This window comes from Cytobacillus sp. FSL R5-0377, assembly GCF_038004385.1.
Lineage (GTDB): Bacteria > Bacillota > Bacilli > Bacillales > Cytobacillaceae > Cytobacillus.
In genome coordinates this window covers 3,437,874-3,553,216 of record NZ_JBBORA010000001.1, presented here as the reverse complement: position 1 = coordinate 3,553,216, position 115,343 = coordinate 3,437,874, and the positions used below count along the sequence as shown (strand labels likewise).

Here is a 115,343-nt window from a genome sequence, read left to right as displayed (position 1 = left end):
TGTGTTTCTGGAGCACATTTTTCAGGTTCAAATCGTCTACGGCAATTTCACCGTGAGCTATTTTCTTAGCCTCTTCGATAATTTCCTTTATAAAAGAATCCGATTCGTACACCTTTCCAGCCTTCTTTTTCGTTTCTGATTCTCTTAATAGGTCCCTGTACTCCTGCCTGAGTTTTTCTAATTCATCCATAAGTTCATTTTCTTTCCTGCTGACGCAGGATGTTCTGAAAATTAGACCTTCATTCTCTTCTTTTGCACGATAGCCAAATTGCCGCCAGTTTTCTCTTGCCTCACTATCCTCAATTTTTTTGGAAACTGCAACATAACGGCCGTTTGGCATATATATCAGTGACTCTCCTGAAAACTCAATCAAACCAGACAATCTCGGTCCTTTTGTTCCCGTAGCGTCCTTTTCAACTTGAACAAGTATTCTTTCCCCTTGATGGACAAAGGAAGAAATGCTTCGTTTTTCCTTTACTTGCGAATTCTCGGCAGAACAAACATAGGATGCTAGTTTGTCCCGGTGAAGAAAACCGCTTTGACCTTCCCCTATCTCTACAAAAGCTGCATTTAATCCAGGCATTACTTTAGCAACAGTGCCTAAGTATATATCCCCAACTGATGAACGATGCCTCGGCTGGTCAATAATTAGCTTTTCGACCCTATTATCTTTTAAGTGCACAAAGCGGCGCTCTCTTGATGCATAATTTACAACTAACATATCCAAAACGACTTCCTCACTTTAAAACATTATTTATTAACCAAGATTTGCTCTTCAGTATACATAAAGCAAATCACCTATTTTAGCTGTAAGCACTTTTTCCGCAAAGCATGCATGCAGCAGTTCATTTTCATCCAGTGCACCCTTTTCTTTGCCGTCCTTTTCAACAATGATGGGGTGTTTGCATCCGCGCTGAAATCTTTCCAGTACGTCAATAACCAATTCTTCTTCCCGAACAACGATTGGTTTCAATGTCCGAAAGTCACTGTGCTTCCCATAATACCTTTCGAGAAGGAAGCGGATAAAAACAAACCGGCTCTGCTTCCATTCATGATAAAGCGAAAACACCAAAAAAGCGAGGATTACCCATATATTCAAGTTAACCGGTGAGGTTAGCAGCGTTAATAAAATAAAACTTATCAGACCCGCAGCAGAAATAAAAAGTGTTTTTCTGTGCGCTTCCGGAAATGCCTGATTAAGAGAAAGCCATAAGAAAACAAGCTTTCCTCCATCCAATGGCCAGATGGGAAGGAGGTTAAAAATTAATATCATTAAATTGAATTGAATGAACATATGAAAAATATCAGCAGACATCCAGGAGAGTTCATAAAATAACAGCGCCGCCCCCATCATCCATATATGCTGAAGCGGCCCTGCTATAATGACGATAATCTCCTCTTTCAGCGGCCGGTTCCCGTGTTCATCCATTTCCGCTACACCGCCAAATGGCAGTAGAGCAATCTTTTTTATTCTCCAGGAATAAAGGGATGCAGCAGCAGCATGGCCCATTTCATGAACAAAGATAATCAGCAGCAGCACGCATACCTCTATAAAATGGGCAGTCGCAACAGATAGTCCAATAATCGCCCATAACAATGGGTGAATATGGATATGTTTAATTAATCCTGTCAGTTTATTCAAATGGGATCACCTGGATCGGATCTATAAAATCATCATCTTTTTTAATCGCGAAATAAAAAGTGCCTTTTTCTCCATCATCGGCGTCACCCGCCGTACCAATACCGGTTCCTTTTTCTACGTATTGATACAAATTCACATTAATTTCAGCCAAATTGCCATACCAGGACTCACTTTTATCACCATGCTGAATAATGACTGTATTTCCAAAGCCATCCTTCTTTCCGGCGAACCGAACAAGTCCTTCACTCATTGCTTCAATGGAGGCTTCCTTTCCTGTTTCAATGGTTATTCTCTGTCCATTATCATCAAATTCTTCCAGGATCTTTGCAGAAGCAGGCAATGCATAATCGCTGTTTTCATCAACATTCTTCTCATCACTCTTGCCATCTGAAAATGGAAGCAGGGCAAGCGGTTTTCCAAATTGTTCTTCATACCAGCCGGATACAGCGGCGAATTGAAAATCCTTCTCCATGGCAGTCTTTACAAAATCTCTTGCAGGATCAAAAGTCGCTGCCTGGTTTTTAAAAAGAATGGCAGCTACTAAAAAAATACATGCAGAAGCAAGCAATTTGAAAAGGAACAGTTCCTTGCGAAATAAAGGGTGATTCCCCTCTTCAAGGTTGCTCTCGTATGAAGGCAGCCTGTTGAACCCGTAACGCTCTTCATCTTCTGTCCAAAGAACCGCTGAATCTTTCTTATTCGTGAATCTCTCTTTGTCCTTTTTTCTCCGCTCAATTCTCTTCCGTATTTCATCCGCTCTTGAATTCATATTATCCCCACCATTTCTATATAACTCTATTTGTACAAGTTTATGAGTTGTCCAAATGGAGTATGACTTGAAGTGGTGTCTTGAATAAAAAATAAAGCCGAGGATGGCTCCCCGGCTTTTGTTCTAATGATACAATTATTTTACTCCAAAAAACTTTTTTATTTTTGAAAATACACCTTTATTCTCTTGTTCAAGAGGCTGAAGAGGGACTGCTTCACCCAGAATTCTGCGGGCGATATTCCGGTAAGAAACAGAAGCCTTGCTGTTAGGGTTTAAAGCAATAGGCTCACCATGATTCGATGCCTTGATTACTTCATCATCATCTGCCACAATTCCAATTAAATCAATCGACAAATGCGCAGTTATTTCATCAACATCAAGCATGTCGCCATTTTTCATCATATGGCTTCTAATTCTATTTATAATCAGTTTAGGAGCCTCTACATTTTCCTCTTTTTCAAGCAAGCCGATTATCCGGTCGGCATCACGCACTGCTGAGACTTCCGGAGTGGTTACAACAATTGCTTTGTCTGCACCGGCAACAGCATTTTTGTACCCCTGCTCTATTCCTGCAGGACAGTCTATAACAATATAGTCATAATCCTGTTTTAATTCATCGACCAGCTTTTTCATCTGTTCTGGTGTAACAGCTGTTTTATCACTAGTCTGAGCAGCTGGAAGCAAATACAGCAGATCTTCAAACCGTTTGTCTTTAACTACAGCCTGATGTATTTTGCACCGTCCTTCAACTACATCGACCAGATCATAAATAATGCGGTTTTCAAGCCCCATTACCACATCAAGATTTCGAAGGCCAATGTCTGTATCCACCAGGCACACTTTTTTTCCCTGAAGGGCCAGGGCAGTACCTACATTTGCGGAAGTAGTCGTTTTTCCGACTCCGCCTTTTCCGGATGTAATGACAATCGCTTCTCCCATCCTAGCTTCCCCCTTGCAATCTAGTTATATTAGGTCTCAGATGCATCAATACTTGTAATCTATCTATTGTAATTTGATCTTTTTCATCAATGTAAGCACATTCCATTTCCCTTTTTTCTTCATCCTGATCATTGTCAGGAGCACGGTTAATAAAATGGCTGATTCTTAATTGGGATGGTTTCATAAGTGAGGCTACCACCACGGCTTCATTATTTCCATTGCAGCCGGCATGGGCTATGCCTTTTAGTGCCCCCATAATAAAGATGTTGCCCCCTGCCATAACAGTACCGCCTGGATTTACGTCTCCGATAAGAAGCAAATCTCCAGCCGTTTCGAGAACCTGCCCCGAGCGGATCACCTTTGCAACCGATACAATTTCGTTCTCTTCCTTCTGTTTTTCAGCTTCTTCTTTGGTAATGACATTAGAGCTTATTGACTCAACCATCAGGTTCTTCTTTTGCCTGATTAACTCCCTTAATTCTTCCTGCTGCTCTTCTGTAAGATAACGGTTGCCTACTTGAACCCTTACGGAAAGAAGCCGGTCTTCAACCGATCTGGAGTTCTCTGAAAGCTTTCTGTCAAGTTCTTTCTTCAGGTCTCCGTAAGAGCAGGAATCATCAAGATGCAAAGTCAGTCCGTCTTTGGTGCCTTTTATTGTAACGTTTTGGTTTTTTTTCATTTCAAGATGTTCACCTCAATGATAAGAAACACATTCGTGCTGCCGCACTTTATTTTTAAGCAGGGGTTACTTCAAACACAGTCCTGCCTGAGAAAATCCATAAAAAAATATGTCGATTATCCCTACCCTTATTTGCCCATAAAGGTAGAATTCGACAGAAACCTTCTAAATTCCTTTTTTACTGAAAATTATTCATTTAAAAGAAACCGGAGTAATCCGGTTTCTTCCTCAGCGTTGTGAAATTAACAATTATTCGATTAAGCTATCTGCAAATTTTTCAGAAAGTCTTTTAAGTGGGTAAACAGCTAATATAATGAAAATGGCATTCAATATTAGAGTTGGCAAGAGACGGGACGAAAGAAATACTGAAAATACCATATCTGAATGGTGAATCAATAAATTCATCTGGTAGACACCGGCCTCAAGAAGGGTAATACCCAATAGCACGATTATGGAAGCCACCGCTATATTCATATGTAGAATTCTCATTAGTTTGGTTGTAATAAAAGCAATGACCGGAAATAGAAACAAATAAATGCCGATAATTTCAACATACACAATATCAAAAAGCAGCCCGAACAATAGGCTATAAAGAATTCCGTGCTTTTTCGACCCAAAAATAGTCAAAATAACCAATGCACCCATCAGAAAACGGGGAGCTGCTATTTTTCCGCTGCCTAATAAGTCATACGGAGTTATTTGAACAAATATGCTTTCTCCAATAAATATGGCCAGAAGTATGAGAGGAAGAAGGAATCTTCTCACAGCTCCTCCTCCTTCTCATCAACCATTTCCATTAGATCAGGCTGTAATGCACCTCTTTTAACGACCATTACATGTCCAATATCATAGAAGTCTGCTCCAGGCTTAACATATGCAGTCTGAGTCAGACCAAATTCATCTGGAACTACATCTACAACCTTCCCAATCGAAAGGCTCTTAGGGAAAACACCGCCCAGACCTGATGTAATAACGTTTTGATCCTTTTCAACCTTAGCATCATAAGGAATTCTCTTAAGCAAAAGAAGACCTTTTTCTTTATCATAGCCTTCAATCAGACCGAAAAAGTTATTCTCGCCTGCCTGAATTTCAGCCGAGATGCGATTGGTCGGATCCATGGAACTAAGAAGCTGAACAGTTGAAGTAAAGGTATTGCTGCTTTTTACTTTCCCAATCAGGCCTTTTGACGTAATAACAGCCATGTTGGGTTCAATCCCGGCATTTTTCCCCTTATTTATAATAAGCAATTCATGCCATCTATCGGGGTTTCTGCCTATTACAGTTGCCTGCTTTGGCTCAAATTCACTTAAAGAATCCTTCTTATCCAAAATCTCACGAAGTTCTGTATTATCCTTTTTCAGCCTCTGAACCTCAGACTCAAGTCTTGCAAGTTCATCCAGCCTTGTCTTCAGATCTTTATTTTCTTTGTATGTATTTTGCAAGTCTTCGACATTTTCAAAGAATCCCGCCACATAATTCACTGGGCTGGAAACAGCATTTTGTATAAACCCGGTAGTATCTTTTAAAAATTGTTCAGGCCAGGTCAAATTTTCTCTATCCTTTAAAGAAAATCCAATCAATGCCACGAGAATAATAATGCTGACAAGCAAAATAATCAGGCGTTTGTTCAGAAAGAACTGTGGCATCCTTTACACCTCGAATAGTATTTTTTCAGGAAAGCCTGCGCCATTTAGGCACTGCTCAACAAAATATAACATATATCTGCAAAGATATCATTTTATGCTCAATAAAAAACCAAATTTGAGCCCATACACTATAAAGAAGTGAATGGGCTTCATTATTTTGCTTATTCAGAACTCTATTTATCTGGATTCTTTAGCTTTGGTTTTGAATAAATCAATATGGTCAAGAGCTTTTCCAGTACCAATGGCAACACAGTCCAATGGATTTTCTGCAATAAGGACAGGCATTTTTGTTTCTTCGCTGATCACCTTGTCCAGATTGCGCAGAAGCGCTCCTCCGCCAGTCAGGACAATGCCTCTGTCCATAATATCTGCTGCCAGTTCAGGAGGGGTTTTTTCAAGAGTATTTTTTACTGCATCCACAATCGCATATACTGTATCATTTAATGCTTTGGAGATTTCTTCAGCAGTAATTTCAATGGTTTTTGGCAAGCCCGTCAACAGATCGCGTCCGCGAATTTCCATATTTTCGACGCCTTCCGGATCTCCGGCAGAGCCTACTTCCACTTTAATTGTTTCTGCTGTACGGTCACCGATCATCAGGTTGTAATTTTTGCGGATATAATTGATAATCGCATCATCCATTTCATCACCGGCAATGCGGATCGATTGGCTTGTAACAATTCCGCCCAGGGAAATGATAGCTACTTCAGTAGTTCCTCCGCCGATATCGACAACCATGCTTCCTGTAGGTTCCCAAACAGGAAGATTAGCACCGATTGCTGCAGCGAACGGCTCTTCAATGGTATAAGCGTCCCGGGCGCCTGCCTGACGGGTTGCATCTACAACAGCGCGCTCTTCAACAGCTGTAATACCAGATGGTACACAAACCATTACATACGGCTTCCCTGAGAAGAAGCCCTTATTTTTATTGGCTTGTTTAATATAATATTTCATCATGACAGCAGTGGTTTCATAATCCGCAATAACGCCATCCTTCATTGGACGCAGCGCAACAATATTGCCGGGAGTACGGCCGATCATATTTTTTGCATCATTACCGACGGCTACAATATTTTTAGTATCTGTCTGCAGAGCCACTACCGACGGCTCTCTGACAACAATTCCTTTTCCTTTTACATAGACAAGTGTATTAGCTGTTCCTAAATCTATTCCAAGGTCTCTAGTACCGATTCCAAACATAAATGGTATCTCCCTTTCTGATACAAATTGCTCATTTTCCTAAGTAAGGTATTTTAATGGAATTTTCTTTTATTTTTCTAGTACAATCCGCCTCGAAAATGCAAGGCATCTCAAAAATCATAACCAATATTATAGCGTAACGTCAAATAAAAACATAGTGTTATAAATAACCTTTTTCCTTTAGGCTGACAAATTTATTTTCACCGATGATCAGATGGTCCAGAACATCGATGCCGATTATTTTTCCGGACTCTGCAAGTCTCTTAGTGACTTCAATATCTTCTCTGCTTGGAGTCGGATCGCCGCTCGGATGATTATGAATGCAGATAATGGACGCAGCCGACCTGCGAAACGCCTCCTTAAAAACCTCTCGGGGATGAACGATTGAAGCGTTCAGGCTCCCTATAAAGATGGTCTGCTTATGAAGCACCTGATTTTTTGTATTCAAATAAAGGCACACAAAATGTTCCTGAGACAAAAATCGCATTTCATGCATGACATAGTTTGCCCCATCCTCAGGAGAACGGATAATATATCTGTCATCATAGGTGAGGGTTGAAATCCTCCGTCCTATTTCAACTGCTGCCAGCACTTGAATTGCCTTTGCGGCTCCTATTCCTTTAATGGCCGTTATTTCATCCAGGGATGCATCCTTTAACAGCCGGAGCCCTTCAAAATGGGTAAGCAGCCTATTCGCCAATTGCAGCACTGATTCATCTTTCGTGCCTGTTCTGAGCAATATCGCTATCAGTTCGTGATTGGACAAGCTTTGCGGACCATTTTGGACAAAGCGCTCACGAGGGCGCTCATCCTGAGGGAAATCTTTAATTAAAAGAGAATCTGTTTGCATAATTTCCTCCCTGCCCTCTGGAGTCAGGGAGTTGAAGATGAAAGAAGTATATTAAGGAAGCGAGTATCCCGCTTTCCTCAGTTCACGAACCGTTCTGGAGACAGGAAGCCCGACAACAGAGAAATAATCTCCGCTTATACTTTTTACAAGCATGCTGCCAATGCCTTGTATCCCATATGCCCCTGCCTTATCAAAGGGTTCACCGGTGCCAATATAAGAGTCAATTTCTTCATCTGTTAACTCCCAGAACACCACATCGGTTTTTTCATAAAATGTAATTTCATTTTTCTCAGGCGTAATGATGGAAACACCTGTATAAACGGAATGAGTCGTTCCAGACAGACTTTTCAGCATATTAAAGGCTTCCATGCTGCTGTCTGGCTTTCCTAAAATAGTGCCGTCCTTAACAACAACTGTATCTGATCCAATTACATAGGAATCAGTATGCTTATTAAATACAGCCTTTGCCTTTCTATGGGCAAGCTCCTTCACGATCTCTCCTGGTTTCAGCACTGGATCAAAACTTTCATCGACATCACTGCTGGAGACTTCGAATTGCAAATGAAGATTTTCAAGAAGTTCTTTTCGCCGCGGGGAAGAAGAGGCTAAAATGAGGTTTTGCATGTAATCACCTTACCTTTATTGTATCAAATTGGGAGATACAGGTTAATCGTATCAAAAAAATGCCAGACAAACAATTTTAAAGAAGGTATTTACGATATTTTTATCATTAAATATCGAATAATGACAAAAAGAAAGAGTCTGTCTAAATTTCCCGAACAGACTCTGCTTAATATGTGATATTTCCCAGAAAATATTCGAATCGCCTAACATTATGGCACAATATGCCGGGTCCTTACTGCCCGCCTGACTGAAGCAGTGACTGATAAGCTGCAAGAAACCCCAGCAGATGCTCCTGAATTTTACCTGCTGATGCAGCATCTCCTGACTTGCGATATGTTTCTATTTGCTTTGATGCTTTCAATAGTTCTTCTCTAATGGAAATCAGGCTCTTATTTTGAATTTGATCTTCCATCAATTCATTCATTATCTTGATGCTGCCTTCAATTTTCTCGGCCGTTTCAGGGGTTATGGAGCTGCCGAGAGAGGCACTGGCTGCACCTTCTGAAAGGCTTTGGTATAAAGAAGGAACCATTTCAGCCAGTTTTTTCTCTTCGGCATTCACCCCTTCAATTGCTTTCCCTTCAAGCGCAACTTCCTTTGCAAATACATCAATTCCTTCGCTTTTAAAAGCGGCGCCTATTTCCTTAGCCTTATCAAGGCTGCCTGATACCCCTAAAAAAAGAAAAGTCTGATCTCCCATTTTTATGGATTGACTATAAACTCCTTTTTGTGAGTTGGCTTCCTGGATTTGCTGCGCTGCTTCACTATTTGAAAAAACGCCGCCTTGAACTACATATGTTGTAATAGTTTCTAAATCTGCTGCTGCAGCAGGTGTCTGCTGCTTTTCTGCTGGAGGCGTTTCATTAATAGGAGGCGCCACAGTTTCAGCTGCCTGATCTGTAAATACCAGCTTCAGCATGATGAACCCGAAGCTTGTCCCCAGCAGGACAGCAAAAAAGACAGCCAGTAAAATGGATGTTAAAAATCCTTGCTTATTTCTTCCCCGGAACTTTTTGGCCAGTGTACCCAGTCCATTTTTAGCTGGTGATTTAGGAGGAGCTGCAATTTTATATTCTTTGATTTCTGTATCTTCCGTTTCCTCAGGCAAAATCCAATCAAAGCTGTCATCCGCCTCTTTGCCAGCCGCTGTTTGTATAGAAGCGAAAAATTCTGTGGGTTCCTGTTTTTTCTGCCTATCCAGCTGGCTCGGGTCCCATGATTTTTCCTTCATTTCTTCTTTTTTCTCCTGAAACGGACGGTCCTTGCCATTAATCTTAATCGTGATTGTTTTTTCACTTTTAGGCTTGTCCACATCTCATCCTCCCTTCCGCACCGTTTCCTGAATTGTTTTCATCCTAACATAATGAAAAAAAAAAATAACAAGACTTTTGTCGTCTTGTTAAGGAAGGATTTCGTCAAATTTTTCATTTGTATTTTTGGCTAATTCTCAGTAATGACATTCTGGCTCAAGCTTATTTATGGGAATACCTTCATTTCCATTTGTATAGCATAAACTCCGCTTTTCTCCTATTAAACAAACAGCCGCAATGGATTTTCCGCTGACAACAGCGAAAATATTGTCTGAAGGCTGCAGAAGACTCTTTGTATCAGGGTCCTTTATAAGACATGTTTTTCAAAAATTGTTGTTTTTGTTATGAAATCTGCTCGTTTATTTCCACTACAGGCACGCAGCGAACCGCAGGAGAGAAAAGAGTCTTACTGCATTGCATGCAGTATCTCATACTTTCTTTCCCTCCCGCAGGACATTGAATACGCTTCCTTGACTGAATATCATACAAAGAAAATGCGTCGCAAATTCAGTAGCAAGTGCCCACAGCGAAATCAACTAAGGTTTTAACTAAGTTATGAAAAAACAATAGACTTTATGAAAACAGCATATTTCAAAGTATCAGACCTTTATAGGAATGAATGAAAATACCATTCAATTATTTCTCTTCCGTAAAAATAAGCCAGTAGAGTACCAATACCTATGTATGGGCCAAAGGGGATGGGCTTGCCTTTTTGAACAAGACCCAAAATCATGCCAAGACCACCAATGGCGGTTCCAGATAATGTAGCCAGGAAAAATGAAAGTAATACAAGCTTTACACCCAAAGCAACGCCGATGACGGCATACAGCTTGATATCGCCTCCACCCATACCGCCTTTGCTGATGACAGCTATCAGCAGCAGAAGGAAGAAACCGAGTGCTGCACCTGCTAAGCTGTCCCACCATGGAGAGATCGGTATGAAAATGCGTTCGGCTATTAAGACAGTACCAAAAAACAGCAAAACCTTATCTGGAATAATCATATATTTAAAATCCGAAACAAACACAACGATTACTAGAGAAATTACCGTCCAGGCAACAAATAATTCAACAGTCCATCCCATAATCAACGGAGCTGCGGCAAACAAAATACCTGTCGAAAGTTCAACAGTCGGATATAAGGCTGAAACCGACGCCTTGCAGCATCGGCATTTTCCGCCCAGAAATATATACGATAGTATCGGTATAAGCTCCAGCGGTGATAGAGTATGCATACAGTGCGGACAATGGGACCGCGGTGCACTAATAGATTGATTTTGAGGAATTCTTAGGCCTACTACGTTGTAGAAAGATCCTAGGATTGTACCTATAACAAATATTAGTAAATTTAAATTAATCACCTACAGTCAGATTCTAATAAATATTAATATCTTCAATAGTTGTATTGGTAAAGTTTTGATTAAAGATTTTTTTGTTAGACTTCCATTAATATCGGCTTCATTCCCCGCTTCATTTTCAATTAAAATATACTATTATCATATCAACGTTTTCTAGAAGATCCTCGTCATATCACCATTTTCAAGTACTCTTACAGATGCTACAAAAGTCTCGGCTGAGTTAAGAACTTGGTTTGCTTCAGCCCTTCCTGCTGCTTGCCCGCTGGTTTAATGAATATATTCTTGGAAGACTCGACAGTGCATCAATTAGTCCAGGTGCCATTGAACAGACAGGTAGCAATATTATGAGCGGTTCATAAACAAAGCTACCTCATAGTCATATTGCCAAACTCCCCCTTTACCTGTATTATCCATTACTTCCATTATATCAATTTATCTATAAAAACTATATGTTTAACAGGCCCAAAGATTTGTTTTTACACACTAAAAAGCCTTTTGACAGGCAAAAGGCTTTTACTTCATTCCGCAAACTTCCAGTTCGCTTAGCTCCTACATATAAGGCTCTGTCAGCATGGCGAGGGCCAGTGAATCATCGGCATCTTCTGGTGCAGCAGCTACCCCGATAGAAGCGGTTATATATACTTTTGTGCTGCTGCTTCTTCCATCAATGTTCTGCTTCAGATTAAATGGCCGATTGGCAATGGTCTGCCTGATAAGCTCGGCCCAGCCTATTGCATCTTCCTTGCCGGTATCAGGCATTAGGACGATAAATTCCTCGCCGCCATATCGGGCAGCAATTCCAGCCTTATCAATTAAATTTGCCAGACGATCAGCCAGTTCACAGAGAATTTCATTTCCGCACTGATGACCATAAGTATCGTTCACTTTTTTAAAATGATCGATATCGAGTATGATGAGTGATAGGTGATCCCTTGAACCATTATGCAATCTGCTAAATTCCTCACTTAGTTTCGCCTCAATATAACGGTAATTGTATAGATTCGTTAACGCACAGCGCTCGCTTTTGGCTTTTGTTTCCTCGTAGTGCCTGGCATTCTCAAAGGCTATTGCAAAATGAGAGCTTAGAATATCGACAATCATGAGCTGGGACTTTTCATAGGCCCTCTATTTCATGGAGGAAAGCAGCAGGGTACCCAATATTTCATTACTTCGGACTATCGGAATACTAATGATGCTCTCAGCATCTTCAGGCAGAAATTCCTCAGCAATGCCTTTCCATTTCTTTTTCAAGTGAAAAAGGGCAGATTTTCTGCTGCCTAGTACCAATCCGCTGATTCCCTCATTTTTTTTGGCTGGCATCAGAACATTCGGCTAAATTTGGCCATGCTCTATCCTGAATATGGAATGCAGTTCATCATTATTCTTAATATCAAAGATATAGGCATAATCAACAGGAATCATGTCGCTCAATTTCAAAATGAAAAGCTCCCTAACCTCATTAACATCTAGACGCTCGGCCATTTGAAGACTTATTTCTGAGGCTTTCTGAAGGTAATCATTTACCTTTTTACTTGAGTAGTAAAGATGCAGTATGATTGAAAGACTTACAAATGGCACACCAGCAAACAGGATTGCAAGAATTCCCACTTCAGAATAAAGTGTGTAAAGGATAAGTCCAATCGGGAATGTTATGAGTGAAGTGACCGTTTCCCATATCAGGTCTTTTTCGAGAAAGGATATTTTCCTGCCGTACAATGCTGCCTGAATTATGCTAATTAATATCTGATTTAGTGTAAAGTGAATTAAGCGGCAGACGAAACAGCTGATCTTTTTGTATTTTAAGCCTTATTAGAAGTACCAGGATCCCGAGCTGGACCATGATCACCTCAGCAACAAGACCAAAGGTTAAAAAGACGGCCATTGAAACCCATTGAATCAAAAAGATGGGCGTATTATTGACGACCATCGGCATGGAAGAAACGAGAAACATTAATATAAAAAAGGCAAATAAACTGGTTCCCTGTCCTAATAGGTCGGGAGGGTAAAAATGATAGGTTAGCATGGAGCCTGCCGGAAATAACAGCAGCCCTAAAAACCATATTATTTTTTTGGTGCGTGAACTAACTATCTTTTCCCCCTCCTACGTTTAATTAGGAAAATAGTCGGATAACAGATACATTTTATCGAATTTTCTAACTTTTGTCATATTTTTCTTATATTATTTTCCAATAGTTTCAAAAGAACAGGCTTCACTTCTGAGAGGAAGTAAAGGGACCCGGTGATGACAAGAACGCTGTTATTTTCTGATTCGCAAAGTTCACACTTTAATAACTGTTTCCAATCCTTATGAGATTGTTTCCTGCTGTTGCTGCTGAGATTATATAAATTTTCAGCTGATGATGCTCTAGGAAAGTTAAACTCTGTAAAGGTGATGCGGTCTGCAGCCTCATCAAGCTTACTGATCATTTTATCAAGCTTTTTATCAGCCAGCGCAGCGAATACAATTCTTTTGCTTCTATCCCCAAAACGATTTGCAAGCTCAGCAGTTAAAGCAGAAATACCTTCTTCATTATGGGCTCCATCTATTACCACCAGTGGGTCATGAGATACAATTTCAAATCTGCCGGGCCAAAATGCTGTTTTCAATCCGGCTCTAATATGCTGTTCCTCTATTAAGAATGAATAAAACTTATTTAAAAGCTCTGCTGCCACTACAGCCAGGGATGCATTTTCAGTCTGGTGTTTCCCGCTCATACCTGTCTGAAGTTCAGGGAAATCTTTAAAGACAGTCTTAATTGAGAAAAACTCACCCTTGCCCAGGGGTTTATGATCGGTAATGGTAAATTCTTTTCCCAGCTGATAAACCGGGGACTTTAACGCTAGAGCTTTATCTTGAATAACAGCCAGGGCTTCTTCCTGTTTGACAGCAGTAATTACACTGATTCCAGGTTTGATTATCCCCGCTTTTTCAAAAGCGATTTTCTCATATGTATTCCCAAGTATGGCTGTATGATCAAGTCCGATGCTGGTGATGATTGATAACACTGGATAGATGATGTTAGTAGAGTCATATCTGCCTCCAAGCCCCACTTCAAACAGCACAAGATCCACCGGTCTTACATGGCCAAAATATTGAAAAGCCATGGCGGTAATGATTTCAAACTCAGTTGGACCGCCAAGTTCCGTCTCTTCCAGCTCAACTGCCAGCGGATATATATCATTGGCAAGCTGAACGAGATCTTCATCCGCAATTGGAGTTCCGTTTAGAGAAATACGTTCATTAAATTTCTCAAAATATGGCGATGTAAAGGTCCCCACAGAATACCCTGCTTCCTGAAGAATGGATCTTAAAAACGTAACCGTTGAGCCCTTTCCATTCGTTCCGCCAATATGAACAGCCTTAATCCTTCTCTCAGGATGCCCAAGTTTTTCCATCATCCATACCATTCTTTCCAGACCAGGCTTCATTCCCAGTCTCAGTCTTGAATGAATCCATGCCAATGCTTCTTCATAAGCTGAAAACATATATTTACACCTCCGTTATACAGGAAGGAAGACGAATCCCAGATTCGGATCCGCCTTCCGCAGCAACTATTTATTCCCCTTTTAGCTCTTTGATCCGAGCTTCCACAGCTGCTCTCTTTTCGCTGTAGTCTTGTTCTTTTGCTTTTTCTTCCTCAATTACTTTTTCCGGCGCTTTTTTAATAAAGCCTTCATTTGAAAGTTTCTTTTGAACACGTTCAACTTCTTTATTTAATTTATCCCACTCTTTTTGCAGTCTGGCCACTTCTTCTTCGATATTAATCAAGCCTTCAAGCGGGAGGATAATTTCTGCCCCAGTCACTACGGCTGTCATCGCCTTATCAGGTGTTTCAACCTCTAAAGCCAGCACCAGTTCCTCAGGATTACAGAAGCGTTCAACATAGGCACGGTTATTTTCCAGTGTAGCAAGAATTTCATGGTCTTTAGCCCTTACCATCATTTTAATCTTCTTGCTCATCGGCGTGTTCACTTCAGCACGGCTGTTGCGGACAGAACGGATAATTTCAACAAGCAGCTTCATTTCATTTGCAGCCTGATTGTCTGTATATTCAGCCTGTACTTCCGGCCACTGGGCAACCGTAATGGAGTCTCCTGAGTGAGGAAGGTTCTGCCAAATTTCCTCTGTAATAAATGGCATAAATGGATGAAGGAGACGCATTGTGTTATCCAGTACATATGCCAGGATGGAGCGGGTTGTTTTCTTGGCAGCTTCATCTTCTCCATACAGCGGAATCTTCGCCATTTCTATATACCAGTCGCAGAAATCATCCCAGATGAAGTTGTACAGAACTCGGCCAACCTCACCAAACTCATAGCGGTCAGATAATCTTGTAACAGTCTCGATTGTTTCATTTAAACGGGTCAGAATCCATTTATCAGCAACAGACTTTTCGCCGCTTAAATCGATTTCTTCGAACTTTAATCCATCCATATTCATTAAAGCAAAACGTGATGCGTTCCAGATTTTATTGGCAAAGTTCCAGGTTGCCTCTACCTTTTCCATGCTAAAACGAAGATCTTGCCCCGGCGAGCTTCCCGTAGAAAGGAAGTATCGGAGTGAGTCGGCACCATACTGGTCGATAACATCCATCGGATCAACGCCATTTCCAAGTGATTTACTCATCTTGCGTCCCTGTGAATCTCGAACAAGACCATGAATTAATACATCCTCGAATGGGCGCTCTCCTGTAAATTCGAGACCCTGGAAGATCATCCGGGATACCCAGAAGAAAATGATGTCATAGCCTGTTACAAGGGCAGCAGTCGGATAGTATCTCTTAAAGTCAGCGGAATCAGTATCCGGCCAGCCCATTGTGGAAAACGGCCATAATGCTGAACTGAACCAAGTATCTAATACATCTTTATCCTGTTCCCAGTTTTCGCTGTCCACAGGAGCTTCCTGACCTACATAAACCTCGCCGGTCTCCCTGTGATACCACGCCGGTATGCGGTGTCCCCACCAGAGCTGGCGTGAAATGCACCAGTCGCGTATATTTTCCATCCAGCGCAGATACGTTTTTTCAAATCGGTCCGGAACAAAGTTTACTTTTTCCTCTTTATTTTGAAGAGCAATGGCTTCATCCGCAAGAGGCTGCATTTTAACAAACCACTGCGTTGAAAGGTATGGTTCAACTACTGCACCGCTTCGCTCTGAATGGCCCACAGAATGCATATGCTCTTCAATTTTGAAAAGAACGCCTTCTTCCTGAAGGTCCTTTACAATCTGCTTGCGGCATTCAAACCGGTCCATCCCCTGATACTTACCAGCTCTGCTATTCATCGTGCCGTCTTCATTCATAACAAGAATTCTTTCAAGATTGTGGCGGTTTCCGATTTCGAAATCATTTGGGTCATGAGCAGGCGTAATTTTTACAGCTCCAGATCCAAAATCCATTTCTACATAATCATCAGCAACAATCGGAATTTCCCTTCCTGTAATCGGCAGTTTAACTGTCTTGCCGATTAAATGCTTATAGCGTTCATCTTCAGGGTGTACCGCTACAGCAGTATCGCCAAGCATTGTTTCTGGGCGTGTAGTAGCAATTTCGATATGACCCGATCCATCTGCCAGAGGATATCTCATGTGGTAGAAGGCACCTTGAACATCCTTATAAATAACTTCGATATCAGATAGGGCTGTTTTTGTAGACGGATCCCAGTTGATGATGTACTCGCCGCGGTAAATAAGGCCTTTATTATAAAGTGAAACAAAAACCTCTCTAACAGCCTTTGAAAGCCCTTCATCCAGCGTGAAGCGTTCACGGCTGTAATCAAGCCCTAATCCAAGCTTTGACCATTGCTGGCGGATATGGCTCGCATACTCCTCTTTCCATTTCCAGGTTTCTTCTACGAATTTCTCGCGGCCTAGATCATAGCGGCTTTTGCCTTCATTTCGGAGCTTTTCTTCCACCTTTGCCTGAGTGGCAATACCCGCATGGTCCATTCCCGGAAGCCATAAAACATCGTACCCCTGCATACGCTTCATTCGTGTGAGGATATCCTGCAGAGTCGTATCCCATGCGTGGCCAAGATGAAGTCTTCCGGTTACGTTTGGAGGCGGAATCACAATTGTATACGGCTGCTTTGTTTCATCATCTTTTGCTTCAAAGAACTTTCCTTCCAGCCACCAGTGATATCTCCCTTTTTCAATCGCCTGCGGATCATACTTCGTCGGCATTGATATTTCATTGTTATCCATATTTCATTCTTCCTTTCTAAAAGCAATCAGCAAAAATAAAAAAACTCCGCTCGCCATAAAAGGACGAATGGAGTTTGCTTCGCGGTACCACCTTTTTTTCAACCAAAAAGAAAATCAGTAAAAGACATTCTTATAGTGATTGACACTTAAGCAGATAACGGATTTCCCGTCTTTTACTACTTGGCTGCTGCCTTTCGCAAAAGATGCTCTAGGGCGACCTTCCAACGGTTCTGCCTGGATAACCTTTCAGCTGCTGGTTTTCCTCTCTAAAAAGGCAAATAGCCATTGTACTCTTCCCTGTCTTAGCAACGATATTAAATTTATATATAAAATATAGTACCGAAAATAGACGGTTATAGTCAATAAGGATACCCCAGTTTTTTATATATTATTCACAGCATCCTTGAAAGTGCTGATGAGTTATACCCGGCAGGAACACCTTTTTATGTCAAAAAAACGAAAATAGGCACTTTACGGAAAATAGAATCATAGGATGTAAAATAAGAACATTGGGGAAAGGGGTATGCGCGAATGAGAAAAAAATATAATCCCTACAAACTGCCTCCCTGGTTAAGAACTTTCAGGAATATATGTGCACAATTCATTATCCCGTTCTGTGTTTTTCAAGGCATTAGAACAATATTATTGCCTACTACCTTCGATGTGCTGCTGCTTTCGCTGTTCATTCTGATCGCTATCGCCTTTCATCTTCAATTAGTATAGGAGCCCTCAACCTTCAGCTTTGGGCTCCTTCCTGTGCTTGAGCTTCTGCTGCCGCTTTTGCTTCTTGTTTTTGTCTCTCAATCTCATCGATTCTCATAACGGCATATTCAATATTTTTTAACAGCCAAAACTGCCTTTGCAGATGCTGGACAGCCTTCCTCTCTCCCCTTTTTCCTTCCCCTTTATAATATTGCTCAGCTGCTCTGATAATAGGACCCGGATGAGCAAAGTAGCTTTGAAACAGCAGCATCTCGTCATCCCTGAAGGGAAAGTACTTCATATAAGTGTAAAGCCATTCTACACATTCCTCAGATCTTTTGGGATATGTTTTTAGTGTCCTTGATAAAAACGGCAATAAATCATGGAGCGGCGACCCCTGTCTTGCCTTTTCGAAATTAGTAAAGTAGCCATACCCCCTATCATCGTATAGAAAATGTTCGGTTGAAACTTTCCCATGAATAATGACCGTTCGTGCTTTTTCATCTTCCTTTGTTTTTTCGAACCAATCTTTAAATTTGTTTGTGGAGAATTTAAGTGCCTGGCTGATATCATTGTAATATAGGGAAAACATTAGCTCAAAAGGGGACATATACTCTTTTCTTTCGCACGCTTCAATGAATCCCTCCAGAAACTCATTTTCTTTTTCCCATTCCTGTAAGGTATTTTCGTAATGCTCGGTACGGTCTTCTTTTTTTATCGGAACCTCCCTCGAGGACAATGTGTGCAGTCTTGCCAATTCCCGCAGCATCTGCTGATGCCGCTCAAATCTATCCTCCTTTTCCTCATTGGACATCCAGGGCATTAAATAAAATAATTCATTCTGATGGAGTACAGCATATCTTCCGTCCACCGTTGGGTAAATAGGAACTATTCTGTTGAAGCCTTTTTGAAAAAGTGTTTGTACATGTCTTATAAAATCCGCTCCGTGCTGAGGCTTTATTTTCTTTAAAGCAAAAACACCTTTGCTGCTGTATACCTTCTGTACCCTCCCAAAATCCTCTACAAAATGCGGCTCTAATGAATAATGCTTTAAAATGGGAGAGACTTTATGCAGCCGATTTTTTTCTTCCACCTTAACCACTCACTTTCCAAAACTGACAAAATATATAAGTTAAACGAAAATAGCTGAGCGGGTTACGAATACCTGCTCAGCCTTTTAACCTTTTAGTGGGCTACCGCAACAGGAATGTACAGCACTTGCCCTTCATAAATATCCTGATTAATTTCCAGATGATTTACCCTTAACAGCTGCTGAGCCGGTATATCATACCTTTCAGCAATGACATCAATTGTATCGCCGTTCTGCACAATGCAAACCTTGAGCTTCACATGTTCTTCTGACTCTTCCCTGCGGGCAAAAAACTCCGTTAACGACATGCTTTTCTTTTTGGAAAGTTTCTTTTTCTTTGCTTCCTGTTCTTGTTCTGGAGAAGATGAAGATTCCTCAGTTTCCTGTGCAGCCGCCTGAACAGGCTTCTTTTCAAAAGAAGGGCTATCTGATTCGGATGCTTCTGTCATTTGATAAATTTCCTGTGCAGTTGGCGGTGTTTCCTCTTCACTGCGCTGAGAAGAGAAGGATATTTCCGGCGCAGTTTTCTGCGTCTGTTCTTCTTGCGGCTGTTCTTGTGTTACTTCAAGCGCTGCAGGTATTGCCGGTTTAATAACTTCCTGCTCTTCCTTTTCAGGCTGCTTCCTTGCTTCAGCCTCGAACGGGGTATAAACCTCTGCAGTTTCTAATTGCTCTTCCTGCTGTTCCTCGTCCCATATATCTTCCGCGGTACGAGCGGCTACTTGTTCCTCTCTTTCTACCTCCAGCTTCTGCTCTTCCTGCTGAAAAGACGGCCATTCCTGGAGAATAGGCTCTTCTTCCTCTGTCTCCTCCACCGCTTCAGGAGATCTGTACAGAGGCTCTAATTCTTCAGTTTCAGTTTCAGTTTCAGCTTCTTCCTCCCATACCTGTACAGGCACATGCTGCTGATCACCATATAATCCTGTTATGGTTAAATTAGCTGTCAGCTTCATACAGCTTCTTTCCGGAAGAACATAATCGAAGGACTCCACTGCAACGTCAATATCGTCTAAGCTTTGGATTCTATTATTTGGAATGGTGATATCAACTGGAAAATAGTGCTTAAATTCACAAATTCCTTCTCCCCGTTCTTCGATAGTCTGAACGAATTTGGTTGCTGCAAAATCCTCTTGTTCTTCCCCTGATGCTTCTTCATCGCTGCGTCTATACTCACCTGCCAGTTCCAATGCTCCCTGGATTGTTACATATTGATCGCTTTCCTGAATTGTTATATTGGGGTCTAGCGAGATGGAAATCAGGTCAGATACTTCCTGTCCTTTTTGAAACCATACTGATTCTTCTAAAGAAAATCGTAAGCACGATGGATTCCCCTGAGACAAAGCGACTCCTCCCTTCGAATCTTTGCGTTTAATCACTATGTCATTAACAATCCTATGAGGGATGGGGATACTTTATGATTAGAAAAATAACGCTTTAGGGGAATCTGGCTCATTTGATATAGATCTTTGAAATATTTAAATTTGGTGAGTGGTAGGTTGATATGCCTGGAGACAAGAAAAGATTAGAACCGAGTTTGTGTGCCTAAGTTTGGTGCACCTTTGGACAGAGAAAGCAAATTTTCAAGGCCTTGAGTCTGAAGTTGATCCAACTTCGGACACAGATAGCCAAATTCCAAGGGGTTGAGTCTGAAGTTCATCGGACGGAACTGGCTTTAATCAGAGGACGAGCCTGATGCTCCCTTATACCAGCTAAGGGAAACATCTTTATGATCCAGAATGACAAGATAAAATTGAAAAAACACTCATCAAATATGATGTGGACTGACCCGCGGTTTTGAGACTTAGAAAAAACACCTATGCTGCCTGTCCTCTATATTCAATAGGGGACAGGTAGTTTAATTTTGCCTGAATGCGTATTTCGTTATAATAACTCATATATTGATTTACGATATTTACTAACTTACAATGAGAAAGAGAAGATCTTTTTTGATCTTTGAATCCTTCCGACTTTAGCGAGGAGTGAAAGGATTCGATGACGGCATTATCATGGCAGTTTCCCTTTCGGGACATGCTTGTGATCATGCCGTTTTCTTTTGCCATATTCTGAAACGCATAGGAGGTATACACAGCCCCCTGATCCGTATGAATCATGATTCCTTCAGCTGGTTTTCTTTTTTCTAGAGCTTCCCGAAGGGTGCTTAAAACCAATTTAGTTTCCTGGCTTGTGCTCACCTTAAACGCTACAATTTCATTGTTGTACAAATCCATAATTGTCGACAGATAGACCATTGATGGACCATAAGGCAGATATGTAATATCTGTGACCCACTTCTCATTCGGCTTATCTGCTCTAAATTGCCGATTTAATAAGTTTTCAACAATAATATTGGTTTCTCCATTTAAGTATTTAGGTCGCTTCACCTTTATCTGGCATTGCACTTTGTATTTTTGCATAATTCTTTGGACTGTCTTCCGATTAACATCAACCCGATGATTTCGTTTGAGAAGAGCTTTAATTTTCCGGTGACCATAACGAAAATGATTTTCCTCGCAAAGATGTACTATAAGCTCTTCTAATGGACTCATTATGGTGTGAATATACTTTTTCTTCCACCGATAATAAGTAGCTTTTGGTACTTCCAAGGTACCTAAAATACTGATTATAGAATACACAGAAGACAGCTCCTCTACGACTTTTAACACGACTTGCGGCTCCAGCTCCTTTCTATCTCTTGGTACTTTTTTAAAATATCCAGCTGCATCTCCAATTGTTTATTCTTCCTTCTTAATTCATCTACTTCACTTAATTCGTCTGGCCCCTTACCATACGTGTATTGTTTGCCTACGGGCTGAGAAAACCGGTGAACCTGACCTTCTCTATGCCATTTCATCCAAGTTTTGATTTGTGAAACATTTCTAATTCCGAGCTGTTCCATAATTGCCTGATTGCTTAATCCCTTTTGCTTTAACTTAATCGCTTCCCACTTTATTTCTTCTGGATAATGAACTCTTGTCCCCATAAGAAAAACACCTCCAAAAATCGTATAGATATTAAATACGATTCAGGGGGTGTTTTTTCCTTGTCTCATTTTACTGGGTCACTCTAGATGAGTGTCAGGTTTTTATTATTTTAATTTGGAGAAAGCCTGCTCAGCAGCACTAATTGTTTTTTCGATGTCCTCATCTGTGTGTGCAGTTGAGAGGAAAAGTCCTTCGAATTGGGATGGCGGCAGAAAGACTCCCTGGTTTGCCATTTCCCTGTAGTATTCTGCAAAGAATTCCAGGTTGGATGATTTAGCTTTTTCATAGTTAACAACGTCTTCATTTGTAAAGAAAATACCAATCATAGATCCGGCACGGTTAATGGTGTGCGGGATATCATATTTTTCAGCCGCTGCTTTAAGCCCTTCTTCCAGCCTGTCAGCTTTTCTTTCAAATTCTTTATATGATTCCGGTGTCAGCTGGCTTAAAGTCTCAAAACCTGCTGTCATGGCAAGAGGATTTCCTGATAATGTTCCTGCCTGGTATATTGGACCGCTTGGTGCAATCTGCTTCATAATCTCCGCTTTTCCGCCATATGCACCGACTGGGAGACCGCCGCCAATAACCTTGCCAAGACATGTAATGTCCGGTGTCACCCCAAAATAGCCCTGCGCACAATTATAGCCGACACGGAATCCGGTCATAACTTCATCAAAAATGAGCAAGGATCCGTTTTGTTCTGTGATTTCCCTTAAGCCTTCAAGGAAGCCCGGCTGAGGAGGAACGACTCCCATATTTCCAGCTACCGGCTCCACAATCACACCTGCAATATCATCTCCGAATTGCTCAAAGGCATACCTTACGCTTTCAAGGTCATTGTAAGGAACTGTGATGGTGTTTTTAGCAACACCTTCAGGAACTCCCGGACTGTCAGGCAGTCCCAGAGTTGCCACACCAGAGCCAGCTTTAATTAACAGGGAATCGCCGTGGCCATGATAGCAGCCTTCAAATTTCATAATTTTATTTCGGCCGGTATATCCTCGGGCAAGTCTTAAAGCACTCATGGTAGCTTCTGTTCCGGAAGAAACCATCCGTACCACTTCGATGGAAGGAACTCGTTCAATAACAAGCTTTGCGAGTTCGTTTTCAATTTCAGTAGGAGCACCGAAGCTTGTTCCCATTTCAGCTACTTTCTTAATACCCTCGACCACACGTTTATTAGTATGGCCCAGAATTAAAGGTCCCCACGACAATACGTAATCGATATATTCATTGCCATCAATATCGTAAATTTTCGAGCCGCGTCCGCGTTCCATAAAAATGGGATCCATATTAACTGATTTAAATGCACGTACAGGAGAGTTTACTCCTCCGGGCATCAATTCGCTTGCCTCTTTAAAAGCCCTGTTAGATTTTTCATAAGAGCGCATGTCATCCCTCTTTTCTATTTAATAAGAAGTTCCAATAACTATCGGCCTGCGATTTTAGCCTTGTTCCTTAATCCACCTTGCCGCATCTTTGGCATGGTAAGTAATAATTAAATCACTTCCTGCACGCTTCATGCCTGTAAGCATTTCCATAACTATTTTTTGTTCATCAATCCAGCCGTTCTGTGCCGCAGCTTTAACCATTGAATATTCACCGCTCACATTATAAATGACAATTGGCAGATTGATGTTGTTCTTAACATCACGTACAATGTCCAAATAAGGCATTCCCGGTTTAACAATCAGGAAGTCAGCACCTTCCATTAAATCCGATTCAGCTTCGCGCATGGCTTCCATGCGGTTGGCAGGATCCATCTGGTATGCTTTCCTGTCGCCAAATTGCGGTGTGCTGTCAGCAGCATCACGGAAAGGACCGTAGAATGCAGATGCGTATTTAACTGCATAAGACATAACAGGAATATCTTCAAATCCCGCTTCATCAAGACCTGCCCGGATAGCTGCTGTAAATCCATCCATCATGTTGGACGGAGCGATAATGTCTGCTCCTGCTTTCGCCTGGCTGACAGCAGTCTGTACTAGCAGTTCCAGAGAAGCATCATTCAGCACTTCACCATTTTCAATCAGACCGCAATGGCCATGGTCCGTATACTCGCAAAGGCAAGTATCAGCAATAATGATGATTTCCGGATATTTAGCTTTAATAAATCTGGTAGCTTCCTGTACGATTCCATGATCATGATAAGCCTGCTGCCCGCATGCATCTTTCTCCTTAGGAATTCCAAATAAAAGGACGGACTTAATTCCAAGAGAAACAACTTCGTTCATCTCCTCTTCCAGGTGATCCAGTGATAAGTTAAAGATACCCGGCATTGAAGGTATTTCTCTTTTAATGCCTTCTCCTTCCGCCACGAAAAGCGGATAAATTAAATCCTCTGTTCGCAAGAAGTTTTCACGGATAAGCGCTCTCATATTCGGACTTTTGCGAAGGCGTCTATGCCTGTTAAATTGAAGATCCATTAATTTTCCCTCCTGGTTTCTGCTAAGTATCTAATAATGCCCTTAAGCATGCTATGTACTGTATATACTTTCGGAAATGCATGAACCTGCAGGCCATATGCCTCTGCACGTTCTTTTGTTACAGGGCCGATGCAGCCAACCACACTGTCTTTCACCGCATTCTGAAACCCAAGCTCCTTAACAGCCTCCATAAAATGGTCCACTGTGGAGGGACTGGTAAAAGGAAGTATATCTAACCCTTTTCCTGAAAGCTGGTCTCTTAACAGGCTGAGGCTCTCGCGTGGAAACGTAGTTTTATAAACAATAATTTCATCAACATTTGCACCATATTCTGTGAGAGAAGCTGCGATATAGTCACGTGCCAAATTTCCTTTAGGGATTAGTACCTTCATCCCTTTTTCTACAAACGGCAAAAAATCCTCTACAAACCCTTCAGCTACATACTCTCCTGGCACAAACTGGACCTTTAATCCCTTATCTGCAAGCGTTTGTTTTGTTTTCTCACCGATAACCGCTATCTTAGGAAAAGGGCTGACTTGACTAAAATTCTCAAAAAAAGCATCCACTGCCGTTTTGCTGGTGAAAATCACCCAGTCATAAGATTGAATTTGTTTATGTGCTTGAATTAAAGCTTCATTATTCCGCAAAGGCTCGAAAGCAATCAGGGGGATCTCAACTGGTATCCCCCCATAGCTGCAGATAAGATCTGAAAAGGACTGTGCCTGCTTTTTCCCTCTTGGCACCAGAACATTCATGCCTTCTAAAGGGGAAGTCCGTTTCATTGCCCGTCAAGCTCCTCTTTTACTCTGTCGATAAGCTCTTTAGCACCCTGCTCGGTTAACTTAACAGCCATCTTAACACCAAGCTCTTCCGGATTTGAACCGGTTAGTGTTTCCTTGTAAATCACTTTTCCATCAGGAGAACCTACAAGTCCTGTTAACTCCATTTCCCCTGTTTCATTCATTGTTGCATACCCAGCAATCGGAACCTGGCAGCCGCCTTCCATCTTATGAAGGAAAGCACGCTCTGCACGTACAGTCTGGTTCGTCTTTGGGCATGTGAATTTATCCAGCAATGCCCGAAGCTCCTTATCACTTTCACGGCACTCTATAGAAAGTGCTCCCTGGCCAACAGCCGGCACACAGATTTCCGGCTCCATAAATTCCGTAACAACATCCGATGCCCAGCCCATTCTGGATAGACCCGCTGCAGCAAGAATGATCGCATCATATTCTTCCGTTTCCAATTTGGATAATCTGGTATCTATGTTTCCTCTGATCCACTTAATCTCCAAATCCGGACGCTGCGCCAGCAGCTGAGCCCCTCTGCGCAGGCTGCTTGTTCCAATAATAGAACCCGGCTTTAAGTCATTCAATTTGATATGCCCTTTTGAGATGAGTGCATCCCTGTGGTCTTCTCTTTCTGGAATGCTTCCGATTGTCAGGCCTTCAGGAAGTACAGCGGGCATATCCTTCATGCTATGTACAGCCAAATCAATTTCTTCATCAAGCATGGCCTGTTCTATTTCCTTTACGAATAAACCTTTTCCTCCGACTTTTGAAAGGGTAACATCAAGAATTTTATCACCTTTGGTGACTATTTCCTTCACTTCAAACTCAAAGGATGGATCGAGGTTTTTCAATTGGCTGATCACCCAATTTGTCTGAGTTAATGCAAGCTTGCTTCGTCTTGAACCTACGATAATTTTTCTCATTACAGCCTCCTGCAATTGTGTCTGGCAGCGGCTTAACCGCCGCTTCCGCTTTTCTTTGTCTAGCTCCGGCTCCTAGCCCCTCGAGGTCATAAGCTGTTCTGCTCTGCGGCAAACTGCGCCGCGCCGCAGACCATCTTATGCTAGTCGGGACTGATCAGTCGCCTCCGCTTTTCTTTTGTCCAGCTCCGGCTCCTAGCCCCTCGAGGTCATAAGCTGTTCTGCTCTGCGGCAAACTGCGCCGCGCCGCAGACCCTCTTATGCTGGTCGGGGCTGGTCAGTCGCCTCCGCTTTTTTATGAATACCAAAAATGGAATGATGAAAGTTTGCCAAATAAAAAGAAATTAATTAATACAATTAAAAATGAAGCTAAATTCCAGAGTGCTAAAGATTTTCCATATAAGCCCTTTCCAACTTTCATATAGAGATAAATACTATATAAAGCCAGGACAATGAATGAGCCGATTACCTTGGAGTCATACCAGACCATATGCGGCAATTTTATGTATGCCCACTGGATGCCTAAAATTAAACTTATCATCAGCATAGGTACACCGATAACATTTAATACATAGGACATATGTTCAAGCTTTGACAGATCCGTTATCCGGAGCAGCCTTGTTCCCCACTTTTTCCTTTTCAGCAAATCGTATTGAATTAGATACAGCAATGAAAAAACGAAGGAGAGCGAGAAGGCTCCATATGAAAGAATCGCAACTGTTATATGAATCAGCAGGAGTTCTGATATGAGCTGCTGGGCCTGTACAGCCGAATCAATCTGCACAGGTGCGAATGTATGAATCGCCATTATGATAAAGCCAAGAACATTTGTAAAAAAGACGATAAAATCGACTCTGAGCAGCCTGTTAATTCCCAAAGAAAGAGTGATAAGCACCCAGGCATAAAAATATAAGCCCTCAAAAATGGTCAGTACAGGGAACCTTCCTGTATTCATCATATATAGTACCAGGAAAACCGTCTGAAGCACCCATACAAATGCAAGTAACCAGAAGGCAATTCTATTCGCCTTCCGGTTATGGTGAAGAAAATCAATAAAATATAATAAGACACATAAGGCATACAGAACCACCGTAAATTCGTGCAGCCGTGTCATATAGAAATCAGACATTGACAGGACCCCTTTTATGATTGAAAGGAAGTCTGCTGTGATTGAGCGAATGCGTGCTTTGGTTTGGCTGCTGCGTGCACGTTCTGCTGATCTGAAACAAGTTCTTCTATATTAAAGATTTTTACAAATAAATCTAATGCCTGTTCGGAATCCTTCTGTCCAGCCATTTCTTTAGCTTGTAAAATTGGATCTTTTAATAGCTGATTGATGATGCTCTTTGTATGCTTGTTCAGCACTTTTTTATCACGATCACTCAAATGCGGCAGCTTTCTTTCAATGCTTGTCATTGTTTCACTCTGTATAGCCAGTGCTTTGTCACGCAAGGCGGAAATGACCGGAACAACACCAAGCAGGTTCAGCCATTGCTTGAATTCAACAATCTCCCCTTCAATCATCAGCTGAATCTTTTCGGCTGCCTTTTTACGTTCCTGAAGGTTGGCTTCAACAATCCCTTCAAGATCATCAATATCATATAGGAAAACACTGTCCAGGTCTGCCAGCTTCGGATCCAGATCTCTTGGAACAGCAATATCTACCATGAATAGAGGTTTGCCTTTTCGCATTCTTTCTGCGTGAGCCATCATATCCTTTGTAACAACAAATTCTTTGGCCCCGGTAGAACTGATTAAAATATCTGCTTCAACAAGAGCACATTGAAGCTCATGCAGCGTTTTTGCCTGGCCGGCATATCGGCTTGCAAGGTTCTGTGCTTTTTCAAATGTCCGGTTAATAACCGTTACTTTGCTGGCGCCATTGGCATGAAGGTTTTGGATTGCCAGCTCACCCATTTTACCTGCTCCTAAAATAAGAACATGTTTATTTTCAAGTGATCCAAAAATCTTCTTAGCCAGTTCCACTGCTGCATAGCTGACAGAGACTGCATTTGCACCTATTTCCGTTTCGGAATGTGCCCGCTTAGCTAATGTTACTGCCTGCTTAAACAAGTGGTTAAAGACAGTACCGGTTGTGCTTTTCGATTGAGCTTCCAGAAAACTTGATCTTACCTGTCCCAAAATCTGTGTCTCGCCAAGGATCATGGAATTTAGGCCGCACGCGACATTGAATAGATGCTCTATAGCCCCATCCTCTTCATAAATAAATAGGAATGGAGAAAATTCCTTCTGATCCATATTGAAATATTCAGCCAAAAATTCCTTTATATAATAGCGGCCAGTATGAAGCTGGTCCACAACTGCATAAATTTCGGTCCGATTGCAAGTAGACAGAATGACATTCTCTAAAATGCTTTTTTTGTCATTTAAAGTCTTCATTGCCTCGCCCAATTGTGAAGGATTAAAGGTTAGACGTTCACGGATTTCAACAGGGGCAGTTTTATAGTTAAGACCGACGACTAAGATATGCATTGAAATTGACACCCCCAGAATTATTGCCTAGTTCGTTAATATTAATTATATCATGTCTATTTTTTCAATTAATGCTTAATTGTGAACAGATAATGAACACATATGATACTATATTTTAAACAGGAGCCTTGTATAAGGTTATCTTAAAATAGACAAATACTCCCTTATGTACAGTAACAAAAAAACTTGCCGGATTCAAGTGAACCTTATTGGAAGTGGTGTTTTTTATGAAAAATCAGCGTATTTTCCCCGGAATTATTTTACTCGGATTTGGAGCCTACTTTTTTCTCCAGCAGAGCGGATTTACTGCCTTGCAGTCTTTCTATTCCTGGCCGACTCTCCTCATTATCGTCGGAGCAGCCTTTTTAATTCAGGGATATGGCGCAAGGGATTATGACTCCATACTGCCAGGGGTCATCTTAACAGGATTTGGCCTGCATTTTCATGTGGTGAACCGCCTCGAAATTTGGCCGGATCATATTGGGACATTCATCCTGATAATGGCTCTTGGCTTCCTCCTTAGGCATCAGAAAACTGGAGCAGGATTATTTCAGGGCCTATTATTCTTAATTCTTGCCGCATTGCTCTTGTTTTATGACAGAGTAGCTGAGTGGATGGGACTTCTTGAAAATGGCATCTCTGATGTTTGGCAATTATGGCCTATCTTATTAATGCTAATTGGATTATATTTTTTATTATCAAAGAAAAAATAAAAGACAGGGATATTTAGCTTTTCCCTGTCTTTTACCATTCAAACTGTTTAGAGAACCGAATCAAGAAAATTTTTGGTTCTCTGCTCTTTTGGATTGTTAAACAAATCCTCCGGATGTCCCACTTCAACAATTCTGCCATCATGCATGTAGACAGCCCAGTCTGCCACTTCTCTTGCAAAGCCCATTTCATGGGTGACGACGACCATTGTCATGCCTTCAAGTGCCAGCTCCTTCATAGTGGAAAGCACTTCCCCCACAAGCTCCGGATCCAGTGCTGATGTCGGTTCATCGAAAAGCATGATATCAGGCTTCATTGCAAGCGCCCTTGCAATGGCTACACGCTGTTTTTGTCCGCCTGAAAGTTTTGATGGATATACATTCTCTTTGTCAGAAAGCCCAACTTTTTTTAATAGTTCCTGGGCATCTTTTTTCACTTGATCCTTAGGAAGCTTTTTCACATGTAAAGGTGCTTCCATCACATTTTCCAGAACAGTCATATGGGGGAATAAATGAAAGTGCTGAAAAACCATTCCAACTTTTTCTCTTACTTTATTGAGATCATGGGTTTCTTTTTCAACCTTGTCCCCCTCAAAAATGATATTGCCGCTGTCCTTTAATTCAAGAAAGTTCAAGCAGCGGAGCAGTGTGCTTTTTCCGGATCCGCTGGCACCAATCAGGCAAACAACATCGTTTTCCTTTACTGTTATATCAATGTCTTTCAGGACATGGAGATCCCCGAATGATTTGTTCAATTTTTCTACTTTGATCATGTACGATTCACTCATTCCTCATTCCCCCTTAATCACTGCTTGCCATTTTTTTCTCAATCATATTTACAAGGATGGAGAAAATAAGTACAAGTACTAAATAGTAAACAGCTACGATCAGCAAATAGCTCATGTAGTCATATTCATTGGAACCATATGTTGTTGCCACGTTAAAGAGCTCGTACATGCCAATGAAGGATGCAAGTGATGAATCCTTCAGTGCAATGATAAACTGATTTCCAAGAGGCGGCATAGCACGGCGGAATGCCTGAGGGAGAATGATTCTTCTCATCGCAAGGCCTGCAGTCATCCCCAGTGAACGTCCCGCTTCCATTTGCCCCTTGTCGATGGATTGAATGGAGCCCCTGAAAATCTCGGCTATATAGGCACCGTTGTGAAAAGCAAGTCCCAGGACAACTGACCAAAACTGTGAAATATCCAGCGCTGTCAATCCGAAATAGAAGATGAATATCTGTACAACAAGAGGTGTTCCCCTTACAAGAAAAATATAGATGTCAGCAATCCATTCCAGAACTTTCACTCTTGATATCTTAAGAAAGGCAAAAAACAGTCCTATAAAAATAGCAATAAACACCGATACAATGGTTAATTGAAAGGTTAAGAGCATCCCCTTTAAAAATACGGGATATGTATCAATAAACTTTGTAAATAAATCCACAAAAATCCCCCTTCAGATGGCTATTTCAATTTGTGTAAAAAACAAAACAGGCGAATGTCTGATACACATCCGCCCGCAATGTTATTCCTTCTCAGGATCAACTGTTATATCTTCACCGATATATTTTTTGCTGATTTCTGTGAGTGTTCCATTCTCGCGAAGTGTTTCAAGAGCTTCATTCACTTTTTCGAGCAGCTCTTTATTATCCTTTGCAACTGCAATAGCCTGCTCACTGCGGCCAAGCAGCTCTTTGCCTTCAATTTTCATTCCGGCGCCAATGGCTTCTTTGCCTGTAACAAAATCTGTGATGACTGCATCATGTTTTCCCTTGCTTAAGGCTTCCAAGGCGACAACATCACTATCATAGAATTGTATGTTATCTGTAACCTCCTCAGCATTTGATGTGTATGTAGAACCCTTAGATACTGCTATCTCCAAGCCTTCTAAGTCGGCCAGTGTCTCAACACTGCTGTCCGGACGCACATAAATCTGCGGGCCGGAATAGTAATATGGCGTTGAAAAATTGACTGCCTTCAGACGTTCTTCAGTAATGGTGTGGCTGGCTACCGCTGCATCAAAACGGCCTGATTTAACTCCCTCCACAATACCGCCGAACTTAAATTTATTCTGAACCGGCTCAAGCCCGAGTTCTTTTGCTACAGCCTCGGCAACATCAATATCAAACCCGCTCATGCTTCCATCATCATTTGTATAACTAAAAGGTTTAAACTCTCCCGAAGCCGCGTATGTAAATTTGTCTTCATCTACAAGATCCATTCCGTTTTTAGACGCTTCCTCTGATCCGCACGCTGCCAGTACTAATACAAAAGCAGCTGCTATGATTCCTTTTAACCAATGTCTCACTAGTCTAAATTCCCCCTTCAGTAGCTCTCTATAATATTTGCTCTTTAACTCTATCATTGATTAGGAATATTCTCAAAATTCATATTTTATGATAATTCATTGTATAATTGTATATATGCTATTCTCATTAACTGACCGTCTTTTAACTCCAACATAACTCCATATCCTTCACTATCCTTTAAATTCCTTATCTTTCGACAAACGCTATATCCATTTATCACCATATGTATAACGTACTGCAGGATTGTCATTCTGCGGTTACCGGTACAATAGGCCTAATTGAAGATAATTTAATGTGTGCTTTTGATTAATCCCTGTTCATCTTGTCGGTTGATTTCCACTCCAGGCTGTTCAGCGAACCGGGGCAGTCGGGGTAAGCCTCTGGGACGCAGGATTTTGAATAAGCTTCCATGGGTAACTCCTCAGGAGGAAAATGACAATTCGTTTCTAAGGGTCCCTTACGTTCCGCTGCAGTCAGCACAGTACTTAATTTACAAAAAACAACAATCCCTGGAAAACAGCCAAAATAAAAATCCCGCTGCAAATGCTGCGGGATTTTTTATTTACATATAGCTTTTTAATGCCGACCAGGCCTTGTCTTTTCCATAACCTGTTTCCGAGGAAAACATAATGATCTGATCATTCGGATCAATATCTAATGTTTCCTTTGTAATTTTCATATGTTTTTGCCATTTGGACTTCGGAATTTTATCCGCTTTTGTGGCAATCACTACACAAGGGATATCATAATGCTTTAAAAAGTTGTACATCATGACATCGTCACTTGTAGGAGGATGGCGCAAATCAACAATCAGCACAACAGCTTTTAACTGTTCTCTGCTTGTTAAGTATGTTTCTATCATCTTCCCCCATGCTTCACGTTCCTTTTTAGATACCTTTGCATACCCATAGCCCGGAACATCAACAAAGTGAAGAATCTCGTTAATAAGGTAAAAGTTCAGGGTTTGTGTCTTCCCTGGCTTAGAGGATATTCTGGCAAGTCCTCTTCGATTAAGCATTTTATTAATAAAAGAAGATTTGCCGACATTGGAACGGCCGGCAAGGGCAAATTCCGGCAAATCGCTTTCGGGATACTGATCAGGCTTGACTGCACTGATGACTATTTCTGAGCTTACTACTTTCATGCTTGTGCACCGCCATTCAGGGCATGTTTCAAGACTTCGTCCACATGTGATACCAGAACGAAATCAAGCTCTTCCCTGATGCTTTCAGGGATATCTTCAATGTCCTTTTCATTATCTTTAGGGAGGATGATCTTCGTCAATCCTGCACGATGGGCACTTAAAGATTTCTCTTTCAAACCGCCAATCGGAAGCACCCGGCCTCTTAATGTAATTTCCCCTGTCATCCCCACTTCTTTACGGATTGGTTTTCCTGACAGAGCAGAAACTAGGGCAGTTGTAATGGTTATTCCGGCAGATGGGCCGTCTTTCGGGACAGCCCCTTCTGGAACATGAATATGAATGTCATGCTTTTCATGGAAATTCTCATCAATGCCCAGTTCTTTCGCTTTTGAACGAACATAACTGAATGCCGCTTGAGCAGACTCTTTCATCACATCCCCCAGTTTGCCTGTAAGAACGAGCTTTCCTTTTCCGGGAGAAAGGGATACTTCAATTTGAAGGGTATCCCCGCCAACTGTTGTATAAGCCAGTCCTGTCGCAACACCAACCTGGTCTTCAAGCTCCGCCTGACCGTATCGGTATTTTGGTTTTCCAAGAAACTCTTCAGTATTTTTACCATTTACAATTACCTTCTTCTTTTCGCCGGATACGATAATTTTAGCCGTTTTTCTGCAGATAGTAGCCAGCTGGCGCTCCAAGCCCCGTACTCCTGCTTCGCGAGTATAATAGCGGACAACTTTCTGCAGCCCGTCCTCCCGAATCTGCAGCTGGGATTTGGAAAGTCCATGTTCTTTGATTTGCTTTGGCAGAAGGTGGTCTTTAGCTATATGAATCTTCTCCTGCTCTGTATAACCTGCTATCGTGATAACTTCCATTCTGTCCAGCAGCGGTCCAGGGATCGTGCTAAGATTGTTGGCAGTTGCTATAAACATGACCTTCGACAGATCATAGGTTTCTTCAATATAATGATCACTAAAATTATGGTTTTGCTCAGGGTCTAAAACCTCCAGCATTGCAGATGAAGGATCCCCTCGGAAGTCTGAGGACATTTTATCGATTTCATCTAGCAGGAATACAGGGTTGATTGTCCCTGCCTTTTTCATGCCCTGAATGATGCGGCCAGGCATGGCCCCAACATATGTCCTTCTATGTCCCCGAATCTCAGACTCATCCCGGACTCCGCCGAGGGAAACACGGACGAAATTCCTGTTTAGCGATGATGCAATCGAACGTGCAAGACTTGTTTTACCAACACCAGGAGGCCCTGAAAGACATAGGATTGGGCCTTTAAGGGAGTTCGTCAGCTTTTGCACTGCAAGGTACTCTAAAACCCGTTCCTTTACTTTTTCCAGGCCATAATGGTCTTCATTCAGGATTCTCTCAGCCTTCAGAATATCCAGATCATCTTCTGTTGACTTCGACCATGGCAATGTGACAAGCCACTCAATATAATTGCGGATTACCGCGCTTTCAGCTGAACTGGATGGAACCTTTTCATAGCGGTCAAGTTCTTTTAATGCGGTAAGCTGGACATGCTCAGGCATGCCGGCATTTTCAATTTTTTCCGTCAGCTCGGCAATTTCTCCTGTCTTGCCTTCCTTATCTCCCAGTTCTTTTTGGATTGCCTTCATTTGTTCACGCAAATAATATTCCTTCTGCGTCCGTTCCATTGATTTTTTCACACGCTGGCCGATCTTTTTCTCAAGGTTCAATACTTCTTTTTCATTATGGATGATTTCAATAACCTGATTCATGCGCTCTTTTACATCAATGGTTTCAAGAATCTCCTGTTTTTCCTTCAGCTTTAAAGGCAAGTGGGAAGAAATAATATCGGCCATGCGCCCCGGCTCTTCTATATCTGCTACAGAAGAGTACGTTTCGGCTGATATTTTCTTAGATACCTTTATGTATTGCTCAAAATACTCTAGCATAGTCCTCATCAGTGCCTGATCCTCAACGTCCTTTGTCTCAGGATCATCAAAAGCCTTCACACTAACAGAATAATGTTCAGTTTCGTCCTGAAAATCAATGATTTCCGCTCTCTTTAGCCCTTCAACAAGAACACGGATCGTACCGTTTGGAAGCTTGAGCATCTGCTTGACACGTGTTAGCGTGCCCATTCCATATAGATCATCTTCTGATGGTTCATCTATAGATATATCCTTTTGTGTTGTTAAGAATATTAAATGGTCATCTACCATTGCTTTTTCCAGAGCCTGAACCGATTTCTCACGGCCTACATCCAAGTGCAGAACCATGGTCGGATATACAAGCAAGCCCCGAAGCGGCAGGAGGGGGACGATGATTTCTTTCTTTTTCGCCATTCCATTGCACCTCCAAAATGCATCTTTTTAGCCCCATTATTGCTAATAATTTCTTTGTACAATTCTATCGTATTTAAATAGCAGTGTCTATTAAAGAGAAACAGCAAAAAGCCGTCTTTCAATGATATTCATTTATAATTACACTTTATCCTTCTTTACGCAAATAAAACTTCGGTTTGTAGCCTAAACTGCAAACCGAAGTTTCTGACCGCGATTAGCGGGAGGCGTTTATACAGCAGGTTTCCAGAGACTGCAAACCGGGCCACACATCATATGCTTTCTTTTTTCTGTAATTCGATTGACGCAGGTATAGCCTGCTCTTTGAGATACTCTTTTTGCAGCGCTGCCTCAAATACTTCATTCAAATGAGATACAGGGATAATCTTGATTCCTGTTATCTCCATTAAGATGGATTGCATATTTTCTTTTGGGATAATCACTGTCTTTGCTCCAGCCTTTTTGGCGGCCTTTACCTTTGGATATACGCCTCCAATTGGCTTTACATACCCATGAATGCTGATTTCCCCTGTCATAGCTACAGTATTGTCAACTGGCCGTTTATAAATGGCAGAGTAAATTCCTGTCGCCATGGCAATGCCTGCAGAAGGACCGTCAATTGGAACTCCGCCAGGGAAGTTGACATGAATATCATATTCGTCAGCCGGGACGCCCATTGATCTCAGAACTGTTATAACATTCTCAATGGAACCCCTGGCCATACTTTTCCTTCGAATTGACTTTCCTTGTCCGCCGATGCTCTCTTCTTCCACTATGCCTGTTATATTAATGCTGCCCTTCTCTTTTGCAGGAATCACAGTCACTTCGATATCAAGCAAGGCACCTGTGTTAGGCCCGTATACCGCAAGCCCGTTAACAAGGCCTACAGCAGCATGGGAATTGATTTTCCTCTCCATTCTCGGTGAAAGCTGACTCGATTGGACGACCCACTCAATATCTTCATCCTTTATGTAATCACGGTCCTCAGTGATGGCTAAACCAGCAGAGATTTGAATCATATTGACCGCTTCGCGCCCATTTCTCGCATAATTAGCAAGTATGCCAAGCCCATTCTCACTAATAGTAAGATTGACCTTTTCCGCAGCCTTTCCAGCTACAGCTATTATTTCTTCTTCCGATAACTCCCTGAAAAATACCTCCATGCACCTGGAACGAATGGCAGGAGGAATTTCATTAGGAGTTCTGGTAGTTGCTCCGATCAGGCGGAAGTCAGCCGGCAGACCATTTTTAAAAATATCATGAATATGGGTTGGTATTTGAGTGTTTTCTTCATTATAATAAGCGCTCTCCAAAAATACTTTCCTGTCTTCAAGCACTTTCAGAAGCTTATTCATCTGAATGGGATGAAGCTCACCGATTTCATCAATAAAAAGCACGCCTCCATGTGCATTTGTAACAGCCCCCTGTTTAGGCTGCGGAATTCCTGCCTGTCCCATTGCCCCTGCTCCCTGATAGATAGGATCATGCACAGAACCTATCAAAGGATCGGCAATACCCCTCTCATCAAACCTCGCCGTAGTGGCATCCAGTTCGACAAAGACAGAAGCTGCCTTAAAAGGTGATTTTGCATTTTTCTTGGCTTCTTCCAGAACCAATCTGGCTGCTGCCGTTTTTCCGACGCCCGGTGGACCATAAATAATAACATGCTGAGGATTGGGTCCGCACAATGCTGCTTTCAGAGACTTAATTCCGTCTTCCTGCCCCACAATGTCCGCAAAGCTGGATGGACGAACTTTTTCTGATAAAGGTTCAGTTAAAGAAATAGAACGCATCTTTTTTAATACATCCATTTCCTTCCTTGATTCACGGTCAATAGAAACTTTTTGTGTCCGCTGGCTCTTAAGCAAATTCCAAAAGTAAAGCCCAATGACAATTCCAAAAAATAATTGGATAAATAAAGCGATCCCCGTCCAACTCATTGTGTTCCCTCCTGCATTAATTGTTCTCCTTAATAATGCTAGTATCTCCCTGAGTGAGTTGGAATAAACAAGGAATTCATTTAAAAGTAAGGCAAGTAATAGGGGCCGAAAGGCGCAAAAAAATGGCCATGCCCCCTGGGGACTGGCCATTTTTCACTTACGCCGAAGTCTTGCGCTCTTCTTCTACAACTGTTCCGTCCTCCAGTACAAGCTTAGGAGAACCGTTATCTATAACCGTTTCTTTCGTAATAATGCACTTTTTAATATCTTCGCGAGAAGGAAGATCAAACATTACATCCAGCATAATTCCTTCAATAATAGAGCGCAGTCCGCGGGCACCAGTTTTTCTTTCAATTGCTTTTTTAGCAATTTCCTCAAGTGCGCCTTCTTCGAACTCAAGCTCAACATCATCGAGTTCAAGCATTTTCTGGTATTGTTTGACAAGAGCATTTTTAGGTTTGGTTAAAATCTCAATTAACGCCGCTTCATCAAGCTGGGAAAGGCTTGCAATAACTGGAAGACGTCCAATAAATTCAGGGATTAAGCCAAATTTCAGCAAGTCTTCAGGAAGTACTTTTGCAAGAAGATCCTTTGGTTCGATTTCTTTTTGGTTCTGGTCGGAACCAAAGCCAATTACCTTTTGGCCCAGACGGCGTTTAATAATTTGCTCAATGCCATCGAAGGCACCGCCGCAAATAAATAGGATATTAGTCGTGTCTATTTGGATAAATTCCTGATGAGGATGTTTGCGGCCGCCTTGTGGCGGTACACTTGCAACTGTTCCTTCAAGGATTTTCAACAGTGCCTGCTGTACACCTTCACCTGATACATCACGAGTGATGGACGGATTTTCCGACTTACGCGCAACTTTATCAATCTCATCAATATAAATGATTCCTTTTTCTGCCTTTTCCACATCATAATCTGCTGCCTGAATAAGCTTTAGGAGGATATTTTCCACATCTTCTCCGACATATCCTGCTTCAGTCAATGATGTTGCGTCTGCAATTGCAAATGGAACATTAAGAATACGGGCCAATGTCTGCGCCAGTAAGGTTTTACCGCTTCCTGTCGGACCGATCATGGCAATATTACTTTTTGATAGTTCTACTTCATCAATCTTGCTATTGGAATTGATGCGCTTATAATGATTGTATACCGCAACTGACAGCGATTTCTTTGCCTGCTCCTGGCCAATTACGTACTCATCCAGAATATCTCGGATTTCAGCCGGCTTTGGCACATCTTTAAACTCCACTTCTTCTTCTGTACCAAGTTCTTCTTCCACAATTTCAGTGCAAAGCTCAATACACTCATCACATATATATACTCCAGGTCCAGCAACAAGTTTACGGACCTGATCCTGTGTCTTGCCACAGAAAGAACACTTCAATTGCCCTTTTTCGTCATTAAATTTAAACAAATCCTTCACCCCTTGAAAAAACTTCAAAACGATATATTAAGCTTGCGGAATCACATGCAAATAGTTCTTTATTCAGCCATAGAAAGGTTGTGAATTAAGGCGGGCACTATGTCATTGCACGTGCGCACAGGCCGCTTTAATCATTTACACTTTCGTAAAAATCAAAACCTTCAGCAGTTATGTATTGCATTGTAACACATTTTTACAGTGGACAGGAAATGATAACTCTTAAAACATTTCAATTATGTATGGAGCAGCATGTAATAAATTTCCGCAAAGAAAAACAGGCTGAATTGTATATGTACTTTCATAAGCTTAACCAAAAATGGCTAAATTAAGTCGGCCCCCTGGACCGATTATTAAATTATCTATTTATATGTATTTGTATTCCTGTCCATGTCCATTATGCAGTAAAACTTTTTCACCAGGCAAAAGATACAAGGGAGATTTTCATTATGTATGGTCTTGATGGTATAAAACAAGGCACGATAAACTCGCGCCTTGTTTACTACTACTTCTATTATGCAACAGTTTTGCTGTTTTCCACAAGGAAATCTACTGCTTTTTTAATTTGAAGATCTGCTTTTAGGCCTTCAAGGCTTCCAAGAGCTTGTGTGATCTGGTCAGCAGACATGTTGTACATTTCTGCCATTTTGTTAAGTTCTTCTGTAACTTCTTCATCGCTTACTTCGATGTTTTCAGCTTTTGCGATTGCTTCAAGAGTCAAATTAACGCGGACGCGCTTTTCAGCTTCCTCTTTCATTTGCTCGCGAAGGGCCGCTTCATCCTGTCCGGAGAACTGGAAGTATAGTTCAAGGTTCATACCTTGCATTTGCAGACGCTGTTCGAACTCCTGCATCATGCGGTTAACTTCAGTTTCAACCATTGCAGCCGGGATTTCCATTTCTGCATTAGCAGCTGCTGCTTCAACAACAGTGTCGCGGACATGGTGCTCAGCTTCATGCTTCTTGCTTTCTTCTAAGCGAGTTTTAATTTTTTCTTTTAGTGCATCCAAAGTTTCCACTTCTTCGTCAGCATCTTTAGCAAACTCATCATCCAGCTCAGGAAGCTGTTTTGTTTTGATTTCATGTACAGTTACTTTGAAAGTTGCAGGCTTGCCAGCAAGCTCAGCAGCATGGTATTCCTCAGGGAAAGAAACTTCAACATCCTTAGATTCTCCGGCAGCAGCACCAATCAGCTGCTCTTCAAATCCAGGGATGAATTGTCCTGAACCAAGTTCTAAAGAATAGTTTTCAGCTTTTCCGCCTTCGAACGCTTCGCCATCAACGAATCCTTCAAAGTCCATAACAACTGTGTCGCCATTTTCAGCTTTTCCATCTTCTTTAACGGCAAGTTCAGCTTGTCTTTCCTGAAGTGAAGCAAGCTCTTTGTTCACATCTTCTTCTGTTACTTCTGTTTCAAGTGGCTTTACTTCAAGAGCTTTGTATTCGCCAAGCTTTACTTCAGGCTTAACAGTAACTGTAGCTTTGAAAATAAGGCTTTTTCCTTTTTCAATCTGTTCAACATCGATTTCAGGGCGATCCACAGGCTCAATGCCAGTCTCATCGATTGCATTAGCATAAGCTTCAGGAAGAAGATAATCCACTGCATCCTGGTATAAAGATTCTACTCCGAAACGCTTTTCAAACATTCCGCGAGGCATTTTCCCTTTACGGAATCCAGGTACATTTACTTGCTTTACTACTTTTTTGAATGCAGCGTCTAAACCTTCAGTTACTTTCTCTGCATCTACTTCAATTGTAAGAACCCCGCGGTTCCCTTCTAACTTTTCAAATTTAGCAGACATACAATCTTTCCCTCCAAAAATCTATTATCATTTCATTCATGACAGAATGTTATGAATATCTCTTGTTTTCAAGCCATATTCATTTAATAACAATGTATATATACACATAATACAACCATTATATTATAACATACACTCTCCGTCTTTCAACATTGAAGGTTAAATATTGGGATAAGAAATTTCTTCTATCTTTCTTATAAAGCCAAGAGCCTCTGCTATTTCTTGTTCAGGAGCATCATATATATCAGCAATCTTGCTTAGCGAACTGTTTAAGCCATGATACTCATTTGAGAGCATATGGTATGCCGCTGCCCAGGACGCAGCATTTTCCGGGGGAACTTCAAGCGGATATAGCAGGAAAAAGTGCCTTTCTGCAATGCTCTTTGTATTTTCAAATAGCACCGGATCTTCCTGCTCAAGCTGAATCTCCAGTTTATTGACTATTTTTAATAGCATAGGCTGCTGATGTACCGGGGGCAGTTCGGCAGGATTCACCTGAATGCTTTTATCAAACTTACGGATCTTTACATATTTTTCATACCCATGCTCAGAAAGGACATTTAACAGTATCGTTTTAAAAAATGGATTTCCTTCCTTCGCTTCCAAATAGGCTTTAATATCTTCTGCATAGGGCCTGATGTTATGTTCTGCCAGCTGTGCAGCAATCTGCATTTGTTCATGCTGGTCCTGGTAGGAAAACAGATTGAGCTTCCTGCTGCTGGATTCATCCAGATCGGGTACTTCGATCTCGGTTTCAGAAGGTGAAGCAGCCATCTTTCTGCTAAACTCAAGCAATCTGCTAAAATGCTCAAATTTCTCCTTTGGAATCTCCCTTTCTTCAAGCAAAACCTCAATTGTTGCTGCAATCTCATTGTATTGGTGCAGCTGCACAAGGATCATTAAATAAAGATCCATTACTTGTATGTAATCCCCCATGCCTGTCTGAAGCATTTTATTTGCCAGTTCTTTTGCCTTTTCCAGAGCTCCGGCTTCAAAATATGCCAGAACGAGCCCAATATGGACATCCGTATTCTCAGGCTCCATCTCCAGTGCTTCTTCAAAGAACCGGATTGATTCCTTATACCTTTTCTGCTGAAAGGACTCAAGCCCCTTTTCCAGCAATCGTTTCTCAAGGCCGGGAAATAGAATGATTTTATTTTTTTGTTTTTTCTGATCCCGCTTTCCCATGCTAAAATCGCCTCAACTTGTATTTTTGAAGTTAGTGTAGCATGAAATAGCACAAAAACAAAAAGATTCATGGTTTCATGCCATGAATCTTTTATAGGTACCTACTGTACCGTATTCTGTTTTTCTTCGTAACTTGAAATGCTGCTTTCCAATTGAAGAGTAATCTCTACTTCATCCCATCCGTTAATAAGCATTTTTTTCCAGTATTCATTAATTGTAAATGATGCTGAAAAATTATAGTCATCTTCAATGACTTCATTTTGCAAATCAATCTTCAGATCATATGGCTGATTTTTGGCACGTCCGAGCAAATAATCGACTGTTTCAGCCGGCAGAGTGATTGGCAAAAGTCCATTTTTTAAGCAATTTTGATGAAAAATATCGGCAAATGAAGGTGCAATGATTACCTTGAAACCATAATCCCCTAAAGCCCATGGCGCGTGCTCCCTGGAAGATCCGCATCCAAAATTTTCATTTGCAATGAGGATGGAAGCATCTTGATTCTCCGGCTTATTCAATTCAAACTCCGGGTTAGGCTGTCCTTCTTTAGTATATCTCCAATCATAAAAAAGATATTGCCCAAACCCCGTTTTCTCAATTCTTTTTAGAAATTGCTTCGGGATAATCTGATCAGTATCCACATTGGCTCTATCCATTGCAGCAGCTTTTCCCTGAAGTGTTTTAAATCCGCTCATTTTGTTCTCCTCCTTCTTAATGGACAGTTTCTTTACTCAGCAAAGCACCTACGTCCACAAAGTGTCCGTATAAAGCTGCTGCGGCAGCCATTAACGGGCTGACAAGATGCGTTCTTGCCCCTGAACCCTGACGTCCTTCAAAATTACGGTTTGAGGTTGACGCACAATGCTCGCCGTTTGGCACAATATCATTATTCATGCTCAAGCACATGCTGCAGCCTGATTCTCTCCATTCAAATCCAGCCTGCTGAAAGATAAGGTCCAGTCCCTCTGCCTCTGCCTGCTTCTTGACCTGCTGTGATCCTGGAACGACAAGTGCACGGACTTGAGGATGAACCTTTTTCCCTCTTATAATTTCAGCGGCCTGTTTTAGGTCTTCCAGCCGCGAATTTGTGCAGGATCCTATAAAAACATGCTGTATTTGAATGTCTTCAATTCTTTGACCTTCCTGCAATGCCATATATTCTAACGCTCTTGATAATGATTTCTTTTCAAGCTCGTTTTTGCATTCCTCAAGTTTTGGAATTTGATCATTCACCTTGGAAGTCATAGATGGATTCGTGCCCCAGCTGACCATTGGTGCAATATCAGCGGCATCAATTTGAATCGTTTTATCATATTGTGCATCAGGATCGGATACTAGCTCCTTCCACTTCTCGACTGCATGCGCAAAATCTGCTCCTTTTGGTGCATACTTTCGATCTTGAAGATACGCAAATGTCGTCTCATCAGGATTAACCAGACCCGCTCTTGCTCCTCCCTCAATGGACATATTGCAAATCGTCATTCTTTCTTCCATTGACATGTTTGCAATTGTCTCCCCGCAATATTCAATAATATGGCCAGTACCAAAACCAATTCCATTCCTGGCAATAATATAAAGGATGACATCTTTAGCCGTAACACCTTTTTTCAGCTCGCCGTTTATCTCCAGTTTTAATGTTTTTGGTTTGCTCTGCCATAAAGTTTGGGTAGCCAGGACATGCTCAACTTCACTTGTTCCAATTCCGAAGGCGATTGATCCAAAAGCTCCATGGGTGGATGTATGGCTGTCCCCGCAAACAATCGTCATGCCTGGCTGAGTAAGCCCCAGCTCCGGCCCTATGACATGGACAATCCCTTGTTCAGGACTATCCAGTCCAGCAAGTGGGATGCCGAATTCATGGCAGTTTTTTTCCAAGGTGGTCATTTGGTTTAAGGCGACAGGATCGCTGATAACTGTCCTGTTATCAGTTGGTATATTGTGATCAACTGTGGCAAATGTTTTATCAGGCCTTCTCACTTTCCTGTTTTTCATTCTTAAGCCGGAAAATGCCTGAGGGGAAGTTACTTCATGCACTAAGTGGAGGTCTATGTACATAAGATCCGGCTTCCCTTCTTCCCTATGGACTACATGCTTTTCCCAAATCTTATCTATTATTGATTTTCCCATTCCTGCTGCACTCCCTTTTTAAAAGAAACACGGCCGAGGTTGGCCGTGTCCCAGTTTTTTAAATCAGCTGAACTAGTGTCCAGAGTCTCTCACAGCTTTTATGCATAAGCCCCCATAATATTTAGAATTGCTTCGTTATCCAAAAGGGTAGCCTTCACCTCTTCAATCATTTCTGAAGTAGTGACAACCTTCTTTCCAAATGAAACAATATCTTTCGTACGATAGCCGGCTTCAAGCACTTGGTTAACTGCATTTTCAACCGCTTCCGCTTCCTCTTCCATTCCGAAAGATAAACGGAGCATCATGGCTGCTGATAAAATCATGGCAATTGGATTAGCCGCATTCATCCCTTGAATATCTGGTGCTGACCCATGAATTGGCTCGTATAAGTATGGCCCATTCTCCGAAATGCTGGCAGAAGGAAGCATCCCTAAAGAACCGGTCAATACAGAGGCTTCATCGCTAAGAATGTCACCGAACATATTCTCTGTTACGACAACATCAAACCTTTTCGGGTTTTTAATCATTTGCATAGCCGCGTTATCAACAAGCATATGCTCAAGAACGACATCCGGGTATTCCTTTGCGATGTCCTCTGCAACTTCTCTCCACATTCGGCTTGATTCCAGGACATTTGCCTTATCAACGGAAGTCACTTTTGCACGCCGTTTTGAGGCAAGTTCAAACGCCAGTTTAATGACACGGCGCATTTCTTCTTTTTGATAGTACAAAGTGTCCACTACAGCGTCTTTTCCGTTTTGCTGTGTCCTTTCGCTTGGCTTTCCAAAATAAAGCCCGCCGGTTAATTCTCTGACCATCAGCATATCCACGCCTTCAATTACTTCATTTTTTAACGGAGAAGTATCGGAAAGGCTTGGATAATATTGAGTTGGCCGCAAATTAGCATATAGGTTTAATTCCTTGCGGATCCCTAAGAGACCCTTTTCCGGACGAAGGTGGGGAGGCTGCCGGTCCCATTTAGGACCGCCAACTGCACCCAGCATGACCGCATCGCTTTCTTTGCAAAGCGCGAGTGTTTCATTAGGCAGCGGAGTTCCAGTGGCATCAATAGCTGAACCGCCGATGTTGCCATATGAAAATTGGAATTGATGTCCGAACCGTTCACCAACAGCCTGCAGGACTTCAATTGCACCCTTTACCACTTCTTTGCCGATCCCATCTCCTGGAAGTACTGCGATACGTTTTTTCATTTTAATCCCTCCGTCTGATTATTTGTTTATGATTTTAGAATTTTAGTTTTCAGTTTTTCTGCAGCGCATTCCCTGTTCAGAGGACGATCAATTCGCCTCTACCGTCTGCGCCTGTACTTTTTCTTTCATATATATCACTCTATTAACTGCGTTCAAGTAAGCTTTCGAGGATGCTTCGAGTACATCCTGGGCCAAACCGCGCCCGCTGCTTTCCATTCCGTCATAATTCAGTTTCACATAAACCTGCGCTAAAGCATCTCTTCCTGCACCTACGGATTGTATACGGTAATCAAGCAGATTAGCTGTTCCATTTAAGCATTTTTCCAATGTGTTATACAGCGCTTCGATGCTTCCTGCTCCGGTACCTGCTTCCTGGATCACTTCGTTGTTTGATCCTGAAAGAGTAACTGTTGCTGTCGGAACAGAATTTGTTCCATATTGAATTTGGATTCCGATTAAATCATAGAACCGCTGCTCCCTTGAGAGCTTCTCTTCAAGAACGATCGCTGCAAGGTCCTCGTCTGTCATTTCTTTTTTGCGGTCAGCTAAATCTTTAAAAACTGTGAACAGCCGATTCGCTTCTTCATCTGCAACTTCCAGACCCAGTTCCTTAAGCCGGTTCTTAAAGGCATGGCGCCCGGAATGTTTTCCCAATACCATGGAGTTGGATTGGAATCCGACTAGATCAGGGGAAATGATTTCATACGTTGTTTTTTCTTTCAATACTCCGTCCTGATGAATGCCTGATTCATGTGCAAAAGCATTCCTGCCGACAATCGCTTTATTGGCTGGCACCACCATACCTGTCAGCTTTGAGATCAGACTGCTCGTTCTGCTTATTTCCTGAAGATTCAGACGTGTCGAAGCCTGATAATGTTCATTCCGGATGTATAGAGCTACTGCAAGCTCCTCAAGCGCCGCATTCCCGGCTCTTTCACCAATTCCATTAATTGTGCCCTCAATCTGTGTTGCTCCATTTTCTATAGCTGAAAGCGAATTTGCTATTGCCATTCCCAAGTCATCATGGCAATGAGCTGACAGGGCTACCTTATCAATAGAAGGAACATGATTTCTTAAGTACTGAAAAATTTCGCCATACTCCTGTGGGGTTGTGTAACCGACTGTATCCGGTATGTTGATAATTCTCGCACCAGCTTGGATGACCTTCTCAATAATCTCTGCAAGAAATGGTAATTCTGTCCGGGTAGCATCCTCTGCAGACCATTGGACGATTGGGAATTTTGAAGCAGCATACTTAACTGTTTCCACTGCTGTTTCAACCACTTCTTCTTTCGTTTTCTTCAGCTTATATTGCCTGTGAATCGGAGAGGTTGCCAGGAATGTATGTATCCTCGGCTCAGCTCCGTCCTTTAGCGCTCCCCATGCAGCGTCTATATCAGAGATAACTGCTCTTGCCAATCCTGTGACCGAGCAATTTTTAATCGTCTGGGCAATATTCTGTACTGATGCAAAATCCCCTTTCGAAGCTGCAGGAAAACCCGCCTCAATAATATCAACGTTCAAACGCTCCAGCTGTCTTGCAATCTCTAATTTTTCAGAAAAATTAAGATTTACACCGGCCGATTGTTCGCCATCTCTTAATGTAGTATCGAATATCTTAATTGTTGGCACTTACAACCACTTCCTTTTTCTTGCTGCTATTAACAAAAGGCATCATTTTGCGAAGTTCCCTTCCAACCTGCTCGATCGGATGCTCATTTTCTCTTTGATTCACCGCATTGAATACCGGGCGATTTGCCTGGTTCTCCAAAATCCATCCTTTTGCAAAATTGCCTTCCTGAATGTCTTTCAATACTGCCTTCATTTCCTCTTTCACTCTTGCATCAACTACCCGTGGTCCGCTGACAAAGTCTCCCCATTGAGCAGTATCTGAGATTGAATAACGCATTCCTTCCAGACCGCCTTCATACATAAGGTCAACGATGAGCTTCAGCTCATGCAGACATTCAAAGTATGCCAGTTCCGGCTGATAGCCAGCTTCCGTAAGAGTTTCAAATCCTGCTTTCACCAAAGAAGTCAGCCCGCCGCACAACACTGCCTGTTCTCCAAACAGATCTGTCTCGGTTTCTTCTTTGAACGTTGTTTCCAATGCACCGGCTCGAAGAGATCCAATGGCTTTCGCATAAGCAAGGGCCAGTTCCTTCGCTTCCCCCGTTACGTCCTGATGGACTGCAAACAGTGCCGGAACACCTGCATCCTGTTCATATGTTCTTCTGACCAAATGCCCTGGTCCTTTAGGAGCTACAAGCAGCACATCACACTCTTTTGGAGGCACAATCTGGTTAAAATGAATATTAAATCCATGTGCAAACATCAATGCCTGGTTTGATAGATTTGGTTCAATTTCTTCCTTGTATACTTTTGGCTGGAGTTCATCCGGCAATAAGATCATCACTACATCAGACTGTGCAGCTGCCTCAGCTACAGAATATACCTGGAAGCCGTCTTCCACTGCCTTTTCCCAAGACTTCCCTTTTCTAAGACCGATTACAACCTCAACTCCGCTGTCCCTCATGTTTAACGCATGCGCATGTCCCTGTGATCCATAACCGATAACCGCTACTTTCTTTCCGTTTAAATATGCTGCATTTGAATCTCCGTTATAGTACATTTTTGCCATGTTTTATCTCCCTCTCCGATTAAAGTTTTTATTTTTAGCGAAATTAAACTATAGAATATGATTTGGTCTGCTGGGATGGACGCTGTGTTCCTCTAGGGAATGCTGTTGTTCCCGTCCGGGCTAGCTCTTTGATGCCATATGGTTTAATGAGATCAATGAAAGCTTCTACTTTATCAGATTCACCTGTAATCTGAACAGTCATGCTATCCTTGCTGACATCTATAACAGAAGCTCTGAAAGGTTCAATTAAAGAGTAAATTTCATTTCTTGTATATGGGACTGCCTGAACTTTAATAAGGGCAAGCTCTCTTGCGACAATCGACTGATCCGTGATATCAGTGACCTTTATTACATCGATTTGCTTGTTCAGTTGTTTTGTAATTTGCTCACTGGCACCGGAGTCTTCAACATGGACCACACAAGTGATGCGCGACATCCCTTCATGTTCTGACAAGCCAACTGAAATGCTCTCAATATTAAAGTTTCTTTTGGAAAATAGATTAGTAATTCTGTTTAGAACACCTGGCCGATTCATCACAGTCAGGCATATGATTCGTTTCATGGTTTTACACCTGCCATTTCATGAAGTCCTTTTCCTGGTGCAATCATCGGATACACATTTTCATCCGAATCAACCCTGAAATCGATTAGCACCGGTTCACGGTTATGAAGCACTTCATCCAGCACCTCTTCAGCTTCACCTTCAGATTGAACGACATATCCTTTTATCCCGTAAGCTTCTGCCAATTTTACGAAAGATGGCTGTACAGGGATTTTGCTGTGTGAGAAACGTGATTCATAAAAGATCTCCTGCCATTGCCGGACCATGCCAAGGGCCATATTATTGAATATTATGATTTTTACCGGCAGATTCAGTTCCTGGATAATAGCAAGCTCCTGTGTTGACATTTGGAATCCTCCGTCACCGCAAATGGCGAGGACGCATGCTTCCGGGTCAGCCAGCTGCGCTCCAATGCTTGCCGGAAAACCAAATCCCATTGTCCCAAGCCCTCCTGAAGTCACCCATCTGTCAGCATTATTAAAGCGATAGTATTGGGCTGCCCACATTTGATGCTGTCCTACATCTGTTACGACGATGGCATTCCCTTCCGTTTTTGAATGAAGCATTTCCATGACCTTCTGGGGTTTCAGCCGTTCTGATTCTTTATCATAGTAATATGGATATTCCTCCTGCCACCTTTGGATGGTTTCCATCCATTCTTTATGGGCCGGAGGTTTTCCAACCTGCAGAATCAGCTCTTCAAGTGCTTCTTTTGCATCTGCAACGATTGGAATGGACGTAGGAACATTTTTGCCGATTTCTGCTGGGTCAATATCAATATGGGCGACTGTTGCATGTGGTGCGAAATGCTGTAAATTCCCTGTTAGTCTATCATCAAACCGGGCTCCGATATTTATCAGCAAATCACATTCCGTAAGTCCCATATTGGCCGCATAACAGCCATGCATTCCTGCCATACCGATGAATAATGGATGGTTAGCAGGAAATCCGCCGAGGCCCAGAAGAGTGTGGATAACAGGAATCTGCTGCTGCTCTGCATACTCTTTTAACTCTTTGGATGCTCTGCCATGAAGCACACCGGCACCAGCCAAAATGACGGGCTTCTTCGATCTGCTGACTGCTTCAGTTAATTTCCTTATTTGCAGGTAATTTGGTTTTAATGTTGGCTGATATCCCGGCAGATTCACTTCCTTTTCGTCCTCAGGCTGAGCTGTAATTCCTGCAGCGATATCCTTGGGAATATCGATAAGAACTGGACCCGGCCTGCCGGTGGAAGCTATATAAAAAGCTTCTTTAACGATTCTCGGGATATCTTCAATGCTGCGGACCTGATAATTGTATTTTGTAATTGGAGTGGTTATCCCCAGGATATCAGCCTCCTGAAAGGCGTCTGATCCAATGACTCCCGTTGCCACCTGGCCTGTAAAAACAATCAGCGGCAGTGAATCCATCATTGCGTCTGCAAGACCGGTAACAATATTAGTGGCTCCCGGCCCCGAAGTGGCAATCACGACACCCGGCTTTCCAGATATCCTGGCATACCCTTCAGCAGCATGAATTCCTCCCTGTTCATGACGCGGCAGCACATGAAGAATCTTTGAATGATACAGTTTGTCATAAAGCGGAAGGACCGCTCCTCCAGGATAACCAAAAATCACTTCAACATTTTCTTTCTCCAAGGCTTTTAATAACAGATCAGCGCCGGTGACAGGATGTGTCTCCGTTTTTGTTTCTGTTAAGGCAGCTTCCTGCAGCATTTGTTGATAACCTCCCCTTGTTTTAAAACTCCAATATAAAAAGCCCTTCCACCCCTAAAGAAACCCAACGATTGTAGGTATAAGGGATGAAAAGGCTTTGATCACCTGTTCCACGGTACCACCCTGATTCACGCTTATGATGCGTGCACTCATGAACAGCAATATGCTGTTCGTTTTGATAACGGGTGAAGAACACCCGGCAGCCCCTAGTCGGTCATCTTTCAGGACTGCGCTCAGAGGTGAGTTCATTTTATGAAGGCATTACCGGGTTTCAGCAGATCCGGCTCTCTGTGAATGCCTGTCATAAAACTACTTATCCTCTTCTACGCTTTTCCTATTCTGTGATTCAACTTCAACACAACAACGCTTTAAACCATTGAATTTTACAGTTAAAAAAACTCGAAATTTCATAGCTAGATAGATTTCACTAAGATGAAGTTTGTTTAATTGATGATGTGAATTTCTTATATTGAGGACTATCTTACGCCCATTTTCACCTGCCGTCAACACCCTTTTAGCGAATTGTTAGATAATTTTGATTAATCTGTTTTTGTGTATACGCTTACATTGTTGATATATTCACATTCCTTGGGACAAAAAATTTTTATATTTTTAATAAGGGAGATAACAGATTTGATGAGGATTATAGAGGCTATTAAAAACATACTAAGAGGTTCCCGACGTACAAACTTGATAAAAACAAAAAAACCCACCAAAAAGGTGAGTAAAAGTTCGGTAAGATATGTAGTGTTTCCAGATGTGTAAATGGCGTCCCAGGAGAGATTCGAACTCCCGATTGCTCATAAACGTTAGGTACAAAACGTTGGCCTATACGTAAGTTGAATCGGTCATTGAACGAACTCGACCGGTTAACGCAATCTTACCATTATATGTTGGTATCCGTCAATCCATTTCGATTAAGTACGCTGTGTCGAAATAGACGGGAAGTTCTATTAAGGAGAGTTATTTTCATTGTGAGGCATTTCTCAGACAACTAAATATGCTAACAGAAAGAAAAAAGACGGCAAAATGCCCGTCCTTTTCCGTTAAACTTTTATCGTGTAGCAATAAGTTTGCTGTTCTGTTTCTTTTTTGCTAAAAGTTTCTCATTATCTTCTTTTATCTTTTTGATATGTTCTTTGCTATTCGCTACGATGAAGGCTCTCATGTTTTTGTTTCTCATTATATTCACCTTCCACTATGTTTATTATTATATTTATATTTTACCTTTACCCCATTATTCCCTGTTTAAGCTCTTTTTAGTATCCTATTTATACCATTATAATCATTTATCATTAAATTGGTGTAAGCTTTCCGACATTAATTTTCTCTTTGAGGCGAATTGTTGGTAACGAACCGGGTTTACAATGTGTTCCGTTCCATCTTCATCCTTATAAGCAATGACTTCCACTTCATCACCTGTATTGTCAAATAGAGTATACTCGTCAAACAGTTCTTTAAGACGCAAAAACGTTTGAACAAAACGCAAATGGGATTCAATCGCTATTTCCGGATTAACATGACGCTTCTCCGCTTCCGCCCTAATTTTTATACGTTCTAAAGCAACATCAATTGGAACATCTACAGCAAAAGCCAAGACAGAATAGCCACTCATTTTCAGTTTCTTAATAATTGCGTCATATTTGACGAAATTCTTCATGGTTCCATCATAGATGAAATTCCTTTTGCTCAATATGCAGGCTTGAAGCAGTTTTTCAGCGATATCACTGCTTTCATCATGCACATAAGCAGCAGCCGCTTCGACATCCACTTCATCATCAGAGTCTATCATACTTTGATACTCAGGTAGTTGTAGCTTGATTTTATCACAATCTATTAAAACTGTACCAGCACCTTCCTCTTCTTCCTCCTCTTGCCCGCTGATTAATAGCTTTGCGATAACACTACTTTTCCCCGATCCAGAGCCTCCGCCAATTAATGTGCCATAAGGTTCAGTTTCATTAGAACAAGCTTCTCTCAAAGCCTCTTCAATTATACGGCCATGCAATTCTTCTCTTAGAGGAATGTAACTATCGTTTCTATAATAAAGTTGCTTAGTAGTTTCCAAATATATCCCCTCTTTCCGCCAAAACAAGTTATCTACTTTAATATTACCATATACTTCAAGAATAGAAATATTTTTGTAATAAAAAATAGAAATTCTTGTTAAGTCTGTATAACCTGAACACGTCATGAATAGAACATTCGCCTTGAAATAGTTTTAACAATAAAAAAAGTACAGTACATTAACGCAAAGCGTATATACTATACTTTATTCCTTATAAATCTTCTCACCTTAGTTATCATATTTTGCATGTAATCCAACGATTTTGCTTCCTCAATTAACTTAACGTTAACTATATAGCCTTGTAGTTGGTTGCAGAGTAAATTCAACCGGTTAATGTCTTTGGGATTTGCTTCGTATGCAGCACATAGTTCTGAAAAAGCAATACTCATATCTTTTTGTAGACGATTTGGAGCAAACAGCTTGTTTTCTTTAATATATGTACCCGTAATATTAATACCTTTGTTAATTCTTCTATGCATTGTCTTTCCACTGTTTATTTCAAGGTTATATCGCCTAACAATTTTATTAATATTTCTCTTAAAAGACTTGCTAATATAATCATCAGATGAAAAGGTTAAATCATCTACAAAACAAGTAAAAGTAATATTATTTTGCATTGCGTAATTGTATAAATGAATGTACATGTCACTATAAACTAAAAAGCTAAGTAGAGAACTAGTGGGGTAGCCTTGAGGTAAATGCCTATAATTATCGTTCAAAGGATGCGGTTCTGTTACAAGTAGAGTACATATCTTCGCTATGTCTGTTGACATATTTAATCTATTCTTAAAAAACCTGTTAACAAAAAAATCGGAGGTTGATGGGTAAAAATTTTTAATATCTAAAAGTAAAAAGTGCTTACTATTGATGTGGCCTAAACCATTCATTACATAACTTTTATTTTTAACTCCACCGTTAACAAAATCTGGAACATGAATCCTCGACAAATACCAATTCAACCTTTTTAATATCTTTTTATAATTAGGCTTAGGGGGATAAATATGCCTCGCTTTGTTCCGATTCTTGGAAATGTAAAAATCCGTGGAGAAATAACGGTCAATGTCTTTCAGTTTAAAAGCCTCGATATGCAATAATTCAGATAAATATTTTTTATTGCTAATACCGTATAATTTACATTCTTGATAGTCCATTTAAAAACCTCATTAAAATAATTAAGATAAGAGCTGAATTTTGTAAACACACTAATCAAAAAATCTGTCATGTTATAAAGATAGTAAGACAGTTTTTTAAGTATACGGAGACCAAACTCGATAGCTGCATAACTACCGACGATACTTGTCCATAAACGGAAAGACTTTAAGAACGTTATAGACTTTTTCTGTTTTTTCTCCCTACGACTCATACGAGTATCATTCATAATTCCACCTCCCAAAATTTCCAGGCTGTTAAGCCTGCCCTCTGCGATATTTTGTGGAAGTGATTTCGGAAATGAGTCGCTCAGCTCTTACCTAATTAGCAAAACGTGCCCTCTGCGTATTCAATTACGCATAGTTATACGGATTGCGTTTGCCGGGTGTTGCCGACTTCTTACTACGGAGGAGTTCGACGAACAGATCCCAACTACATTACCGCCATAAAGGCAAAAGATTCATGCAGAGGAAGTTCCTACTAAATACCCATAATTTCATATTATACTAGTTTCCCATATTTTATCAACTCAAAAATGTCCATATTAATAGTTTTATTTAATATATTCATAATCCTCCCTACAATATATACTTTTCCCTTATCATCTAATTATGTGCTTCCCTTCCTATAATTGTTCACAAAGTAGTCACAAGGGTGTCAACCATACGTAGCGAATAGGTATAAAGAAGGAGTTGGTTAAATGACCAGGGATGAGCTTAATGAGAAATTGCGGACTGCGAATTCTGACGCACAGCTACGCTTACTTTTTTACAAAACAAAAGGCCAATTGCGGAACACATTTCACGGGGCAGCAGTTGATACAATAACGGTCAATAACGGCTTTGTCCGATATACATACGTTGATTCGAATATTAAGGGTTACTGTAAGGTCCGGAACTTACATCATTATTTGACGTTTTAAGTAAAAAAGAGACGGGAGCCACGTAAGCCCCCGTTTAAGAGGCTCCTGTGTCTTATTCGTTAGCTAAACGTTAGACTTGTAACGAGTGGATCAGCCATGAACTTCTCGCTTATGTGCGTTTGAAGTCCGGCACTTAAAACAATTTCAGCCGGTAAGTTTACCGTGATTGCTTCGGCTGCTCCGTTGTTAGCAATGATTGTCTTAACGACCTCTTTAACGGCTACCTCGATGAAGTCAACCGGATTCATTCCTATTGAATCAACTGCGTACTGTTTTCCGTTGACTCCATCTGCATACATTGTTCTATAACCATGTCCGAACGGCGTTGATTGATACTCGTAGTATTCGATATTTACGTTAATCATATTTCATTTCCCCTTTTCCATTTGTAAGTTTGATTTTTGGCGAGGCGCTTAGCCTCGCCTAATTGTCGGTTCGTCTCGACGTCCTAGAGTGACCGACTACTCGTTACCCCTCCGGCTCTAGCTGTTCGAACGGGGCAATTTCGTTACCAACGTCTAACTGCTTTTATTTGGCGGTACTCGATGTTACAATTACTCGGTAACTGTTCGGCTACCTTGGCCGATAAAAGATCGAGGTTGCGAACGTCCCTTACAGCGCTGACTAGCTTACGTCGTTGCTTGTCGTCTTTAACGCTGTCGAGCACATTGCCGATGTACCCTTGTAGTGCCGTACGCTGTTCATCTGTTAAGCGCTTGATTGTGTCGGCTGCTTCATCCGCAAACCTCGCTTTGTCCGCATCACTAATCGCTATTTGAGCGTTCAGTGCTAAACGGTTGGCTAACTGTTCAGCCGTTGCCTTGTCGCTGTCTGTAATGACTACCTTCGCTCTTGCCGACTTGGTACGCGCTTCATCGAGTGCCTTTGCTCGGTACTCACGGTATTCGGCTTCAAGCGCTTGGCTGTTCGTCTTATATTGTTCCGCCAGCTTTTTCAACTCGTACGCTTTGACATCGGCAGTATTACGGGGATCATCCGAGTCCTTGATTTTTTGTTCGGCTTTCTTAAACTGTTTCGCTAGGTCTTGCGCCTTCTTGCGGTAGTTATCGTACTCACCGAGTTGAACCGGAGTAGCCACACCCTTATCGACCAATCGCTGTGCCTCTTTGTTGCCCATCTTGTAAACTTGATGCTGATTGAACTCGCCCTCATTTTTAAATAAGAATACTCGTTGTTCTGCCATATAAATCGCTCCCTTTCGAATTTTGTTAGTTTACTAGCGTTTACTTAAAATGGATTCCATGTTCCAGACTTCGACGACTTGCCCTGTCCGTTGCCTGCACTGTTTACGCCTGCTGCCTGCGCAAGTTCCGCAATTTCACGCTTGATTTCGTCTTCGCTGTCACCCTTAATGTACTTTAGATAGCTGTCGATTTTGTCCATCGGAAACCCCGCGCCCTGTATTGATGTGCGTTTGAACGCGTCCAGGTACATCGCTTTATAATCCGGAGTGTCTAAGTGCGCCCCCGACCTTACTTCCTCGATTTCTCGTTCAAAACTGCGCTTTTCTCGGGCTACTCGTTCCTTGATAATCTGATTAACCTCTTCCTGCGTAAATAACTTTTCACTCATTGCTATCGACTCCTTTTGTGATTTATTGTCCGTACGACCGGTATCTCAACGTTGGTGGTTTCAAGATCGATATAATAATCGTTTGCCCGCACGAACGCCTTAACGATGTCCCTTGCTGATTCGAATGCGAGGCGCTCGTTGAGACGCGTGGTAAACTCGGCCTTGAATACCGTTTGCTCAGTTTGCTTTTCGATGATGACGATTTTTGCCGTGCGGGTTTGACGGTCGACTGCGTTCACTACGATGCTTGCCGTGACCTTCCCGTCTAGTTCCTCCGGTGTGTGCTCTACGTGTTTTTCCTTGCCCCACACGTTTCATCTCCTCCTGACCTGTAGCTCAAAGTCGGCTCGGCCGTCAAATAACCTCGACAACCCTTCGACAACTAACGTTTCCCATGTCTGCTCGTAGAGGTTAAACGCGGTGATATCCGATGATTTCGACCAAACATCGTAATCCTCGTGTTTCTTACGTTCCGGTTTAGGCTCGATTTTTACATTTTTTAGCGCCAATTAATCTCAGCCCCTTTACGATTTCAATCGGTAAAAGCTCTTGAATCGGTATGACCATCGATTGGGGCTTGCGCTGTTTGCGCCTGCGTTTGTTTCGTGGCTTGATTTGCATATCGTTTCCCCCTTTAAAAGTGTCCGTATATAACAGGTTTTTAGTTGAAAACACGACAAATAAGCGTTTGTTTTGACGTCCGAGGGTGTTTATACCCGATCGACTTAAAACGCCTGTAATCGTCTCTATTCCTTATTTTTCTGTCACGGTGTCGAATGCTCTTTCGGCTCCACGACGTTGTTCAGCGGGTATTTTAAACTGAACGCCAATAAGCCGATTACCTCGAAAGTAGTCGGCCATAATCGACCAGTCTTTGCGGTTACGTTTGATTCTCCGGATTAGCTCGCGATCTTCCGTGTAGCCGCAAAGCCAACCCTTTTCGTATTTCCAGATTCGATTGCTCATGCGGTAGCCCCCGTTATGTGGTTAATTAACGTTTGCTTTCCTCCTACGGCGGAGATGCTCCGTAGTCCAACCGGAAGTAAACATTCGTTCTGTATTTTCCCCATAATAAAAAGACCTTGTTAGGTCCTATTCAAGTCGGTATACTCCGTCATTATCGCAGTACAATTGCTTGGCGTCGGCTAACGTTTTAATCCGCCCTTCACCGGCTATCGTTGCGTCACCGATCCACTGTGCTTGATTTGTCCACTTGAATACATGGAGTTTTCCTTCGAGTAGCCAATGGATCATTTCTCGCTTAGAAGCGACGTAAATACGTTTCTTCTCGGCGTGCTCCCGATTGCCCGAATAATAGTGCATCACGTTTCAAAACCTCTTAAGGCGTCCGATGCTGTTAGAATGATTTCGGTGAACGACTCCCGTTCAGCATCGAGGTATTTACGGATTTGCCGGTCAGTCTTTTCAGTGATTTCGTTTCGTCCGGTTTCCAATAGATAAATATAATGCTCGTTATAGCCGACCTTTAAGCCGAACTCTTTTCGAGACATTCCGAGTAACTTGCGATAGGCTTTTAACCCTTCCGGTTTCATCATAATCGTTCACCCTTTCTTATCTATTAATTTCGTAGGTATCACTCCATAAAAAAGTGAAGTCCGCAGGGAGCCGACCAACCTACGAACTACCTTTACACTTATACTTTTTTGTCGCCAGTTTAAAACCGGTCGTTCCAATTGTACGAATCATAGCTTTCCTCAGCCTCACTTTCGTCGTAGTTAACGTATGTTTTCCTCCTGTTCCCGTCGCCCCATATTCCCCGATGAGCCTCAACGAAGTCAAGCGTAGGTTCTTTGCGAGGCGGCTCATGTTTCCATCCGACTTTTAGCATTGAGTACTCATTAGTCCAATACGGATACTCGATCCAATCCACGTAGTCATCCGATAACTTGCGTTTCCTCGGCTTCGGGTCTAACAATTCCTGACGCTCGCGCTGCTTACGTTTCTGTAGCGTCTTGATCGCTGTCTTACACTCGTCTGAACAAGTTCTCCTGTTGTTTCGCTTGGATTCGTCGCGCCAATAGTACCCGCAGTAGTCACAACGCTTTACGCGCTTGTCCTCTGGATCGTGAAGCTGACCGTCGAGTAACTCCGATAGAATTGATAACATCTCGAGCCTGTCGTCCGTACCTTCAACGAATTGCCTTGCGTATTCGATAGCACCCGAGCCAGGGTCTTTGTCGTGTAACTCGCGCCCCTTACCGCTGTCCCCGATACCTCTTGATATGATTTCAATTACTTCTTGACTGAACATTTACAATCGTCTCCTTCGTTGGTTTATAGTTGATGTTGCCAACAGCTAACATTTTTGTACGCAATAACGAACATATAGCGCGTCCAGCGCCAACACAATTGTATACTCGTTTACACTCGTTCTTTTACCAACGTATACATGTACTTGTTATCGGACGAAAATGTATACATGCTCTTATTATCGGTCATATGCTTATGCATGTTCTTACGAAGTAAGGTTATGCCGAGTGAGCTTTAGCGAACGTAGTTGCATTTGAATGCGCTTGTAAAGGTTTTTAAATCTAGTTACGTAAATCTAGTTACTTAAATCTAGTTATACGGTCATTGGTGACCGGTACATTTTCCCCACTTTGACCGGTACGTATGTCCAAGAATGACCGGTACGTCACGACTTACCACGTCTGTCTCGAGCTTTCTCCGCGTCCTCAGCCTTGACGTAGTCTAAGTAACTTCGACGCGCCTCCGGACACTTCTCGAATAACTCCTCTTTCGACAACGGTTGGTACGGGACATATATCTTATTCGCCTTTGGTTTAGACGACTTTATGAGTCCCACACGTTCCAGTACTGCCAAGTGCCTCCGGACAGCTTTCTCTTTCTTACCGTACTTTCGGCAAATCTGTGGCTCTGTCGGGTATGCGTACCCTTGGTCCGGGTTATAGTAATCGACCAGTATCGTATAGAGATAGTTGTACTCGGGTTCATATCCTGGAATGTGTACGTAGTGCATTAGGTCTGACGGCATCTTCACAAAGAATGTGTCGCTCTGTTTTTCTTTCTTATTAAATACTTTTCCGGTTCCTTTGATTTCGATCTTTTGTTGGCTCATAGTATCGCTCCTCTAGTGTTTTATAAGTTGATATTCCTGCGTTTAGATATTTCGGCTAATGCCTCGCTAAATGCCGGAGTCAGCGCAAAAATGAACGCTGCCCGACCTTTAACCCGTGTTGACGGCTTCACCTCGATAATCGGGAACCCCAGTTGAACTAATTCGTTTGCAATGTGTAGCGATAAAATTACCTTGCGGTCAGGCATTCTTTGTCACCTCCTTGATCGATTCGATGAACCTGACGGCACTCATTGCGATTGCATGTCCGTACGGGTTGTCAAGGTTCTCTCTGAATACGTTTAATGCGAGCCTAGCTTTCGCCAACTCCCTGTTGAACTCCCGCACTGTTGCAGTGTACAATTTGTCACTTGTGACCAAACAACGTTCTGACTCTCCCTCAGCGAAGTCGTAAGCTATGTGCGGACGGTACTTGATTTCATAGGTTCTCAGTTTTGCCATTATTTAACCCCCTCGTCAGTAAAAGAATCCTTGGTATTCGCATTGCTCCGATTCCTGTAACTCGCCATACGCCTGCCCCGTGTAGTGTTCGGCTAACACGACTTTAACGTTAAACACTGGCTTGCCGTTGAAATAATCGTCAATACCTTTATCGCGGTCACCTTCGCCTAATAACTCGTACACATCGGCGCCCCCGAAGCTTCCGTACCCTTCGTATGACGTCTCATAATACGTTTTGCTTGGCGTGACCAGATAACACTTGGATTGATCCGCCTTTCTCCCCGCATACTTACTCGCTACTGACTCCCCGCTTACTGCGCATTTCCAACTGAATAAACCCATTGATACATCGCTCCCTTTAATTGATTTCGTTTATAATTCGTTGGTACTTCATTACGTCGTCTTCCGTAAGTCCTAGCGTATTGATTACCGCTCTTTCGAACCGCGCAGTCATCGGCACAACGCCTGTCTCGATTTGACAAACGTACACATAGCTGAACCCGATGGCTTTGCCGAACGCTCGTTGTGACTGCTTGTTGACATTGATACGCAAGAACCGAACTAGGTCACCCGTTAGATGCATCGTGCTCACCGTTACCGCCTCCTTTAATTCCGTTAGATTTTTTGCCGTACAATTACTAATACGTCAAAAGCGTCCGTTCGTGGGACATTTCGTCCTCAATTACTAATAGACCAAAAGTATCCGTTCGTGGACCACCGGAAAAAGATGCCCTCACTTATAGGAACCAACTTAACGCCCGTTTGTGGACCATGGTATCGGATTTTTTTAACCTACACTTATACGAACCAATTTTGTTGTCAATTGTGGGACATTTGATTGCACATTTTTAAACGAAAGTTTTTCGGCAGCACCCGATCATCACTCGTTTGTGTAACGGTAGAACAACGTTATTCTAACGGCCAAAATACGTGAAAAAATTCACATAAGAAGGAACTCGGCTAAAACGATATATGAAGGGAAATACTCAGAAAATAACCGAGTACCCACAATTGCACATTTAGCGAAATCACAACGTTGAGCATCCGTTAATTCCCGGGCAAGCCGTTCATTGGACGGACGGGGTCAAAATATCAGGGGGGGCAAACGGCAGCAAACGAAAAAACGGAAGTCATTAGACCTCCGCTTACTTTTTCCGCTTATTTAATTCCTTGTATAGTAATGCTTTCGAAATACCTGTCTGTTCCGTTATTTGAGGCACCGTTAATTCTCCTTTGTCGTACAGTTCGAGTGCCTTGGTTACCTTCTCGGGATCCGCTTTAGGACGTCCTCCTCTTCGACCTCTTGCGCGCGCAGCTTGTAAGCCTGCGGTAGTTCGTTCGCGTATCATATCCCGTTCTAATTCCGCCATAACGCCAATCATGCCAAACATCGCTTTGCCGATTGCCGTACGCGTGTCTAACTTCTCGTTTAAGCTTACTAGCTCTACGCCTTCCGCTTCCAACCGCTCAGCTATTTCGATTAATTGCTTCGTTGACCTCGCGAGCCTATCGAGTTTATAAACGATTAAAGTATCGCCAGGACGTAAGTTGTCTAACATACGGTGTAGTTCCTTACGTTCCCACTTACCTCCTGATTCCTTCTCGGCATATATCCGTTCTACACCTTCCTTACGTAACGCATCGTTTTGCAAGTCCAACGATTGGTCTTTCGTTGATACCCGTGCATATCCAATTTTCATAATTGATTACCTCCGATTACATTCGTTAGTTTCTACCACAATCGTATATTAAACGTATGGACGGTGTCAACTATGAATTATAAACGAGTTTATAGACGGTTGTATGAGTTTATAGACGGGTGAGAAACGGGCATTATTCGCAGTACATAAAACTTTCGTTTAATAGACGGTTGCGCCTGGTATCCGTCTGCTGCCGTTATGTTCGATGTATAAAATGATATGAGCATAAAATCGGTATTAATACGAAGTAAGCCCCGGGGCGGTCGCGCAGAAATCCCCGTGCCGGCTGTTAAAAAATATGAGTTAAAATCTAAAACCTTGAGGGTCGAACGGATTCCCAACTTGCTTTAAACGTGCTGACGCAGTCAACGTCTCTACTCCAAGAAATTTCCCATAAAAATTTTAAAACTTGAGGGAGTAACCGTAAGTAATTACCGAACATTATCGCAAGTATACGGTGGACTCAAGGGTTGCGTATCAACGGACTTGCTTTCTAAACGAAGTATCAAGTTCACCGAGCATATCTAACCCATTTAAGCGCAAGTCTCGTAATGTAACCGGTAAAGCATGCGGTCAATTCCTTTTTGAGACATAACAAACTGTTGCAAGGAGCGAACATTATTTGATATGATGTAATCAAATAAAAACCGCCAGTGCTGGGAACACTTGCGGCAATAGTGATCGATCGTTCGACCGGTCGATACCAACGGGTAATCTTTTTCGAAATGGACTTCGGAGATTACCTTTTTTAATTTGCGTCTTCTTTGATGTACGATAATAATGCAACAAGAAATATACCTGCATTAATCATAGTATCGAAATCGATCATAGCACCACCTTCTTTCATACCGCGGCACGACCGATTCCCCTATCTATCACACTTTTAAGTTATCATAACCTTAACCTCAAAATCAATATATTGTGTATTAAGTATTTTCGACAACACTACATATCGTGTCTTGTTCGAACAAACTCAATTTTGTCAAACCTAAAATACGGTAAAAAATAGAGGTTAATAGAGTAATTGGAAGATTATAGACAAATAACGGTAAATTTTTTCAATTTTAAAGTTTGATTAATGTCATTATTGCATCTTGCTTAGTCCCACTAACATTCGGAAGGCCTCTCGCCCCGGCAGCGTCTTGCTAAGAATTATGTAGACTTACTTCTTTCGCAAATCTTTCGTAGGTTACATCGGAAATCGCCGGTGTTCTTTATCTTTTTAAGTCCTTGATATATCGAAGTAATACAGTAATATGCACCGTTCCACTTTCCGTTAAATGTAACTTTTTGTACAGCGTATGCATAGCTAAAAATTTTCGCATGACTGCACGTTCGAGTCCCTGTCACAAGTTATTCGTCCGATTATGTCCGGTATAAAAAGGAGAAAATAAGGGATTACTTAGATCGGAAGTTTCTTCTCTTCACTAGAATAAAGTTTATTTTTGCTCAAAATTTACAGGAATCGAATATGCTGATATGTCCTTAAAATAAATCGGCTTTTTAACTTCTCCTCGAATTATGTTAGGGAATAAAACTATTTCATTTTCTCTTGGTGTGTATTTATAATGATAAAAAGGGATATACGCAACTTTAATTAGGACTCTATTTAGCTGCAAACATATCATGTAGATATCTTGATACCTTGGATTTTTAGTTATACTTTCCGCATCATTCCCTAATATCATTGCTGTTTTGGTTTGAACCCAATTAATATCCGGTTTTTCGGCTACTGCAAAAGCTACAAATGTATTTTCAGGTAATCGTTTAGTTCTATGGAATAACCTATAATGTCGTCTTGGAATTATCTTATGAAAATTTGTAGCCCTGTTAAGTATAATAACAGTCTTATAAGCCCATTTTGCGAAAGTCTCTTTATTCTTCAATAAAGCTACTAGAGGTTCATTAGTAAAATCCTCTTTAAGTAATGGTAATAGAATAGGCTTAACTGCAGATTCGAGTTGTGATAACCATACATTATTACAATCAACACATACCAATCCGTTAACAAATTTATTTAAGGTTAATGGTCGGCCCGATACCTTTTGACCAAATATTGTCTGATGACTTGAATCCATCTTTTTCTTTTTAATATCTAGGGCTTCCAAGATCCACTGAGGAAAAACATGTTCTCTTGTAAGAGAAGTATCACCGCAAAATAAACATTGCCTCGCCAAACTTATCGCTCCCTACTATCCTATAAAATATTACATATTTTTCTATTATTGTAACATAAAAACATCGTCAAACAATTCGTTCACATATCGCTGTTTAGCCAGCCGTTTAACCGCGCCCGTAAAGTACGCAATAGGCTTCCGGAGCTTCTTGCGCTTTGATTTCATCGCAATAAACGCCTTGATACCGATAGTTGCCCGAACCTCTTGCGCCATTTTCATCCGGTATGTAATTGCGTAGACTGAGCGCCAGTATTCCTCGATCTCTTTGACGTTATGAATATGCGAATCTAACAACGCAAAGAATGCATGCGGAATCCACGCCGGCCGTGCCGTACGTTCTTTAGTATATGTATTTGTTTTAGACGGAAGTTGTTTTCTTGGTGTGACATTCTCCGCAGGCTCTTGTGTGACAGGTGCTTCATTTTCGTCGACGACGTCTAATTTTACCGGCAACTCTGAAACGACCGGAGAGAGTATAACAATAGCATTAGACGTCTGCTGCATATCGCTCGCCCGTTTCATTGCGTATTGGCGGATGATTCCTAACTCCTCCAACCGCTGACAAACACGGATGATCGTGCGCCTAGATTTGCCGACTTGCTTACCAATGGTATTTTTGCATAGGAAACTAACGCCCTTATACTTCGCTGAATATCTGTGGAGGATGTCAAGGACGCTAATTTCCGTACCCGAAAGAATTTCCTTAAATTTACATTTATAATCGCGGACTGCTTTGTTAAGCCCTTCGAGCGTTTCGAAGGTTCCGAGCATTTCGAAAGTAGCTTCCGAAGCCACTATATCTATTCGTTTCATTGCAGGCTCTCCTCGTATAGAGAGCGCCTTACCCTAAAGAAGGCATACTTAAATAAGCGTTGACCTGTACGCTTTTTTTCGTTAAAATATAGTTACGTTATGAGTGGGTGTTCGACTGTTACAGCAGTCGGGCGCTCTTTTTTTATATGTTTTTTACTTCGTATCTTCTTTTCGTAATAATTCGTCAAATTTTGCGATTAAGAAGGCCATGGCTTGTTTGTCGGTCACTGATCCTTCCCTTACGGCTTTAATCGCTACCTCGGCAACTTCGCCTAATCTTTGCTTCATTTTCGATTGGCCCCTTTCGAGTTATAAATAGCTGCGTAAACTTTCTGCTACTTCTTCTTTATCCATGTGCAAGTATCGGGTTGTAACGGCTATGTCGCTATGCCCGAGCGCCTTCGAGATTAACGCTATATTCGCACCCTTGCCAAGTAAATTCTTTGCAAATCCACGGCGTAAGGCATGGGGATTTATGTTTTTTAACCCGAAGTCTCTCGCATACTTTCCGAGTCTTTTAACGATATTGTTATTCGTGGCGCTGGTGGCAATCCTTCCGCCATTCTTCGTTATAAAAAGTAAATCGTTATGAACCCGATTGTCACTACGTAGCATTTTGTTTTGATCGATTAATGCGGTTAGTAAACGAGAGAGTACATCATCGAACGGTAAAAAAATCGACTCGTGGTTTTTAATTAACCCTCCATCTATTCTTAGTAGCTTCTCCTTAAAATTAACGTGCTTACTTTCTAGCTTTGTAAGGGTCCCAACTCGGATCCCCGTTTGATACATTAATAAAATTGCCGTAGCGTCTCGCAACTCTACGAACTTAGTTAAATCGAGTAACGAAAGTAGGATTTTTATTTCTCGGTCTGCAGCGCCCTCTTTAACGGGAGTATCGACCTTAATTTTGATGTTTCGCCAGAAATTCGAGGTTAGCCACCCATTATCGAAACAACGGCTTAAGAATGCTTTTAGGCATTTAAGTCGAGTTAGTTTCGTTTGGTTGCTGACATCCATCGATGACAACCACTCGTAAATATGGGATGCGTTTATTTCCTCGATGGTTTTAACTCCGGTTACCTTCGCAAAATGGCTCACGTGCAGTTCGTAGTCGTCTATCGTTCGTGGACGAAGCCCTACTGCTTTCATTTGGCGAAGAACCGTATCTAAGGCATTATGAATTGAATAACCTTCGGGGGCCTGTCGTGGGGGATTCGGATTTTCTTGCTGCCCGTTGAATAAGTCGCTTAAATCCGCGGATACTTGCAAAGAACGTTTTCTTTTAGACATAAAAAATACGCCTCCTAATTCGCTAGTTGACCGGTTCATTGACCGATTCAATCCAACGTATTAGAAGGCGTCTATATCAACGTTTATGTACGTTTTGATGATGTGTAAATGGCGTCCCAGGAGAGATTCGAACTCCCGACCGACGGCTTAGAAGGCCGTTGCTCTATCCAGCTGAGCTACTGGGACATTTTGAAATTATTTACTTGATTGAGATTTAATAACTCAACGACAAGATTTATTATATTAAACAAATGATAAGAAGTCAACACTTTGTAAATATTTTTTTATTTAATGAGGGAAGACAGGCTTCCCTCAGTTATTATATTCAAATTAATAGCTTTTTACCAGTGAAAATTTCTTGTCAGATCAGGAATCTTCCCATCTGAAACGTCATACACATCCAGTGTAACATCTTTTCCCCGCTTTTCCAGTATCACATATGTTTTTTCGTGTCTGCCTCTGGGAAGCCTTATGCTTCCAGGATTGATAAATAATATCCCGTCAGCCATTTCAGCTCCAAGACTATGTGAATGGCCAAAACATACGATATCTGCATTTGTTTCACGTGCCTTGTATGACAGGTTCATCAAAGTCGATTTAACGAAATATTTATGACCGTGTGTGACGAAAAAGCGGAACCCTCCGGCCTCTTCTAATCTATCCTCAGGAAATGCTTCGTCAAAATCACAATTCCCTCTTACAGCAGCGTATCCTTTTAATGATTCATGATCAGACGAAAGCTCCGAATCCCCGCAGTGAATCATTATATCCATATCAGGATGTTTTTCGCGTATTTGGCTGAGTTCGGTGGTTAACCCATGACTATCACTGACAATCAAAACCTTCATGAGTTTTCAGCTCCGGCCACGAAAGAAGGGAGCAGCTCCTCCAGCTTTCGGAGAGCATTCGCTCTATGGCTGATCTGGCTTTTCTCCTCGGGCATTAATTCAGCCATTGCTTTGTTTTTTTCTTCAGCAAAGAAAATAGGGTCATAGCCAAATCCATAAGTTCCTCTTTTTTCTCTTAAGATATGGCCTTCGCAAGTTCCTGCAACTGTTTCAGTCGGTTTTCCGGGAGCAGCGATTGCAAGAGCACAGTAGAACCGCGCCTGCCGTTGATGATCCGGAATGCTTTCTAGCTCATCGAGAACTTTGTCCATATTTTTCTGATCATTTTTTTCCTCGCCAGCATAGCGAGCGGAATAGATGCCCGGCTTCCCTCCAAGCGCATCAATGATTAATCCTGAATCATCGGCAATAACCATTCTTTCAAAAGCTCTGGAAACAGCTTCCGCTTTAAGTATAGCATTCTCTTCAAACGTGCTGCCTGTCTCATCAACATCCTTAAAATCCGGAAAATCCAGCAGCGTTTTTACTTCATATCCAAGAGGCTTGAACATCCGTTCAAATTCTCTCGCTTTGCCTGCGTTTTTAGTAGCGATTATGACTTCCCGCATGCTATGCCCTCCCCGTAAGCTTTTCTCTTTTGCTTTGAATGCTTTCCGAGATACTCTCTCCAAGTGCTGACTTCTGATGTCTGATAAGCTCTGATATCCCTTCCTGGGCAACACCAAGCATTACCTGCAGCTGTGCATATGAAAAAGTAGCTTCTTCTCCAGTTCCCTGAAGCTCTACAAACTCACCGCTGCCAGTCATGACGACATTCATATCCACTTCAGCAGAAGAGTCTTCAATATAATTCAAGTCCACTACAGCCTGCTTGTCAGCAAGAATTCCCACACTTGTAGCCGCAAGGAAATCATTGATTGGATAGCTTGAAAGCTTTTTGCTGCTGTTCAGCTTATCCATCGCCTGTGCCATTGCAATAAAGGCTCCTGTAATGGAAGCTGTCCTTGTTCCCCCATCAGCCTGTATTACGTCGCAATCAAGCCATACTGTTCTTTCGCCAAGCGCATCAAGATCCACTACTGCGCGGAGTGCACGGCCGATCAGGCGCTGAATTTCCATCGTTCGTCCTGTGATTTTTCCTTTTGCTGATTCCCTTATATTTCTCTGTTCTGTAGCCCTCGGAAGCATGGAATATTCTGCTGTTATCCAGCCTTTCCCCTGTCCCCTCATAAAAGGAGGGACTCTTTCGTCAATGCTTGCTGTACAAATCACCTTTGTATCTCCTACTGTAATGAGCACAGAGCCCTCAGGATGCTTTAAATAATCAGTTTCAATATGTATTGGCCTAAGCTGCTTTGGTTCACGTCCATCTGCGCGCATAAGCTGATTCCCCCTTTTTAGCTTATATTGAACCTGGGCATTTGCCCAGTTATGCCTATCTTACCAACAAAGAAGAGGCGGCATTAAATGCCAACCTCTTATTCCTGCTACTATATAGTATAACAAAATCTGCTATATTAAAAACTTCCTGTATTCACATTTTCAGGGCGTGTTACAGGCTCAGATAATTTTTCGCCATCTTCACTAACAATCTCTGCTTTTCCATCAACTGTAACTGCTACGCTTTTGATGTCCTTTTGTTCAGTAAGTGAAAGAACAAGTGCGTTCAGCAAGTGCTTGGAAATCATTTTCTCTTCTAAGCTGCTGAAAACATTTTCATTGAAGTTTAAAGTAACTTTTCCATCTTCAACTTTTGGAGCTTCAAGCAGCTCTACATCCGGAAGAAAATCTGTCACCAGATTGGATGCATAATTCGGCCCTTTTATCAATTCGGAAACCACCGCTTCAACCTTGTTGTCCGAATTATTGCTGATACGCTTCGTAACAGGCACATAATAATAGTTTTCTTCATCCCCGCCAAGATAATAAACGGTAACCGGTTTTGTATTCGTGATATCCACTACTTCCTTTGTATCCAGGTTAATTCCATTGGCTCTTGTTAACGCCGAGCTGACAGGCGTTCCATCCACAGGCATCTCTTTTAATTCATGTCCATTTAATGTCAGCTTAACTTTATCAATGGAATCAAATTGTGTAAGTGTCCAGGTAACTGATTGGAGAATCCTCTTTTCATCTTCAGCTGCATATTCTTTAAATTCTTTTGAAAAGTCTACGGTTGCCACTTTATCTTTAATATTTACAGAGACTTTTGTATCAGCCGGAAGGACTGCACGGAAATCATTAGGAAGAAACTCAGTAACAGGTCCGTTTTCCACCAGATACTCTAACGCCTGTGTAGCCACTGAGTTCGTTTTCGGAAGATCGATTGTCTGGGGAACAACATACCCATTTTTATCTATCAAGTAAAGCTCTGTTTTAAGGTTTGCCGTTACGCCCTCTTCTTTTTCAGCTGTTTCTTTCCCGGTTGTTTCTTCAGTAACACTTTCGCCTTCATCGGTATAAGATACTGCTTTTGGCGGATCGACCTTTTCTTTCCCCTGGCTTCCGAACAATCCGCAGCCTGATAATAATACAGATGATACCAGCACAGCTGACACTATAGACGTTTTTTTATTTATAGACATACATAATCCCCCCTGAGACAGTTTGTACTACATGTATACGAGCCTATCTGTAATTTAGACCGTCTTTTGGGATAAAAGTGTGAATAGATTTTTGACAAATTTGGACAAACCGAGAAAATCCTGCAATACAGCCATTTAAAAAGACTCATTTTTCAAGGCTCATTTCTAAAGAATTGTTGTTTTGGTTTATGAATTCTGTCCGTTAATTGCAGCGAAAGGCACAAAGCGAGGATCAGCTCAGCAGCTCAAACCAAGTTATGAAACATATAAAAAAGAAGCCCCAAAAAGGAGCTTCATGGTCAATTTTGTTTCTGTAGTTCGTCTTTTACGAGGACTGCTTTGATTTTAAAATAATCTATTTCATCCGGAAGTTCTTCTTTAATTGGCTTAAGCTTGTCTTTTCCAGCTTTCTCAGCTGCCTGCAAAACAAGCTTTTCTTCCGTTTCGTTAAAAATATCAGACCAGTCAATTGCGTTGCCTTCTTTGACCGACCGGAAGATATGCTCCTGAATCGTTATGGGTGAAAAGTTTCGTTTTTTGGCTATTTCTCTTATGGACATCCCATCCATATAATAATCATAGGAAATCTGGTAGCTTGGACGGTCATCCTGTGATTCCTCTGTCATTGATGGCGGCTCTGCTGAAGGCATGGGAGAAATATCATGTTCTTCGGCAAATTCTTTGATTGCCTGAATAAAATACTCCCCATACTTATCAAACTTCATTTGTCCTACACCTTTTATATTCAACATCATATCTTTAGTCACAGGAAAATAACGGCACATTTCTTTTAATGCGGTATCAGCAAACACAACAAAAGGAGGCACATTTTCTTTATCTGCAATCTCTTTCCTGAGCCTTCTCAGCATCTCAAAAAGTTCAATGTTTTCATCTGCTTCCTGAACCAGTACAGGCTTACTAATTTTCATGGACAGTTTTTTCTGTCCTTTTAAGACAGGTATGGCATTTTCTGAAAGCCTTACTGTCGGATATTTCCCATCTGTTAATACAAGATAACCCTCAGCAAGCAAATAATTGATCATATCAGCAATCTCTTTTTCTTTGCGGTTTTTCATCAGCCCAAATGTTGATAGTTTATTAAAATTTAGTTCACGGATTCTTTTATTGCCCGAGCCTTTCAAAACCTGGGCTGTCATTGAAACACCAAATCTTTCTCCCATCCGCTTTATGCACGAAAAAATCATTAAAGCTTCCTGAGTAATATCAATGCTTGTCCGTTCATCCATGCAGCTGCTGCATTTGCCGCAGCGGATAGCTTCAGCATTCTCATCAAAGTAATCAATGATATAGGATTGAAGACATTTTTCAGTATGGCAGTAATTAATCATATCCTTTAACTTACTATATTCCTGCTCCATCTTACGTGGGTCAAGACTGCTTTCCTCTATCAAAAATTTCTGCAGCTGGATATCCTGAGGGGCAAACAGCAAATAACATATGCTATCCTCTCCATCTCTTCCCGCCCTTCCCGCTTCCTGATAATAAGCTTCAATATTCCGCGGAAGATTATAGTGGATAACATATCTGACATTGGATTTATCAATCCCCATTCCAAAAGCATTTGTTGCAACCATAATATTTGATTCATCGAAGACAAAGGCATCCTGTGCTTTTTTCCGTTCTTCTTCCTTTAAGCCTGCATGATATTTGGCAACTGAGCAGTTCCTGCCTTTTAAAAACTGGTACAGCTGGTCTGTCTCTCTACGGCTTGAAGTATAAATAATTCCAGCTTCGTTTTTATGTTTATTTAGGGTCTGCAGTATGAAATCTCTTTTGTTAACACCTTTCAGCACTTGAAAGGATAGGTTATCCCTTGCAAAACCAGTAACAAACGTATTGTCCTCGCTAATGTTCAGTAGCCTGCGAATATCTTCTGCGACATCCTGTGTTGCTGTTGCGGTCAAAGCAGCGATCACAGGTTCCTGATTCAAATTGCCCAGCTCTGAAACAACGGAACGATAACTTGGCCGGAAGTCATGCCCCCATTGCGAAATGCAATGTGCTTCATCAAATATAATGGCATTTATTGAAATATTGTTTAACAACTCCAAAAAGGCCATGGACCCGAACCGTTCCGGAGCCACATACACGAGCTTATATTTTCCATTGCGTATTCCAGCTGAAATGTGCTGATATTCTTCAGACGACAATGTACTGTTAATATAAGCAGCCGGAATGCCTGCAGTTCTGAGGGCATCTACTTGATCCTTCATCAGGGAAATTAAGGGAGAAATCACAATGGCCGTTCCGGGGAGTACAAGAGCGGGGATTTGAAAGCAGATTGACTTTCCGCCTCCAGTTGGGAGAATGCCAAGAGTATTGGTCTGTGATAGAATATTCTGAATAATCTCCTGTTGGCCGGGACGGAAAGAAGTATATCCAAAATATTTTTTTAAATAGTTTTCGGCTTGTGCCAGCAAATTGATCACCAACTCAATTAAGTATAGTTTGCCTTTCAGTACCATGATACCAAAGCTTTTTTTAAAAGTAATCTAAAAGAAGGGTACAAATTTCACTTATATCTAAAGGCTCTTTTTGTAGAGATTGTTGTTTTTCGATATCGATGTTGTCCGTTGATTGCAGCGTAGGGAGGCTCAAGCGTTCCGCGGGGCAAGCGTTGAGTCACCTCGACGCTGCGCGTCTGAGGGGTCTCACATGTCCCGCTACTCCCGCTGTAGTCTCGCACCTTCCGCTACAATCAACTCAGTAAATTAAACTGGCTTATGAAAAAGCAATAAACTTTACCAAACAGCCTATCTAAAAGAACACCTTCTGAAAAAGTTCAGAAGGTGTCTGCTATTATTAAAGCGAAATTTTTTCTACAGCATCAACAGAGAACCCCAGCCACTTGGAAGCAATTTTAGAAAAAATGGCCGTGGAGCCAGTTGTACAGAACTTATATTCAGGACTCTCATTCACAGCTTTAAGAAGGCCGTAGTGGTGCAGAATGGTACTTGCTTCCCTTGCTGTTTCCTCTCCGGAGCTGATCACCTTTACATCTTTACCCATTACTTTTTTAATAATCTGTTCTAATAAAGGATAATGAGTACATCCAAGAATGAGTGTATCCATTCCTTTTCCTTTTAAAGGCTGAAGAGTCTCAGCCACTATTTTTTTGGCAACTGAGCCTTCATACTCCCCGCTCTCTACAAGGGGAACGAATTTTGGACATGCCAGACTATGCACGGCAGACCTGCTGTTGATTTGAATCAGCGCATTTTCATATGCCTTGCTTTTGACTGTGCCCTCTGTACCAATGACACCAATTATATGATTTTTTGTCACTTTAATAGCTGTTCTTGCGCCGGGAAAAATGACACCGATAACCGGTATCGGCAATTCCCTGCGTATTTCCTCCAGAGCAACAGCAGTAGCTGTATTACATGCTATAACCAGCATTTTAATGTTCTTTTTAAGCAGGTACTCCGTCATTTGCCAGGTAAAGGATTTCACCTCTTCCCCAGGCCGCGGTCCGTACGGGCAGCGTGCTGTATCTCCGACGTATACAATATCTTCATTTGGAAGCTGCCTCATGATTTCTTTTGCGACCGTTAAGCCTCCCACTCCGGAGTCAATTATTCCTATTGGTTGTTTCAAAAATACCGCCTCATTCTCCGCGCATATCATGGTGTAATTTCATTAGGTTGTCTTTTAAGAACAAGACCTCATTATGTGAAAAATCTTTAAGAACCTCTTTTAAGTAATCCTGGCGTTTTTTAATCACTTCTTCAATAATCCGTTCTCCTTCATCAAGCAGGTGAATCCGGACTACTCTTCGGTCATTAGGATCCTTCACTCTTTTTACAAGGCTGTTTTTCTCCATTCGGTCAACAAGATCTGTTGTCGTGCTGCACGCAAGATACATTTTATTGGACAGCTCTCCGATGGTCATATCGCCTTCTTCAAACAGCCATTGCAATGCCACAAACTGAGGAGGGGTAATGGTAAAATCACTAAGAATTTCCCTTCCCTTTTGCTTGATAATTCCAGATATGTATCTCAAGTCTTTTTCAATTTCAGCTACAACATCATTAATTTCATTTGTTTTAGGATCTTCCAGCTTCATTCATAAACACTCCCATTTAAGCTTTTACGATGTTTCTGCCCTTGTGCATTTATTTTCACCTTTTTCCGTATAAATTTCAAGATAGAAATAAATCCAATAATGAAATGATCCCTGTATAAATGTGATAACCGGCCTCCCAGAAGGATAGCCGGTCTAAAATTAAAGTTCTAGCTCTCCCATTCGAAGGAGCTCTACAACAGCTTGTGATCGCCCCTTTACACCAAGCTTTTGCATGGCATTAGAAATGTGGTTTCGAACCGTTTTTTCACTAATAAACAATTCACCAGCGATTTCCCTTGTTGTTTTATCTTGTACTAACAATTCGAATACTTCTCTTTCTCGTTTGGTGAGTAACGGCTTGTGAGTATATTCATTCTCCTTCAAGTATTGTAACCCTCCTTGCCTTTCGCCAGCTATGAACCGCGGGATGGGTATATATTTAGTCACCATATCATATGTCAGCAAAACAGCCGAAGTGACTATATTTAGTGAAAGGAGAAAGTTATTTTCAGGAAATGTGCCAATGTGACGCTAGGCTCGTACTTTAACCCCGCTATTCAGCATTTCTTTCACATTTTCTGTCCAAGGCACACCCTTGCCTGTCACCTTTGATATCTGCACCATCGTCCCCCTGCCGGTGAAGCAGACTGAACCATCTGATTTTTTGCCCATATAATGAAGATCAACAGAGGAATTCCCTATTGAAGCAGCTTTTACATAAATCTGTATGTCTTCATCAAAGAAAACCTGGCTGATAAAATCGCATTGAAGGTCTGCTACGACTGGTATGGTTTCATTGTTTGGCTTTACCCAGTCCTGCATCAAGCCCTTGCTTTTGAAGAATTCTATCCGTGCTTCTTCATAATATGTAAATGGAACGGTATTGTTCAAATGTCCGAACATATCAGTTTCAGAAAATCTGACTTTTACCGGATGAAAGAAAATGAATTCTTCCTCCCATTTTTTAAAATCGTTTATATAGCTCAATTTTTTCATGCTGATTCCTCCCGATTAACTATGAATGAGCATTCACTCTGCTGTACTAATTATAATGTTTTTTGAATTATTTGAAAACCTTGAATCATATATAAATAATAACTCTTTTCTTATGCTTCCTTGAGTATACACCACACGAAGATTGCATTTTTGCAAGAAACAAAGTATATGGATATAGACCAAAAACCCCTCTCCAAAAGGAAAGGGGCTTTATCATGTTTAGATTTGGTCGCTTCCAAAGAAGTTTTTGAAAGACTGGAATGTTGTATCGCGGTTTAGTGCCGCAATGGATGTTGTTAAAGGAATTCCTTTCGGGCAGGACTGTACGCAGTTTTGAGAGTTTCCACAATTGGCAAGTCCGCCATCACCCATGATTTGCTCCAGACGTTCAGCTTTATTCATCTCACCAGTTGGATGAGCATTGAACAAGCGAACCTGTGATAAAGGAGCTGGTCCAATAAAGTCAGATTTGCTGTTAACGTTCGGACATGCTTCCAGGCAAACACCGCATGTCATACACTTTGAAAGTTCATATGCCCATTGGCGCTTTCTCTCAGGCATACGCGGTCCCGGTCCCAAATCATACGTGCCATCGATCGGAATCCATGCTTTAACCTTTTTCAGGGAATCAAACATACGGCTTCTGTCGACCTGCAGGTCACGGACTACAGGGAACGTGCGCATCGGCTCAAGACGGATCGGCTGTTCGAGCTGATCTACAAGTGCTGTACATGACTGGCGCGGCTTTCCGTTAATAATCATAGAACAAGCACCACATACTTCTTCAAGGCAGTTCATATCCCACGCGATTGGAGTCGTTTCTTCACCCTTCACGTTAACCGGATTACGGCGGATTTCCATAAGGGCTGAAATAACGTTCATGTTCGGACGATATTCAATTTCAAACTCTTCCTGATAAGGGGCTGAATCAGGAGTATCCTGGCGGCTGATTACAAAACGGACTGTTTTAGTTTTTGTTTCTTGCATGGTTTAGTTCTCCCCTTTCTTTTTGGAATAGTCACGCTTACGCGGTGGAATTAAGCTTACATCAATGTCTTCATAATGGAATGCAGGAGCAGAGTTGGCATCAACAAACTTCGCCATTGTTGTTTTCATGAATTCCTCATCATTACGTTCAGGGAAGTCCGGCTTATAGTGTGCACCGCGGCTTTCATTACGGTTATAGGCACCAATTGTAATAACACGTGCCAATTGAAGCATATTCTGCAGCTGGCGCGTAAAGCTTGCACCCTGATTGCTCCACTTTGCAGTATCATTAATATTAATGTTTTTATAGCGCTCCATAAGTTCAACAATCTTCTCATCTGTTTTCAAAAGCCTGTCGTTATGGCGGACAACCGTTACATTGTCTGTCATCCACTCACCAAGCTCTTTATGAAGGACATATGCATTCTCTGTGCCGTCAAATGACATGATATTATTCCATTTTTCTTCTTCCTGTTTTACATGGCGATCAAATAATGATGATGGCAGATCTTCAGCACTCTTATCTAAGCCGCTGATATACTTGACCGCATTCGGTCCTGCTACCATACCTCCATAAATCGCTGATAGAAGAGAGTTGGCTCCAAGACGGTTAGCACCGTGCTGTGAATAATCACATTCACCCGCTGCAAACAAGCCAGGAATATTTGTCATCTGATCATAGTCAACCCATAATCCGCCCATTGAATAATGGACAGCAGGGAAGATTTTCATTGGAACTTTACGCGGGTCTTCGCCCTGGAATTTCTCATAGATTTCGATGATTCCGCCAAGCTTAATATCAAGCTCTTTCGGGTCTTTATGAGAAAGATCAAGGTATACCATGTTCTCCCCATTTATACCAAGCTTCTGATTAACACACACGTCAAAAATTTCACGGGTTGCAATATCACGAGGCACCAGGTTTCCATATGCAGGATACTTCTCTTCAAGGAAGTACCATGGTTTTCCATCCTTATATGTCCATACTCGTCCGCCTTCACCACGTGCAGATTCACTCATAAGGCGAAGTTTATCATCACCAGGAATAGCTGTTGGATGAATCTGAATAAATTCCCCATTTGCATAATAAGCACCTTGCTGATAAACGATGGAAGCCGCTGAGCCTGTGTTAATGACAGAGTTAGTGGATTTTCCGAAAATAATTCCCGGTCCGCCGGAAGCCATAATAACGGCATCTGCGGCGAAAGACTTAATTTCCATAGAAGTCAGGTTCTGGGCAACGACGCCTTTACAAGCTCCATCATCATCAATAACAACCCCTAAGAATTCCCATCCCTCATACTTTGTCACTAATCCAGCTACTTCATGGCGGCGGACCTGCTCGTCCATTGCATAAAGCAGCTGCTGTCCAGTTGTAGCACCTGCAAACGCAGTACGGTGATGCTGCGTTCCCCCAAAGCGGCGGAAGTCGAGCAGTCCTTCAGGTGTGCGGTTAAACATTACACCCATCCGGTCAAATAAATGAATAATGCCAGGTGCAGCCTCTGCCATTGCTTTTACAGGCGGCTGGTTTGCCAGGAAGTCTCCGCCATAGATTGTATCGTCAAAATGAATCCAAGGAGAATCGCCTTCCCCTTTTGTATTTACCGCTCCGTTGATGCCGCCCTGGGCACAAACAGAGTGAGAACGTTTAACCGGTACCAGAGAAAATAACTCAACCGGAGTCCCAGATTCTGCTACTTTAATTGTCGCCATCAAACCGGCTAGTCCGCCGCCGACAACTATAACTTTTCCTTTACCCATCGTGACTCACTCCCTTAATACTTGTAAAAAAAGCGCAAGCACCCGCTTGACGGCACTTCAATGGCTGGCCGATCGTTTAATCTGCCATAAGTGATGCATTTTGCTTTGCGCTTTCAATGATGCGGAGCCGGGCAAATGCCCAATTCCCTTTTTATCCGATCAAGTCTAATAATCTCTCAAGTCAATTAAATAAATGCTGTCAAAGCACGTACACCAACAATAGATAGTGCAATGAAAATTCCGATTGTTACGTAAGTGGAAATAACTTGTGAACGAGGAGATACTGTAATTCCCCAGCTGACAAAGAATGACCAAAGCCCATTAGCAAAGTGGAAAATTGCAGAAATAACTCCAATAATATAGAACCAGAACATAAATGGATTAGACAGGATATTCTCCATCATCTGAAAGTTAACTTCTGCTCCAAAGGCAGCCTGCACACGTGTTTCCCAAACATGCCATGCAACAAATACCAGCGTAATGACACCTGAAACACGCTGAAGCATAAACATCCAGTTGCGGAAATATCCATATCTGCTTGTGTTGTTTTTCGCAGTAAAAGCAATATAAAGGCCATAGATTGCGTGGAACAGCAGTGGTAAATAGATTACAAACGTTTCAAGGAAAATTCTAAATGGAAGACTTTCCATAAAATGCGCCGCATTATTAAAAGATTCCTCTCCCCCTGTTGCAAAATGGTTCACTACAAGGTGCTGCATCAAAAACAATCCAACCGGTATTACTCCAAGTAATGAATGCAATCTGCGATTAAAAAACTCACGATTACCTGCCATAAACTTTCCCCCCCTGATTTTAAAAAAACGATGCTGAGCCCCCGCTCAGGACATCATCTCGAAAATGTTATTCATTTTCTTACAATTATGTGACATGTCCATTTTACTCCCAAGATAATAGAGCGTCAAGAAAACGGATACATAAAATGTTCCATATTAATAAAATTTTTAAAAAATAGAAGCAGCTGAAAAACATATAAATCTCTGAGGTTCTATATGACCTAAATGCTGCTCTCCAGTATACTGAAATAGTAATTATTTCTATGCAAATCGTTCTATTTTTTCCCGAATTGATATTAACTCCCCATGCATATTGTATATAATAGAAACATAGAAAGAGGGGAGACTATTGAGCGAATTAGCATCTGCGAAATCCACTAATGAAGATCCTATACAGTCAGTACCGGCATTTGGCTATGAACTAATCCGGGAAGTGCTTTTGCATGACCTTTTAGGAAATGAAGCACCGGAAATTTTATATTGGGCCGGCAAAAGGCTTGCACGCATGTATCCTCTGGAAACAGCTGAACAGATTGCCGAGTTTTTTATAAATGCCGGCTGGGGCAGCCTTTTAATCGCAAACGAAACTAAACATGAACTTGAAATGATATTATCAAGCCCGCTGATTGCTGACCGCCTGCAAAAAAACAATAACAGCACATTTCAGCTTGAGGCTGGTTTTATTGCCCAGCAGATTGAATTTCAAAAAGAAGTTGTTTGTGAGGCATTCGAACATCCCCGCAAGAAAACCGGCAAAATTCTTATTACGGTGAAATGGGATAAAAAGGACCCTGCTGATTAACACCTCATATGTACAAACAATAAGCTATCAAGTTATGATAGCTTATTGCAGCTTGTAGACAAAGTCTGCTTTGCAGACCACGTCTACAAGCTTTTTTTGTATAATTAGATTGAAAAGATTTTTTGTGGGGGATTCAAATGTTATCAAAACACGTAGAAGATGGAAGAAATCAAATAGAAATGGTCGCTCTTGACCAATTAGTGCCTGAAGATCACCTGGTTAGAAAGATCGAACAAGCTATTAATTTTGAATTCATTTATGACCTAGTAAAAGATAAGTATAGCTTAGACAATGGGAGACCTAGTATTGACCCTGTTGTCCTTGTTAAAATGGTGTTCATTCAATATCTATTTGGCATACGCTCGATGCGTCAAACAATTAAAGAGATTGAGACCAACGTAGCCTATCGTTGGTTTATTGGGTATGGGTTCACAGAGAAAGTTCCTCATTTTTCAACCTTCGGTAAAAACTACGCACGACGCTTTCACAATACGGACCTTTTTGAACAAATCTTCTATCGTATCTTAAAAGAAGCCATGACAAAGGGATTGGTCGACCCATCAGTTGCTTTTATTGATTCTACCCATGTAAAAGCGAATGCGAATAAAAAGAAGTTTGAGAAGAAAATAGCTCGTGTTGAAACAAGAAGTTACCAAGCTCAGCTAGATGAAGAAATTAATATCGACCGTGAGGAACACGGAAAAAAGCCCTTCCCCCCACAGAATAAAGAAGAGTCAAAAGAAATAAAGGTCAGTACAACAGATCCTGAAAGTGGCTATTATGTAAAAGATGAACGGGAGAAATTATTTGCTTATTCATTTCATACAGCATGTGATTCTCGTGGGTTTATCTTAGGTTCTCTTGTCACTGGTGGAAATGTTCATGATAGTCGCATGTTAGACCAACTCGTCACTCAAGTCAGGGATAAAGTTGGAAAGCCTGAATCTATCGCAGTTGATGCTGGATATAAGACACCCCACATAGCAAAATTCCTTATGGATCAAGAGATTAGACCCGTTATGCCCTACACTCGTCCGAGAACAAAAGACGGATATCTTAAAAAGTACGACTACGTATATGATGAACATTTTGATTGCTATATTTGTCCTGAAGGACAAATCCTTCCTTACCGCACAACGACTAGAGATGGCTACAAACAGTACACTTCAAATCCACAAAAGTGTAAAGAATGCCCTCTTTTAGAACGTTGTACTCAAAGCCAAAATCACACTAAAATGATTCATCGGCATTTATGGCAGGGTTACATAGATGAAGTGGAACATCTGAGACATACCGAACTGAATAAAACGTTATATGCAAAGCGCAAAGAAACGATCGAACGTGTCTTTGCGGATGCAAAAGAAAAGCATGGCATGCGTTGGACGACCCTAAGAGGGCTTAAAAAAGTTTCAATGCAGGCGATGCTTACTTTCGCTGCTATGAACCTTAAGAAACTGGCAAATTGGACATGGCGAGGACCATGTCCAGCTTAATTATTGAGGTATGCCAACTGAAAAATATGATAAAACCCCAGTTTCACAAAATGAAACTGGGGTTTGTCTACGGTCTGACAATAAGCTATCAAGTTATGATAGCTTATTGTTCATATCTTCTGAATTACGCCTTAACTGCAGAAACAGTCAGGTTGAATGCTTCATGTAAAGCATCAACCGCATCAATCATTCTGCCGTTCTCCACAACCGCCGACACTTTAATTTCTGACGTGCTTACCATTTTCACCTGAATTTCGTTCGCTGAAAGCACTTCGAACATTTCTGCAGCCACACCCGGGTTGGAAATCATGCCTGAGCCGACAATCGAGACTTTGGCAAGTCCGGATTCCCACTCAATGCGTTCATAATTTAATTGTTCTCTGTGCTTTTCCATAACTTTCACTGTATCTGTCAAATCTTCATTCTTAATTGAGAATGATAGGTTAGTTGTCTGGGCTTCTGTCATGCTCTGGATAATGATATCAACATTAATGTGATTTTTGGCAAGCGCCGAGAAAATAGTAGACAGCCCAGTCAGTGAGTTCGGAAGACCGATAATCGTTACCCTTGTTATGTCATCTTCAAAAGCTACACCGCGCACGACTAAATTTTGTTCCATTTTTACTTCCTCCTCAATGATTGTTCCTGCTTCCTTCTCAAGGCTTGAACGCACTTCAAGCGGAAGGCCATAGTTTTTAGCAAATTCAACTGCTCTTGGATGAAGTACACCAGCACCCAAATTAGCCAGCTCAAGCATTTCATCATAGGAAACAGAATGCAGCTTTCGGGCATTCTTTATAAAGCGGGGGTCGGTTGTAAACACGCCGGTAACATCTGTATAAATATCACATTTATCAGCTTTAAGTGCTGCCGCCAGTGCAACAGCTGTTGTATCAGACCCGCCGCGGCCAAGTGTTGTGATGGAACCATTTTCAGTCATCCCCTGGAAGCCTGCTACAATTACAATTTTCCCCTGGTTTAATTCCCCCTGAATGATCTCTGGTTCAATATTCACTATTCTCGCATTGCCATGAACGGCTTCTGTCTTAATACCTGCCTGCCATCCTGTAAAAGAAACGGCTGGATGTCCTTTTGCATTTAATGCCATCGCTAATAAAGAGATGGTTACCTGTTCACCCGTTGTAAGCAGCATGTCCATTTCCCGTTTATCTGGTGAGGGAGAGATCTCCCTTGCCATGCCAACGAGCTGATCAGTTGTTTTGCCCATTGCTGAAACAACCACAACCACATCGTTTCCCCGTTTTTTTTCTTCAATTACCCGATTGGCGACATTTTGAATTCTGTCTACAGTCCCTACGGACGTGCCTCCAAATTTCTGCACAATGATACCCACAGCTTTCCCTTCTTTCTGAAGAACTCGTAATTTGTTGATTTGCCGTCCTATGTAAGTGAAGCATGACAATTGACTCTGCTGTATTTGACAATGGCCTAAAATGTAACCTGCCCTTTTTGGCAATAAAAAAAGCAATGGAATAGATAAACTATCCCATTGCTGTGCAGCCAAAATGTATAAGTGAGCAAACACAGTGAGATAGCTCTCCAGGACGGCAATGTCCTGACAATCCTGCATTTATTCAATGCAGAACCAGCAGAAAAAATGATGAGATTTTCCCCACTTCGGCAAACATACCCTTTCAAAGCTTTTCATGGAAGCTCATTCTTCTCCAAGCTTTTACTGATGAAGTTCGCACCTCTACCTTCACTTAACGATTAAGTCCAATAGTTTTGATTTTATTATTCAAACTAAAAGGACATGTGCTTTATCGCTATAAAGTGATATTGATATAAAGTTTCAATTAGTATAACATGTCTGAATTTTTCTGTCTATATCCATTTAAGACTTAGTATTTCCATTTTGTTCCTCAAGCCTCTGCTTTAACTCTTCAGCTACATTCGCGGGTATACCTATTTTTCTAAACTCCTCAATTGACGCCTCTTTCATTTTCTTTACAGATCCAAAGGCCTTCAGCAGCTGTTTTTTTCGCTTTTCGCCTATGCCTGGAATTTCATCCAAAATAGACTGAAAGGCGCTTTTTCCGCGAAGCTGGCGATGAAAAGTAATCGCAAAGCGATGCACTTCATCCTGAATTCTCTGCAGCAGGTAAAATTCCTGGCTGTTCCTTGCGAGCGGAATAATTTGTAAAGGGTTACCATATAAAAGCTGTGAAGTTCGGTGCTTCTCATCCTTCACCAGGCCTGAAATCGGAATATCCAGACCAAGCTCATTTTCTAGAACATCCCGTACGGCTTCAACATGCCCCTTTCCTCCATCAATTAAGATTAAGTCCGGAAGCGGCAGTTCTTCTTTCAGCACCCGTGTATATCTGCGCCGGACTACTTCTCTCATGGATTCATAATCATCAGGACCTTTGACGGACTTTATTTTATATTTACGGTACTCTCTTTTCTCCGGTTTCCCATCAATAAAGACAATCATGGCTGAAACAGGGTCTGTTCCCTGTATATTTGAATTATCAAATGCTTCAATCCGGTGAGGAGTATAAATTCCAAGCTGTTCCCCCAGATTTTCCACAGCTTTAATAGTCCGTTCTTCATCACGCTCTATTAATGAGAACTTCTCCTGAAGAGCAATTTTTGCATTCTTATATGCAAGCTTCACCAGGTCTTTTTTTTGCCCGCGCTGGGGCTTTAGTACTTTTACGTCTAGAAGCTGCTCTGCCATGACTGAATCAACAGAATCGGGTGCCAATATTTCACGTGGTTTAAAGTGATTCGCTTTAGTATAAAACTGGCCGAGGAACGTTAAAATTTCTTCTTCCGGCTCATTATAAATCGGGAACATAGATACATCCCGTTCGATGAGCTTGCCCTGTCTGATGAAGAAGACCTGTACACACATCCACCCTTTATCAACCGCATATCCAAATACATCCCGGTCGGTAAAATCCGTCATTGTCATTTTTTGCTTTTCCATCGTTGCATCTATATGGGCAATTTTATCCCTGAGTTCAGTTGCTCTTTCAAAGTCAAGTTCTTCAGCCGCAGCTGTCATTTTTGCAGTAAGGTCTTTTTTAATCTCTTTGTATCCGCCATTTAAAAATTTCGCAATTTCATCTGTCATTAGCTTGTATTGATCCTCACTTACTTCCTTTATACACGGTGCAAGACATTGGCCTAAGTGATAATAAAGGCAAACTCTGTCCGGAAGAGTTGAACATTTGCGGAGGGGATAAATACGGTCAAGCAGCTTTTTTGTTTCATTGGCAGCCTGCACATTGGGATAAGGGCCGAAATACTTTCCCCTGTCCTTTTTTACTTTTCTGGTTGTAATCAGACGGGGATGGCGCTCTGCCGTCAATTTAATAAAAGGGTAGCTTTTATCGTCCTTCAGCATTACATTATATTTGGGATCATATTTCTTAATCAGATTCATCTCAAGTATTAGTGCTTCCATGTCTGAAGAAGTGACAATGTACTCAAAGTCTACAATCTCATTAACAAGTCTCAGTGTTTTACCGTCATGTGAGCCTGTAAAATAGGATCTGACCCGGTTTTTGAGGATTTTAGCTTTCCCCACATAGATAATGGTTCCCTGCCTGTCCTTCATTAAATAGCAGCCTGGCTGAGCAGGAAGCAGCATCAGCTTATTTTTTATCGTTTCATTCATGGCTCTCCACCTCCCCGGATTAAAATTTCTATTACAAGCCTTTTAGCAAGGTTTTTTTATATAATTTGTGGTTTTCCAATTATCAATGTTGTCTGTTGCAAAAACAGCCTTGGGCAAAGATTAAATTTACCTTATTAAAAAACTTCGTCACAACTTGATTTACAAGCTGGCCATGAAGATTAGTTTGCATAGAAAGGCTGCATACTTATTATATCAGCTCGGGGACCTGCAGCATAACAGCTAAGCACACATGATAAAAAAATCCCGATGTCCGCATGGGACACCGGGATTTTCTTTATAGATTAAGCATGCTTTGAAAGTAATTCAGCAAGAGCTTCTTTGGGCTGGAATCCAACAGCTTTATCAACCACTTCACCGTCTTTAAAAACGATTAGAGTTGGGATGCTCATTACGCCAAACTTGCCGGCTGTTTCCTGATTTTCGTCGACATCGAGTTTTACAATTTTCACTTTATCGCCCATTTCAGAATCAAGTTCTTCTAATACAGGAGCGATCATTTTACAAGGGCCGCACCAAGGAGCCCAGAAATCTGCCAATACTAATCCCGAACCAGTTTCGGCAGTGAAGTTTTGGTCAGTTGCGTGTGTAATAGCCATTTGATATGCCTCCTAAAATTTAACTCAAATACTAACGACAGTATATCATCGTTTATACTATGTTGCGAATAATCTGCTCGATCGTAATTTACCCTGTTTAATGGAGATTATTCTCTTTCTTTCAGCATGACATTATGTATAATGGGCGGCCAATTGCCGCCCATTGGTTCAACTATCTTATGCGTTTACTTTTAGCTTTTTGAACTCTTCTGTCAGCATCGGAACAACCTCGAACAGGTCTCCGACAATACCGTAATCAGCTACTTTAAAAATATTGGCTTCCGGATCCTTGTTAATGGCTACGATTACTTTGGAATTGGACATCCCTGCTAAATGCTGAATAGCTCCTGAGATACCGCATGCAATATACAGATCTGGTGTTACCACCTTACCTGTCTGTCCAATTTGCAATGAATAGTCGCAATAATCTGCATCGCAGGCACCGCGTGAAGCCCCTACAGCTCCGTTTAAAACAGCAGCAAGCTCTTTTAATGGCTCAAAACCTTCCTCACTCTTAACACCGCGGCCGCCAGCAATAATAACCTTAGCTTCAGATAAATCAACACCTTCACTCGCTTTGCGGACAACTTCCTTAATGATTGTGCGAAGATCTTTGATTTCAGCAGCAACAGAAGCAACATCTCCTGATCTTGATTCATCCTTTTCCAAAGGAGCTATATTATTTGGACGAATGGTTGCAAACAGAAGGCCATCTGTCACAATTTTCTTCTCAAATGCTTTGCCTGAATAAATCGGGCGTGTAAAGACCAGGTTGCCTCCTGCTTCTTCAAGGCTTGTTACGTCAGAGATTAAACCAGACTCAAGCTTGGCAGCAATTTTAGGAGCAAGGTCTTTTCCCAATGCTGTATGTCCAAAAATCAGGCCATCCGGACTCTCGGAATCAATCACAGCCATTATCGCCTGTGAAAAACCATCTGGAGTATACTGCTTCAGCTTCTCATCTTCAACTGTTACAACACGGTCAGCACCATAGTGGATCATTTCATTAGCTAAAGCGCTTACAGAGTCACCAATTAAAACACCTACAACTTCTCCGCCTTCTGATGCAGTCTTTCCGGCTGCAACAGCTTCGAAGGATACATTACGCAATGAACCGTCACGGACTTCACCTAACACTAATACTTTTCTAGCCATATGTTTTACCCCCTGCGTTATTATTAATCAGTTATTGATGATCAGACAACTTTAGCTTCAGTATGAAGAAGCTTCACCAGTTCCTTAACTTGATCTTCCAATTCGCCTTCAAGAACTTTTCCCGCTTCTTTTTTAGGCGGCAAATAGATTTCAATTGTCTTTGTCTTAGCTTCAACATCGTCCTCTTCAAGATCAAGATCGTCAAGCTCAAGCTCATCAAGAGGTTTCTTTTTCGCCTTCATAATTCCCGGCAAGGATGGATAGCGAGGCTCATTCAGACCCTGCTGGGCAGTGACCAATAATGGAAGAGATGTCTCAATTACTTCTGAATCCCCTTCAACATCACGCACTACTGTGGCAGAACTGCCATTAATATCAAGCTTAGTAATCGTTGTTACATAGGAAATGCCCAAAATCTCTGCTACACGCGGTCCAACCTGTCCAGATCCACCATCAATTGCTACATTTCCAGCAATGATTAAGTCAGCATCTTTGTCCTTCAAGTATTCGGATAAGATTTTTGCCGTCGTGAACTGATCCCCATTTTCAATATCATCTTCTGTATTTATTAAAACTGCTTTATCTGCACCCATCGCAAGAGCGGTACGGAGCTGCTTTTCAGCTTCTTCTGTTCCCACAGAAACAACTGTTACTTCTCCGCCATTCGCATCACGAACCTGGATTGCTTCTTCAATTGCATATTCATCATATGGATTAATGATAAACTCAGCGCCATCTTCATTGATTTTGCCGCCGGAGATTGTAATTTTTTCTTCAGTATCAAATGTTCTCTTCATTAATACGTAGATGTTCATGATTTCCCTCCTAGTAATTAGGCAGTGTCAGAAAACAAAGCCATTAATTAAAACATTTCTTCACTTCAAAAGATTAAAAAAATTTAAAGCGTACAGAAAGGCTGATCTGCCTGGAACTGCCCGCTTATTTTAGAATTGAGCGGGCGCTCGCTCACAGACCATAACAAAACTTGTGAAAAATTAAATAAAACGCTTACATGTCTATTATAATAGATTATTAGGATGAATGAAATCTTTCAGCTCAAATCTTTTAAGCACTATTTTCCGGCAAAGTTTGGCTCCCGCTTATTAATAAACGCTGATATACCTTCCTTCCCATCTTCAGATACGAATACTTCTCCGAATAATTCCGCTTCTTTTTTTACACCCTCGTAGAATTGTCCCGTTTTTCCATAGTTTAATAGCTCAATGGCTGCCTTAATGGAGCCAGGGCTTTTCTTGGCAATTTTCTTTGCCAAATTATAGGCATTTTCCAAAAGCTGCTCTTCAGGATAAGAATGGTTAGCCAAGCCGTATTGCACTGCTTCCAGCCCGGTAATTGGGGCACTTGTGAAAAGCATTTCCGCTGCACGGGCTGCACCTACATAGCGGGGAAGCCGCTGAGTTCCCGCAAATCCGGGAATCAATCCAAGCTGAAGCTCCGGCAGACCGAGCTTTGCGTTATCAGCTACAAGTCGGAAATGACAGCCCATTGCAAGCTCCAGGCCGCCGCCAAGCGCCGCACCATGAATGGCTGCAATAATTGGCTTAGGGAACTTTTCCATTCGCTCAAAAAGATTCTGTCCATAGGTCGCTAAGCTTGAGAAATCCTCTCCGCTTTCAATAGTTGTAAATTCTTTTATATCAGCACCTGCTGAAAAGAATCTGCCTTCTCCGTGAATTAGGATAACTCTGACATCATTATTATCTTCAACTTCGTCCAGGACAGCTGAAAGCTCTTTTAATACACCTGATGAAAGAGCATTCGCAGGCGGACGTTCAATTGTAATCGTTGCTATAAAGTCATTATGGGACCATTTCAGGTATTCCATCCTATCCCTCCTACCATATTATTAGCACTTTATCATTTCAAGGCCTTCCGCACCCGCTGATTAAAAGTTTATGAACAGGCTCTGCCAATGCAGTAAGATCATATTTCTGCTCGTTCATTACCCATGTGGTCACTGTTTCGTCCATTGTACCAAAAATCATCTGGCGCGCCAGCCTGATGTCCAGGTCAGCTGGAAACTCACCGCTCTTCCTGCCGTCATCAAGAATCCTTTCCACTAAAGTGAGGTAACCTTTGAGCACTTCATTGATCTTATGGCGAAGGTCTTTATTGGACTGCCTCAATTCGAGCTGGGTTACAATTGCCAGGTGCCTGTCTTCCGAGAGCATTCTAAAGTGCGATTCTACCATCATTAATAGTTTCTCTGCAGCTTTCTCTTTTCCTGCAATTTTTTCTTCAATTTTCTCAACAAAGTAGCCCATTTTATCCTGAAAGAGGGATATTAATATATCTTCTTTGTTTTTAAAATATAAGTAGATGGTGCCATCTGCGACACCAGCCTGTTTGGCGATTTTTGATACCTGAGCCTGGTGATAGCCATTTTCTGCGATCACGACTACAGCTGCATCAATAATCTGCCGGTATTTAGGCTTTGTTTTTTTCATGTGGCTCCCTCCTTTCAGAAAAAACGGGGGCATTAATTTTTAAAGAGCCGCAGGGGGAAAAAATTATTTACCTGCAGCAGGGATTAGCCAATTCACTTGATTTATTTTTGGACCACCAATAATGAATGAATCATCATTCATATTTTTATAATAGTAGGACAATTCATTTGTGTCAAGAAATTCCCTGTAAATATATTTTATTATTGCATTTCCTTTATCCCTGGACAAGCCTATTGCATCAAAAATAAAGAGCCGATTGAAAATCGGTCCCTGAAGTTAAGCCCGCTTTTCCTCTTCTTCTTTAAATTTCTTTTTTTCTTCATCAACTAATGCCCTTCTCAGTATTTTTCCAACCGCTGTCTTAGGAAGCTCTTCACGGAATTCATATAGCCTTGGAACTTTATAGGCTGCCAGATGTTTTCTCGCAAATTGATCAAGTTCTTCTTCTGTTGCCTCTTTTCCCTCCTTCAGCACAATATAAGCCTTGACTGTTTCTCCTCGATACGGGTCGGGTATTCCGGCGGCAACCACTTCCTGTACAGCTGGATGCTCATATAGTACTTCTTCTATTTCACGGGGGTAAATATTAAATCCTCCTGCAATAATCATATCTTTCTTCCTGTCCACCACATAGAAATACCCATTTTCATCCATATAGCCCAGATCACCGGTGAGCAGCCAGCCACCCTTTAAAGTTTGCTCCGTTTCTTCAGGGCGTTTCCAATATCCTTTCATTACCTGAGGCCCTTTAACTGCAATTTCGCCAACTTCTCCTGCCGGAAGTTCTTCTCCTGTCTCCAGTGAAAAAATAGCTGCATCTGTATCAGGCCAGGGCACGCCTATACTGCCTTTGACGCGGGGGCGATCCCATAAGAAATTTGCATGAGTCACAGGTGATGATTCAGTCAAACCGTAACCCTCGACAAGTTTGCCTCCTGTTATTTCCTCAAATTTCTGCTGGACTTCAACTGGCAGTGCGGCAGACCCGCTAATGCAGGAGTCTATAGAGGATAGATTATATTTTTTTATATCCGGATGGTTCAATAAGCCGATGTAAATCGTAGGCGCTCCGGGAAATAAGGTCGGCCTTTGTTTATGAATGGTTTTCAAGGTTGTTTCGGGATCAAACTTCGGGAGAAGGACCATTTTATGCGCATCCATTACTGATAAAATCATGACTGTTGTCATTCCATATACATGAAAGAATGGCAGTATGCCAAGCACTACCTCCTCGCCGCGCCTGCACTTATAAAGCCAGGCCTTGCACATTGCTGTATTGGATACCAGGTTGCTGTGCGATAGCATGACACCCTTCGGAAAACCGGTAGTGCCGCCCGTATACTGCAATAACGCCAAGTCTTCTTCAAAATCGAAGTCATGGATTTTAAGAGGCTCAGCAGGGCTTTTTAGTATTTCTGTCAATAAATGATTATGACCATCATGTTTTACATTTACAACAATGCCATACTGTTTTTTCTGGATAAAAGGATATATAAGATTTTTAGGGAATGGAAGGGCATCTTTGATTGCCGTTACAATAATATGCTTCAATTCTGTCTGCGGCATCACTTTGGTCACTCTGGGAAATAAGATATCCATTGTAATGATCGCTTTTGCTTCTGAATCCTTCATTTGATATTCCAATTCCCGTTCCATGTATAGCGGATTTGTCTGGACAACGATCCCGCCAGCCATCAGAATTCCATAATAGCTGATAACAGACTGCGGCGTATTCGGGAGCATAATCGCCACTCGGTCTCCCTTTTCAATTCCCAGACTCTGCAGATATGCAGCAAGCTTCAGGGAAGATTCATATATATTTTTATATGTGAATTCCTTTCCCATAAAATGAATGGCTGTTTTCTCCGGAAATTCTTCTGCAGCATTCTTTAAATAATCCTGTACCGGCTGTTTTGGATATGACAAGGTTGAGGGGATTTCTGCCGGGTATTGCTTAAGCCATGGTTTTGCTTCTGCCATTTTGTCCCTCCTTTGTTTCAAGCCCATTTGAAAAACTATGAGCAGCCTCAAAATTTTTAGAACATTCTAACTGTTCGACCTTATTATAATATAATGCTGGTTCTATGACAATTAGAATAAGACCTTACACTTAGGCAGTTTTTTTTCGAGGGTTGTCCAGTCTATTTTGTATAATACAGCACAGGATAAAAATAAAAAAAATCGCCATTTGAATTGGCGATTTTCTTATTTCCCTATTTTACAAAAATGTTATGCAATAAAGAATATATAAATGGCCCCTATAAGAAGAAACACTCCGCTAAGAACCAGCAGAACCTTTGCTAACTTTTCCAATGTTAATTCTCTCCTTATATTAAACCTGCACCAATGACATAAGACAAACCGATTGACAGCACCATGGAAATAAAGCCGACAGCTTTGTTATTATTCTCAATTTCTTCGTCAATTTTAAACTTTGGTGTTAAAAATTCAAATATGAAATAGCCGATTAACAAAAGAAAGAAGCCAAATACTCCCCAGGTAATCATTGTCAGCAAGGTATCATTATGCATGATGGAGTGCCTGAAGATATTAGCAATCCCAAAAATTTTCCCGCCGGTCGCCATCGCTACAGCAACATTGCCGTTTTTTATTTCTTCCCAATTGCGATACTTGGTGACCAGTTCAAAGACTGCTAAAAAAACAATCATACATAAAATGACAACACTGTAATAGGCAGCTGTTTGGATAAACTCATTTTCCCAAAATTCTCTCATTTAGACTCTCCCCGCCGTTATTAGAATCCCCTCCCCCTCAGAGTAGACCTAGGGGAAGGGAAGCTTATTTGAATTCAACGATCGTAACCCCTGTGCCGCCTTCTCCAGCTTCACCAAACCGGATTTTCTTTACAGATCTGTGATTCCTTAAATATTCCTGAACCCCCTGCCTCAATGCACCGGTCCCTTTACCATGAATAATGGAGACACGGGGATATGCAGCCAGCAGGGCATCATCGATATATTTCTCCACTCTTAAGAGTGCGTTTTCATAGCGCTCGCCCCGTAAATCAAGCTCAAGGCTTACATGAAAGTCCCTTCCTTTCACCGTTGCCACTGGTTTTGTTTCCACAGGTTTAGTGCTTTTAATGTATTCCAGATCCTTTTCGGCCACTTTCATTTTCAGGATACCAATCTGAACCTGCCATTCGTTCTCAGACACCTTTTCAAGCAGGTGCCCTTTTTGCCCAAAACTCAGAACTTTTACCTCATCACCTGCTTCAAAAACGTGTTTATTATTCTTTGGCTTTAGTTTATTTTTGGCTGTGCTCATCTGAGGTGCAGCTTCGGACAGGCGTTTCTTCGCTTCTATCAGCTCATGCTCCTTTACCTCAGCATGTTTTTCCAGCCGCATCTTTCTTAAGTCACGGATAATCTCTTCTGCTTCAGCCTTGGCTTTCTCAACGATATCGCCGGCCTTCTCTGCAGCCTTCTCATGCATCGCATCTTTTTGCTCATAAAACTCAGCCATTTGCTTTTGGAGATCTTTATGAAGTTTTTCTGCACTTTTCAAAAAGTCATTGGCTTCTGACATGTCAGCTTCTGCTTGTCTGCGGCTTTCCTCCAGGGAAGCAATCATATTTTCAACCTGATTGGTATCTGCTCCGATATAGGATCGTGCGGTCTCAATCACTTGATCATTAAGCCCAAGCCGTTTGGATATTTCAAAGGCATTGCTTCGGCCAGGAACTCCAATCAACAGCTTATAGGTTGGACTTAGCGTTTCAATATCAAATTCTACACTGGCATTGATTACTCCTTCTCTGTTATAGCCGTACGCTTTAAGTTCAGGATAATGAGTGGTGGCAATAACTTTTGCCCCCCGCTTGTATACTTCGTCAAGAATGGAAATTGCCAGGGCAGCACCTTCCTGCGGATCTGTGCCTGCACCAAGCTCATCGAATAATACCAGGCTATTGAAATCAACCTCGTTAAGAATTTCCACGATATTCACCATGTGTGAAGAGAAGGTACTTAAGCTTTGTTCAATTGATTGTTCATCTCCGATATCAGCATAAACATTTCCGAAGACAGCCGTTTCAGACCCATCAAGCGCCGGGATTTGCAGACCTGCCTGTGCCATTAAAGTGCAGAGTCCTACTGTTTTTAAAGTTACTGTCTTCCCGCCTGTATTCGGTCCCGTAATGACTATGGTTGAATAATCATCACCAAGCTTAACATCATTTGCCACTACTTCATCAATTGGAATAAGCGGATGCCGGGCTTTGAATAATGATATTTTCCCTTGATTATTAATTTTCGGCTTAGATCCTTTTATTCGTTTACTGTATCTGGCTTTTGCAAAAGTAAAATCGATTTCTCCGAGCACATCTACAATGGTTTCCAGTTCACTGCTGCTCTCAGCTGTCTGTCCCGAGAGCACTATGAGGATCCGTTCGATTTCCTGCTGTTCTTTCACCCTTATGCCCTGTAATTCATTGTTCAACTGGACTATGGACGCAGGCTCAATGAATAATGTCTGGCCGGATGAGCTTTGGTCATGGATAATGCCGCCATAATGTCCCCGGTACTCCTGCTTTACAGGGATGACAAATCGGTCATTTCTTATTGTAATAATTGCATCGGAAAGCATTTTTTGTGCGCTGGAAGACCGAATCATGCTCTCCAGCCGCTCCCTTACACGCGATTCTTTGGTACGAAGCTGATTTCGAAGCGAACGGAGAGTCTCGCTTGCACTGTCAAGTACTTCTCCATTGTCATCAACCGCATTGCGGATAGAGGTCTCCAGGTCTGCCAAGACAATAATTTTATCAGCATATCCAGATAAGATAGGCAAACTGCTTTCTTCCTCAGCAAATTCCTCGATGAATCTTTTCATCTGCCTGCTTGCATGAATTGTGCTGGATATTTGGTTAAGTTCCTGGGGACTTAGCATTCCGCCAATAACCGCCCGCTTCACATGAGGACGAATATCAAAAATGCCGCCAAGCGGTACATTCCCTTTAATTCTAAGCACTTTTACGGCTTCATCTGTTTCTTCCTGCCTGCGGATTACCTCTTCATACTCAGTTGAAGGAAGAATATTTAAGGCCTTTTTTCTACCCAAGGATGAAGAAACATGTTCCAGCAGCTGTTCCTTCACTTTATTGAACTCAAGTATCTTTAATACTCTATCTTGCATGAGGACTTTCCCCTTTCATGCCCAATTTTCCTATTGGCGTTCTTTAAGAAATTTGAGCAAATCTTCTGTTTCCATGGCATTTAGAACGGATTCTTTCTTGATCCATCCTTTCTTTGCCGCAGAAACACCGATTTCCATGTGATTTAAAGTGTCTATTTTATGTGCATCTGTGTTAATCACTATTTTCACACCTGCTTCCTGAGCTTGTCTGATATGGTCGGAAGCAAGATCAAGCCGGTTCGGATTCGCATTCAGCTCAAGGGCTGTATTTGTTTCCTTGGCTAGCTCGATAAGCATTTCCATGTCTACATCATAGCCTTCCCTGCGACCGATCAATCTTCCGGTGGGGTGGGCGATAATGTCAACATGAGCATTCTGCAGCGCCGTTTTCAAGCGTGCCATGATTTTTTCCTTCGGCTGTGAAAAAGAAGAATGAATGGAAGCAATGACGATGTCCAGCTCTTCGAGGAGTTCATCGTCATAATCCAGCGATCCGTCAGGCAGAATATCCATCTCCACCCCTGATAAAATCGTGAAGTCATCAAACTGCTCATTTAGCCGCTTTATTTCTTCCTTTTGACTGCGAAGCCTTTCGGCTGTCAAACCGTTCGCCACTCTCAGGTACTGGGAATGGTCTGTAATCGCCATGTATTTATAGCCTCGGGCACGGCACGCTTCGATCATTTCCTCTATGGAATAGGCGCCATCACTCCAGGTTGAGTGCATATGAAGATCACCCTTAATATCTTCTAGAGAGATAAGTTCCATGCCTTGCGTGTATTCATCTACTTCTTTCCCATCTTCCCTAATTTCAGGAGGAAAGAATGGAAGCCCAAAATGGGCGTAAAATTCTTCTTCTTTATTAAATGTAAGGATTTCCCCTGTTTCTGTATTTTCGACTCCATACTCACTGATTTTTTCCCCGCGCTCTTTGGCAAGCTGGCGCATTCTGACATTATGATCCTTTGATCCAGTAAAATGATGGAGTGTTGTGGCAAATTCATGCGTCTCAACTAGTCGGAAGTCAGCAGATATATCATAAGAATGCTGAAACACAACCGAAACCTTTGTATCTCCTGCGGCAATTACTTCTTTGATGCCGGCCAGGCTTAATAACTGCTCTTTGACAGAAGCAGGATTGTCAGTAGCTATAATAAAGTCGAGGTCTTTGATGGTTTCCCTCATTCTCCTTAAGCTACCTGCCCTTGAGTACTTTTCAATATCCTTCATTTCTGAAAGCGCAGCTTCTATGCCTTCTGCAATTGGCAGCATGAATGCAAGCGGGAGCCGTTCCGGTCTGGTTCCTGCATTTTCAAGTGCAGCGAGTATCTTCTCTTCAGATTTTTCCCCGAAGCCTGCCAGTCCCCGGACCTTCTTATTGCGGCAAGCCGCTTCAAGATCTGCAGCATTTTCGACGCCCAGCTCTTTATATAGCTTGGCGATTTTCTTGCCGCCAAGTCCCGGGAGCTGAAGCAGGGGAATTAAACCAGCAGGGACTTCTTCTTTCAGCTCATCAAGAACAGAAGACATTCCTTCTTTAATGTACTCCTCAATTACAGCAGCAGTGCCTTTACCGATGCCGGATAGCTTTGTAAAGTCATCAATTTCAGTCAAGCTCTCATCATTTGATTCAAGTGCGAGTGCCGCTTTTCGGAACGCAGCTGTTTTGAATGGGTTCTCTCCTTTTAACTCCATATAAACAGCAATAGTCTCTAAAAGTCTGACGACATCTTTTTTATTTATACTCATGAAACCCCACCTGTCCGTAACAATATTCGTAAACGTATTATCTCTTATTTTGCTGTATAACTTCAAATCATGGATATTTAAAGCACCTTACTTAAAAAGTAAAAGTACCCATTATACGGCTATCCGCAAAAAACACAGAGCTCACAGGACTCCTCGTCTTCCCCTGCATGTCCGCCGCTCCTTCACCCCACTAAGTGAAATCACTGGTATAAAGATTTAATATCCGCAAAGCTTTTAAACTGTCTTTCAAAAAGAAAACTTCTCTAAGATAGAGAAGTTACGCACCTATATATTCAACCCACATTTCTTTGAACTGGTTAGAGAGAACAGGCGTGTTCTTAACCATTAATTCTGCCATAAAGGAATTATTGATCGGTCCCTGCAGGACTTCGATTGGAACGAGTGCTGCTATGTATAATACAATAAACATGATAAGATAGACTTCGATAAATCCGAGAATTCCTCCAGCCCAAACATTCAGCTGTTTTAGTACCGGAAGATGGGCAACAAAATCGAGCATGCTTCCAATAATCTGCAGTAATATTTTTACGGCAAAAAAAATCACGACAAATGCAATGGCGCGATAGTAAGCATCTTCAAGATCTGCATTCTCAAATAACGTCTTTATCGCCGAGTCACTGCTAAAGCTTGGATATGGAACCCATAAGGTCAGCTTAGGCGCCAGCTCACTGTAATACATACGGGCTACAATGAAAGCAATAATGAATCCGGTCAAATGAATTAATTGCAGGATAAATCCTCTTTTCAGGCCTATTAAAAAACCAAAAACCAAAATAATAATAATTGCAAGATCCAGCATGACTACTTTCCGTCCTTTACTCTATTTAATTCGTTTTCCAGCCGTTCCAGACGGTCTGTTAGCTTTATATAATCATTAACAGCATTGACTGCGGTTAGCACGGCTAACTTACTAATGTCGAGTGATGGATTCTTCGAACTGATCTCACGCATTTTATCGTCAACCAGCGAAGCGACAAGGCGAACATGGCTGGAGCTTTCTGTGCCAACTATTACATACTGCTGTCCATAAATATCTACACTTGTTCGGTTTCTTTGTATCTCTGACAACGTCCATGCCCCCTTCTTTAAAGAATCCTAATCAATATCATAACATGAACACATATTGGTGGGAAGCCAAAGCATGTCAGAATAGCTCAGTTAATGTAAATCGATTCCAAATAGAGGAAACAAAACCAACAATACACTACGATGAGGAGAATGAATATGAGCCAGGTAGTACTCTTAAAAAAAACAAGTGAAATCGCTAAAATGAAGGATCATTATTCTGGCAGCCTAAATGATAAGCAGCCTCCAGGAAGTGTTTTTGCTGCAAAAGTTCCAGGATGTTCGATCACTGCCTATAAATCAGGCAAGGTTCTCTTCCAAGGAAGCGGATGTGAAGCTGAGGCTAAAAAATGGGGAGATACCGCACGCAGTCAACAGCCCAGCAAGAAAACCAGCCCCACTGCTGCCGGTCTTCCCGAAAATATAAGTTCCCTTTCTGTCATAGGTTCCGATGAAGTAGGTACCGGGGATTATTTTGGCCCCATTACAGTGGTTGCAGCTTATGTGAAAAAAGATCAAATCCCTTTGCTGAAGGAGCTTGGTGTGAAGGATTCAAAAAATCTGGGGGATGAAAGAATCATTGAAATTGCAAAACAGATTAAAAATATCGTTCCCCACAGCCTGTTAACATTGCATAATGAAAAATACAATAAGCTTCAGCAAGCAGGGATGTCACAGGGTAAAATCAAAGCATTGCTGCACAATCAGGCCATTGGGCATGTTTTAGGTAAAATTTCTCCTGAAAAGCCTGAAGCCATTCTGATTGATCAATTTGCCAAAGAAGAGATTTACTACAATTATTTGAAAAACCAGAAGACCATACAAAGGGAGCGGGTCTTTTTCAGCACAAAAGCTGAAGGAATCCATCTGGCAGTTGCAGCAGCATCCATTCTGGCACGCTATGCGTTTGTGCGCCACTTTGAAAACTTAAGCACAAAAGCAGGTTTCAGGCTCACTAAAGGCGCTGGCCCGAAGGTTGATGAGGCAGCTGCCAGGCTTATCAGGGAAAAAGGGCGTGAGGCATTGCCTCTTTTTGTAAAACTGCACTTTGCAAATACTGAAAAGGCAATGAAACTTTATAACAGGAAGTATAAATGATAATAAAGCAGCCAATTAGGGAAAATTGGCTGCTTTTTTACTGTTTAAAAGAGTTTAATCCTTATGAATATGTATTTATCTTCCAATAATCTGTTGTTACCGGCCATTTTTGTTTATTTACCGGCCAAACAAAGAGAAGGCAGCCCCGGGACTGCCTTCTCCTCATTTTTATCCTCTCAATACTGCTCCGGCTTTTTCCTTCACAGCTTCCAATACTTTGTCATGCGCTTTTGTTACATCTTCATCGGTAAGAGTACGTTCAGGGTCGAAGTATTTTAGGGAGAAAGCCAGCGATTTTTTGCCTGGCTCCATCCTTTCGCCTTCGTACAGATCAAAAACATGCACGTCTTTCAATAATTTGCCGCCAGCTTCTTTAATAATGTCTTTAAGCTGACCCGCAGCTGTTTCCTGATCTGCTACAAGTGCAATATCCCTTGTAATTGATGGGAAACGAGGAATAGCTTCATACTGCAATGGTGAAACTTCTTCCTCCAGAATGGCTTTTAATGAAAGCTCAAATGCATATGTTTCTTTCAGATCAAGCTCTTTTTCGACAGTCGGATGGATTTGTCCGACTAATCCCACTGACTCCCCTGTAAGCAATACTTCTGCTGTTCTGCCAGGATGCATTCCATCCTTCTGTGCCTGGCGGAATTCAACTTTATCTAAAACTCCCAGCTTATCAAATAATCCCTCGAGAATTCCTTTAACAGTATAAAAATCAACCGGCTTCTTTTCTCCCTGCCATGGATGGCTGTGCCATAGGCCAGTAACCGCACCGGCAAGATGCTCACGCTCTTCAGGCAGTTCCTCTTCCCCATTTGAAAGGAACACTGCTCCTGTTTCATAAACAGCCAGGCTGTCGTTCTGGCGTGCAGAGTTATATTTTAATACCTCCAGAAGCTGGGGAACAATGCTCAAACGAAGGAGGCGGCGATCCTCACTCATAGGCATTGCCAGCTGCACGGGTTTGCGCTCTTCCAGTGCATACTGAGTCGCTTTTGCTTCACTTGTTAAGGAATATGTTACTGCCTGATAAAGTCCCGCACCTTCAAGGTAGCGGCGGACCAATCTGCGTTTGTTCTGGTATTGGGTAAGATGCCCTGGTGTAGACGATCCAACCGGTAAAGTTGATGCCAGGTTATCGTAGCCAAATAGGCGGCCAACTTCTTCAATCAGGTCTTCTTCAATCGTGATGTCACCTCTTCGTGTTGGAACTGTAACGGTAATCGTATCGTTATCAGTATTTGTTTCAAATTGAAGGCGGGCAAAAATAGCCTCTACTTCATTCATAGATAATTCCGTGCCTAGAACGCGGTTTATTTTTTCAAGCGTTACAGACACCACCGCTGGCTCCACTTGCAGTGCATCTGCTTCCACTGAACCTTCAAGCACTTCCCCGCCTGCATATTGCGAAAGCAGCTGAACAGCTCTTTCTGCAGCAGCTTTCACTCTGTTTGGATCCACTCCTTTTTCAAAGCGGGCACTCGCTTCACTTCTTAATCCATGGTCTTTTGATGCTTTTCTTACCGTTGCACCTTTAAAATAAGCTGATTCGATAATCACATTTTTCGTATCAGACTGCACTTCAGAATTTGCTCCCCCCATCACACCGGCAAGTGCAATTGGCTCTGTCCCATTTGTTATCAAAAGATGGTCTGTTGTTAACTCACGCTTTGCATCATCAAGAGTGACAATCACTTCGCCACCATTTGCTCTGCGGACAAGAATTTGCTTCGATCCCAGCCGGTCATAATCGAAAGCGTGAAGAGGCTGGCCGTATTCAAGTAAAATATAGTTTGTGATATCCACCACATTATTGTGAGGACGAATGCCTGCTGCCATCAAACGGGCCTGCATCCATACAGGAGATGGGCCAATCTTTACATTTTTTACAACCTTTGCAACGTAAAGAGGATTATCTTCTTTTGCGTCCACCTGAACGTCAATGTAATCAGAAGCACGTTCAGAAGTGGTCTCAGCCTGCGGCTCAGGAAGCTTTACTTCCCTTCCTAAGATAGCCGCTACTTCATAAGCAACACCCAGCATGCTTAAGCAATCTGAACGGTTTGGTGTCAATCCAAGCTCCAGAATCTGATCATCACGATTAAGCTGCTCAAGGGCATCCTGGCCAACCTCTGTATCATTAGGAAAAACATAAATGCCTTCAGAGTATTCCTTTGCAATCAGCTTGCTTTCAATGCCGAGCTCTTGCAGCGAACAGATCATTCCATTCGATTCCTCGCCGCGAAGCTTGGCACGCTTTATTTTAAAATTGCCTGGAAGCACAGCTCCTACTGTAGCCACGGCCACTTTCTGTCCCTTATCCACATTCGGGGCACCGCAAATGATTTGTACAGGCTCACCAGCCCCAGTATCAACTAAACATTTATTCAGTTTATCAGCATTAGGGTGCTGTTCCCTTTCAAGGACATGCCCTACAACCACACCTTTGATGCCTTCATTTAAAACCTCTACACCTTCAACTTCAATACCGCTCTTCGTAATCTTTTCTGCAAGATCTTCAGGTGTAACTCCTGATAAATCAACATATTCCTGCAGCCATTTATATGAAACGAACATTTGTGATCCTCCTTAATAATTGTCCAGCCGGCTCCTAACCCCTCCAGGCCATAAGCCATTCTGCCATAAAGGTTAAAGAACAGCCTTGCTGACAGCTTTTATTCATGAATTGAAAATTGCTTCAAGAAACGCACATCATTTGTATAGAAGTGGCGAATATCATCTACACCATACTTCAGCATGGCAATTCGCTCAGGACCCATTCCGAATGCGAAGCCTGTATATTTCTTAGAGTCGAAGCCCGCCATCTCAAGGACATTTGGATGTACCATCCCGGCACCAAGAATTTCAATCCAGCCGGTCCCTTTACATACGCTGCAGCCTTTTCCGCCGCAGATTTTACAGGAAATATCCATTTCCACTGATGGCTCTGTAAATGGGAAGAAGCTTGGGCGAAGGCGGATTTCCCTGTCATCACCGAACATTTTCTTCGCAAAAACCTCCAATGTTCCCTTTAAATCAGTCATTCGGATGTTTTCATCTACCACAAGCCCCTCTATTTGCATGAACTGGTGGGAGTGTGTAGCATCGTCATTATCACGTCGGTATACTTTACCTGGACAGATGATTTTAACTGGCCCTTTGCCTTCATGCTTCTCCATTGTTCTTGCCTGTACCGGTGAAGTATGGGTACGAAGGAGAATGTCTTCTGTAATATAGAAGGAATCCTGCATATCCCGCGCAGGATGGCCTTTAGGAAGATTCAATGCTTCAAAATTATAGTAATCCTTTTCAACTTCAGGGCCTTCAGCTACTGTATAGCCCATTCCAATGAACATGTCTTCAATTTCTTCGATAATGCGTGTCAGCGGGTGGTGATTACCTGATTTAACAGGTCTTCCTGGAAGAGTGACATCAATTTTTTCTGCAGCCAGTTTTTCCTGAACAGCTGCTTCCTCCAGATGTTTTTGCTTTTCCTCAATCCCGGCAGCAATGCTGTCTCTTACTTCATTTGCAAGGGCCCCCATTTTTGGACGCTCTTCCGCAGACAATTTACCCATTCCTTTAAGAACTTCAGTAATTGGGCCTTTTTTACCTAAATAGGATACTCGAATATCATTTAGCTCTTTCAATTCAGCTGCCGCGCTGATCTTTTCTAACGCTTCTGTTTGCAGTTCTTTTAAACGCTCTTGCATCAAAAAATCCTCCTTGAAATTAATCCTTTTACTTTTTTGGCCAAAATAAAAAACCTCTATCCCCATAAAGGGACGAGGTTTCGCGGTACCACCCTTTTTAACACATATATGTACTTCATGCACGTGTTCACTTCATTGGGATAACGGCTGATGCCGGTACATCTTTACATCGAAAAGCGGAAGTGGCCCGTTTAGTGAAGCCATAGCTTTTCAATGGTCCCGATGCCAACTCAGGAGGTGAAGTTTCTCTTGCATTTCCTTTAAAAATGCTTTCAGTCTTAGGCATTTTCTCCCTGGTAAGGCTTACTGCAAGGTACTGGTCTCCGTCATCGTTTTGTTTTTATAATTTGCTGTTAATTATATTATATTCTCGAGACTGTTTCAAACGGTTTTCAAAAAATATCAGCCCATTTTCTACTTTCTTAGATGATACAGAAGAATTCCGGCAGCCACCGCCACATTAAGCGATTCGCTTTCTCCGAAAATCGGTATATACAGGTTTGCTGCTGTTTTAGCCAGAAGATCTTTGTTCACGCCGTTCCCTTCATTTCCAACCAGCAGGGCGAAGGAATCAGAGGCTTCATATTGTGTGTATTCACGGGCATTTTCCAGCGCGGTTCCATAGACTGGAACATTTATGTCTGAAAGTCTGCCGACCCAGTCAGACAGGTTTCCTCTTAAAACCGGCAAATGGAAGTGACTCCCCTGTGCAGAGCGGAGCACCTTTGGATTATAGGCGTCTACGCTGCCTTCACCTATAATAACAGCATCGATACCAGCAGCATCAGCCGTCCTGATCATTGTCCCCAGATTGCCGGGATCCTGTACGGCATCAATTAATAAAAACCGTTTTCCATTTACTTCCCCAGTGGACGGTTCCTGATGACATACTGCAAAGATCCCCTGCGGTGTTTCCGTATCCGCCAGCAGCCCGATGATTTCATCTGTTACCATCGTTACAGGGATGTCTCCATAATCCCATCCGGGAGGCATGTCTTTATTCTCACTAATAATTATTTCTGTTATTTTATTGGCATTAAGTGCTTCTTCCACCAGATGGAATCCTTCAACTAAAAAGGTTTCTGTTTTGTCACGCTCTTTCCTGGACAGAAGTTTTTTCCATTCTTTAACTTTTTGGTTTTTTGCAGACTGTATATGCTTCAACAACGTCTCTCCTTTAAAAGAAATCCGGAACTACCGGAATTTTTCTGTGCAGTTTTTTCATTATAGCCTATTAGAAATACATAATAAAAGCAAAATTAGAGAAGATAATAACGAATTAAATCTGGAAGGAGTGCATCAAGGTGAATTTAAACCTGCGCAATGCCATTTTACACAATGTATCAGGCAACTCTCAAGATGAATTGAAAGATACAATCGTGGATGCCATTCAAAATGGGGAAGAAAAAATGCTGCCTGGCTTGGGTGTTTTATTTGAGGTAATTTGGAAAAACTCCTCTGAAGAAGACAAGCTTGAAATGCTTCAAACCTTGGAGAGCAGTCTTAAATAAAATGAAAAACTCCGGAAAAGCCCGGAGTTTTTTTATTTTATTCAAATGTAATCTTATCAACTGTTTCCCTGTCCAGCTTCTTAATCACTTCAACGATCAGCTTTACAGCATTTTCATAGTCATCGCGGTGAAGCATGGCTGCATGGGAATGGATATACCGTGTTGCAATCGTGATGGAAAGAGATGGTACTCCATTATGTGAAACATGAATGGCTCCTGAATCTGTTCCTCCGCCAGCAATGGCATCAAATTGATAAGGGATATTCAGTTCATCTGCCGTGTCTGTTACAAGGTCACGCAGGCCTTTATGAGAAACCATTGATGCGTCATAAAGGATGATTTGCGGCCCTTTACCCATTTTACTCATGGCTTCTTTTTCAGAGATCCCAGGTGTGTCGCCTGCAATTCCCACATCTACACCAAATGCGATATCCGGTGCGATTTTTTGTGCAGAAGTACGGGCTCCGCGAAGACCAACCTCTTCCTGAACGGTTCCCACACCATAAACTTCATTCGGATGTTCTGCATCTTTCAATTGCTTAAGCACATCTATTGCAATTGCGCAGCCAATGCGATTATCCCAGGCTTTTGCCAAAAGCATTTTTTCATTATTCATCACCGTAAACTCAAAATATGGAACCACCATGTCACCAGGCTTTACTCCCCATTCTTTCGCCTCTTCACGGCTTGAAGCACCAATATCAATGAACATATCTTTAATTTCAACAGGCTTTTTGCGAGCCTCCGGTGATAAGATATGCGGCGGCTTTGAGCCAATTACTCCGGTAACATCTCCTTTCGATGTTACAATCGTCACCCGCTGTGCCAGCATAACCTGCGACCACCAGCCGCCAACCGTCTGGAAGCGGATGAAACCTTTATCATCAATGCTTGTTACCATAAATCCAACTTCATCCAAGTGGCCGGCCACCATGATTTTAGGGCCGCCTTCTTTCCCCATTTTTTTTGCAATCAGGCTTCCTAATCCATCTGTTGTCACTTCATCAGCATAGGCTGTTATGTATTTTTTCATAACCTCGCGCGGTTCGCGCTCATTTCCCGGAATCCCTTTTGCATCTGTTAAGTCTTTGAGCATCGTTAACGTTTCATCTAATTTAGCCATCATTTCGACTCCCTTAATATTTATTTAAACATATTATATCGAACATCCGATTCAATATAAAGAATTATCAGACGGATATTCCCTAAGGCGGAAGGCCGAAGAAATAATCAGTATCCTTCAGCCTGCCTTTTATAATTTACTTCATTCTTGTCTATATATGCTTTTTCTATATGAGAAGAGTTAAATCCAAGCATTTCTCCCAAATGCAAGTAAACTGCGATAAGCTCTTTATAATCCGTTAAAGAACGGCTAGTCCGAAACTTTCCAATCGCTTCATAAACCGATAAGAACTGGCCATTCAATGAAACCGCCTTTTCCACCGGAACAGCAAAGTCCTTTTCCCCATCAAATCCACATTCAATTCCAATTGATAAAATGAAATGTATACCGTCTACAAACTCTTCCAATACTGTTTCCTGAGGGGAGGAAGGCTTAAGGCTCCAAAACTTAAAGCATCTTGTCTCATTTGCAAGCTCTCCCAATTCAACAAGCAGCGCCAGTATCTTACGGTCAAATAAATCTTCTTCCTCTAAACCATGGTTTGATTCTATATGCCTGTCCAGCCCTTTTTGCATTTGGAACAATTGCTGATAATTCATTTTCCACCATCCTATAATATTTAAAGATTAACTTCATTATAAATCTCATCAAAAAAAATTATAACAAATCGAAAAAAAGTTGAAACTTTTTTAAAGCTCATCCGTATAGTATGGAAAATAATAATGGAGGGCTGGTTATTATGTGGCTCCTTAGAATGCTATTGTTTGCACTGATTCTTTTTCTCATATACACCGCGGTAAAATACCTTTTGAATTCCAAGAGAAAGCTGGAACTTGCCCACGAACAGAAACGATATTATTTTTGGGATGATCAGGAAAATGTCAGGAAGAACTTCCTGATTACGTATAAAGGGGTTTTATTTGAAGGCGAAAAGTACCTGGGAACGACTGACAATTCTTTTGATGTGGTCTCTATATTTATCTGGCCGCACAATTTATCGGCCCTTAAGGGGATGGTAAGGGAGGATTTTCTTTTTATTGAAAAAAAGATAACCGAGACATATCCTACTGCAAAAATAGACTGGAAAAGCCCTGTTAAGGAGTTCATGCATAAAACAGCTTCTCCAGGCGAGGAAATTAAAGATCATCTCTAAAGGCTCTTTTCTAAAAGCTTGTTGTTTTTGTCCGTTGATTGCAGCGAAAATCAACTCAGTAAATTAAGTCAAGTTACGAAAAGCAACAGAATTTACAAAACACCCTCTCTAAAAAAACGTTCGGCAGCTCCGAACGTTTTTTTATGCTGCTTTGAAGAATTCCTTCCATTTTATAACCGTCACCTTCTCCCTCAATACAAAAACTAAAACAGAAAGTGACAGCAAAATCAGAACAATCATAGAAGGCGTAAATCTGCTGATGAACTCTCCAAAAACGGTATAAAAAACAGCCAGCGGCAAATTGGTGATCCATGAATTTTTCAGATATTGATTGAACCCCTTATTTCTCTCCATCAGACAAAAACTCAATAAATGATAATGAATAAAAGGGATAAGCCTTAATACTGCAACCTGGCCGACAGTTAAATTCCGATACTCTCCAAACCACCGCTTTTTTAATAAAGAGAGTTTTTCATGTGTCCCCGGCATTTTGGTGATTAGAAAATAAAAAAGAATACTGCTGATCATTAACCCTGCAAGCGAGAAAACAGAGCCAAAAAAACTGCCAAAGAGAACTCCACCGGTTATGCAGACAAGCGGTACCGGAATAAATAGAAACTGCCGGATGATATGAAAAAAGATAAAAGCAAAGGGAGCAAGAATTCCAGCAGTCTCTGCCATAGCAAACAATAAAGTCAATTGTTCATTCATGCCTTCACCTCTCCCGATGACGTTCCTGCTGTTCTCTAAAGCTTATGGAAGCCGCTGACTGTTTATGACAATTGAATAACAAGGTACAAAAGCAAGCCAGTCTCAAGCAACGCCAAAAGTGGCAGCCCCCATTTAAACTGAACATGCTTCGTTTTATGCCTGAAAGTCTTCATACCAAGAGTCATTCCCGCTGCCCCGCTCAAGAAGGCTGTGATCCAGAGATTCTTCTCGCTTATACGGAACTCATTCCGTTTTGCTTTTTCTTTATCAAGCCGCATCAGGCAGAAACCAATCACATTCATGATCAGATAGATAAGAGCTATTGTTTTAATCATGAGCTTTCTCCTTTTATGTTTTAAGTCACTATTGAGCTTAAATGAAATGGAAGCTTTCTGTCCATCAAAAGCAAAATAAAAAGCCATCCCCTTAGGGAATGGCTATTGCAGGAATTATTACTTGCTAAGCTGCTGCTTTGCAACTGATGCTAATTCAGCAAATGCTTTTTCGTCAGCGATTGCTAATTCAGCAAGCATTTTACGGTTAACTTCGATGCCAGCAAGCTTTAAACCGTGCATTAAACGGCTGTAAGAAAGACCGTTCATGCGAGCTGCTGCGTTAATACGAGTAACCCAAAGTTTGCGGAAGTCGCGCTTTTTCTGGCGACGATCGCGGTAAGCATACATTAGGGATTTCATAACCTGCTGGTTAGCAACTTTGTATAATGTATGTTTTGAACCGAAATAACCTTTAGCTAATTTGATGACTTTTTTACGACGTTTGCGAGTAACTGTACCGCCTTTTACACGTGGCATATTATTTCCCTCCTAATTTCGAGATATTACTTAAGATTTACTAATAAGTTACGGATGCGCTTGTAATCGCCTGAAGAAACAAGAGTTCCTTTGCGAAGCTTACGCTTTTGCTTTTGAGATTTGTTCGCGAACATATGGCTTCTGTAAGCATGAGAACGCTTCAGTTTACCAGAACCTGTTCTTTTGAAACGCTTAGCAGCGCCGCGGTGAGTTTTCATTTTTGGCATTGGGAATTCCTCCTCTTACTTGTCGTTTTTCGGTGCTAAGACCATAAACATGCTTCGGCCATCCATTTTCGGATGTGATTCCACTGTTGCAACTTCATTGCATGCTTGTGCAAAGCGGATTAATACACGCTGGCCGATTTCCTTATGCGTAATGGCACGTCCTTTAAATCGGATCGATGCTTTTACTTTATCGCCTTTTTCAAGGAATTTAATAGCATTGCGAAGTTTTGTATTAAAGTCATGTTCTTCAATAGTCGGGCTAAGACGAACTTCTTTAATACTGATAATCTTCTGGTTTTTGCGAGCTTCTTTTTCTTTCTTCTGCTGCTCGAATTTGAACTTTCCGTAGTCCATGATACGGGCTACAGGAGGCTTCGCACTCGGTGCAACCAGAACAAGATCAAGATTGGCACGAGAAGCAATTTCAAGTGCGTCGAATTTTGATTTAATCCCTAACTGCTCGCCGTTTTGGTCAATAAGACGGACTTCGCGGGCGCGAATGCCCTCGTTTAACAACATATCTTTGCTAATAGCTAGACACCTCCAAGGTTTAATGCGAACACAACGTTTGGGTCAAGAAAAGCGCAAGCGCCTGCTTAGCAGACAACTTAAAAGCTGTCAGCTGCACCGGACCAAAGCTGAATCGCAAGTTATGCAACATTTCTCTTCCGTGACGGAATCAGAGCTGTTTTTAACCAAATAAAAAAGTGCGGATGAAAACACCCACACTTACGTATATAAACAGAAAATGTTCACGTAAAACCTGCCAACTGCACTTTGCGTCAATCAGGTGAGAAGCGGGTGCTTCTTCTTTTCCTCAAACTGTATTCAATTTACCTTAGCAACTATATCACAAAGAATGACTCCGTGTCAAACGAATAACTTTTATCACAACGAAGAAAAGCATAACAAAATTAATTGCTTTTGGCAATATGATTTTAATATTTTTTCGAAATGAATTTAATCCCAACTTTTTCATTTTTTCCTTCCTGCTCATAAAATTATAGTTTTACTTGATTTACAAATGACCATAAAAAGGGCTGCAGCACGTGCAGCCCTTTTTCATTATTAGCGTTTTACTTCAGTTTTTAGTGCAGAGATGAAGTCCTCAAATGAAACAGTTTCAGATTTTTGCTCTCCATACTTGCGGACATTGACAGCTTTTTCAGCTACTTCGTTGTCTCCTACAACAAGCATATATGGAGTTTTTTGCATTTGGGCTTCACGGATCTTATACCCGATTTTTTCATTGCGGTCATCGAGCTCAACACGGAAGCCCTCTGCCTGAAGCTGCTCCTGCACTTTTTTTGCATAATCAAAGTGGATATCAGGGGATACCGGAATAACCTGGACTTGAACTGGTGCAAGCCAAGTTGGAAATGCTCCCTTATATTCCTCAATCAGGAATGCTACAAAACGCTCCATAGTAGAAACGACACCTCGGTGGATTACTACCGGGCGATGAGGCTTTCCATCTTCCCCTACATAAGTCAGATCAAATCGCTCAGGAAGCAGGAAGTCCAGCTGGACAGTTGATAAAGTCTCATCCTTGCCAAGCGCAGTTTTAACTTGGACATCCAATTTAGGACCATAAAAAGCTGCTTCGCCTTCTGCCTCAAAATAATCGAGGCCGATTTCATCCATCGCTTCTTTAAGCATGGCCTGTGCTTTTTCCCACATTTCATCATCATCAAAGTACTTCTCAGTATCCTGAGGATCTCTGTAAGAAAGGCGGAATGAGTAGTCATTGATATCGAAGTCTTTATATACTTCAAGAATTAGATGCACTACACGCTTAAATTCTTCCTTGATCTGGTCAGGACGAACAAAAATATGTGCATCATTCAGAGTCATGCCCCGCACACGCTGAAGGCCGGATAGGGCTCCTGACATTTCATAGCGGTGCATTGTTCCAAGCTCTGCAATACGGATAGGCAATTCGCGGTAGCTGTGGATGCCATTCTTATAGATCATCATATGATGCGGGCAGTTCATTGGACGAAGGACAAGCTGTTCGTTATCCATCTCCATGACAGGGAACATGTCTTCCTGATAATGATCCCAGTGGCCGGATGTTTTATAAAGATCCACGCTTCCCATGATCGGAGTATACACATGGTCATAGCCCAGTCTTTCTTCCTTATCGACGATGTATCGCTCGATATTGCGGCGGATTGTTGCCCCTTTTGGAAGCCACATTGGGAGCCCCTGGCCTACTTTTTGCGAATTCATGAACAGGTTAAGCTCTTTGCCGATTTTGCGGTGGTCTCGCTCTTTTGCCTCTTCAAGGAGACGCAAATGCTCAGCCAGGTCCTCTTTCTTGAAGAAAGCTGTTCCATAAATACGCTGAAGCATCTTGTTATCACTGTCGCCTCTCCAATAGGCTCCGGCAATGCTTAATAGTTTGAACTCCTTCAATTTGCCAGTAGAAGGTACATGGACACCGCGGCAGAGGTCAAAAAATTCGCCCTGCTCGTAAATAGTCACTGTTTCATCTTCAGGAATTGCCTCGATCAGTTCAAGCTTATATTCATCATCAATTTCCTTGTACATCTGAACTGCTTCATTGCGGCTGACTTCTTTGCGAACAATATCAAGATTTTCATTAATAATCTTTTTCATTTCTTTTTCAATCACTGAAAGATCTTCTGGTGAAAGTGATTCTTCCAGATCGATGTCATAATAGAATCCGCCTTCAATAACGGGTCCTACCCCAAGCTTTACATTTTTATATAAACGCTTGATCGCCTGAGCCATCAAATGGGCGGTGCTATGGCGAAGAACCTCCAGCGCATCGCTTGAGTCCGCTGTGACAATTTCAATCGCACCATTGTTTTCGATTGGACGTCGAAGATCATACATTTCTCCATCCAGCTTGCCGGCAATCGCCTTTTTCTTCAGGCCCGGGCTGATCGAAGCTGCAATATCTTCTGTTGTCGTTCCCTTTGGAAACTCCTTTACAGCCCCATCTGGAAACGAAACTTTAACAACTTCTGACATGATATTTCCTCCCTTTTTATGTTAACGCAAGACATCTGAATCAGATGCTGCTGCGCTTTACACTTGAAAAATAAAAAAACCCGTCCCTAAAAAAGGGACGAGTTATTATTAACACGCGGTTCCACCCTACTTCTCGTTTTCAAAAAAGACAAACGACTCTGTAGTAAGATAACGGTCTTTTCCCGCCAGCCCATTTCCTGGCTGGAGTTCAGAGGCGGTAAGCATTCAAATCGTGTTAGGAAGGTTTCAGCCTTGCCTTCCCTCTCTTTAAACCGTATTAGAATACCCTTATCCTCATCGCAACTTTTGCTTGGTTATTGTAATATGTACGTTATTATAGTTTGTTATTTCAGGAAAATCAAGGGTATCTTTTACATTTTTCATCATCAGCATAAGAATGGGTGTTTCGATCATGATAAAAAGCAGTAAGAGAGCTTAATTGAAGCCTTTCTTCAAAAATATTGCGGATTGTTCTGACCAGAGGCTGGTCAAAATCATCTGAATAGAGATAAATAGCTGAAGGTGCGATTGAGAGCAGCGGTGCAATCGTACCAGAATCCACATATACTGGATGATTGGATAATAGCTTGCGGTCAATCATTCTTAAGAGCTCTCCGCGTTTAATTTCACGCAATTGCTCATCATAAAAATAAACACCTTCATCCATTAAGACATGGATTGTATCGATTTTGGGCTGCCTGCCTGACAGGAAATCCCTCAAAGTATGGATGAACATCTGATATTCCTGTTCCATTTTGTACTCATCGATGGAAACTTCCACATATTTGGTCATTTCATTCATGAGCGGGCGCATCCGGAATTTTACGAATGAATCAAAAGAAAAGGAAATATGATCTTGAAACAACTGATCAATTGCACTTTTTAAATTTTCTTTAACATCCAGGCCACTGACAAACGCAGCAAGATCCTCGCGGTTTCCTTCCAGGATAGAGTGAATAATTTCTAGAATTTGCTGCTGCTCGCCTTCATCCTCATAATAATAATGCTCCATCAGTATCCGTTTAAACCAATCATCCTGCTTTTGGTTCACGATAAATTGAAAAAATGCTGTCTTAACAGTATTCAGGATATTGCCGCTATTTTCAGCAGAAACTCTGACTATATGTTGATCTTCAAAATGAAGAATATTATTATCACTTTGACAAAAAGACTGCAGCTGTTCTGAAAGATGCTCATGAAAATTTCGAGCATCTGTGCTGCTCTGGAAAATGATTTCGATCAACCAAATCCCCCCTTTATACAAATCTCTGTTCTATGTATATGGCGGACTTGGCCAAATTAGAAGTAGGGTTTGGTGTTTTAGTGTATTAAACGATGATAAGTTCCTTTGGGATAAAATTTTCTTTTAGCGTTTTAATTTTGTCCGTTGATTTTACTCCAGATGCTCGCATTTTGCTGAGCGGGCGGTGAGCATTTTTGAACCATGCTTCAGTGCCATAAATACCCGCAGGACATTGAATAAGCTTCTTCGAATGAACACCACACGAAGGAAATGCGTCAGCACTCTCGAGGATCAAGTGCCCACAGCGAAGATCAACTCAGCAAATTAATCTAGGTTATGAAAAAGCAACGAACTTTACAAAAACTGCCTTGAATATAAAAAGCGCACATGTAGTGAAAACAGCAGCAATAAAAAAACTGCCGAGGGATTTATCGGCAGTTTTTCAGATTATACTCTCCTGTTCGGCCCTTCTACAAGCACAGGTTCAGCTAGGTATTTAATTCGCTCCATAATTCTTCTAGCTTTCATTTTCTCTTCCTCACCGCGCTGGCTGTAGGAGAGATGATGTTCAAGTCCCTGGAGGTCGAAGTTGGAAGTGAAAAAGGTTGGGAGGCTTTCCTGCATGCGGAACTGCAGAATTGGCCCTAAAATCTCATCCCTTGTCCAGCTGGACATGGTTTCTGCTCCAATATCGTCAAACATTAAAACAGGTGCTTTTTTAATGGTTTCCATCTTACCGTTAAGGGTTTGATCTCCAATTGAATTTTTCAATTCCCTGAATAACTCAGGAACATAGACAATCATGGAGGAAACTTTCCGGCTTGCGAGCTTATTGGCAATCGCACCAAGCAAATATGACTTGCCCACACCGAATTTCCCATAAAAATAAATTCCTTTTTGCTTGGACCCCGGCTGGTAGTCCATTACAAAAGATGCCGCCTTATCCACAGCCTCAATGCGGTCGTCATCATCATATATGGAATCAAAAGTGGCATGAAGGATATCAGATGGCACATATAAACTCTGGATTAATTTTTCATTTCTCCGCTTTTCATCGTGCATGACCTTGCGCGGGCATTTATCATACTTCAAATCGATCGATCCTCTTTGAATCACAAGTTCTGGATGATAGCCCTGCATGAAATTTACACAACCTTCCAAGCTGGAACATTTATTGCATTCCTTGCTCTGCTGTGTGTACTCAAAAAGCTTGCTAAGGCTTTTCTCTACCATCTCAGATGTCAATTCATCCTGATGTTTTTGGAGAAAGGCCTTTACTTCAGGGTGATTAAGCGTTTGGTTCCTCATCATTTCATATCTTCTTTGAAAACCTTCATTGCCAGCAAGACGCCGTAATGTTTCATTAATTTTTTCCATTAATCAGTCACCTCCTGTGATCGCAGTTTTTTTAATTTCTCCTTAAGTTCCCTTTTTTTCAATTCCCGCTCATACTGTTCCTTTTCGCTATTTTGCTGCTGGGTCTGTTCCTTTTTGGCAGCTGGGCTGCTATTTTCATCAAACCAGTCTGGAAGCATCTCTGTTCTGATCGGCTTCCTTTTGTTCCCCGTTGGGCCTGCAGTTTTCTTTCCTTCCGCCCAATCAAGGTATTGGCGATGTTCCTTTTTGGCTAATGCAATAGCCGCCTCAGGGGTTTTAATCTTCTTTCTCGCCCAGTGGCCAGCTATTTTTTCTACGTACCCTTTCGTCAGCTTCATATCTGTTTTGAGCATAACATATTGAATCAGCACATTAATTACCCCAGGCAGAAGCTTTTGCTGGAACATGACATCTTCTATAATCTGCAGATCGCCCTTCGAAGGTTCTGCTCCTCCTGATATATCTTTTAATAGCTGCCTGGGTGAGGTAATTTCCAAATAACGAATTAATTCTTCTTCCTGTGTTTCAGGCTTTTTTTTATGAGTATGATGAATGGCAGGCTGAACCCGGTCTATCAGGGATGGAAGCATATCCTGGTTTTGGAATTGATACCAATCCCGCGCAGATTTTCTTAATTCATCAATGTTTATCTCATTATCTTCATTTACGGCGCTGATGACAATATTTTTCATCTGAATAGGGTCGATTCCGTATAAAAAGGCAAGATTGCTGATGGAATCCTTTACTTTAACTGTAAGGGCTTTTTTTGGTACAAGCGATTCATTAAGCCCTGCCTGAAGCAATTCAAAATTAAACTCTTCATTTCCAATTTGAATGCCCTCCTGCTCCTGCCTTCCAATATACCCTTCCCCATCCGATTCATTCATCAGCTTCACCACTTCTTCATCTAACGAACCAGGGTGCCCGGATTGGAATACATCCTGGAAAGCCTTTGTTACTTCCTCAAATCCCATGGCCGGCTGCACCTTCTGATCTGAGAAGAAGCGCTTCAATCTCATAAATTGATTCTTGCCCAATTTCTTATAAAGATAGATATTGAGCATGCCATCAAGGAAGAATTGTTCAGGTGTCAGCGGTGGAAGCAGCTCGTAAATAAATGACCTTGTCTCTTCTTCTTTGTTCACATATACCTTTAAAAGTCCTATCCCTTCAAGCTTGAGACGGGCTTCATAAATATCTTTAAGCCCCATCCCCATGAAATTCATTAAACTATGGTGTGAGTTGGAAGATGACCATAGCCGATTTTCTTCAAGTTCGGCCCATAAAGTCATATACAAACTGAAGCACACAGAGCCAATGAGCGGCTGGTATAAGAGTGTCAGCACTTTCCGGTCATAATCATGCAAAAGCCCGCTGGCTGCTACTGTATATCGGTCTATTGGAAGCATCTCCTGCCAATGCTGGGCCATGGCGTTCACCTTTTTCTATCTAAATTTTTTTATCCTGTCAATTAAAAGCATATCCCGCAAAAAAAAGAGCCAAAGAAAACCCTTCAGCCCATCAGCCTATTTCATCAAATCTCTACACGTATAACTTGCTGTTTTTCGCCTAACATTGCTGCCGGATGATTTCCGCTCCAGGCTGCTCGGTGAACAGCGGTGAAGGCAGTAAGCCTTCCTCTGCGCTTCGAGTTACTAGGGCGGTACTATCAGCTCCAATCAACTCGAAAAACATACAAAAGCAACAAGTCTTGCAAAAATAGCTTTCATCCAAAATCAGTGCAGCGGGAAAACTGTCCAGATTACGATTGTTCTTTTTTAATTAGTTCCTTAAGTTCATCAATAAACACATTGATATCCTTAAATTGCCTGTATACCGATGCGAACCGGACATATGCGACCTCGTCAATCTTTGCGAGCCTGTCCATGACCATTTCGCCAATTTCATCACTTTTTATTTCAGAAACACCGTTGCTGCGGAGTTCTTTCTCCACTTCAAAGGTAATATCCTCGAGATCTTTTAAAGCAACAGGCCTCTTTTCACATGCTTTAATAAGGCCTCTCAGAATTTTCTCCCGGCTGAATTCCTCTCTGGTACCTTCTTTTTTCACAACGATTAATGGAATTTCTTCCACTTTCTCAAAAGTCGTAAACCGGTATCCGCATTTCTCGCATTCTCTTCTTCGGCGGATCGATCGGCTGTCATCCACAGGTCGGGAATCAAGAACACGGGTATTATTGTTTTGGCATGAAGGGCATCTCATACAATCAGCTCCGAATTTTTTTATAAGTTGGCTTTAACTATTTACCGAAGATTATTTGATACTCTTATCTTATAAAAAAGGAGTTGTCAGTACAAGTACAACTATTTATCTGCATTTCTTGCAGAACCTAGAAAATCATGCCGTTTATTTAATTTTTCATATATCGAAAGAACCTCTCTCTTAAGAATTGGGTGCACTCCTGCAGGTGAGGATTGTTCAGTTGAAATATTGATATCTACAGCTGTTTCAAAAGGCTTGACAGTCACGACTGTCACAATGGCAAAAACGGATTTGTCTTTTTTTATTTCTGCAGCAATTTCGCCGTGTTCCTTGGAAATGCTGAGAATGTTCACATTATGGTCTGCCCTGAATAACTCTTCAATCGTCTGCAGCATTTGTGCTGTATTGGTTCTATAGTATCTTGTAGTAAGCTCAGGATCAGAGTGGTTTTCATTTGTTTCACACTGCTTTTTATAGCGTCTGGCAAGCTGACTGAAAATCGACATTCTCTTTCCTCCGTCTATTATTTGTAACTTTATTGTACTATTTTTTACGAAGATACTAAAGGTACTGGATTTTAAGCAAAATAAAAAGAGGTGTATTAAATACACCTCTGAATTGCCTGGTTCATTTTGTATTAAAGTACTTGAGCTTGTTTAACTTGAACTGGACCCATACCGCGAGGAATTTCGATATTCTCACGCGTTTGAGCTCCTAACGCTTCTGCAATAAAGTCTGCAGCAATGTTAGGGTCAAGATCTCCACACGTATACACATCAATGCTGGCATAGCCATGCTCCGGGAAGCTGTGAATAGTTAAATGAGATTCAGAGATGATAACAACTCCGCTGACACCCTGTGGCGCAAACTTATGAAATGCAACCTCGCGAATTTCCGCACCAGATTTTAATGCAGCATTTACGAATGTCTGCTCAATATAATCCATATCATTTAACTTTTCAAAATCGCATCCCCAAAGTTCTGAGATTACGTGACGACCCATAGTTTCCATATTCAAATTTCCCCCTTTAAACTTTTAAGCTATTAATTAATGAAATTCCAGATTTATACTGGTCTATAACTACCACGGGGGAAAGTTAGTCCAAAGAGGTCCTAACCCTTTAAGTAGCTACCATACCAAAACCTCGGAGAAGTTCACGAGGATTAGTATACTTTGTTTAATTTCTTTTTGCAACACATTGTTCTACATTTTCTTCGCAAATTTCTGATTCAAAAAAGGAGTTTTGTCCAATAAAAGGAGCCTGCCGGGGAATGGCAGGCTTTAAAGGTAAGGTATGGGTAGTTTTAAACTAAAAGAGATTGGAAATTAGCCAACTTTAACGGCAGATGCTTGTAAAAGCTCCTGTGCAACATGTTTTGTCAAGTCTACGACACGGCAGGAATAACCCCACTCATTATCGTACCAGGCAAGTACTTTCACTTTGCTGGTGCCTATTACCATTGTAGATAATCCATCAATGATGGCAGAGTGTTCATTTGTGTTGAAATCGATTGACACCAATGGTTCGTCTGTAATATCCAGGATACCATGCAAAGATCCCTGAGAAGCTGTTGCAAAGGCAGCATTCACTTCTTCAATTGTTACGTCGCGCTTTAAGTCTACCACGAGGTCAACTAAGGAAACGTTAGGAGTTGGCACGCGCAGTGCCATCCCATGTAATTTGCCTTTTAAATGAGGCAGTACCAGCGACAAAGCTTTAGCAGCACCAGTGGAAGTCGGGATGATAGACTGTCCGCAAGCACGGGCACGGCGTAAATCCTTATGCGGGTTATCAATATTTTTCTGATCGTTTGTATATGCATGAACGGTTGTCATAAGTCCGTTTTCAATGCCAAATTGTTCATCAAGCACTTTCGCAACAGGTGCAAGACAGTTTGTTGTGCAG

The 115,343-nt window shown here is 41.7% G+C and carries 112 protein-coding genes, 1 tRNA gene, 1 riboswitch and 5 other annotated features (2 of these 119 cut by a window edge); of the genes, 7 read left to right on the top strand and 106 right to left on the bottom strand.

The features are described 5' to 3' along the window. From NSQ49_RS18050 to NSQ49_RS17965, 18 genes are all read right to left on the bottom strand, one after another. A protein-coding gene (locus tag NSQ49_RS18050) for an Rne/Rng family ribonuclease (RefSeq protein WP_251284497.1) crosses the window boundary here: on the bottom strand, positions 1–721 show its 5' end (the start). The gene continues 728 nt to the left of window position 1, outside the view; 721 of the gene's 1,449 nt are visible here — the first part of the coding sequence; the start codon lies at positions 719–721; the stop codon falls past the left edge of the window. Positions 722–775: 54 nt separating this feature from the next. Beyond that, positions 776–1,642 (bottom strand): M50 family metallopeptidase, encoded by an 867-nt coding sequence (locus NSQ49_RS18045; protein WP_159863321.1) that lies wholly within the window; start codon positions 1,640–1,642, stop codon positions 776–778. Then, positions 1,635–2,411 (bottom strand): M23 family metallopeptidase, encoded by a 777-nt coding sequence (locus tag NSQ49_RS18040; protein WP_159863322.1) that lies wholly within the window; start codon positions 2,409–2,411, stop codon positions 1,635–1,637. The genes NSQ49_RS18045 and NSQ49_RS18040 overlap by 8 nt, the downstream gene beginning before the upstream one ends. 135 nt (positions 2,412–2,546) lie before the next feature. Next, a complete protein-coding gene (gene minD, locus NSQ49_RS18035) occupies positions 2,547–3,350 on the bottom strand; it encodes a septum site-determining protein MinD (RefSeq protein ID WP_159863323.1) in 804 nt (267 codons plus the stop codon). Position 3,351: 1 nt separating this feature from the next. Further along, the gene (gene minC / locus NSQ49_RS18030; RefSeq protein WP_159863324.1) at positions 3,352–4,029 is read right to left on the bottom strand and encodes a septum site-determining protein MinC; all 678 of its coding nucleotides are present in this window, start codon (positions 4,027–4,029) and stop codon (positions 3,352–3,354) included. Positions 4,030–4,278: 249 nt separating this feature from the next. Continuing rightward, positions 4,279–4,794 carry a rod shape-determining protein MreD gene (gene mreD, locus NSQ49_RS18025; RefSeq protein ID WP_341071010.1) on the bottom strand — a complete coding sequence of 172 codons (516 nt, stop codon included), beginning with the start codon at positions 4,792–4,794 and terminating at the stop codon, positions 4,279–4,281. Further along, a complete protein-coding gene (gene mreC / locus NSQ49_RS18020; RefSeq protein WP_159863326.1) occupies positions 4,791–5,675 on the bottom strand; it encodes a rod shape-determining protein MreC in 885 nt (294 codons plus the stop codon). The genes mreD and mreC overlap by 4 nt, the downstream gene beginning before the upstream one ends. 177 nt (positions 5,676–5,852) lie before the next feature. Then, positions 5,853–6,875, bottom strand: coding sequence for a rod shape-determining protein (locus NSQ49_RS18015; RefSeq protein ID WP_035331317.1), 1,023 nt, complete (start codon positions 6,873–6,875; stop codon positions 5,853–5,855). A gap of 160 nt (positions 6,876–7,035) precedes the next feature. Next, positions 7,036–7,725 (bottom strand): RadC family protein, encoded by a 690-nt coding sequence (gene radC, locus NSQ49_RS18010; protein WP_159863327.1) that lies wholly within the window; start codon positions 7,723–7,725, stop codon positions 7,036–7,038. Between the two features lie 51 nt (positions 7,726–7,776). Next, the gene (locus NSQ49_RS18005; protein ID WP_159863328.1) at positions 7,777–8,349 is read right to left on the bottom strand and encodes a Maf family protein; all 573 of its coding nucleotides are present in this window, start codon (positions 8,347–8,349) and stop codon (positions 7,777–7,779) included. A gap of 232 nt (positions 8,350–8,581) precedes the next feature. Further along, positions 8,582–9,661, bottom strand: a complete 1,080-nt coding sequence (locus tag NSQ49_RS18000) for a hypothetical protein (RefSeq protein ID WP_251284488.1) — start codon at positions 9,659–9,661, stop codon at positions 8,582–8,584. 605 nt (positions 9,662–10,266) lie between these two features. Next, a complete protein-coding gene (locus NSQ49_RS17995; protein ID WP_396399260.1) occupies positions 10,267–11,019 on the bottom strand; it encodes a prepilin peptidase in 753 nt (250 codons plus the stop codon). Between the two features lie 546 nt (positions 11,020–11,565). Next, complete coding sequence (locus tag NSQ49_RS17990) at positions 11,566–12,117, bottom strand: GGDEF domain-containing protein (RefSeq protein ID WP_251284489.1); 552 nt, start codon at positions 12,115–12,117, stop codon at positions 11,566–11,568. Positions 12,118–12,141: 24 nt separating this feature from the next. Then, positions 12,142–12,336, bottom strand: a complete 195-nt coding sequence (locus tag NSQ49_RS17985) for a hypothetical protein (RefSeq protein ID WP_251284490.1) — start codon at positions 12,334–12,336, stop codon at positions 12,142–12,144. A 12-nt stretch (positions 12,337–12,348) separates the two neighbouring features. After that, positions 12,349–12,732, bottom strand: a complete 384-nt coding sequence (locus NSQ49_RS17980) for a hypothetical protein (protein WP_251284491.1) — start codon at positions 12,730–12,732, stop codon at positions 12,349–12,351. A 16-nt stretch (positions 12,733–12,748) separates the two neighbouring features. Then, entirely contained in the window at positions 12,749–13,039 is a 291-nt protein-coding gene (locus NSQ49_RS17975) for a hypothetical protein (RefSeq protein WP_341071006.1), read from the bottom strand. A 140-nt stretch (positions 13,040–13,179) separates the two neighbouring features. Continuing rightward, entirely contained in the window at positions 13,180–14,502 is a 1,323-nt protein-coding gene (locus NSQ49_RS17970) for a bifunctional folylpolyglutamate synthase/dihydrofolate synthase (RefSeq protein WP_251284493.1), read from the bottom strand. 70 nt (positions 14,503–14,572) lie between these two features. Next, the gene (locus tag NSQ49_RS17965) at positions 14,573–17,218 is read right to left on the bottom strand and encodes a valine--tRNA ligase (protein WP_251284494.1); all 2,646 of its coding nucleotides are present in this window, start codon (positions 17,216–17,218) and stop codon (positions 14,573–14,575) included. Positions 17,219–17,274: 56 nt separating this feature from the next. Then, positions 17,275–17,531, bottom strand: a binding site (T-box leader). 218 nt (positions 17,532–17,749) lie between these two features. Here NSQ49_RS17965 and NSQ49_RS17960 point away from each other — a divergent pair. After that, on the top strand, positions 17,750–17,941 hold the full coding sequence (locus NSQ49_RS17960; RefSeq protein WP_236566176.1) for a hypothetical protein: 192 nt from the start codon (positions 17,750–17,752) through the stop codon (positions 17,939–17,941). A 13-nt stretch (positions 17,942–17,954) separates the two neighbouring features. On the opposite strand, the gene ysxE is transcribed toward NSQ49_RS17960, so the two are convergent. The 9 genes from ysxE to hemA all read right to left on the bottom strand — a co-directional run bounded on the left by ysxE (position 17,955) and on the right by hemA (position 28,621). Then, positions 17,955–19,013, bottom strand: coding sequence for a spore coat protein YsxE (gene ysxE / locus NSQ49_RS17955; RefSeq protein ID WP_159863332.1), 1,059 nt, complete (start codon positions 19,011–19,013; stop codon positions 17,955–17,957). A 92-nt stretch (positions 19,014–19,105) separates the two neighbouring features. Then, complete coding sequence (gene spoVID, locus NSQ49_RS17950) at positions 19,106–20,350, bottom strand: stage VI sporulation protein D (protein ID WP_251284495.1); 1,245 nt, start codon at positions 20,348–20,350, stop codon at positions 19,106–19,108. Between the two features lie 474 nt (positions 20,351–20,824). After that, a protein-coding gene (locus tag NSQ49_RS17945; protein WP_341070733.1) for an IS3 family transposase occupies positions 20,825–21,990 on the bottom strand; the annotation gives its coding sequence in 2 pieces (ribosomal slippage) (positions 20,825–21,714 and positions 21,714–21,990; 1,167 coding nt in all). A gap of 105 nt (positions 21,991–22,095) precedes the next feature. Beyond that, entirely contained in the window at positions 22,096–23,382 is a 1,287-nt protein-coding gene (gene hemL, locus NSQ49_RS17940) for a glutamate-1-semialdehyde 2,1-aminomutase (protein ID WP_251284710.1), read from the bottom strand. A gap of 54 nt (positions 23,383–23,436) precedes the next feature. After that, on the bottom strand, positions 23,437–24,417 hold the full coding sequence (gene hemB, locus NSQ49_RS17935) for a porphobilinogen synthase (protein ID WP_159863335.1): 981 nt from the start codon (positions 24,415–24,417) through the stop codon (positions 23,437–23,439). Continuing rightward, the gene (locus NSQ49_RS17930) at positions 24,417–25,199 is read right to left on the bottom strand and encodes a uroporphyrinogen-III synthase (protein WP_251284711.1); all 783 of its coding nucleotides are present in this window, start codon (positions 25,197–25,199) and stop codon (positions 24,417–24,419) included. The genes hemB and NSQ49_RS17930 overlap by 1 nt, the downstream gene beginning before the upstream one ends. Beyond that, positions 25,196–26,131 carry a hydroxymethylbilane synthase gene (hemC, locus tag NSQ49_RS17925; RefSeq protein WP_159863337.1) on the bottom strand — a complete coding sequence of 312 codons (936 nt, stop codon included), beginning with the start codon at positions 26,129–26,131 and terminating at the stop codon, positions 25,196–25,198. Before hemC ends, NSQ49_RS17930 begins: the two co-directional genes overlap by 4 nt. Before the next feature lie 292 nt (positions 26,132–26,423). Continuing rightward, positions 26,424–27,257 (bottom strand): cytochrome c biogenesis protein, encoded by an 834-nt coding sequence (locus tag NSQ49_RS17920; protein WP_159863338.1) that lies wholly within the window; start codon positions 27,255–27,257, stop codon positions 26,424–26,426. 14 nt (positions 27,258–27,271) lie between these two features. After that, positions 27,272–28,621 carry a glutamyl-tRNA reductase gene (hemA, locus tag NSQ49_RS17915; protein ID WP_159863339.1) on the bottom strand — a complete coding sequence of 450 codons (1,350 nt, stop codon included), beginning with the start codon at positions 28,619–28,621 and terminating at the stop codon, positions 27,272–27,274. 227 nt (positions 28,622–28,848) lie between these two features. On the opposite strand from hemA, the gene NSQ49_RS17910 reads away from it, so the two are divergent. Next, on the top strand, positions 28,849–29,334 hold the full coding sequence (locus tag NSQ49_RS17910; protein ID WP_159863340.1) for a LiaI-LiaF-like domain-containing protein: 486 nt from the start codon (positions 28,849–28,851) through the stop codon (positions 29,332–29,334). 47 nt (positions 29,335–29,381) lie between these two features. On the opposite strand, the gene NSQ49_RS17905 is transcribed toward NSQ49_RS17910, so the two are convergent. The 48 genes from NSQ49_RS17905 to NSQ49_RS17670 all read right to left on the bottom strand — a co-directional run bounded on the left by NSQ49_RS17905 (position 29,382) and on the right by NSQ49_RS17670 (position 77,062). Beyond that, a complete protein-coding gene (locus NSQ49_RS17905; RefSeq protein ID WP_159863341.1) occupies positions 29,382–30,119 on the bottom strand; it encodes an amino acid ABC transporter ATP-binding protein in 738 nt (245 codons plus the stop codon). Positions 30,120–30,132: 13 nt separating this feature from the next. Beyond that, entirely contained in the window at positions 30,133–30,780 is a 648-nt protein-coding gene (locus tag NSQ49_RS17900) for an amino acid ABC transporter permease (protein WP_251284712.1), read from the bottom strand. 81 nt (positions 30,781–30,861) lie between these two features. Further along, complete coding sequence (locus tag NSQ49_RS17895; RefSeq protein WP_159863343.1) at positions 30,862–31,644, bottom strand: transporter substrate-binding domain-containing protein; 783 nt, start codon at positions 31,642–31,644, stop codon at positions 30,862–30,864. 563 nt (positions 31,645–32,207) lie between these two features. Then, a complete protein-coding gene (yihA, locus tag NSQ49_RS17890; RefSeq protein ID WP_251284713.1) occupies positions 32,208–32,789 on the bottom strand; it encodes a ribosome biogenesis GTP-binding protein YihA/YsxC in 582 nt (193 codons plus the stop codon). Continuing rightward, positions 32,786–35,113 (bottom strand): endopeptidase La, encoded by a 2,328-nt coding sequence (gene lon / locus NSQ49_RS17885; RefSeq protein WP_159863345.1) that lies wholly within the window; start codon positions 35,111–35,113, stop codon positions 32,786–32,788. Before lon ends, yihA begins: the two co-directional genes overlap by 4 nt. 269 nt (positions 35,114–35,382) lie before the next feature. Continuing rightward, on the bottom strand, positions 35,383–37,050 hold the full coding sequence (lonB, locus tag NSQ49_RS17880; RefSeq protein ID WP_251284714.1) for an ATP-dependent protease LonB: 1,668 nt from the start codon (positions 37,048–37,050) through the stop codon (positions 35,383–35,385). 157 nt (positions 37,051–37,207) lie between these two features. After that, entirely contained in the window at positions 37,208–38,473 is a 1,266-nt protein-coding gene (clpX, locus tag NSQ49_RS17875) for an ATP-dependent protease ATP-binding subunit ClpX (protein ID WP_076257323.1), read from the bottom strand. Positions 38,474–38,993: 520 nt separating this feature from the next. After that, positions 38,994–40,280, bottom strand: a complete 1,287-nt coding sequence (gene tig / locus NSQ49_RS17870; protein WP_159863347.1) for a trigger factor — start codon at positions 40,278–40,280, stop codon at positions 38,994–38,996. A 159-nt stretch (positions 40,281–40,439) separates the two neighbouring features. Next, complete coding sequence (locus NSQ49_RS17865) at positions 40,440–41,468, bottom strand: tetratricopeptide repeat protein (protein ID WP_251284715.1); 1,029 nt, start codon at positions 41,466–41,468, stop codon at positions 40,440–40,442. Positions 41,469–41,569: 101 nt separating this feature from the next. Further along, complete coding sequence (gene leuD, locus NSQ49_RS17860) at positions 41,570–42,163, bottom strand: 3-isopropylmalate dehydratase small subunit (protein WP_251284716.1); 594 nt, start codon at positions 42,161–42,163, stop codon at positions 41,570–41,572. A 16-nt stretch (positions 42,164–42,179) separates the two neighbouring features. Beyond that, positions 42,180–43,595, bottom strand: coding sequence for a 3-isopropylmalate dehydratase large subunit (leuC, locus tag NSQ49_RS17855; RefSeq protein ID WP_159863350.1), 1,416 nt, complete (start codon positions 43,593–43,595; stop codon positions 42,180–42,182). A 98-nt stretch (positions 43,596–43,693) separates the two neighbouring features. After that, on the bottom strand, positions 43,694–44,806 hold the full coding sequence (leuB, locus tag NSQ49_RS17850; RefSeq protein WP_251284717.1) for a 3-isopropylmalate dehydrogenase: 1,113 nt from the start codon (positions 44,804–44,806) through the stop codon (positions 43,694–43,696). A gap of 87 nt (positions 44,807–44,893) precedes the next feature. Further along, the gene (locus NSQ49_RS17845; RefSeq protein WP_251284718.1) at positions 44,894–46,438 is read right to left on the bottom strand and encodes a 2-isopropylmalate synthase; all 1,545 of its coding nucleotides are present in this window, start codon (positions 46,436–46,438) and stop codon (positions 44,894–44,896) included. Further along, on the bottom strand, positions 46,425–47,447 hold the full coding sequence (gene ilvC / locus NSQ49_RS17840; protein ID WP_159863353.1) for a ketol-acid reductoisomerase: 1,023 nt from the start codon (positions 47,445–47,447) through the stop codon (positions 46,425–46,427). The genes NSQ49_RS17845 and ilvC overlap by 14 nt, the downstream gene beginning before the upstream one ends. A 43-nt stretch (positions 47,448–47,490) precedes the next feature. Continuing rightward, entirely contained in the window at positions 47,491–48,009 is a 519-nt protein-coding gene (gene ilvN / locus NSQ49_RS17835; RefSeq protein WP_251284719.1) for an acetolactate synthase small subunit, read from the bottom strand. Beyond that, the gene (ilvB, locus tag NSQ49_RS17830) at positions 48,006–49,727 is read right to left on the bottom strand and encodes an acetolactate synthase large subunit (RefSeq protein WP_251284720.1); all 1,722 of its coding nucleotides are present in this window, start codon (positions 49,725–49,727) and stop codon (positions 48,006–48,008) included. The genes ilvN and ilvB overlap by 4 nt, the downstream gene beginning before the upstream one ends. Positions 49,728–49,806: 79 nt before the next feature. Then, positions 49,807–50,062, bottom strand: a binding site (T-box leader). A 950-nt stretch (positions 50,063–51,012) separates the two neighbouring features. Beyond that, complete coding sequence (locus NSQ49_RS17825; RefSeq protein ID WP_341070996.1) at positions 51,013–51,795, bottom strand: zeta toxin family protein; 783 nt, start codon at positions 51,793–51,795, stop codon at positions 51,013–51,015. 197 nt (positions 51,796–51,992) lie between these two features. Further along, positions 51,993–52,946: a reverse transcriptase family protein gene (locus NSQ49_RS17820; protein WP_251284722.1), complete on the bottom strand. Its 954-nt coding sequence runs from the start codon at positions 52,944–52,946 to the stop codon at positions 51,993–51,995. A gap of 979 nt (positions 52,947–53,925) precedes the next feature. Further along, the gene (locus NSQ49_RS17815; RefSeq protein ID WP_251284723.1) at positions 53,926–54,231 is read right to left on the bottom strand and encodes a hypothetical protein; all 306 of its coding nucleotides are present in this window, start codon (positions 54,229–54,231) and stop codon (positions 53,926–53,928) included. Between the two features lie 143 nt (positions 54,232–54,374). Then, positions 54,375–55,070 carry a hypothetical protein gene (locus tag NSQ49_RS17810; protein WP_251284724.1) on the bottom strand — a complete coding sequence of 232 codons (696 nt, stop codon included), beginning with the start codon at positions 55,068–55,070 and terminating at the stop codon, positions 54,375–54,377. Between the two features lie 44 nt (positions 55,071–55,114). After that, entirely contained in the window at positions 55,115–55,459 is a 345-nt protein-coding gene (locus tag NSQ49_RS17805; RefSeq protein ID WP_251284725.1) for a hypothetical protein, read from the bottom strand. A 2-nt stretch (positions 55,460–55,461) separates the two neighbouring features. Beyond that, positions 55,462–55,770 (bottom strand): hypothetical protein, encoded by a 309-nt coding sequence (locus NSQ49_RS17800; protein WP_251284726.1) that lies wholly within the window; start codon positions 55,768–55,770, stop codon positions 55,462–55,464. Between the two features lie 166 nt (positions 55,771–55,936). Continuing rightward, the gene (locus NSQ49_RS17795; protein ID WP_251284727.1) at positions 55,937–56,080 is read right to left on the bottom strand and encodes a hypothetical protein; all 144 of its coding nucleotides are present in this window, start codon (positions 56,078–56,080) and stop codon (positions 55,937–55,939) included. Between the two features lie 132 nt (positions 56,081–56,212). Further along, complete coding sequence (locus NSQ49_RS17790; RefSeq protein WP_251284728.1) at positions 56,213–56,425, bottom strand: hypothetical protein; 213 nt, start codon at positions 56,423–56,425, stop codon at positions 56,213–56,215. 356 nt (positions 56,426–56,781) lie between these two features. Then, positions 56,782–57,015: a helix-turn-helix domain-containing protein gene (locus tag NSQ49_RS17785; protein WP_251284729.1), complete on the bottom strand. Its 234-nt coding sequence runs from the start codon at positions 57,013–57,015 to the stop codon at positions 56,782–56,784. Between the two features lie 119 nt (positions 57,016–57,134). Next, complete coding sequence (locus NSQ49_RS17780) at positions 57,135–57,731, bottom strand: hypothetical protein (protein WP_251284730.1); 597 nt, start codon at positions 57,729–57,731, stop codon at positions 57,135–57,137. Positions 57,732–58,115: 384 nt separating this feature from the next. After that, positions 58,116–58,559, bottom strand: a complete 444-nt coding sequence (locus NSQ49_RS17775; protein WP_251284731.1) for a helix-turn-helix domain-containing protein — start codon at positions 58,557–58,559, stop codon at positions 58,116–58,118. Positions 58,560–58,579: 20 nt separating this feature from the next. After that, the gene (locus tag NSQ49_RS17770; protein WP_251284732.1) at positions 58,580–58,765 is read right to left on the bottom strand and encodes a hypothetical protein; all 186 of its coding nucleotides are present in this window, start codon (positions 58,763–58,765) and stop codon (positions 58,580–58,582) included. After that, on the bottom strand, positions 58,758–59,018 hold the full coding sequence (locus NSQ49_RS17765) for a hypothetical protein (RefSeq protein WP_251284733.1): 261 nt from the start codon (positions 59,016–59,018) through the stop codon (positions 58,758–58,760). Before NSQ49_RS17765 ends, NSQ49_RS17770 begins: the two co-directional genes overlap by 8 nt. Before the next feature lie 15 nt (positions 59,019–59,033). Beyond that, positions 59,034–59,201, bottom strand: a complete 168-nt coding sequence (locus NSQ49_RS17760; RefSeq protein ID WP_251284734.1) for a hypothetical protein — start codon at positions 59,199–59,201, stop codon at positions 59,034–59,036. A gap of 962 nt (positions 59,202–60,163) precedes the next feature. Beyond that, positions 60,164–60,718, bottom strand: a complete 555-nt coding sequence (locus NSQ49_RS17755) for a recombinase family protein (RefSeq protein ID WP_251284735.1) — start codon at positions 60,716–60,718, stop codon at positions 60,164–60,166. A 1,439-nt stretch (positions 60,719–62,157) separates the two neighbouring features. Further along, the gene (locus tag NSQ49_RS17750) at positions 62,158–62,895 is read right to left on the bottom strand and encodes a hypothetical protein (protein ID WP_341070991.1); all 738 of its coding nucleotides are present in this window, start codon (positions 62,893–62,895) and stop codon (positions 62,158–62,160) included. A gap of 45 nt (positions 62,896–62,940) precedes the next feature. After that, on the bottom strand, positions 62,941–63,708 hold the full coding sequence (locus NSQ49_RS17745) for a helix-turn-helix domain-containing protein (RefSeq protein ID WP_251284737.1): 768 nt from the start codon (positions 63,706–63,708) through the stop codon (positions 62,941–62,943). 153 nt (positions 63,709–63,861) lie between these two features. Then, the gene (locus NSQ49_RS17740; RefSeq protein WP_285871044.1) at positions 63,862–63,996 is read right to left on the bottom strand and encodes a hypothetical protein; all 135 of its coding nucleotides are present in this window, start codon (positions 63,994–63,996) and stop codon (positions 63,862–63,864) included. A gap of 21 nt (positions 63,997–64,017) precedes the next feature. After that, positions 64,018–65,001 carry a tyrosine-type recombinase/integrase gene (locus tag NSQ49_RS17735; protein ID WP_251284738.1) on the bottom strand — a complete coding sequence of 328 codons (984 nt, stop codon included), beginning with the start codon at positions 64,999–65,001 and terminating at the stop codon, positions 64,018–64,020. Between the two features lie 109 nt (positions 65,002–65,110). Beyond that, a tRNA-Arg gene (locus NSQ49_RS17730) sits at positions 65,111–65,187 on the bottom strand. A 155-nt stretch (positions 65,188–65,342) separates the two neighbouring features. Beyond that, the gene (locus NSQ49_RS17725; RefSeq protein WP_251284739.1) at positions 65,343–65,849 is read right to left on the bottom strand and encodes a metallophosphoesterase family protein; all 507 of its coding nucleotides are present in this window, start codon (positions 65,847–65,849) and stop codon (positions 65,343–65,345) included. After that, positions 65,846–66,457 carry an XTP/dITP diphosphatase gene (locus NSQ49_RS17720; RefSeq protein WP_251284740.1) on the bottom strand — a complete coding sequence of 204 codons (612 nt, stop codon included), beginning with the start codon at positions 66,455–66,457 and terminating at the stop codon, positions 65,846–65,848. The genes NSQ49_RS17725 and NSQ49_RS17720 overlap by 4 nt, the downstream gene beginning before the upstream one ends. A 1-nt stretch (position 66,458) precedes the next feature. After that, entirely contained in the window at positions 66,459–67,229 is a 771-nt protein-coding gene (rph, locus tag NSQ49_RS17715; RefSeq protein WP_251284741.1) for a ribonuclease PH, read from the bottom strand. 137 nt (positions 67,230–67,366) lie between these two features. Then, on the bottom strand, positions 67,367–68,434 hold the full coding sequence (locus NSQ49_RS17710) for a GerMN domain-containing protein (protein WP_159863358.1): 1,068 nt from the start codon (positions 68,432–68,434) through the stop codon (positions 67,367–67,369). A gap of 299 nt (positions 68,435–68,733) precedes the next feature. Further along, positions 68,734–70,920, bottom strand: coding sequence for a DNA helicase RecQ (gene recQ / locus NSQ49_RS17705; RefSeq protein ID WP_251284742.1), 2,187 nt, complete (start codon positions 70,918–70,920; stop codon positions 68,734–68,736). Between the two features lie 337 nt (positions 70,921–71,257). Further along, positions 71,258–72,052, bottom strand: coding sequence for a glutamate racemase (gene racE / locus NSQ49_RS17700; RefSeq protein ID WP_159863359.1), 795 nt, complete (start codon positions 72,050–72,052; stop codon positions 71,258–71,260). A gap of 10 nt (positions 72,053–72,062) precedes the next feature. Beyond that, positions 72,063–72,521, bottom strand: coding sequence for a MarR family winged helix-turn-helix transcriptional regulator (locus NSQ49_RS17695; RefSeq protein WP_159863360.1), 459 nt, complete (start codon positions 72,519–72,521; stop codon positions 72,063–72,065). Positions 72,522–72,680: 159 nt separating this feature from the next. Next, positions 72,681–72,905, bottom strand: coding sequence for a helix-turn-helix domain-containing protein (locus NSQ49_RS17690; RefSeq protein ID WP_009333184.1), 225 nt, complete (start codon positions 72,903–72,905; stop codon positions 72,681–72,683). A gap of 147 nt (positions 72,906–73,052) precedes the next feature. Next, positions 73,053–73,517, bottom strand: a complete 465-nt coding sequence (locus tag NSQ49_RS17685) for an acyl-CoA thioesterase (RefSeq protein WP_251284743.1) — start codon at positions 73,515–73,517, stop codon at positions 73,053–73,055. 219 nt (positions 73,518–73,736) lie between these two features. Further along, on the bottom strand, positions 73,737–74,504 hold the full coding sequence (sdhB, locus tag NSQ49_RS17680; protein WP_159863362.1) for a succinate dehydrogenase iron-sulfur subunit: 768 nt from the start codon (positions 74,502–74,504) through the stop codon (positions 73,737–73,739). Positions 74,505–74,507: 3 nt separating this feature from the next. Further along, positions 74,508–76,268, bottom strand: coding sequence for a succinate dehydrogenase flavoprotein subunit (sdhA, locus tag NSQ49_RS17675; RefSeq protein WP_251284744.1), 1,761 nt, complete (start codon positions 76,266–76,268; stop codon positions 74,508–74,510). 185 nt (positions 76,269–76,453) lie between these two features. Continuing rightward, the gene (locus tag NSQ49_RS17670; RefSeq protein WP_159863363.1) at positions 76,454–77,062 is read right to left on the bottom strand and encodes a succinate dehydrogenase cytochrome b558 subunit; all 609 of its coding nucleotides are present in this window, start codon (positions 77,060–77,062) and stop codon (positions 76,454–76,456) included. 349 nt (positions 77,063–77,411) lie between these two features. Between NSQ49_RS17670 and NSQ49_RS17665 the strand changes: the two genes are divergently transcribed. Both NSQ49_RS17665 and NSQ49_RS17660 read left to right on the top strand, forming a co-directional pair. Further along, the gene (locus NSQ49_RS17665; RefSeq protein WP_159863364.1) at positions 77,412–77,864 is read left to right on the top strand and encodes a YslB family protein; all 453 of its coding nucleotides are present in this window, start codon (positions 77,412–77,414) and stop codon (positions 77,862–77,864) included. Positions 77,865–78,001: 137 nt separating this feature from the next. Next, positions 78,002–79,357 carry an IS1182 family transposase gene (locus NSQ49_RS17660; protein WP_251285007.1) on the top strand — a complete coding sequence of 452 codons (1,356 nt, stop codon included), beginning with the start codon at positions 78,002–78,004 and terminating at the stop codon, positions 79,355–79,357. A 124-nt stretch (positions 79,358–79,481) separates the two neighbouring features. Here NSQ49_RS17660 and NSQ49_RS17655 read toward each other — a convergent pair whose 3' ends face one another. From NSQ49_RS17655 to zapA, 13 genes are all read right to left on the bottom strand, one after another. Beyond that, entirely contained in the window at positions 79,482–80,711 is a 1,230-nt protein-coding gene (locus NSQ49_RS17655; RefSeq protein WP_159863365.1) for an aspartate kinase, read from the bottom strand. Between the two features lie 191 nt (positions 80,712–80,902). Continuing rightward, positions 80,903–81,082, bottom strand: a riboswitch (Lysine riboswitch). 130 nt (positions 81,083–81,212) lie between these two features. Further along, positions 81,213–83,006: an excinuclease ABC subunit UvrC gene (uvrC, locus tag NSQ49_RS17650; protein ID WP_251283951.1), complete on the bottom strand. Its 1,794-nt coding sequence runs from the start codon at positions 83,004–83,006 to the stop codon at positions 81,213–81,215. Between the two features lie 302 nt (positions 83,007–83,308). Continuing rightward, the gene (gene trxA, locus NSQ49_RS17645) at positions 83,309–83,623 is read right to left on the bottom strand and encodes a thioredoxin (protein WP_159863367.1); all 315 of its coding nucleotides are present in this window, start codon (positions 83,621–83,623) and stop codon (positions 83,309–83,311) included. Positions 83,624–83,800: 177 nt separating this feature from the next. After that, the gene (locus NSQ49_RS17640; RefSeq protein ID WP_159863368.1) at positions 83,801–84,778 is read right to left on the bottom strand and encodes an electron transfer flavoprotein subunit alpha/FixB family protein; all 978 of its coding nucleotides are present in this window, start codon (positions 84,776–84,778) and stop codon (positions 83,801–83,803) included. Between the two features lie 41 nt (positions 84,779–84,819). After that, a complete protein-coding gene (locus NSQ49_RS17635; protein WP_159863369.1) occupies positions 84,820–85,593 on the bottom strand; it encodes an electron transfer flavoprotein subunit beta/FixA family protein in 774 nt (257 codons plus the stop codon). Positions 85,594–85,850: 257 nt separating this feature from the next. Then, complete coding sequence (locus tag NSQ49_RS17630) at positions 85,851–86,624, bottom strand: enoyl-CoA hydratase (protein ID WP_251283950.1); 774 nt, start codon at positions 86,622–86,624, stop codon at positions 85,851–85,853. A 37-nt stretch (positions 86,625–86,661) separates the two neighbouring features. Further along, on the bottom strand, positions 86,662–87,246 hold the full coding sequence (locus tag NSQ49_RS17625) for a TetR/AcrR family transcriptional regulator (protein ID WP_159863371.1): 585 nt from the start codon (positions 87,244–87,246) through the stop codon (positions 86,662–86,664). 276 nt (positions 87,247–87,522) lie between these two features. Then, positions 87,523–89,226: a long-chain-fatty-acid--CoA ligase gene (locus NSQ49_RS17620; RefSeq protein WP_251283948.1), complete on the bottom strand. Its 1,704-nt coding sequence runs from the start codon at positions 89,224–89,226 to the stop codon at positions 87,523–87,525. A 347-nt stretch (positions 89,227–89,573) separates the two neighbouring features. Further along, entirely contained in the window at positions 89,574–89,981 is a 408-nt protein-coding gene (locus tag NSQ49_RS17615) for a DUF350 domain-containing protein (RefSeq protein WP_159863373.1), read from the bottom strand. Between the two features lie 64 nt (positions 89,982–90,045). After that, positions 90,046–92,403: an endonuclease MutS2 gene (locus tag NSQ49_RS17610; protein ID WP_251283947.1), complete on the bottom strand. Its 2,358-nt coding sequence runs from the start codon at positions 92,401–92,403 to the stop codon at positions 90,046–90,048. 30 nt (positions 92,404–92,433) lie between these two features. Then, positions 92,434–94,152 (bottom strand): DNA polymerase/3'-5' exonuclease PolX, encoded by a 1,719-nt coding sequence (polX, locus tag NSQ49_RS17605; protein WP_251283946.1) that lies wholly within the window; start codon positions 94,150–94,152, stop codon positions 92,434–92,436. A gap of 277 nt (positions 94,153–94,429) precedes the next feature. Continuing rightward, a complete protein-coding gene (locus NSQ49_RS17600; protein WP_159863376.1) occupies positions 94,430–94,972 on the bottom strand; it encodes a CvpA family protein in 543 nt (180 codons plus the stop codon). 2 nt (positions 94,973–94,974) lie between these two features. After that, positions 94,975–95,241, bottom strand: a complete 267-nt coding sequence (gene zapA / locus NSQ49_RS17595; RefSeq protein ID WP_159863377.1) for a cell division protein ZapA — start codon at positions 95,239–95,241, stop codon at positions 94,975–94,977. Between the two features lie 156 nt (positions 95,242–95,397). Here zapA and rnhC point away from each other — a divergent pair, with 156 nt between their 5' ends. Continuing rightward, the gene (gene rnhC, locus NSQ49_RS17590) at positions 95,398–96,336 is read left to right on the top strand and encodes a ribonuclease HIII (RefSeq protein ID WP_251283945.1); all 939 of its coding nucleotides are present in this window, start codon (positions 95,398–95,400) and stop codon (positions 96,334–96,336) included. A gap of 168 nt (positions 96,337–96,504) precedes the next feature. Here rnhC and pheT read toward each other — a convergent pair whose 3' ends face one another. The 3 genes from pheT to NSQ49_RS17575 all read right to left on the bottom strand — a co-directional run bounded on the left by pheT (position 96,505) and on the right by NSQ49_RS17575 (position 101,219). Continuing rightward, positions 96,505–98,919, bottom strand: coding sequence for a phenylalanine--tRNA ligase subunit beta (pheT, locus tag NSQ49_RS17585; protein ID WP_251283944.1), 2,415 nt, complete (start codon positions 98,917–98,919; stop codon positions 96,505–96,507). 98 nt (positions 98,920–99,017) lie between these two features. Beyond that, a complete protein-coding gene (gene pheS, locus NSQ49_RS17580) occupies positions 99,018–100,055 on the bottom strand; it encodes a phenylalanine--tRNA ligase subunit alpha (protein WP_159863380.1) in 1,038 nt (345 codons plus the stop codon). 65 nt (positions 100,056–100,120) lie between these two features. Then, positions 100,121–100,394, bottom strand: a binding site (T-box leader). Positions 100,395–100,469: 75 nt separating this feature from the next. After that, positions 100,470–101,219, bottom strand: a complete 750-nt coding sequence (locus NSQ49_RS17575; RefSeq protein ID WP_159863381.1) for a TrmH family RNA methyltransferase — start codon at positions 101,217–101,219, stop codon at positions 100,470–100,472. 140 nt (positions 101,220–101,359) lie between these two features. On the opposite strand from NSQ49_RS17575, the gene sspI reads away from it, so the two are divergent. Continuing rightward, on the top strand, positions 101,360–101,566 hold the full coding sequence (gene sspI / locus NSQ49_RS17570; protein WP_035330267.1) for a small acid-soluble spore protein SspI: 207 nt from the start codon (positions 101,360–101,362) through the stop codon (positions 101,564–101,566). A gap of 37 nt (positions 101,567–101,603) precedes the next feature. Here the strand turns inward: sspI and NSQ49_RS17565 are convergent, their stop codons facing one another. Continuing rightward, positions 101,604–102,689, bottom strand: a complete 1,086-nt coding sequence (locus NSQ49_RS17565) for a M42 family metallopeptidase (protein ID WP_159863454.1) — start codon at positions 102,687–102,689, stop codon at positions 101,604–101,606. A 107-nt stretch (positions 102,690–102,796) separates the two neighbouring features. Continuing rightward, positions 102,797–103,288 carry a dUTP diphosphatase gene (locus NSQ49_RS17560; protein ID WP_159863382.1) on the bottom strand — a complete coding sequence of 164 codons (492 nt, stop codon included), beginning with the start codon at positions 103,286–103,288 and terminating at the stop codon, positions 102,797–102,799. 140 nt (positions 103,289–103,428) lie between these two features. On the opposite strand from NSQ49_RS17560, the gene NSQ49_RS17555 reads away from it, so the two are divergent. Next, a complete protein-coding gene (locus NSQ49_RS17555; protein WP_159863383.1) occupies positions 103,429–103,842 on the top strand; it encodes a sigma-w pathway protein ysdB in 414 nt (137 codons plus the stop codon). A gap of 141 nt (positions 103,843–103,983) precedes the next feature. On the opposite strand, the gene NSQ49_RS17550 is transcribed toward NSQ49_RS17555, so the two are convergent. The 13 genes from NSQ49_RS17550 to NSQ49_RS17490 all read right to left on the bottom strand — a co-directional run. Next, complete coding sequence (locus NSQ49_RS17550; protein WP_159863384.1) at positions 103,984–104,553, bottom strand: TVP38/TMEM64 family protein; 570 nt, start codon at positions 104,551–104,553, stop codon at positions 103,984–103,986. Positions 104,554–104,615: 62 nt separating this feature from the next. Next, complete coding sequence (locus NSQ49_RS17545) at positions 104,616–104,888, bottom strand: DUF1294 domain-containing protein (RefSeq protein WP_159863385.1); 273 nt, start codon at positions 104,886–104,888, stop codon at positions 104,616–104,618. Positions 104,889–105,005: 117 nt separating this feature from the next. Then, a complete protein-coding gene (rplT, locus tag NSQ49_RS17540) occupies positions 105,006–105,365 on the bottom strand; it encodes a 50S ribosomal protein L20 (protein ID WP_009333214.1) in 360 nt (119 codons plus the stop codon). 26 nt (positions 105,366–105,391) lie between these two features. Next, complete coding sequence (gene rpmI / locus NSQ49_RS17535; RefSeq protein WP_009333215.1) at positions 105,392–105,592, bottom strand: 50S ribosomal protein L35; 201 nt, start codon at positions 105,590–105,592, stop codon at positions 105,392–105,394. 15 nt (positions 105,593–105,607) lie between these two features. Beyond that, positions 105,608–106,111 carry a translation initiation factor IF-3 gene (infC, locus tag NSQ49_RS17530; RefSeq protein WP_159863386.1) on the bottom strand — a complete coding sequence of 168 codons (504 nt, stop codon included), beginning with the start codon at positions 106,109–106,111 and terminating at the stop codon, positions 105,608–105,610. Between the two features lie 176 nt (positions 106,112–106,287). Further along, positions 106,288–106,411 (bottom strand) — a sequence feature (ribosomal protein L20 leader region). A gap of 249 nt (positions 106,412–106,660) precedes the next feature. Then, positions 106,661–108,592, bottom strand: coding sequence for a threonine--tRNA ligase (gene thrS, locus NSQ49_RS17525; RefSeq protein WP_251283942.1), 1,932 nt, complete (start codon positions 108,590–108,592; stop codon positions 106,661–106,663). 90 nt (positions 108,593–108,682) lie between these two features. Continuing rightward, positions 108,683–108,902: a binding site (T-box leader), on the bottom strand. A 48-nt stretch (positions 108,903–108,950) separates the two neighbouring features. After that, positions 108,951–109,835: a putative sporulation protein YtxC gene (ytxC, locus tag NSQ49_RS17520; RefSeq protein ID WP_159863388.1), complete on the bottom strand. Its 885-nt coding sequence runs from the start codon at positions 109,833–109,835 to the stop codon at positions 108,951–108,953. 447 nt (positions 109,836–110,282) lie between these two features. Then, positions 110,283–111,212 carry a primosomal protein DnaI gene (dnaI, locus tag NSQ49_RS17515; RefSeq protein ID WP_159863389.1) on the bottom strand — a complete coding sequence of 310 codons (930 nt, stop codon included), beginning with the start codon at positions 111,210–111,212 and terminating at the stop codon, positions 110,283–110,285. Next, positions 111,212–112,642: a replication initiation and membrane attachment family protein gene (locus NSQ49_RS17510; protein WP_159863390.1), complete on the bottom strand. Its 1,431-nt coding sequence runs from the start codon at positions 112,640–112,642 to the stop codon at positions 111,212–111,214. Before NSQ49_RS17510 ends, dnaI begins: the two co-directional genes overlap by 1 nt. A 332-nt stretch (positions 112,643–112,974) precedes the next feature. Continuing rightward, on the bottom strand, positions 112,975–113,436 hold the full coding sequence (gene nrdR, locus NSQ49_RS17505; RefSeq protein WP_159863391.1) for a transcriptional regulator NrdR: 462 nt from the start codon (positions 113,434–113,436) through the stop codon (positions 112,975–112,977). Between the two features lie 101 nt (positions 113,437–113,537). Continuing rightward, positions 113,538–113,942, bottom strand: coding sequence for a hypothetical protein (locus NSQ49_RS17500; protein WP_159863392.1), 405 nt, complete (start codon positions 113,940–113,942; stop codon positions 113,538–113,540). A gap of 131 nt (positions 113,943–114,073) precedes the next feature. Beyond that, complete coding sequence (speD, locus tag NSQ49_RS17495; protein WP_035330279.1) at positions 114,074–114,448, bottom strand: adenosylmethionine decarboxylase; 375 nt, start codon at positions 114,446–114,448, stop codon at positions 114,074–114,076. A gap of 315 nt (positions 114,449–114,763) precedes the next feature. Next, positions 114,764–115,343: the 3' portion of a glyceraldehyde-3-phosphate dehydrogenase gene (locus NSQ49_RS17490; RefSeq protein ID WP_159863393.1), read on the bottom strand. 452 nt of this gene lie beyond the right edge of the window; 580 of the gene's 1,032 nt are visible here — the last part of the coding sequence; the start codon falls outside the window, past its right edge; its stop codon occupies positions 114,764–114,766.

What these genes read in the sequence shown, in the direction of transcription:
- NSQ49_RS17620 (WP_251283948.1), bottom strand. Translation starts at nt 89,226, where the DNA reads ATGGCAGAAGCAAAACCATGGCTTAAGCAATACCCGGCAGAAATCCCC.
- NSQ49_RS17510 (WP_159863390.1), bottom strand. Translation starts at nt 112,642, where the DNA reads ATGGCCCAGCATTGGCAGGAGATGCTTCCAATAGACCGATATACAGTA.
- NSQ49_RS17735 (WP_251284738.1), bottom strand. Translation starts at nt 65,001, where the DNA reads ATGTCTAAAAGAAAACGTTCTTTGCAAGTATCCGCGGATTTAAGCGAC.
- NSQ49_RS17795 (WP_251284727.1), bottom strand. Translation starts at nt 56,080, where the DNA reads ATGCAAATCAAGCCACGAAACAAACGCAGGCGCAAACAGCGCAAGCCC.
- NSQ49_RS17930 (WP_251284711.1), bottom strand. Translation starts at nt 25,199, where the DNA reads ATGAAACGGACTTCCCCTTTAGAAGGCATGAATGTTCTGGTGCCAAGA.
- NSQ49_RS17630 (WP_251283950.1), bottom strand. Translation starts at nt 86,624, where the DNA reads ATGGAATACCTGAAATGGTCCCATAATGACTTTATAGCAACGATTACA.
- NSQ49_RS17725 (WP_251284739.1), bottom strand. Translation starts at nt 65,849, where the DNA reads ATGAAGGTTTTGATTGTCAGTGATAGTCATGGGTTAACCACCGAACTC.
- NSQ49_RS17600 (WP_159863376.1), bottom strand. Translation starts at nt 94,972, where the DNA reads ATGCTGGATCTTGCAATTATTATTATTTTGGTTTTTGGTTTTTTAATA.
- speD (WP_035330279.1), bottom strand. Translation starts at nt 114,448, where the DNA reads ATGGAAACTATGGGTCGTCACGTAATCTCAGAACTTTGGGGATGCGAT.
- NSQ49_RS17565 (WP_159863454.1), bottom strand. Translation starts at nt 102,689, where the DNA reads ATGGCTAAATTAGATGAAACGTTAACGATGCTCAAAGACTTAACAGAT.
- NSQ49_RS17905 (WP_159863341.1), bottom strand. Translation starts at nt 30,119, where the DNA reads ATGAGTGAATCGTACATGATCAAAGTAGAAAAATTGAACAAATCATTC.
- NSQ49_RS17670 (WP_159863363.1), bottom strand. Translation starts at nt 77,062, where the DNA reads ATGGCAGGTAATCGTGAGTTTTTTAATCGCAGATTGCATTCATTACTT.
- mreC (WP_159863326.1), bottom strand. Translation starts at nt 5,675, where the DNA reads ATGCCACAGTTCTTTCTGAACAAACGCCTGATTATTTTGCTTGTCAGC.
- NSQ49_RS17615 (WP_159863373.1), bottom strand. Translation starts at nt 89,981, where the DNA reads ATGAGAGAATTTTGGGAAAATGAGTTTATCCAAACAGCTGCCTATTAC.
- ilvN (WP_251284719.1), bottom strand. Translation starts at nt 48,009, where the DNA reads ATGAAACGAATCATATGCCTGACTGTGATGAATCGGCCAGGTGTTCTA.
- NSQ49_RS17685 (WP_251284743.1), bottom strand. Translation starts at nt 73,517, where the DNA reads ATGAAAAAATTGAGCTATATAAACGATTTTAAAAAATGGGAGGAAGAA.
- NSQ49_RS17610 (WP_251283947.1), bottom strand. Translation starts at nt 92,403, where the DNA reads ATGCAAGATAGAGTATTAAAGATACTTGAGTTCAATAAAGTGAAGGAA.
- NSQ49_RS17720 (WP_251284740.1), bottom strand. Translation starts at nt 66,457, where the DNA reads ATGCGGGAAGTCATAATCGCTACTAAAAACGCAGGCAAAGCGAGAGAA.
- NSQ49_RS17990 (WP_251284489.1), bottom strand. Translation starts at nt 12,117, where the DNA reads ATGATTGTCGATATTCTAAGCTCTCATTTTGCAATAGCCTTTGAGAAT.
- NSQ49_RS17640 (WP_159863368.1), bottom strand. Translation starts at nt 84,778, where the DNA reads ATGGCTAGAAAAGTATTAGTGTTAGGTGAAGTCCGTGACGGTTCATTG.
- NSQ49_RS17785 (WP_251284729.1), bottom strand. Translation starts at nt 57,015, where the DNA reads ATGATGAAACCGGAAGGGTTAAAAGCCTATCGCAAGTTACTCGGAATG.
- minC (WP_159863324.1), bottom strand. Translation starts at nt 4,029, where the DNA reads ATGAAAAAAAACCAAAACGTTACAATAAAAGGCACCAAAGACGGACTG.
- rph (WP_251284741.1), bottom strand. Translation starts at nt 67,229, where the DNA reads ATGCGCGCAGATGGACGTGAACCAAAGCAGCTTAGGCCAATACATATT.
- NSQ49_RS17755 (WP_251284735.1), bottom strand. Translation starts at nt 60,718, where the DNA reads ATGAAAATTGGATATGCACGGGTATCAACGAAAGACCAATCGTTGGAC.
- pheT (WP_251283944.1), bottom strand. Translation starts at nt 98,919, where the DNA reads ATGTTCGTTTCATATAAATGGCTGCAGGAATATGTTGATTTATCAGGA.
- sdhB (WP_159863362.1), bottom strand. Translation starts at nt 74,504, where the DNA reads ATGCAAGAAACAAAAACTAAAACAGTCCGTTTTGTAATCAGCCGCCAG.
- leuB (WP_251284717.1), bottom strand. Translation starts at nt 44,806, where the DNA reads ATGAAAAAACGTATCGCAGTACTTCCAGGAGATGGGATCGGCAAAGAA.
- dnaI (WP_159863389.1), bottom strand. Translation starts at nt 111,212, where the DNA reads ATGGAAAAAATTAATGAAACATTACGGCGTCTTGCTGGCAATGAAGGT.
- NSQ49_RS17810 (WP_251284724.1), bottom strand. Translation starts at nt 55,070, where the DNA reads ATGGCAGAACAACGAGTATTCTTATTTAAAAATGAGGGCGAGTTCAAT.
- leuD (WP_251284716.1), bottom strand. Translation starts at nt 42,163, where the DNA reads ATGAGCGGATTTAAAACACTTCAGGGAAAAGCTGCTGCAATGGATAGA.
- hemC (WP_159863337.1), bottom strand. Translation starts at nt 26,131, where the DNA reads ATGAGAAAAATTATCGTAGGTTCAAGACGAAGCAAGCTTGCATTAACT.
- NSQ49_RS18040 (WP_159863322.1), bottom strand. Translation starts at nt 2,411, where the DNA reads ATGAATTCAAGAGCGGATGAAATACGGAAGAGAATTGAGCGGAGAAAA.
- rplT (WP_009333214.1), bottom strand. Translation starts at nt 105,365, where the DNA reads ATGCCACGTGTAAAAGGCGGTACAGTTACTCGCAAACGTCGTAAAAAA.
- NSQ49_RS17660 (WP_251285007.1), top strand. Translation starts at nt 78,002, where the DNA reads ATGTTATCAAAACACGTAGAAGATGGAAGAAATCAAATAGAAATGGTC.
- NSQ49_RS17695 (WP_159863360.1), bottom strand. Translation starts at nt 72,521, where the DNA reads ATGAAGCTGGAAGATCCTAAAACAAATGAAATTAATGATGTTGTAGCT.
- NSQ49_RS17560 (WP_159863382.1), bottom strand. Translation starts at nt 103,288, where the DNA reads ATGAATTATCAGCAATTGTTCCAAATGCAAAAAGGGCTGGACAGGCAT.
- NSQ49_RS17790 (WP_251284728.1), bottom strand. Translation starts at nt 56,425, where the DNA reads ATGAGCAATCGAATCTGGAAATACGAAAAGGGTTGGCTTTGCGGCTAC.
- NSQ49_RS17910 (WP_159863340.1), top strand. Translation starts at nt 28,849, where the DNA reads ATGAAAAATCAGCGTATTTTCCCCGGAATTATTTTACTCGGATTTGGA.
- sdhA (WP_251284744.1), bottom strand. Translation starts at nt 76,268, where the DNA reads ATGGGTAAAGGAAAAGTTATAGTTGTCGGCGGCGGACTAGCCGGTTTG.
- NSQ49_RS17815 (WP_251284723.1), bottom strand. Translation starts at nt 54,231, where the DNA reads ATGATTAACGTAAATATCGAATACTACGAGTATCAATCAACGCCGTTC.
- NSQ49_RS17805 (WP_251284725.1), bottom strand. Translation starts at nt 55,459, where the DNA reads ATGAGTGAAAAGTTATTTACGCAGGAAGAGGTTAATCAGATTATCAAG.
- NSQ49_RS18015 (WP_035331317.1), bottom strand. Translation starts at nt 6,875, where the DNA reads ATGTTTGGAATCGGTACTAGAGACCTTGGAATAGATTTAGGAACAGCT.
- rpmI (WP_009333215.1), bottom strand. Translation starts at nt 105,592, where the DNA reads ATGCCAAAAATGAAAACTCACCGCGGCGCTGCTAAGCGTTTCAAAAGA.
- NSQ49_RS17975 (WP_341071006.1), bottom strand. Translation starts at nt 13,039, where the DNA reads ATGCTAACCTATCATTTTTACCCTCCCGACCTATTAGGACAGGGAACC.
- NSQ49_RS17545 (WP_159863385.1), bottom strand. Translation starts at nt 104,888, where the DNA reads ATGATTAAAACAATAGCTCTTATCTATCTGATCATGAATGTGATTGGT.
- NSQ49_RS17635 (WP_159863369.1), bottom strand. Translation starts at nt 85,593, where the DNA reads ATGAACATCTACGTATTAATGAAGAGAACATTTGATACTGAAGAAAAA.
- NSQ49_RS17745 (WP_251284737.1), bottom strand. Translation starts at nt 63,708, where the DNA reads ATGAAACGAATAGATATAGTGGCTTCGGAAGCTACTTTCGAAATGCTC.
- trxA (WP_159863367.1), bottom strand. Translation starts at nt 83,623, where the DNA reads ATGGCTATTACACACGCAACTGACCAAAACTTCACTGCCGAAACTGGT.
- NSQ49_RS17970 (WP_251284493.1), bottom strand. Translation starts at nt 14,502, where the DNA reads ATGTTTTCAGCTTATGAAGAAGCATTGGCATGGATTCATTCAAGACTG.
- nrdR (WP_159863391.1), bottom strand. Translation starts at nt 113,436, where the DNA reads ATGAGATGCCCTTCATGCCAAAACAATAATACCCGTGTTCTTGATTCC.
- hemA (WP_159863339.1), bottom strand. Translation starts at nt 28,621, where the DNA reads ATGCATATCTTAGTCGTCGGTCTTAACTATAAAACTGCCCCTGTTGAA.
- hemL (WP_251284710.1), bottom strand. Translation starts at nt 23,382, where the DNA reads ATGCGCTCTTATGAAAAATCTAACAGGGCTTTTAAAGAGGCAAGCGAA.
- NSQ49_RS17780 (WP_251284730.1), bottom strand. Translation starts at nt 57,731, where the DNA reads ATGTTCAGTCAAGAAGTAATTGAAATCATATCAAGAGGTATCGGGGAC.
- leuC (WP_159863350.1), bottom strand. Translation starts at nt 43,595, where the DNA reads ATGGGAAAATCAATAATAGATAAGATTTGGGAAAAGCATGTAGTCCAT.
- tig (WP_159863347.1), bottom strand. Translation starts at nt 40,280, where the DNA reads ATGTCTGCTAAATTTGAAAAGTTAGAAGGGAACCGCGGGGTTCTTACA.
- NSQ49_RS17550 (WP_159863384.1), bottom strand. Translation starts at nt 104,553, where the DNA reads ATGAATGAACAATTGACTTTATTGTTTGCTATGGCAGAGACTGCTGGA.
- NSQ49_RS17960 (WP_236566176.1), top strand. Translation starts at nt 17,750, where the DNA reads ATGAGAAAAAAATATAATCCCTACAAACTGCCTCCCTGGTTAAGAACT.
- ilvC (WP_159863353.1), bottom strand. Translation starts at nt 47,447, where the DNA reads ATGGCAAAAATGTACTATAACGGAGATTCAAATGCAGCATATTTAAAC.
- hemB (WP_159863335.1), bottom strand. Translation starts at nt 24,417, where the DNA reads ATGGATCTTCAATTTAACAGGCATAGACGCCTTCGCAAAAGTCCGAAT.
- polX (WP_251283946.1), bottom strand. Translation starts at nt 94,152, where the DNA reads ATGAGTATAAATAAAAAAGATGTCGTCAGACTTTTAGAGACTATTGCT.
- lon (WP_159863345.1), bottom strand. Translation starts at nt 35,113, where the DNA reads ATGGCGAAAAAGAAAGAAATCATCGTCCCCCTCCTGCCGCTTCGGGGC.
- NSQ49_RS17865 (WP_251284715.1), bottom strand. Translation starts at nt 41,468, where the DNA reads ATGGGAAAGCGGGATCAGAAAAAACAAAAAAATAAAATCATTCTATTT.
- NSQ49_RS17920 (WP_159863338.1), bottom strand. Translation starts at nt 27,257, where the DNA reads ATGTCTGATTTCTATATGACACGGCTGCACGAATTTACGGTGGTTCTG.
- NSQ49_RS17500 (WP_159863392.1), bottom strand. Translation starts at nt 113,942, where the DNA reads ATGTCGATTTTCAGTCAGCTTGCCAGACGCTATAAAAAGCAGTGTGAA.
- NSQ49_RS17820 (WP_251284722.1), bottom strand. Translation starts at nt 52,946, where the DNA reads ATGGACTATCAAGAATGTAAATTATACGGTATTAGCAATAAAAAATAT.
- NSQ49_RS17555 (WP_159863383.1), top strand. Translation starts at nt 103,429, where the DNA reads ATGTGGCTCCTTAGAATGCTATTGTTTGCACTGATTCTTTTTCTCATA.
- yihA (WP_251284713.1), bottom strand. Translation starts at nt 32,789, where the DNA reads ATGAAAGTAGTAAGCTCAGAAATAGTCATCAGTGCAGTCAAGCCTGAT.
- NSQ49_RS17710 (WP_159863358.1), bottom strand. Translation starts at nt 68,434, where the DNA reads ATGTCTATAAATAAAAAAACGTCTATAGTGTCAGCTGTGCTGGTATCA.
- infC (WP_159863386.1), bottom strand. Translation starts at nt 106,111, where the DNA reads ATGTTGTTAAACGAGGGCATTCGCGCCCGCGAAGTCCGTCTTATTGAC.
- rnhC (WP_251283945.1), top strand. Translation starts at nt 95,398, where the DNA reads ATGAGCCAGGTAGTACTCTTAAAAAAAACAAGTGAAATCGCTAAAATG.
- thrS (WP_251283942.1), bottom strand. Translation starts at nt 108,592, where the DNA reads ATGTCAGAAGTTGTTAAAGTTTCGTTTCCAGATGGGGCTGTAAAGGAG.
- NSQ49_RS17775 (WP_251284731.1), bottom strand. Translation starts at nt 58,559, where the DNA reads ATGAGCCAACAAAAGATCGAAATCAAAGGAACCGGAAAAGTATTTAAT.
- NSQ49_RS17740 (WP_285871044.1), bottom strand. Translation starts at nt 63,996, where the DNA reads ATGAAGCAAAGATTAGGCGAAGTTGCCGAGGTAGCGATTAAAGCCGTA.
- NSQ49_RS17625 (WP_159863371.1), bottom strand. Translation starts at nt 87,246, where the DNA reads ATGAAAAAAACAAAGCCTAAATACCGGCAGATTATTGATGCAGCTGTA.
- NSQ49_RS18005 (WP_159863328.1), bottom strand. Translation starts at nt 8,349, where the DNA reads ATGCAAAACCTCATTTTAGCCTCTTCTTCCCCGCGGCGAAAAGAACTT.
- uvrC (WP_251283951.1), bottom strand. Translation starts at nt 83,006, where the DNA reads ATGAATGAAACGATAAAAAATAAGCTGATGCTGCTTCCTGCTCAGCCA.
- minD (WP_159863323.1), bottom strand. Translation starts at nt 3,350, where the DNA reads ATGGGAGAAGCGATTGTCATTACATCCGGAAAAGGCGGAGTCGGAAAA.
- NSQ49_RS17770 (WP_251284732.1), bottom strand. Translation starts at nt 58,765, where the DNA reads ATGCCTGACCGCAAGGTAATTTTATCGCTACACATTGCAAACGAATTA.
- NSQ49_RS17985 (WP_251284490.1), bottom strand. Translation starts at nt 12,336, where the DNA reads ATGCCAGCCAAAAAAAATGAGGGAATCAGCGGATTGGTACTAGGCAGC.
- NSQ49_RS17765 (WP_251284733.1), bottom strand. Translation starts at nt 59,018, where the DNA reads ATGGCAAAACTGAGAACCTATGAAATCAAGTACCGTCCGCACATAGCT.
- radC (WP_159863327.1), bottom strand. Translation starts at nt 7,725, where the DNA reads ATGCAAACAGATTCTCTTTTAATTAAAGATTTCCCTCAGGATGAGCGC.
- lonB (WP_251284714.1), bottom strand. Translation starts at nt 37,050, where the DNA reads ATGAGTTGGACGGGGATCGCTTTATTTATCCAATTATTTTTTGGAATT.
- NSQ49_RS17965 (WP_251284494.1), bottom strand. Translation starts at nt 17,218, where the DNA reads ATGGATAACAATGAAATATCAATGCCGACGAAGTATGATCCGCAGGCG.
- ilvB (WP_251284720.1), bottom strand. Translation starts at nt 49,727, where the DNA reads ATGCTGCAGGAAGCTGCCTTAACAGAAACAAAAACGGAGACACATCCT.
- recQ (WP_251284742.1), bottom strand. Translation starts at nt 70,920, where the DNA reads ATGGTACTGAAAGGCAAACTATACTTAATTGAGTTGGTGATCAATTTG.
- pheS (WP_159863380.1), bottom strand. Translation starts at nt 100,055, where the DNA reads ATGCAAGAGCGTTTAAAAGAACTGCAAACAGAAGCGTTAGAAAAGATC.